This is a genomic window from uncultured Winogradskyella sp., assembly GCF_947498005.1.
Lineage (GTDB): Bacteria > Bacteroidota > Bacteroidia > Flavobacteriales > Flavobacteriaceae > Winogradskyella.
The window spans coordinates 576,716-692,058 of the sequence record NZ_CANMIW010000001.1 but is presented as its reverse complement, the minus strand read 5'-3'; the positions used below and the strand labels follow the sequence as shown (position 1 = coordinate 692,058).

General features: G+C 32.1%; 105 protein-coding genes, 1 tRNA gene and 1 riboswitch (2 of these 107 running past the window's edge). Of the genes, 62 read left to right on the top strand and 44 right to left on the bottom strand.

The features are described 5' to 3' along the window. From Q0891_RS03035 to Q0891_RS03020, 4 genes are all read left to right on the top strand, one after another. Positions 1-463, top strand: partial view of a tail fiber domain-containing protein gene (locus Q0891_RS03035; protein ID WP_299098610.1) — the 3' end only. 797 nt of this gene lie to the left of the window's left edge; only the last 463 of its 1,260 coding nucleotides appear in the window; its start codon lies off the left edge, out of view; it ends in the stop codon at positions 461-463. A 401-nt stretch (positions 464-864) separates the two neighbouring features. Then, positions 865-3,714, top strand: coding sequence for a DNA polymerase I (polA, locus tag Q0891_RS03030; RefSeq protein WP_299098608.1), 2,850 nt, complete (start codon positions 865-867; stop codon positions 3,712-3,714). A 10-nt stretch (positions 3,715-3,724) separates the two neighbouring features. Continuing rightward, complete coding sequence (locus tag Q0891_RS03025) at positions 3,725-4,492, top strand: HNH endonuclease (protein ID WP_299098606.1); 768 nt, start codon at positions 3,725-3,727, stop codon at positions 4,490-4,492. Beyond that, complete coding sequence (locus Q0891_RS03020; RefSeq protein WP_299098604.1) at positions 4,489-4,680, top strand: hypothetical protein; 192 nt, start codon at positions 4,489-4,491, stop codon at positions 4,678-4,680. The genes Q0891_RS03025 and Q0891_RS03020 overlap by 4 nt, the downstream gene beginning before the upstream one ends. A 529-nt stretch (positions 4,681-5,209) precedes the next feature. Here Q0891_RS03020 and Q0891_RS03015 read toward each other — a convergent pair. Together Q0891_RS03015 and Q0891_RS03010 are read right to left on the bottom strand one after the other, a co-directional pair. After that, complete coding sequence (locus Q0891_RS03015) at positions 5,210-5,581, bottom strand: endonuclease domain-containing protein (RefSeq protein WP_299098602.1); 372 nt, start codon at positions 5,579-5,581, stop codon at positions 5,210-5,212. Between the two features lie 225 nt (positions 5,582-5,806). Further along, positions 5,807-7,438, bottom strand: a complete 1,632-nt coding sequence (locus Q0891_RS03010; protein ID WP_299098599.1) for an ABC-F family ATP-binding cassette domain-containing protein — start codon at positions 7,436-7,438, stop codon at positions 5,807-5,809. A 175-nt stretch (positions 7,439-7,613) separates the two neighbouring features. Here Q0891_RS03010 and Q0891_RS03005 point away from each other — a divergent pair, with 175 nt between their 5' ends. Next, on the top strand, positions 7,614-7,766 hold the full coding sequence (locus tag Q0891_RS03005) for a hypothetical protein (RefSeq protein WP_299098596.1): 153 nt from the start codon (positions 7,614-7,616) through the stop codon (positions 7,764-7,766). Between the two features lie 119 nt (positions 7,767-7,885). Here Q0891_RS03005 and Q0891_RS03000 read toward each other — a convergent pair whose 3' ends face one another. Further along, entirely contained in the window at positions 7,886-8,542 is a 657-nt protein-coding gene (locus Q0891_RS03000; protein ID WP_299098594.1) for a TonB-dependent receptor plug domain-containing protein, read from the bottom strand. Positions 8,543-8,709: 167 nt separating this feature from the next. Between Q0891_RS03000 and Q0891_RS02995 the strand changes: the two genes are divergently transcribed. From Q0891_RS02995 to Q0891_RS02965, 7 genes are all read left to right on the top strand, one after another. Then, on the top strand, positions 8,710-9,684 hold the full coding sequence (locus Q0891_RS02995; RefSeq protein ID WP_299098592.1) for an L-threonylcarbamoyladenylate synthase: 975 nt from the start codon (positions 8,710-8,712) through the stop codon (positions 9,682-9,684). Between the two features lie 151 nt (positions 9,685-9,835). Further along, positions 9,836-10,741: a nucleotidyltransferase domain-containing protein gene (locus Q0891_RS02990; RefSeq protein WP_299098590.1), complete on the top strand. Its 906-nt coding sequence runs from the start codon at positions 9,836-9,838 to the stop codon at positions 10,739-10,741. Next, positions 10,734-12,167 carry a radical SAM protein gene (locus tag Q0891_RS02985; protein WP_299098588.1) on the top strand — a complete coding sequence of 478 codons (1,434 nt, stop codon included), beginning with the start codon at positions 10,734-10,736 and terminating at the stop codon, positions 12,165-12,167. The genes Q0891_RS02990 and Q0891_RS02985 overlap by 8 nt, the downstream gene beginning before the upstream one ends. 1 nt (position 12,168) lies before the next feature. Further along, entirely contained in the window at positions 12,169-12,951 is a 783-nt protein-coding gene (locus Q0891_RS02980; protein WP_299098587.1) for a bifunctional 2-polyprenyl-6-hydroxyphenol methylase/3-demethylubiquinol 3-O-methyltransferase UbiG, read from the top strand. Between the two features lie 14 nt (positions 12,952-12,965). Continuing rightward, positions 12,966-14,345 (top strand): radical SAM protein, encoded by a 1,380-nt coding sequence (locus Q0891_RS02975; RefSeq protein WP_299098585.1) that lies wholly within the window; start codon positions 12,966-12,968, stop codon positions 14,343-14,345. 1 nt (position 14,346) lies between these two features. After that, positions 14,347-15,459, top strand: a complete 1,113-nt coding sequence (locus Q0891_RS02970; protein ID WP_299098583.1) for a hypothetical protein — start codon at positions 14,347-14,349, stop codon at positions 15,457-15,459. Further along, positions 15,459-16,208, top strand: coding sequence for a glycosyltransferase family 2 protein (locus Q0891_RS02965; RefSeq protein ID WP_299098581.1), 750 nt, complete (start codon positions 15,459-15,461; stop codon positions 16,206-16,208). Before Q0891_RS02970 ends, Q0891_RS02965 begins: the two co-directional genes overlap by 1 nt. Positions 16,209-16,210: 2 nt before the next feature. Here Q0891_RS02965 and Q0891_RS02960 read toward each other — a convergent pair whose 3' ends face one another. Further along, complete coding sequence (locus tag Q0891_RS02960; protein ID WP_299098580.1) at positions 16,211-17,803, bottom strand: glycosyltransferase family 87 protein; 1,593 nt, start codon at positions 17,801-17,803, stop codon at positions 16,211-16,213. Between the two features lie 151 nt (positions 17,804-17,954). Here Q0891_RS02960 and Q0891_RS02955 point away from each other — a divergent pair, with 151 nt between their 5' ends. The 16 genes from Q0891_RS02955 (at position 17,955) to Q0891_RS02880 (ending at position 34,739) form a co-directional block, all read left to right on the top strand. After that, complete coding sequence (locus tag Q0891_RS02955) at positions 17,955-19,151, top strand: hypothetical protein (protein WP_299098579.1); 1,197 nt, start codon at positions 17,955-17,957, stop codon at positions 19,149-19,151. 19 nt (positions 19,152-19,170) lie between these two features. Further along, positions 19,171-19,884 carry a sulfotransferase domain-containing protein gene (locus Q0891_RS02950; RefSeq protein WP_299098578.1) on the top strand — a complete coding sequence of 238 codons (714 nt, stop codon included), beginning with the start codon at positions 19,171-19,173 and terminating at the stop codon, positions 19,882-19,884. Positions 19,885-19,896: 12 nt separating this feature from the next. Then, positions 19,897-20,583, top strand: a complete 687-nt coding sequence (locus tag Q0891_RS02945; protein ID WP_299098577.1) for an FkbM family methyltransferase — start codon at positions 19,897-19,899, stop codon at positions 20,581-20,583. 2 nt (positions 20,584-20,585) lie between these two features. Continuing rightward, a complete protein-coding gene (locus Q0891_RS02940; protein ID WP_299098576.1) occupies positions 20,586-22,106 on the top strand; it encodes a radical SAM protein in 1,521 nt (506 codons plus the stop codon). Further along, positions 22,106-22,765, top strand: a complete 660-nt coding sequence (locus Q0891_RS02935) for a methyltransferase (protein ID WP_299098575.1) — start codon at positions 22,106-22,108, stop codon at positions 22,763-22,765. Before Q0891_RS02940 ends, Q0891_RS02935 begins: the two co-directional genes overlap by 1 nt. A 160-nt stretch (positions 22,766-22,925) precedes the next feature. Next, positions 22,926-23,381 carry a 50S ribosomal protein L13 gene (gene rplM, locus Q0891_RS02930; protein WP_299098574.1) on the top strand — a complete coding sequence of 152 codons (456 nt, stop codon included), beginning with the start codon at positions 22,926-22,928 and terminating at the stop codon, positions 23,379-23,381. Continuing rightward, entirely contained in the window at positions 23,381-23,767 is a 387-nt protein-coding gene (gene rpsI, locus Q0891_RS02925; protein WP_299098573.1) for a 30S ribosomal protein S9, read from the top strand. Before rplM ends, rpsI begins: the two co-directional genes overlap by 1 nt. Positions 23,768-23,937: 170 nt before the next feature. Next, positions 23,938-24,750 carry a 30S ribosomal protein S2 gene (gene rpsB, locus Q0891_RS02920; RefSeq protein WP_299098571.1) on the top strand — a complete coding sequence of 271 codons (813 nt, stop codon included), beginning with the start codon at positions 23,938-23,940 and terminating at the stop codon, positions 24,748-24,750. Between the two features lie 82 nt (positions 24,751-24,832). Continuing rightward, complete coding sequence (gene tsf, locus Q0891_RS02915; protein ID WP_299098570.1) at positions 24,833-25,807, top strand: translation elongation factor Ts; 975 nt, start codon at positions 24,833-24,835, stop codon at positions 25,805-25,807. Between the two features lie 127 nt (positions 25,808-25,934). After that, positions 25,935-26,639 carry a UMP kinase gene (gene pyrH / locus Q0891_RS02910; RefSeq protein WP_299098568.1) on the top strand — a complete coding sequence of 235 codons (705 nt, stop codon included), beginning with the start codon at positions 25,935-25,937 and terminating at the stop codon, positions 26,637-26,639. Positions 26,640-26,687: 48 nt separating this feature from the next. Next, a complete protein-coding gene (frr, locus tag Q0891_RS02905) occupies positions 26,688-27,242 on the top strand; it encodes a ribosome recycling factor (protein WP_299098567.1) in 555 nt (184 codons plus the stop codon). A gap of 74 nt (positions 27,243-27,316) precedes the next feature. Beyond that, on the top strand, positions 27,317-28,597 hold the full coding sequence (locus tag Q0891_RS02900; protein ID WP_299098566.1) for a DUF5686 family protein: 1,281 nt from the start codon (positions 27,317-27,319) through the stop codon (positions 28,595-28,597). Between the two features lie 63 nt (positions 28,598-28,660). Further along, positions 28,661-31,069 (top strand): efflux RND transporter permease subunit, encoded by a 2,409-nt coding sequence (locus Q0891_RS02895; protein ID WP_299098565.1) that lies wholly within the window; start codon positions 28,661-28,663, stop codon positions 31,067-31,069. 65 nt (positions 31,070-31,134) lie between these two features. Continuing rightward, entirely contained in the window at positions 31,135-32,580 is a 1,446-nt protein-coding gene (asnS, locus tag Q0891_RS02890) for an asparagine--tRNA ligase (protein ID WP_299098564.1), read from the top strand. Between the two features lie 75 nt (positions 32,581-32,655). Next, entirely contained in the window at positions 32,656-34,122 is a 1,467-nt protein-coding gene (rpoN, locus tag Q0891_RS02885) for an RNA polymerase factor sigma-54 (protein ID WP_299098563.1), read from the top strand. Positions 34,123-34,130: 8 nt separating this feature from the next. Further along, positions 34,131-34,739: a hypothetical protein gene (locus Q0891_RS02880; protein WP_299098562.1), complete on the top strand. Its 609-nt coding sequence runs from the start codon at positions 34,131-34,133 to the stop codon at positions 34,737-34,739. Here the strand turns inward: Q0891_RS02880 and Q0891_RS02875 are convergent. The 8 genes from Q0891_RS02875 to Q0891_RS02840 form a co-directional block, all read right to left on the bottom strand. Beyond that, positions 34,734-35,429: a porin family protein gene (locus tag Q0891_RS02875; protein WP_299098561.1), complete on the bottom strand. Its 696-nt coding sequence runs from the start codon at positions 35,427-35,429 to the stop codon at positions 34,734-34,736. The two genes, Q0891_RS02880 and Q0891_RS02875, sit on opposite strands and share 6 nt — an antisense overlap. Before the next feature lie 89 nt (positions 35,430-35,518). Then, entirely contained in the window at positions 35,519-35,983 is a 465-nt protein-coding gene (locus Q0891_RS02870) for a biopolymer transporter ExbD (protein ID WP_299098560.1), read from the bottom strand. 11 nt (positions 35,984-35,994) lie between these two features. Beyond that, entirely contained in the window at positions 35,995-36,630 is a 636-nt protein-coding gene (locus Q0891_RS02865; RefSeq protein WP_299098559.1) for a biopolymer transporter ExbD, read from the bottom strand. A 6-nt stretch (positions 36,631-36,636) separates the two neighbouring features. Then, positions 36,637-37,077 carry a hypothetical protein gene (locus Q0891_RS02860; protein ID WP_299098558.1) on the bottom strand — a complete coding sequence of 147 codons (441 nt, stop codon included), beginning with the start codon at positions 37,075-37,077 and terminating at the stop codon, positions 36,637-36,639. Between the two features lie 9 nt (positions 37,078-37,086). Continuing rightward, positions 37,087-37,854 carry a MotA/TolQ/ExbB proton channel family protein gene (locus Q0891_RS02855; protein WP_299098557.1) on the bottom strand — a complete coding sequence of 256 codons (768 nt, stop codon included), beginning with the start codon at positions 37,852-37,854 and terminating at the stop codon, positions 37,087-37,089. Positions 37,855-37,929: 75 nt separating this feature from the next. Continuing rightward, positions 37,930-38,017: transfer RNA gene (locus tag Q0891_RS02850), tRNA-Ser, on the bottom strand. A 74-nt stretch (positions 38,018-38,091) separates the two neighbouring features. Then, a complete protein-coding gene (locus tag Q0891_RS02845) occupies positions 38,092-39,120 on the bottom strand; it encodes an asparaginase (protein ID WP_299098556.1) in 1,029 nt (342 codons plus the stop codon). Next, positions 39,121-39,888, bottom strand: a complete 768-nt coding sequence (locus Q0891_RS02840) for a TatD family hydrolase (RefSeq protein ID WP_299098555.1) — start codon at positions 39,886-39,888, stop codon at positions 39,121-39,123. A 72-nt stretch (positions 39,889-39,960) separates the two neighbouring features. On the opposite strand from Q0891_RS02840, the gene Q0891_RS02835 reads away from it, so the two are divergent. Both Q0891_RS02835 and Q0891_RS02830 read left to right on the top strand, forming a co-directional pair. Further along, positions 39,961-40,401: a retropepsin-like aspartic protease gene (locus Q0891_RS02835; RefSeq protein WP_299098554.1), complete on the top strand. Its 441-nt coding sequence runs from the start codon at positions 39,961-39,963 to the stop codon at positions 40,399-40,401. A 53-nt stretch (positions 40,402-40,454) separates the two neighbouring features. Further along, entirely contained in the window at positions 40,455-41,078 is a 624-nt protein-coding gene (locus tag Q0891_RS02830; protein ID WP_299098553.1) for a response regulator transcription factor, read from the top strand. A gap of 542 nt (positions 41,079-41,620) precedes the next feature. Here Q0891_RS02830 and odhB read toward each other — a convergent pair. Beyond that, the gene (gene odhB, locus Q0891_RS02825) at positions 41,621-42,850 is read right to left on the bottom strand and encodes a 2-oxoglutarate dehydrogenase complex dihydrolipoyllysine-residue succinyltransferase (protein WP_299098552.1); all 1,230 of its coding nucleotides are present in this window, start codon (positions 42,848-42,850) and stop codon (positions 41,621-41,623) included. 40 nt (positions 42,851-42,890) lie between these two features. Next, complete coding sequence (locus tag Q0891_RS02820; protein WP_299098551.1) at positions 42,891-45,653, bottom strand: 2-oxoglutarate dehydrogenase E1 component; 2,763 nt, start codon at positions 45,651-45,653, stop codon at positions 42,891-42,893. Positions 45,654-45,760: 107 nt separating this feature from the next. Between Q0891_RS02820 and Q0891_RS02815 the strand changes: the two genes are divergently transcribed. Continuing rightward, positions 45,761-46,309, top strand: coding sequence for an alpha-ketoglutarate decarboxylase (locus Q0891_RS02815; protein ID WP_299098550.1), 549 nt, complete (start codon positions 45,761-45,763; stop codon positions 46,307-46,309). Here Q0891_RS02815 and Q0891_RS02810 read toward each other — a convergent pair. Both Q0891_RS02810 and Q0891_RS02805 read right to left on the bottom strand, forming a co-directional pair. Next, positions 46,306-46,656 (bottom strand): hypothetical protein, encoded by a 351-nt coding sequence (locus Q0891_RS02810; protein WP_299098549.1) that lies wholly within the window; start codon positions 46,654-46,656, stop codon positions 46,306-46,308. The genes Q0891_RS02815 and Q0891_RS02810 overlap by 4 nt on opposite strands. After that, complete coding sequence (locus tag Q0891_RS02805; RefSeq protein WP_299098548.1) at positions 46,656-47,630, bottom strand: polyprenyl synthetase family protein; 975 nt, start codon at positions 47,628-47,630, stop codon at positions 46,656-46,658. Before Q0891_RS02805 ends, Q0891_RS02810 begins: the two co-directional genes overlap by 1 nt. 152 nt (positions 47,631-47,782) lie before the next feature. On the opposite strand from Q0891_RS02805, the gene Q0891_RS02800 reads away from it, so the two are divergent. The 8 genes from Q0891_RS02800 to Q0891_RS02765 all read left to right on the top strand — a co-directional run bounded on the left by Q0891_RS02800 (position 47,783) and on the right by Q0891_RS02765 (position 58,836). Continuing rightward, positions 47,783-48,385 carry a TetR/AcrR family transcriptional regulator gene (locus Q0891_RS02800; protein WP_299098547.1) on the top strand — a complete coding sequence of 201 codons (603 nt, stop codon included), beginning with the start codon at positions 47,783-47,785 and terminating at the stop codon, positions 48,383-48,385. A 3-nt stretch (positions 48,386-48,388) separates the two neighbouring features. Next, positions 48,389-49,735: a TolC family protein gene (locus Q0891_RS02795; RefSeq protein ID WP_299098546.1), complete on the top strand. Its 1,347-nt coding sequence runs from the start codon at positions 48,389-48,391 to the stop codon at positions 49,733-49,735. Between the two features lie 6 nt (positions 49,736-49,741). Next, positions 49,742-50,929, top strand: a complete 1,188-nt coding sequence (locus tag Q0891_RS02790; RefSeq protein WP_299098545.1) for an efflux RND transporter periplasmic adaptor subunit — start codon at positions 49,742-49,744, stop codon at positions 50,927-50,929. Continuing rightward, positions 50,922-54,458: an efflux RND transporter permease subunit gene (locus tag Q0891_RS02785; protein ID WP_299098544.1), complete on the top strand. Its 3,537-nt coding sequence runs from the start codon at positions 50,922-50,924 to the stop codon at positions 54,456-54,458. Before Q0891_RS02790 ends, Q0891_RS02785 begins: the two co-directional genes overlap by 8 nt. A 136-nt stretch (positions 54,459-54,594) precedes the next feature. Then, a complete protein-coding gene (gene aspS / locus Q0891_RS02780) occupies positions 54,595-56,349 on the top strand; it encodes an aspartate--tRNA ligase (protein WP_299098543.1) in 1,755 nt (584 codons plus the stop codon). 47 nt (positions 56,350-56,396) lie between these two features. Next, positions 56,397-58,175 (top strand): chloride channel protein, encoded by a 1,779-nt coding sequence (locus Q0891_RS02775; protein ID WP_299098542.1) that lies wholly within the window; start codon positions 56,397-56,399, stop codon positions 58,173-58,175. 33 nt (positions 58,176-58,208) lie between these two features. Next, on the top strand, positions 58,209-58,454 hold the full coding sequence (locus Q0891_RS02770; RefSeq protein ID WP_299098541.1) for a hypothetical protein: 246 nt from the start codon (positions 58,209-58,211) through the stop codon (positions 58,452-58,454). A 190-nt stretch (positions 58,455-58,644) separates the two neighbouring features. Continuing rightward, complete coding sequence (locus tag Q0891_RS02765) at positions 58,645-58,836, top strand: cold-shock protein (RefSeq protein WP_173279522.1); 192 nt, start codon at positions 58,645-58,647, stop codon at positions 58,834-58,836. 121 nt (positions 58,837-58,957) lie between these two features. Here the strand turns inward: Q0891_RS02765 and Q0891_RS02760 are convergent, their stop codons facing one another. Both Q0891_RS02760 and Q0891_RS02755 read right to left on the bottom strand, forming a co-directional pair. Next, positions 58,958-59,419 (bottom strand): hypothetical protein, encoded by a 462-nt coding sequence (locus Q0891_RS02760; protein ID WP_299098539.1) that lies wholly within the window; start codon positions 59,417-59,419, stop codon positions 58,958-58,960. 17 nt (positions 59,420-59,436) lie between these two features. Further along, positions 59,437-59,886 (bottom strand): nucleoside deaminase, encoded by a 450-nt coding sequence (locus Q0891_RS02755; protein ID WP_299098538.1) that lies wholly within the window; start codon positions 59,884-59,886, stop codon positions 59,437-59,439. A 79-nt stretch (positions 59,887-59,965) separates the two neighbouring features. Between Q0891_RS02755 and Q0891_RS02750 the strand changes: the two genes are divergently transcribed. Both Q0891_RS02750 and Q0891_RS02745 read left to right on the top strand, forming a co-directional pair. Further along, complete coding sequence (locus tag Q0891_RS02750; RefSeq protein ID WP_299098537.1) at positions 59,966-60,901, top strand: energy transducer TonB; 936 nt, start codon at positions 59,966-59,968, stop codon at positions 60,899-60,901. A gap of 22 nt (positions 60,902-60,923) precedes the next feature. Then, positions 60,924-62,717, top strand: coding sequence for a 1-deoxy-D-xylulose-5-phosphate synthase (locus tag Q0891_RS02745; RefSeq protein WP_299098536.1), 1,794 nt, complete (start codon positions 60,924-60,926; stop codon positions 62,715-62,717). Here the strand turns inward: Q0891_RS02745 and Q0891_RS02740 are convergent. Together Q0891_RS02740 and dgt are read right to left on the bottom strand one after the other, a co-directional pair. After that, positions 62,685-62,861 (bottom strand): hypothetical protein, encoded by a 177-nt coding sequence (locus tag Q0891_RS02740; protein ID WP_299098535.1) that lies wholly within the window; start codon positions 62,859-62,861, stop codon positions 62,685-62,687. The two genes, Q0891_RS02745 and Q0891_RS02740, sit on opposite strands and share 33 nt — an antisense overlap. A gap of 88 nt (positions 62,862-62,949) precedes the next feature. Further along, the gene (gene dgt / locus Q0891_RS02735; protein WP_299098533.1) at positions 62,950-64,287 is read right to left on the bottom strand and encodes a dGTP triphosphohydrolase; all 1,338 of its coding nucleotides are present in this window, start codon (positions 64,285-64,287) and stop codon (positions 62,950-62,952) included. A 250-nt stretch (positions 64,288-64,537) separates the two neighbouring features. Between dgt and Q0891_RS02730 the strand changes: the two genes are divergently transcribed. Both Q0891_RS02730 and Q0891_RS02725 read left to right on the top strand, forming a co-directional pair. Next, entirely contained in the window at positions 64,538-65,809 is a 1,272-nt protein-coding gene (locus tag Q0891_RS02730) for a hypothetical protein (protein WP_299098532.1), read from the top strand. Between the two features lie 63 nt (positions 65,810-65,872). Then, entirely contained in the window at positions 65,873-68,698 is a 2,826-nt protein-coding gene (locus tag Q0891_RS02725; protein ID WP_299098530.1) for a TonB-dependent receptor, read from the top strand. A gap of 81 nt (positions 68,699-68,779) precedes the next feature. On the opposite strand, the gene Q0891_RS02720 is transcribed toward Q0891_RS02725, so the two are convergent. Beyond that, a complete protein-coding gene (locus tag Q0891_RS02720) occupies positions 68,780-69,139 on the bottom strand; it encodes a nicotinic acid mononucleotide adenyltransferase (RefSeq protein WP_299098529.1) in 360 nt (119 codons plus the stop codon). 185 nt (positions 69,140-69,324) lie between these two features. Here Q0891_RS02720 and Q0891_RS02715 point away from each other — a divergent pair, with 185 nt between their 5' ends. The 4 genes from Q0891_RS02715 to Q0891_RS02700 all read left to right on the top strand — a co-directional run bounded on the left by Q0891_RS02715 (position 69,325) and on the right by Q0891_RS02700 (position 74,034). Further along, positions 69,325-69,966, top strand: coding sequence for a hypothetical protein (locus Q0891_RS02715; protein WP_299098528.1), 642 nt, complete (start codon positions 69,325-69,327; stop codon positions 69,964-69,966). Then, positions 69,953-70,633: a DUF2490 domain-containing protein gene (locus Q0891_RS02710; RefSeq protein ID WP_299098527.1), complete on the top strand. Its 681-nt coding sequence runs from the start codon at positions 69,953-69,955 to the stop codon at positions 70,631-70,633. The genes Q0891_RS02715 and Q0891_RS02710 overlap by 14 nt, the downstream gene beginning before the upstream one ends. Before the next feature lie 127 nt (positions 70,634-70,760). Beyond that, positions 70,761-73,034 (top strand): inorganic phosphate transporter, encoded by a 2,274-nt coding sequence (locus tag Q0891_RS02705; protein WP_299098526.1) that lies wholly within the window; start codon positions 70,761-70,763, stop codon positions 73,032-73,034. A gap of 148 nt (positions 73,035-73,182) precedes the next feature. After that, positions 73,183-74,034, top strand: a complete 852-nt coding sequence (locus tag Q0891_RS02700) for an OmpA family protein (RefSeq protein ID WP_299098525.1) — start codon at positions 73,183-73,185, stop codon at positions 74,032-74,034. 102 nt (positions 74,035-74,136) lie between these two features. Here the strand turns inward: Q0891_RS02700 and Q0891_RS02695 are convergent, their stop codons facing one another. Next, on the bottom strand, positions 74,137-74,889 hold the full coding sequence (locus tag Q0891_RS02695; RefSeq protein WP_299098524.1) for a type II CAAX endopeptidase family protein: 753 nt from the start codon (positions 74,887-74,889) through the stop codon (positions 74,137-74,139). Positions 74,890-74,907: 18 nt separating this feature from the next. Continuing rightward, complete coding sequence (locus tag Q0891_RS02690) at positions 74,908-75,411, bottom strand: zinc ribbon domain-containing protein (protein WP_299098523.1); 504 nt, start codon at positions 75,409-75,411, stop codon at positions 74,908-74,910. 78 nt (positions 75,412-75,489) lie between these two features. Between Q0891_RS02690 and Q0891_RS02685 the strand changes: the two genes are divergently transcribed. After that, positions 75,490-76,212, top strand: a complete 723-nt coding sequence (locus Q0891_RS02685) for a DUF6503 family protein (protein WP_299098522.1) — start codon at positions 75,490-75,492, stop codon at positions 76,210-76,212. Between the two features lie 176 nt (positions 76,213-76,388). On the opposite strand, the gene Q0891_RS02680 is transcribed toward Q0891_RS02685, so the two are convergent. Beyond that, positions 76,389-78,185, bottom strand: a complete 1,797-nt coding sequence (locus Q0891_RS02680) for a ribonucleoside-diphosphate reductase subunit alpha (protein ID WP_299098521.1) — start codon at positions 78,183-78,185, stop codon at positions 76,389-76,391. A gap of 3 nt (positions 78,186-78,188) precedes the next feature. Next, entirely contained in the window at positions 78,189-79,463 is a 1,275-nt protein-coding gene (locus Q0891_RS02675; RefSeq protein WP_299098520.1) for a ribonucleotide-diphosphate reductase subunit beta, read from the bottom strand. 819 nt (positions 79,464-80,282) lie between these two features. Between Q0891_RS02675 and Q0891_RS02670 the strand changes: the two genes are divergently transcribed. Continuing rightward, positions 80,283-81,017, top strand: coding sequence for a LytTR family DNA-binding domain-containing protein (locus Q0891_RS02670; RefSeq protein WP_299098519.1), 735 nt, complete (start codon positions 80,283-80,285; stop codon positions 81,015-81,017). Between the two features lie 3 nt (positions 81,018-81,020). After that, positions 81,021-82,994 (top strand): tetratricopeptide repeat protein, encoded by a 1,974-nt coding sequence (locus tag Q0891_RS02665; protein ID WP_299098518.1) that lies wholly within the window; start codon positions 81,021-81,023, stop codon positions 82,992-82,994. Here the strand turns inward: Q0891_RS02665 and Q0891_RS02660 are convergent. Then, positions 82,974-83,687, bottom strand: coding sequence for a DUF4412 domain-containing protein (locus Q0891_RS02660; protein WP_299098517.1), 714 nt, complete (start codon positions 83,685-83,687; stop codon positions 82,974-82,976). The two genes, Q0891_RS02665 and Q0891_RS02660, sit on opposite strands and share 21 nt — an antisense overlap. Positions 83,688-83,851: 164 nt before the next feature. Continuing rightward, entirely contained in the window at positions 83,852-84,424 is a 573-nt protein-coding gene (locus Q0891_RS02655; protein ID WP_299098516.1) for a DUF3109 family protein, read from the bottom strand. A 188-nt stretch (positions 84,425-84,612) separates the two neighbouring features. Here Q0891_RS02655 and Q0891_RS02650 point away from each other — a divergent pair, with 188 nt between their 5' ends. Then, entirely contained in the window at positions 84,613-85,200 is a 588-nt protein-coding gene (locus tag Q0891_RS02650) for a MarC family protein (RefSeq protein ID WP_299098515.1), read from the top strand. A gap of 10 nt (positions 85,201-85,210) precedes the next feature. Continuing rightward, positions 85,211-85,420, top strand: coding sequence for a hypothetical protein (locus tag Q0891_RS02645; protein WP_299098514.1), 210 nt, complete (start codon positions 85,211-85,213; stop codon positions 85,418-85,420). A 47-nt stretch (positions 85,421-85,467) separates the two neighbouring features. Here Q0891_RS02645 and Q0891_RS02640 read toward each other — a convergent pair whose 3' ends face one another. Next, complete coding sequence (locus Q0891_RS02640; RefSeq protein WP_299098513.1) at positions 85,468-85,941, bottom strand: DUF6252 family protein; 474 nt, start codon at positions 85,939-85,941, stop codon at positions 85,468-85,470. Positions 85,942-86,088: 147 nt separating this feature from the next. Between Q0891_RS02640 and Q0891_RS02635 the strand changes: the two genes are divergently transcribed. The 3 genes from Q0891_RS02635 (at position 86,089) to Q0891_RS02625 (ending at position 89,176) form a co-directional block, all read left to right on the top strand. Then, entirely contained in the window at positions 86,089-86,628 is a 540-nt protein-coding gene (locus tag Q0891_RS02635) for a sigma-70 family RNA polymerase sigma factor (RefSeq protein ID WP_299098512.1), read from the top strand. A 2-nt stretch (positions 86,629-86,630) separates the two neighbouring features. Further along, positions 86,631-87,338, top strand: a complete 708-nt coding sequence (locus Q0891_RS02630; RefSeq protein ID WP_299098511.1) for a hypothetical protein — start codon at positions 86,631-86,633, stop codon at positions 87,336-87,338. Positions 87,339-87,544: 206 nt separating this feature from the next. After that, a complete protein-coding gene (locus tag Q0891_RS02625) occupies positions 87,545-89,176 on the top strand; it encodes a T9SS type A sorting domain-containing protein (RefSeq protein ID WP_299098510.1) in 1,632 nt (543 codons plus the stop codon). Positions 89,177-89,206: 30 nt separating this feature from the next. Here Q0891_RS02625 and Q0891_RS02620 read toward each other — a convergent pair whose 3' ends face one another. Then, positions 89,207-92,263 carry a CHAT domain-containing protein gene (locus Q0891_RS02620; protein ID WP_299098509.1) on the bottom strand — a complete coding sequence of 1,019 codons (3,057 nt, stop codon included), beginning with the start codon at positions 92,261-92,263 and terminating at the stop codon, positions 89,207-89,209. Between the two features lie 86 nt (positions 92,264-92,349). Here Q0891_RS02620 and Q0891_RS02615 point away from each other — a divergent pair, with 86 nt between their 5' ends. Beyond that, entirely contained in the window at positions 92,350-92,952 is a 603-nt protein-coding gene (locus tag Q0891_RS02615; RefSeq protein WP_299098508.1) for an FAD-dependent oxidoreductase, read from the top strand. Positions 92,953-92,955: 3 nt separating this feature from the next. Here the strand turns inward: Q0891_RS02615 and Q0891_RS02610 are convergent, their stop codons facing one another. The 3 genes from Q0891_RS02610 to Q0891_RS02600 all read right to left on the bottom strand — a co-directional run bounded on the left by Q0891_RS02610 (position 92,956) and on the right by Q0891_RS02600 (position 95,708). Beyond that, positions 92,956-94,566, bottom strand: a complete 1,611-nt coding sequence (locus Q0891_RS02610; protein WP_299098507.1) for a S41 family peptidase — start codon at positions 94,564-94,566, stop codon at positions 92,956-92,958. Positions 94,567-94,573: 7 nt separating this feature from the next. Then, positions 94,574-95,017 carry a dCMP deaminase family protein gene (locus tag Q0891_RS02605; protein ID WP_299098506.1) on the bottom strand — a complete coding sequence of 148 codons (444 nt, stop codon included), beginning with the start codon at positions 95,015-95,017 and terminating at the stop codon, positions 94,574-94,576. A 94-nt stretch (positions 95,018-95,111) separates the two neighbouring features. After that, positions 95,112-95,708: a HupE/UreJ family protein gene (locus Q0891_RS02600; RefSeq protein WP_299098505.1), complete on the bottom strand. Its 597-nt coding sequence runs from the start codon at positions 95,706-95,708 to the stop codon at positions 95,112-95,114. A 134-nt stretch (positions 95,709-95,842) separates the two neighbouring features. Then, positions 95,843-95,966: riboswitch (SAM riboswitch) on the top strand. Positions 95,967-96,069: 103 nt separating this feature from the next. On the opposite strand from Q0891_RS02600, the gene Q0891_RS02595 reads away from it, so the two are divergent. The 4 genes from Q0891_RS02595 (at position 96,070) to metF (ending at position 101,992) form a co-directional block, all read left to right on the top strand. Beyond that, positions 96,070-97,236, top strand: coding sequence for an aminotransferase class I/II-fold pyridoxal phosphate-dependent enzyme (locus Q0891_RS02595; RefSeq protein WP_299098504.1), 1,167 nt, complete (start codon positions 96,070-96,072; stop codon positions 97,234-97,236). Beyond that, complete coding sequence (locus Q0891_RS02590; protein WP_299098503.1) at positions 97,236-98,237, top strand: homocysteine S-methyltransferase family protein; 1,002 nt, start codon at positions 97,236-97,238, stop codon at positions 98,235-98,237. Before Q0891_RS02595 ends, Q0891_RS02590 begins: the two co-directional genes overlap by 1 nt. A gap of 27 nt (positions 98,238-98,264) precedes the next feature. Continuing rightward, a complete protein-coding gene (gene metH, locus Q0891_RS02585) occupies positions 98,265-100,958 on the top strand; it encodes a methionine synthase (RefSeq protein ID WP_299098502.1) in 2,694 nt (897 codons plus the stop codon). Between the two features lie 80 nt (positions 100,959-101,038). Continuing rightward, the gene (gene metF / locus Q0891_RS02580; RefSeq protein WP_299098501.1) at positions 101,039-101,992 is read left to right on the top strand and encodes a methylenetetrahydrofolate reductase [NAD(P)H]; all 954 of its coding nucleotides are present in this window, start codon (positions 101,039-101,041) and stop codon (positions 101,990-101,992) included. A 2-nt stretch (positions 101,993-101,994) separates the two neighbouring features. On the opposite strand, the gene Q0891_RS02575 is transcribed toward metF, so the two are convergent. Together Q0891_RS02575 and Q0891_RS02570 are read right to left on the bottom strand one after the other, a co-directional pair. Next, positions 101,995-102,834 (bottom strand): DMT family transporter, encoded by an 840-nt coding sequence (locus Q0891_RS02575; protein ID WP_367179555.1) that lies wholly within the window; start codon positions 102,832-102,834, stop codon positions 101,995-101,997. Between the two features lie 105 nt (positions 102,835-102,939). Then, the gene (locus tag Q0891_RS02570) at positions 102,940-103,860 is read right to left on the bottom strand and encodes a T9SS type A sorting domain-containing protein (RefSeq protein ID WP_299098499.1); all 921 of its coding nucleotides are present in this window, start codon (positions 103,858-103,860) and stop codon (positions 102,940-102,942) included. A gap of 353 nt (positions 103,861-104,213) precedes the next feature. Between Q0891_RS02570 and Q0891_RS02565 the strand changes: the two genes are divergently transcribed. Next, positions 104,214-105,239, top strand: a complete 1,026-nt coding sequence (locus Q0891_RS02565; RefSeq protein WP_299098498.1) for a T9SS type A sorting domain-containing protein — start codon at positions 104,214-104,216, stop codon at positions 105,237-105,239. A 21-nt stretch (positions 105,240-105,260) separates the two neighbouring features. On the opposite strand, the gene Q0891_RS02560 is transcribed toward Q0891_RS02565, so the two are convergent. Genes Q0891_RS02560 through Q0891_RS02545 form a run of 4 tightly spaced genes read right to left on the bottom strand, consistent with a single transcriptional unit; the run spans position 105,261 to position 108,760 of the window. Continuing rightward, positions 105,261-105,779, bottom strand: coding sequence for a LacI family DNA-binding transcriptional regulator (locus Q0891_RS02560; protein WP_299098497.1), 519 nt, complete (start codon positions 105,777-105,779; stop codon positions 105,261-105,263). Positions 105,780-105,782: 3 nt separating this feature from the next. After that, positions 105,783-106,451 (bottom strand): bifunctional 4-hydroxy-2-oxoglutarate aldolase/2-dehydro-3-deoxy-phosphogluconate aldolase, encoded by a 669-nt coding sequence (locus Q0891_RS02555; RefSeq protein WP_299098496.1) that lies wholly within the window; start codon positions 106,449-106,451, stop codon positions 105,783-105,785. A gap of 19 nt (positions 106,452-106,470) precedes the next feature. Further along, positions 106,471-107,688 (bottom strand): 6-phosphofructokinase, encoded by a 1,218-nt coding sequence (locus Q0891_RS02550; protein ID WP_299098495.1) that lies wholly within the window; start codon positions 107,686-107,688, stop codon positions 106,471-106,473. A gap of 25 nt (positions 107,689-107,713) precedes the next feature. Further along, a complete protein-coding gene (locus Q0891_RS02545; RefSeq protein WP_299098494.1) occupies positions 107,714-108,760 on the bottom strand; it encodes a sugar kinase in 1,047 nt (348 codons plus the stop codon). Between the two features lie 148 nt (positions 108,761-108,908). On the opposite strand from Q0891_RS02545, the gene Q0891_RS02540 reads away from it, so the two are divergent. Beyond that, on the top strand, positions 108,909-109,928 hold the full coding sequence (locus Q0891_RS02540) for a LacI family DNA-binding transcriptional regulator (protein WP_367179554.1): 1,020 nt from the start codon (positions 108,909-108,911) through the stop codon (positions 109,926-109,928). A 128-nt stretch (positions 109,929-110,056) separates the two neighbouring features. Here Q0891_RS02540 and Q0891_RS02535 read toward each other — a convergent pair whose 3' ends face one another. From Q0891_RS02535 to Q0891_RS02510, 6 genes are all read right to left on the bottom strand, one after another. Further along, the gene (locus Q0891_RS02535; protein ID WP_299098493.1) at positions 110,057-110,818 is read right to left on the bottom strand and encodes an SDR family NAD(P)-dependent oxidoreductase; all 762 of its coding nucleotides are present in this window, start codon (positions 110,816-110,818) and stop codon (positions 110,057-110,059) included. A gap of 50 nt (positions 110,819-110,868) precedes the next feature. Further along, positions 110,869-112,170 (bottom strand): MFS transporter, encoded by a 1,302-nt coding sequence (locus Q0891_RS02530; RefSeq protein ID WP_299098492.1) that lies wholly within the window; start codon positions 112,168-112,170, stop codon positions 110,869-110,871. 24 nt (positions 112,171-112,194) lie between these two features. Next, positions 112,195-112,899, bottom strand: coding sequence for a FadR/GntR family transcriptional regulator (locus Q0891_RS02525; RefSeq protein WP_299098491.1), 705 nt, complete (start codon positions 112,897-112,899; stop codon positions 112,195-112,197). A 143-nt stretch (positions 112,900-113,042) separates the two neighbouring features. Beyond that, positions 113,043-113,966, bottom strand: coding sequence for a polysaccharide lyase family 7 protein (locus Q0891_RS02520; RefSeq protein WP_299098490.1), 924 nt, complete (start codon positions 113,964-113,966; stop codon positions 113,043-113,045). Positions 113,967-113,991: 25 nt separating this feature from the next. After that, entirely contained in the window at positions 113,992-115,017 is a 1,026-nt protein-coding gene (locus Q0891_RS02515) for a PKD domain-containing protein (RefSeq protein WP_299098489.1), read from the bottom strand. A gap of 25 nt (positions 115,018-115,042) precedes the next feature. Beyond that, positions 115,043-115,343 carry the 3' portion of a RagB/SusD family nutrient uptake outer membrane protein gene (locus Q0891_RS02510; RefSeq protein WP_299098488.1) on the bottom strand. It continues 1,130 nt past the right edge of the window, so only the last 301 of its 1,431 coding nucleotides appear in the window; its start codon lies beyond the right edge, outside the window — the gene reads right to left on this strand; the stop codon is at positions 115,043-115,045.

Here is a 115,343-nt window from a genome sequence, read left to right as displayed (position 1 = left end):
TAGATACTTAAGCTTTTTTAGAAATGAAACTATCGAAGCTGGCAAAATAACAGGAAACGCATTTGGAAATGGTGTCAATTATTCTACAACCTCAGACCGTCGTTTAAAAATGAATATAGAAAACATAACTAATGCGCTAGGTGTTTTAGACCAAATACAACCTCAACTCTATGAATATATATCATTTCCAGGCCCTAAAGAATATGGCTTTATAGCTCAAGATTTGCAATTAGTATATCCGCAAGCGGTTTCTGGCTCTCCAGACTCAGACCCTTATAAAAACCCTATGATGGTAGACTACGGTAAACTAACACCTATACTCACAGCTAGTGTAAAAGAATTATACCAAGAAGTCTTAAACCTAAAAAAAGAAAATGAAACTTTATTAGAAAGATTAAATAATCTAGTACAACTAGAAGCACGCTTATCTGCTTTAGAACAACATAATTCAACACCGAATTAACCCATAATTGATTGTCTTCAATTATATTTTTATTAGATTAAAAAGTCGGTGTAGGGACCGACTTTTTTTTTGTTTATTATTTGATAATTCATTCTTTCATTTCAAGACTTAAGTTTTGTAATTTTGAAACTACTGTCCTTTAAAGCAGAGTCGAGAATTATTTTTTAAACTTCCGTTAATTTAGAAGACCTTTCGACTGAGCTCAAGGAGATAACACAATTCAAATTTAATCACAATATCATTTTTTGTTTAGGTTCGCTTAAACGTAAAATGATGATTTTTTCAGCTAATGCGAAAAAGAAAAATTAAACATAGACATAGCTACGTTTCATTTTTATTTTGAAGCAAAAATGAAAAAAGGGCATTTTACAAATGCTCACTTAAATAAAAAATGATATAATATGTCAGACCAAAAACGTCTCTTTCTAGTTGATGCCTACGCACTAATTTTCCGTGGCTATTATGCTTTTATAAAAAACCCAAGAATTAACTCCAAAGGAGAAGATACCTCAGCCATAATGGGTTTTATGAACTCACTTTTAGATGTAATAAAACGTGAACGACCAGACCATTTAGCCGTTTGTTTTGATAAAGGCGGAAGTGCAGATCGTGTAGAAATGTATCAAGAATACAAAGCCAATAGAGATGAAACGCCTGAAGGTATAAAAACAGCGGTTCCTTACATCTACGAAATTCTAAAAGCCATGCACATACCAATTATGGTAAAGGAAGGTTTTGAAGCGGATGATGTTATAGGAACTTTGGCAAAAAAAGCCGAAAAAGAAGGCTACAAAACCTTTATGGTAACACCAGATAAGGATTTTGCACAACTGGTATCTGAAAACATCTTTATGTACAGACCTGTTTTTGGTGGTGGCTACGAAACTTGGGGAATTCCTGAGGTTCAGAAAAAATTTGAAGTTACAGACCCTTTGCAAGTCATAGATTTTTTAGGCATGATGGGAGACGCTTCAGATAATATTCCTGGTTTACCTGGTGTTGGCGAAAAAACAGCTAAGAAATTTTTAGCCGCTTATGGCTCTATGGAAAACCTTTTTGCGAATTCGCATGAGTTGAAAGGTAAAATGAAAGAGAAAGTTGAAGCCAACCAAGAACTCGGTTTACTTTCTAAAAAATTAGCCACTATTATGCTAGATGTTCCGGTGGAATTTGACGCTAAAGACTTTGAGATGTCTGAACCAGATGTGCCTAAGGTAACTGAGATTTTTCAAGAGTTAGAATTTAGACGCTTAATCGATAATTTTAATAAAACGTTTTCTGCTGAAGCTCAAGCAACGACAACAGCAACGCAAACTTCAAATAAAGCAGAAGCACCTAAAACCACACCTAAAGAAATAAAATCCGCAGGCGAAGGTCAGTTTTCGTTGTTTGGTGGTGGCGAACCTTCTACAGACGAAGCCATTTCAGAAAACTCCAGAAAAACGGCTGCAACGTATTCTCATTTTTATCAAAGTGTAGCGCCTGGTATGGCTACTAAATTGTTTGTTAAAAATCTAATGAATCAAACATCTGTTTGTTTTGATACAGAGACAACAGGATTAAATCCGTTAACCGCAGAATTGGTTGGTATTGCATTCTCATGGGAAACTGGCAAAGGATTTTATATACCATTTCCCGAAGATAAAACCGAAGCACAAGCATTAATCGAAATTTTAAGACCGTTTTTTGAAGCTGAAAACATCCAGAAAATTGGTCAGAATTTAAAATATGATATTAAAGTCTTAGCAAAATATAATGTTAGCGTTAAAGGCAAATTGTTCGATACCATGTTAGCGCATTATTTAATAAATCCAGATATGCGTCACAATATGGATATTCTTGCTGAAACGTATTTAAACTACACGCCTATTTCTATCACAGAATTGATTGGTAAAAAGGGCAAGAATCAACTCTCAATGCGAGAAGTTCCTCTTGAAAAGCAAACGGAATATGCCGTTGAAGATTCAGACATCACATTGCAACTTAAGGAACATTTTGAAAAAGAATTAGGCGAAGCCAACACTCAAAAATTATTTGATGATATTGAAATTCCGTTACTACGCGTTTTAGCCGCTATGGAATTAGAAGGAATTAATCTCGATGTTGAATTTTTAAACTCATTATCAGAAGACCTTAATAACGATATTACGAATCTTCAATCTAAAATATATGAAGTGGCAGGCGAAGAATTTAATATTGCGTCGCCAAAACAATTAGGAATCATCTTGTTTGAAAAACTTAAACTGGTAGATAAACCTAAAAAGACTAAAACCGGACAATATAAAACTGGCGAAGATATTTTATCTGCCTTAGCCAAAGAGCACGAGATTATTAGAGATATTTTAGAATATCGTGGTCTTGCCAAACTAAAAAGCACGTATGTAGATGCTTTACCATTACAGGTAGAAGCAGCAACTGGCAGAGTGCACACCGACTATATGCAAACGGTTGCCGCAACAGGTCGTCTAAGTAGTAATAATCCTAACTTACAGAATATTCCAATTCGTACAGAACGCGGTCGCCAAGTACGAAAAGCTTTTGTTCCAAGAAATGAAGATTACACTTTACTAGCTGCCGATTATTCGCAAATAGAATTAAGAATCATCGCTGCATTAAGTGAAGAAGAAACCATGATTGAAGCCTTTAAGAATGGCGAAGATATTCATGCCTCAACCGCATCTCGAGTTTTTGGCGTACCTATTGAAGAAGTGACAAGAGCGCAACGAAGCAATGCCAAAACAGTCAACTTTGGGATAATTTATGGTGTGTCTGCCTTTGGACTAAGCAACCAAACCGATTTATCGCGTGGCGAAGCCAAAGAGTTAATAGATACGTATTACGAAACTTATCCAAAATTAAAAGCCTACATGAGTAAGCAAGTCGATTTTGCGCGAGATAACGGTTATGTATCTACGGTTTTGGGTCGTCGTCGTTATTTAAAAGATATCAATTCTCGTAATGCCATGGTGCGCAGTGCAGCCGAACGAAATGCGGTAAACGCACCAATACAAGGTAGCGCAGCAGATATTATTAAAATTGCCATGATTAATATTTATAATAAACTTGAAGCAGGCAATTACAAATCTAAAATGCTCTTACAAGTGCATGATGAATTGGTATTTGATATCTACAAGCCAGAATTAGAAGAATTAACCACATTGATTAAAACCGAAATGGAAAATGCTTTTAAATTGGAAGTTCCTTTAGATGTTGAAGTCGATACTGGTTTGAATTGGCTGGAGGCGCATTAAATTTGATAAAATGAGTAGAAGACTCTGGACAAAAGAAGAATTAATTTTAGCTTTCAATTTATATTTGAAGCTACCTTTTGGTAAATTTCACGCGAGTAATCCTGAAGTTATTAATTTAGCTAATCTAACAGGAAGGTCAAATAATTCAATTGCCATTAGATTATCAAATTTCGCCTCATGTGACCCTTATCATCAAAACCGTGGAGTTAAAGGTTTAGTTGGAGGCTTAAAGCAATGTCAACCAATTTGGGATGAATTTTTTCATGACCAAGAAAAGCTGATTTATTTAAGTGAGCAAATTTTAGCATCTAAAGAAAAGGTTTCGATTGAAGAAAAATTTAAATCTGAATTAGGAAATCTCAGTCACTTAACAGGAGAAAACAGAGTTAGAGAAGTTAGCACCAGAGTCAATCAATCTATTTTTAGAAAAATAGTTTTAATGAACTATGATAATAAATGCGCTATTTCAGGTATTGATGTTCCAGATTTATTGGTTGCAAGTCATATAATTCCTTGGTCTCAAAACAAAAAGGAGAGATTAAACCCGCAAAATGGATTATGTCTTAATTATTTACACGACAAAGCATTTGATAGAGGCCTTATAACTTTCGATAAGAATTTCAAAATGGTATTATCAAATAAATTAAAGAGAAACGGCAGTGAAAACATGAAATTATATTTCCATAAATTGGAAGGGAAATCTCTGAAATTACCTAAAAGATTTATCCCAAATGAAGATTTTTTAGAATATCATAAATTAAATATTTTTCAGTCTTGAGTGATAAAACGGAAACATTATTTGCTATATATAAAAACGATATACATTTAGGGAATGAAAAAGGAAAAACAGTAAACGACGCTATTAAAAATTACCTCAAAGCTGCACTATTTCAAGAGTCTTTAAATGATTCAGAGTTTATTTCTCTTTATAAAGGAAGAGTTGCAATTAAAGATATTCATTTTTAACGAATCCACTTTAGCTGCAAATCTATCTCTTTCAAACTTTCTACTCAATTTCTAGCTAAAAAATCATCGACAGTTTCAAAATGTTCAATAACACGTTTTTCTTTAAACTCAAATACCTTTTTAGAAAAACCATGTTAATGGTTTAATAAAAACATTGGTTTTAAATTGGTTTTGTAAACCTACATATTTTACACCCCTAAAGTCCCCTCAAGGGGACAATCCTAACCAACAAACCAGTGTTTAATAAATAATATTTAGTACTACAAAACATAATTAAGATTCAATAAATTCTTGCTTTTACTTTATTAAACGTCCTCTCAACGAAATAATACTTATTAATAAAGTTATCAGTAAAAAATATAAATCTGGAGTACTATTCTTATTCGTTAGTGCTATCCTTATAACCTACAAATACAGTAATCCCTTTCTATAGTATTTTCTTTTTTAAACGTAGAGGACAATTGAAAACCCTTGAAGTATTGTTTTGTCCTTTATCAAATGTCCCCTTGAGGGGACTTTAGGGGTGTTTTCAGACTTGCTCAGTTAACTCCTTTACCTTTTCTTCAATAACTAACAACACACTAAACATATTTTTCTTAACCTCTTCATTGGAAAACCTTAAGAAGGTAACGCCATAAGCTTCGATTTCTTTTTGTCTCTTAACATCGTACAAAAAGCTATATTCGTGACTGTCTCCATCAATTTCTATGACCAACCCTATTTCATGGCAATAAAAATCTGCTATATATTCTAACATTGGTACTTGCCTATGAAACTGAACGCCATAAGCGCGTTGCTTTATATTTTGCCAAAGCAAGACTTCTGGTAAAGTGCTATTTTTTCTTAATTGCCTGGCTAGGATTTTTAGTTTGGGATTGTATGGGATTATTTTGTTTTTCATTAGTGGTAATTCCGGCTGTTCTTATACTCCTTTACACCCCTAAAGTCCCCTCAAGGGGACAATGTAGACTGAGAAGCTTTCTTTTAAAGATAATAATCTCTATTTGTATTACCTAAAATACAATATTTTTGAATTGAGAATTACAGTAAATAAGAAAGAATAATAAACGGTCTACAACAGAGATTAATCGTCTTATTAAAGTATCAAATGATACTATCAAACAACCTACAAATCCAAACCTTTCAAACTCTCAACTCTATTTCTGGCTAAGAAATCATCAATCGTTTCAAAATGTTCTATAACGCGTTTTTCTTTAAATTCAAATACTTTTTTAGAAAGGCCTTGTAGAAAATCTCTATCGTGAGAGACTAATATTAAAGTGCCATCAAAATTTTGTAGTGCTTCTTTTAATACATCTTTAGACTTTAAATCTAAGTGATTGGTTGGCTCATCGAGAATTAATAAATTAACAGGTTCTAGTAAGAGTTTTACCATCGCTAATCTGGTTTTTTCACCACCAGATAAGACACTGACTTTTTTATCAATATCCTCACCTCTAAACATAAAACCACCCAAAATATTTTTTATTTGAGTACGTACATCACCTTTTGCAACTTCATCTACGGTTTGAAAAACCGTTAAGCTTTCATCTAACAAAGCCGCTTGATTCTGCGCAAAATAACCCACTTGCACATTATGGCCTAAAGTACAAGTGCCTTCTACTTCAATTTCGCCTAAAATGGCTTTAATCATCGTGGATTTTCCTTCGCCATTTCTACCCACAAAACAGACCTTCTCACCTCTTGCTATAGACATATTAGCATCATTAAACACTACATGCTCATCATAAGATTTAGAAACATCCTTTACCGTTACAGGATAATCGCCAGAACGCTGTGTTGCCGGAAAACGCAAACGCAAAGCAGAGGTATCTACTTCATCTATTTCTATACGCTCTAGTTTTTCGAGCATGCGCTCTCGTGAAGACACTTGGTTGGTTTTAGAATAGGTACCTTTAAAGCGCTCAATAAACTGCATATTATCTGCAATAAATTTCTGCTGTTCTTGGTAGGCTTTTATTTGGTGTGTGCGTCTATCTTCTCGTAACTGTAAGTAATGCGAGTAATTGGCTTTATAATCGTAAATACGGCCCATAGTGACCTCAATAGTTCTATTGGTAATATTATCAATAAAGGCTCTATCGTGGGAAATAACCAAAACCGCATTGGCTTTGTTAACCAAAAAGTCTTCTAGCCAAATGACAGATTCTATATCAATATGGTTAGTTGGCTCATCTAAGAGAATTAAATCTGGCTTTTGAAGTAATATTTTTGCCAATTCTATTCGCATTCGCCATCCTCCAGAAAATTCATTAGTTGGTCTTGTAAAATCGTTTTGCTTAAACCCTAAACCTTTTAATGCTTTTTCTACTTCTGCATCATAATTAACATCTTCTAAAGCATAATATTTTTCGCCTAAATCTGATACACGTTCTATGATTTTCATGTATTCGTCAGATTCGTAATCGGTTCTGGTTTCTAGTTGCTTGTTGAGCGCTTCCATTTCATCACGCATTTTAAACACATGTGCAAAGGCTTTAGACGCTTCTTCAAAAACCGTAGCATTATCTTTAGTTAATAAGTGCTGAGGCAAATAGGCAATGACTGTATCTTTTGGAGAACGCACATGACCACGTGTTGCATTTTGAACACCAGCAATAATTTTCATCATGGTAGATTTTCCTGCACCATTTTTACCCATTAAGGCAATTTTATCATTCTCATTAATAGTAAAAGACACGTCCTTAAAAAGTGTTTGTCCACTGAATTCTACAGCTAAATTATCTACTGAAATCATGTTCTCAATTTTAAAGATGCAAAACTACTAAAAGGAACGGGTTTTATGTTTTTGAATGTATAGAAAATATCGTTTCTAATTATTTCAGTTAATTCTAATAGTGATTACGCTAAGCTAAACCCAGTCTATTACATAATTTTATGACAAACAAAGTTTAACCATTAAATAAAACATTATGATTATTACAAAAGTATTAGGTTTAACAAGTGCATTTACAAAAAGTAAAAAGGCAAAGATTGCTATTTTAGGTTTAGAAATGGCTGTATTAGGTTACGCGCTTTATCAGCAGAAACAAGAAAAGAAAAATAAGCGACTAAAATCTAAGTAATATTAGATTGTAGTCGCTTACCATTTAAATTATATTGAATGCGCATTAGTTTTAATGCTCTTAATCCGTTAGCTAATGAAAATATAATTCCAAAAACTCGATTAAAATATTATCGAACACTATTTCGTAGTTACCAAAATAACACCATTTGCTCCTCTAACACCATAAGATGCAGCTTCAGAACTCTTAAGTACATTTATGTTTTTGATATTGTTAGGTGTAAGATCTCCAAATGCAGCTGTACTCGTTGGATGTCCATTTACAATAATCAAAGGATCTTCATTACTAGAAAGTGTGGTATTATAAGACCCTCTAACTCTTATTTCATTACTACCCGAAACTCTTACTTGCGGAACCTTAACCCTTAAATAGTCATATATACTCGTAAAATATTGTTCCACTTCGGGCTTACGTTTTTTTACTTTTTTTAAGGCCTCTAATTGAAAAGCTTTTCCTTTTTCTTCACTGGTACTATCAAACTCAATAGTTACCTTATTTTCATCAAAATCTTCAGAAGAACTCAAACCATAGTGTTCTGAGAAGGCATATATAGTTTTGGGAGTCTCCTTAACTTTAATTTTAAATTCTCCATCCTTATTCGTTGTCTTTTTTACAGACGAGTCTTCAACATATACAGTAGCTTCATTCACAGGATTACCTAAAGAATCTTTTACCACACCAGTAATAACAATTTTTTTCGATTTCTTTTGAGCTGAAATATTTGTAGTAAATGCGAAGGTAAAAAGAATAAGGAATCCAAAGTATTTGATTTTCATAGTTCTAATATTTTTAATGTTAGGTACTTAGCAATATACAATAAATTTTAACTAGATCTTATTATAAATTGACTTAAGCACATTTATTTTATTGAAATTTTAACAAAGGTTAAAAATGTCGGATACTTTATTATAATTTCAATTAATTTTGTCCTCTATATTGAATTATGAGTATTATTTCTAAAGACATATCAAAAGCAATTCAACTTTTAACTGATGAAAACATTGTAGCTATTCCAACGGAAACGGTTTATGGTTTAGCAGGAAATATATACAGCAAAAAAGCGATTACATCAATTTTTGAAACAAAAAAGCGACCATTTTTTAATCCACTCATTGTTCATATTCCATCTATAGATTCGCTTTCAACTATTGTAGAAAACATTCCTGAAAAAGCACAATTGTTGGCAGACGCTTTTTGGCCAGGACCAATAACATTGGTGTTGAAAAAGAAGGCTATAATTCCAGATTTAATTACAGGAGGAAAAGATACCGTTGCGGTTAGAGTACCAAACCACCCAACCACTTTAGAGTTATTAAAGCAACTCGATTTCCCTTTAGCAGCACCAAGTGCCAATCCGTTTAGTAGTATTAGTCCAACCACAGCACAACACGTAGAAACGTATTTTAAAGACACACTTAAAATGGTATTAGATGGTGGTGCATGTAAAAGTGGTATTGAATCTACAATCATTGGTTTTGAAAACGATGAACCTATTATTTACAGGTTAGGCTCTACTGCTATAGAAGACATTGAAGCCATTGTTGGCAAAATTGAAATAAAAAACACGGTTACCGAAGCGCCTAAACAAAAAACCATACCAAATGCGCCAGGTATGCTCGCGCGTCATTATGCACCAAAAACCAAAACGGTTTTAACAGATAATATACCTAAAGCATTAAAGCAATACAAAAACTTAAGGATTGGTCTTTTAGTTTTTGATACTGAATTTAAAAACGACGCTATAAAAACTCAAATTGTTTTATCTAAAACAGGTAATTTAAAAGAGTCCGCTTCAAAATTATATGATGCACTTCATCAATTAGACACTTTTGATTTAGATATAATTATTGCAGAAAAATTTCCTGATAATGGTTTAGGGAAATCTATTAATGACAGATTAAATAGAGCAACTAAATAAGCGGTAATTTCATTCGCAATAATTAAAACTAGTTATATTCAGAGTTGAAATTATCAATTATCTAGACAAACATCTTTTTCCACTAAATAAAACTTATTTCTTATATTCTAAATTTAAGCCTTATTTTTATAAAAAAAACGCTGTTAAAAAGATGAATGCTTTAAAAGTAATCATATACTTTTCAATTTTTAAATACCCTTTAACCAAAGAGGAGATTTATTCGTTTTCTTCTGCAAATCATTTATCTGACACCATACAAGAGCTCAATACATTAATTGAACAAAAAATTATTTTTCAATTTGGTAATTATTATTCTGATGTCAATAATAAAGACTTAGTTCAACGAAGACTTAAAGGTAATGTAATGGCAAAAGAGATAATGCCCAAAGCACTGAGAAGAGCCAAACTCATCATGTCTTTTCCTTACGTAGAATCCGTTTCTATCTCTGGTGCATTAGCTAAAGGCTATTATGATGATGAAGGCGACATTGATTTCTTTATCATCACAAAACCAAAAAAATTATGGCTAGCAAGAACATTTTTAATCCTTTTTAAAAAGGTGTTTTTGCTAAATTCTAAAAAGTATTTTTGTGTTAATTACTTTATTAGTTCTAATAATCTTAAAATTGAAGAACAAAATAAATTTACAGCTACAGAATTAATAACATTAATGCCTGTTTATGGTAAGTCTATTATTGATTCATTTATTACAGAAAACCAGTGGGCTTTAGACTTTTATCCAAACCGAACTCTAAATACATCTGTGCTTGCTGATACCTTTAGAAAACCGATTTTAAGCACGGCTATAGAATACATTTTCGATAATAAATTGGGAGAAAAATTAGATTTTTATTTTAGACGTATAACGCTTAAAAAGTGGAAATCTAAATTTAACAATCTCAACAAAAAGGATTTTGAAGTCGCAATGAAATCTACAAATGATGTCTCTAAACATCATCCTCGAGATTTTCAGAGTCGTGTTATTGTATCGTTAAACCAGCGTTACGATGATAAAAACAAAGCATTCAACCTTAACCTAACTATGGAACATGCTTGATGTTGTTTTTTCTCATTCATATTACTATAAATTTGATCCCAAACAGTGGAAAAACAAAACACCTTATCCGCCTTTAGGCACCATTTATGCAGCTTCATATCTAAGAGAAAACAACTATAAAGTTGGTCTGTTTGACGCTAACTTATTAGACGATCCGCAAACCATTGCACCTTATTTAGCAAAACATCAACCAAGTACGTTTGTGCTCTACGATGATGGCTTTAATTATCTCACAAAAATGTGTTTAACCACCATGAGAGAAGCGGCTTTTAAGATGATTAAAATAGCCAAAAAGCAAAACTGTAAAGTGATTGTGTGTAGCTCTGATTCTACAGATCATTTTGAAAAATATTTAGACCAAGGTGCCGATTTTGTCATTCAAGGCGAAGGCGAAATCACTTTGAAAGAACTTTTAGATGCCTTAAAGACCAATGAAGATACCTCTGAAATAAAAGCATTAATTTACAAGGAGGATGATCAAATAATTAAGAATTCTAAACGACCTGTTTTAAGAAACTTAGATGAATTGCCTTTGCCAGCTTGGGATTTAATAAATATGAATGCCTATAAGGCCATTTGGGCAAGTGGCGGAAATGCATTTACCTTAAATATTGCCACAACACGTGGTTGCCCTTTTAAATGTAATTGGTGTGCAAAACCTATCTATGGCAATCGTTACAACTCACATTCCCCAGAATATATTACTAAACACATAAAGTTTTTATCGGAAACCTACGATGTAAATCGATTCTGGATGTGCGATGATATTTTTGGATTAAAACCAAATTGGGTTCAGAATTTTAATTTAGAGCTCAAAAAAGAAAATCTATCCATTTCTTATTACATTCAAAGTCGTGTTGACTTATTATTGAAAGAAGACACTATTGATGCTTTAGCAGAAAGTGGATTAGAAGAAGTTTGGGTTGGCGCGGAAAGTGGCTCTCAAGCCATTTTAGATGCTATGGATAAGGAAACAACAGTAGAGCAAATCTACGAAGCCACGCGCTTATTAAAAGCTAAAGCTATTAGAGTTGCTTTCTTTATTCAGTTTGGTTATTTAAATGAAACAAAAGCAGATATCCTCAAAACAATTGGTATGATAAAGGAACTGCTACCAGATAATATTGGTGTTTCTGTGTCTTATCCATTGCCTGGTACCAAGTTTTACGATATGGTAAAAGACGACTTGCAACTAAAAGCGAACTGGACAGATTCTGACGATTTAGCCATGCTTTTTAAAGGCACTTATAGTTCTAAATTTTACAAGAAACTACAACGATATGTGCATAAAGAATATAGAATTAGTCAAGGTATTGATAATCTAAAACAACTTAATTTATCTAAAACAAAATCGATATTAAAATTAGCCTATTATGTGCCTTCTGCTTTTGTAGACAAATGGCAATTAAAAAGTATGACTCCATAACATGAGTAACGATTTTGACATAGCTGCTGTAAAATATGATGAAACCTTTACGTTTTCAAACATTGGTAAGGCGCAACGTCTTCGTGTTTTTAAGTATGTAAATCCAATAATAAACACTAAAAAAAAGCTTAATATTTTAGAGCTTAATTGCGGAACAGGGGAAGATGCCATTCATTTTTCAAAATTAGGACATAATGTTATTGCTACAGATATTTCTGAAGGTATGATTGCTGTAGCTAATTCTAAAAAACAATCTAGTCACTTGCTTTTTAAAGTTCAAGATATAACCACAATTAATGCAACTACATTTAACCAGAAATTTGATATTGTTTTTTCAAATTTTGGAGGCTTAAATTGTTTATCAAAAATACAATTAGAAGCATTTTGTAAAGTTGCTAAAAGCCTACTGAATACAAATGGCAAACTAGTAATGGTAATTATGTCTAAAAAAAGTATTTGGGAACGTTTTTATTTTTTAATTAAAGGCGATTTAAAAAAATCAAAACGCAGAAATACCAATGAAAGCTTAGATGTTAATGTCGATGGTGTAAACGTGAAAACCTGGTATTACAATCCTAAAGAAGTTATATCTTTATCCACTAACGACTTTACGATGAATAGAGTTAAACCAATAGGATTGGCCATTCCGCCTTCATATTTAGAAAATTCTTTTTTATCTAAACGTCCTTTTTTATCTGTTTTAAAAGGTATAGACGCCATTTTAACGGCATCATTATTTGCAAAATACGCAGATCATTTTTTAATAGAATTAACCAAAAAATAATAGAGACCATAAAAATGAGTATTGTACTTACACACGCTTATTACATACTCGAAGACCCAAAAGAGCAGCTTATAATGAAGCCTTACGCTCCACTTGGCTTGTTATATATTTCGGCTTATTTAAAGGAGAATAAGATTAATAATCACCTTTACGATGCTACATTTTACAGCAAAAAAAAACAACTCAGTTTTATAGCAGAAAAACAACCTAAAACAGTTGCCATTTATACTAACTTAATGACTAAAATTAATGTTATTAAGCTTATAAAAATATTGAAATCCGATAAAAAATATGGTTTTCCAAAACTAATTTTAGGTGGACCAGACATTACCTATAATTGTGAAAATTATTTAAAGTCAGGAGCCGATTTTCTAATTATTGGCGAAGGTGAACAAACTACTTTAGAGCTTTATAACGCTATTGATCGCAATCAAGATTTTACCCATATTACCGGAATTGCTTATTTAGAAAATGGGCAAGTGATTAAAACGGCTCCACGTGTAAAAATGAAGAGTTTAAAGGAACTGCCATTACCAAATAGAGCCGCAATTCCTATTGATAAATATTTAGAAACTTGGAAAACACATCATGGAAAAAGCTCCATGACTGTTAGTACACAACGTGGTTGCCCTTATACTTGCAAATGGTGTAGTACTGCCGTTTACGGACAAAGTTATCGCAGACGACCAGCAGAACTGGTTGCACAAGAATTGAAAATGCTAAAAGACACTTACCAACCAGATAGCATTTGGTTTGTAGACGATGTTTTTACGGTAAGTCATAAATGGATAAAGGAATTTCATGCAGAAGTTTTAAAACAAGATGCTATAATTCCTTTTGAATGTATCACAAGAGCCGAACGTCTTAATAATGAAGTTTTAGAGTTATTAAAAGAAGCTGGTTGCTACCGCATTTGGATTGGAGCAGAATCTGGATCCCAAAAAATAATTGATGCCATGGACAGACGCGTTGATGTGGATGTCGTAAAAAATGCTATTCTGCAAACAAATTCTAAAGGCATGGAAACCGGAACTTTTATTATGGTTGGTTATCCAGGCGAAGATGAACAAGACATTAAGGAAACAATTACATACTTAAAAGCTGCAAATCCTACGCATTTTACAATTACAGTAGCTTACCCAATAAAAGGAACATCACTTTATAATGAAATTGAAGACAAGATAACGGTTCAACCCAATTGGGAAACCTCAACAGATAGAGATATAGATTTTACAAGAACCTATTCTAGAAAATTCTATGATTATGCAGTAAGACGCATTGTGAATGAGGTTAATTATAATAAAGAAAAATTGAGTGATAAAAACCTAAAAAAAATGATTACATATAAATTAAAATCTACCTTAGCTGGTGCTTTTATGAAACTCTCTAAGTAATATGAAACGCTCTTTTTTTACAATATGTTTTGTTTTATTTTCTGTCTGTTTTTCGTGTTCTAAAAAAGAGCAAGAAATTAATTTAAAATGGAACAAATCGTACAATGAAGATACTTTTGACAGAAGTGTCACAGGTTTAAAATGGGCTTTAGCATATTTAGGTTCTACAATAACAACTGACACTACATTACTTGGTTTATCATATAAAGATTCTATAATTACTCTAAACTTAAACCAACTTGGCTTTTCTGAACACGCTAAAACAGAGTTATCTAAACTTCAATATATTTTTAAAAACTCTGAAGCATATAAAAAAAATAGTGCGCTAGATTTAGGACGATACATTGCCTTAACTTTTGGAAATTCTCATCATTATTATGCTATTACTGATGTACCTAAAAGTTTAAACCAGTTTTTAGAGTTATATACCTTAAATAATAACAAAGGATATATTGATAATTCTAGTGTTTCTAAAGTAGACCGAATTATTTCGTTTTCAAATATTTCTGATAGTAATAGTCAAGGGTTTCTTTCTGCTGAAATTGATTCTATTAGTAATGACACTTTAGAATATGAAACAGTAGAGATCATGCCTAATGGACAATTAAAATTTGGTATTTATGATATTGATGGCGCTTTAAAAGAAGCTGGCAATAGTAAAATCACCAAAGCCGGAAAACCTGCAAAATGCATCTGGTGTCACGAGGTTGTGATTCAACCTTTATTTAGAAAGCAACAAAACCATGAAGGTTATTTAAGCTACATTAAATTTAATGATACGCTAAAATATTTTAATCGTGAATTGCAAGATTTTCAAGATAAACAATGGAATGATCCATCTATTACAAATAAAAAATTACATACCGAATTAGAGCTCCTTTACATTGCCTTTATGGAACCCAATGCTGAACGCATTTCAAAAGAATGGAATTTACCTTTAGCAGATGTAAAGAAAAAATTAGCGCATTTAGAAACACATACGCATCATGAATTTCCGTTTTTAGGAAATCTTTACCGCAGAAAAGATATTGATGCGCTGGCTCCAATTAAATATATCGAAGTCCCTGGAAGTATAAGGGAACAATCTAGTAACGAAGTAAATCTACTCAACTAATGCTTCGAGATAAAAAAATAGTTATAATTCTTCCGGCTTATAATGCTTCAAAAACATTAGAAAAAACCTATAATGAGATTCCGCATCACATTGTTGATGCCATTGTATTGACTGATGATTTTAGTGATGACAATACTGTGGAAGTCGCAAAGCAGCTTGGCATAGAACACATCATTGAGCATAATATTAATTTGGGTTATGGTGCCAATCAAAAAAGTTGTTACTCTAAAGCTATTGAATTAGGTGCTGATATTATAATTATGTTGCATCCAGATTATCAGTACAATCCAAAGCTAATTCCGTCTATGGCAGATTTAATTGCAAACGATGTTTATGAGGTTGTTTTAGGCTCAAGAATTTTGGGCAAAAATGCACTTTCTGGTGGTATGCCAATGTATAAATATATTTCTAATCGAGGACTGACTTTTATTCAAAATTTATTAATGAATCAAAAGTTATCAGAATACCATACAGGTTATCGTGCATTCAATGCTAAGGTTTTAAAATCTATTCCGTTTAATGAGAATTCTAACGACTTTATTTTTGATAATCAACTCTTAGCGCAATGTTGTTATAAGGGTATTGTGATTGGCGAAATATCTTGCCCAGCGAAATACGAAAAAGATTCTTCTTCCATTAATTTTAAACGAAGTTCTATTTATGGACTTGGAGTTTTAAGAGTGTCAATATCTTATTTTATTCAAAAACTGAAAATTTATAATTTCAAATTATTTAAGCCGAGCTTATAAAGTTAATTACAGATATCAATCTTTTTTAGTGTGAAGGCACCTCGTCTCGAATTTGAATCAGTAAGATAATAAATTTCACAGTCATTTACCAGTACTGGTTTCCTTTTTAAAGAAGGATCTTTAGTGATTTGTCTCCCTTTATAGATTATTTGATAATCTTCAATTACACACGAATATTCATCAAATTTTGAAATTGAAATTGCTGTATTTTCAATTATTTTTCCGCCTTTACCAAGGGCTTTATAGGTTAATTTATTGTTGTTGTTTTCAAAATCATAAATCATAAAATACTCTTGTTGTTCTAGGACATATGAAGATGCATCATCAGTTATTTCAGTAAACATATCTAAATGTAATGGAAACAACATCAACAAACCTAAACCAATGTACATGTAATTTACTTTTTTAGCGACACTACTATAAAACAATACTGCCAAACCAATAGTTAACCAAAGTCTTGAAAACTTAAAAATCAATGGCAAATGTTCTAAACTAGCAATTGGCACATTACACATTAAGAATAACAGCGTAAAAAAAGCAATTTTCTTAAAAGGTTTTATAGACAAAGCAAACACATAAAATGCCGGAATTATCCATAATATTTGAGCGTAAGTAGCAGTCCTCGATTGCACTAAAAACAGTGTAACAACCCAAATGGAAAATAATGCCAATAATTTTTTTTTGTTTGAAAAACTTAAGGATATAGCTATACCAAAAATGATAGATTTAAACACCCATTTTATAAACACGCCTAATTTTACATTACTGAATAAAGCATCTGGATTGTAATATGCATCTTGAACAAATAATGTTTTTAGAAACACATCTATGGATTGTGCATTGTATTGAAAGTTTACAGTGCTTTTATTTTTAATAGCGTTAGGTAAGACTTCAAAAAAATACGTTTCCCATAAGCTAAAACCTGTAAGCCAAATGGATAGTGAGAAAATTACAACTCCTAATACTATAGCAGCTAGTATTGCTTTCCATCGTGATTTAAAAAGCAATGGAATACCATAAGCTACAGGAAACACTTTTAGTAAAGCGCCCAAAACCAACAAACCACCTCCAGAAATAGATTTACGTTTTTCAATCCATAAAAACGCAAAAACAACTAGTGTAAAAACTAAGAAATAGGTTTGCCCAAATAGCATCTGATTTCTTAATGGCACATAAAACAAAACCGGAATTGCGGTTACTAATAAAAACGTTTTTCTACCAAACCTCTTAAATAAAGAATAGATTGCTAATAAAAACAACAAACTACATAATCCATTAAAAATAGCCTTTGCCAAATAAGCATCTTCTATAACTATAAAGGGATAAAAAGCTACGGTATTAAAAGGGCTATTGAGGTAAAAATCTCCCAACACCTCTTTGTAACCTATATTCCAGATATAATTATTGTACTCATAGATATCAAACAAAACGGATTCCGGTGTCGCCGAATTGGCAACAATATGCGCGGGAAAATAGCTATTCGCAAAGTCGTGTAATGGAAACGAAACCGATCTCCAAAATAAAAAAATTAAAAGCAAGAACAGAGGTAAAAAATATACCAAAGTTCCTTTATGCTTATCAATTACGTTTTTCATTGCTTACGTTAAAAGTAAGATTAATCATGAATATATACAGAACTGTTTTATAAATAACTTAAATTGAACATTTTAGTCACATTACTAAAGTTTATTAAAAAGTATTAGTTGCTTTCTTTAGATTAATTTTACACCTATTCCTATTAAATAAATGCAAAAGCAAATAACAAAATTAACATCAAGATTAAAAATTATATCCTTATATGGGTTAGGCCAATCAATTTCTCCGCTTAGTAAACTTGTATTTTCTTATTTTATTATTAAATATCAATCTATAGAATTATGGGGAAGTTTTACCCAAGTAGCCATCTGGATATATCTGATTTTGATTTTTTTATCATTTGGGAATAATGATTTTTTATTAAAAAAATTCAGTACAAATCCATCAAACCTATTCCAATCATGGTTTACACATTTACTCAGCAGAACATTCTTACTAGTTCCATGTGTTTTTATTTTAGTGTTTTCATCTCTTTTTAAAGAAAACCTATACCTATATATGTTATGGCTCTTTTTATTGTTTATAGCACAATCCTATAATATTTTAATCCTCTATTTTAAAGATTTTAAACTTAATCTTATAGGCGAACTATTATATAGTGGTATTCTTATTTTTGGCATTCTTATTTTTAAACTAAGTATTGATTTAAGTTTAATTATTAAAATCATTCTTATAGCAACTAGCTTAAAAGTCACTTTATATACAACATACTATATTAAGAGAATAACACCTGTTAAAATAAATTTTGACTTTTCCGTATTGCTTAAATCTTTGCCATTTTTTATTCCTGCCGTTCTTGGTACTATAAGATTTAAAATAGACACTTATTTTGCAAATACATTCTTTAGCCTTTCTGACTTGGGTAAATATGAAATATTTATTAGCCTATTGGTATTTGGCCAGACAATAGTGACCTTTTTTATAAACCCATTTTTAAAGAATTTTTTTAGATTAAAAGCCAATATCGTCAAGAAAATTAAAAGTCAGTTTTTGGTCTTGGGAGTTTTGTATAGTGTTCTTTTTACTGGCTTCATATATTTTATAATAACCTACTTATATAAGTTAGATTTCTCTAAGCTTAATTACTTAACTGCATTTGCTTTTATTGTTCCTTTATTTGTTCATATTTTGCTTGTTAATCAGATGTATAAAAATAATCTACAAAAAGATGTCAGTATTTTTGCTTTTTTAATTGTTTTATTACAGATTACATTTGGTTTAGTAATGCAACATAACTATGGTATAAATGAAGCTTTTTTATTAAAAGCTATTAGTCAAATTTTAATTACAATAATATTATGGTACTGGCTAACTAAACATCTAAAAACTAAAACTATTATTTCGTAATTAGTTAACACATCAAAGGTTGGAAGAAACAAAGAAAAATATTGTTATTGTGGGCTATCCAAAAAGTGGTACTACTTGGATGTCTAAATTAGTTGCTGAACTTTTGGTATGTCCATTAAAAGGAAATTGGGGATTTAAAATAGACAACGACCCAATAGAAGAAGGTCAAGATAGAATATCTGCTTATGACTGTTATAAATCACATCATACTTATGAAGAGATTTTTAGCGTTGACAAAAAAAGTATTGATAAAATTATATATATAATAAGAGACCCTAGAGATGTTGTTATTTCCGGTCTATATTTCTTTAAATTTCTTAAAAAATCTTCTATAATTGATAAACTCTCACCTAAAGCTTTTAAAAAAAAGCAAATGATTAAAGCAGTGCTATCTGGTAATGAAAAAGTAAATCAATGGTGTAAATTCTCTTGGAAAAATCACTATAATGGTTATCTCAATAAAGACATACTTTTTGTAAAATATGAAGATTTATTACAAAATCCTAAGTTTGAGTGCCAGCAAATTTTAAAATTTCTCAATATTGAGAAAACCGATAAGTTTATTCTAAATGCTATTGACAAACAATCTTTTAAAAATGCTAAACAAACAAATAATCTAAGAAAAGGAGAGGCAGGATATTGGAAACATCAGCTTTCAAATTCAGAAAATCAATTATTTATTGAACATCTAAGTAATTCTTTAGATTACTTTGGATATGAAATCATAAATTAAACACTAGTGTTAATGAATTTCATTAATCAACATTTAAGAAGAAAAAAAAGTATCAACTTTTATAGAGCTTTAATAAAAGAGAAAAGTTTATGTTTTGATATTGGCGCAAACATAGGCTACAAAAGTTCAATTTTATTAAACTTACAACACCATGTAATCGGATTTGAACCTCAAAAAAATTGCTACTATTCTCTGTTAAAAATTCAAAAAAAGCATCCTAATTTTAAAATTAAAAAAATAGCTATTGGAGCTGAAAACACTGAGTTAGATTTATTTATTGGTAGTCATATTGAAATTGCTACACTATCTCATAAGTTCAAATCCTACTTTACCACAGACAATATATATTGGAATCAAAAAGAACGTGTTAAAGTTGTAACTTTAAATTCTCAAATTGAAATGTATGGAATACCAGATTTTTGTAAGATTGATGCCGAAGGTTATGAATATGAAATCTTAAAAAATTTAAGTTATAAAATTTCTATTATTGAGTTTGAATTTACTGGCGGTTTTATTGAAGAAACATTACAGTGTATATCTAAATTTGATGATTTAGGAGATTACACTTTTAATTATATGCTAAATGAAAAACCTAAATTAGAATTAAAGAACTGGATTTCAGCAAAAGAAATGTCCACAGAAATTAAAGCTATGGACATAGGAAACCTACACGGTAATATTTTTGCAAAACTAAAATAAAAGTGAATAACAAAATAATCATATTCAACCCAAAAAGTGCTAATACCAAGCATCGTATACCAAATTCTATTCTTCAAGTTGGTGCTTCAATTCATGGTAAATACGATTACGTTTTTGTAGATGGCAATGTTGAAAACGATCCGTTAAAAATAATTCTCAATTACTTTAATACAGGAGAGTTCAAATATTTTTGTTCAACCGTTATGCCTGGACCACAGTTAAAACAGGCGATTCCTTTTACAAAAAAAATAAAAGAATTATATCCTGAAAGCATTACGATTTGGGGAGGTTATTTTGCCTCAAACCAATATAAAGTTTGCATGGATTCTGGCTACGTAGATTATATAGTAAATGGTCCTGGAGATAATACATTTCCGCAATTACTAGATGTTTTAGAAGGAAAAAATGATCAAAAAAAAATACTTATTCGCAATCTTATATATAAGGATGAAAACGACAATATCATACAAACTGTAAAAGAAGCCTTGTTAGATCAAGATTCATTACCACAATATCCATATACCTATTTCAATACGTTCTATCCCTTAGAAAGCTATCTCGCAAAAACATTTATGGGAAAAAGGACCTTAGCTTACCATTCTAGTATGGGTTGTCCATTTTCATGTTCATTCTGCGCTGTTGTTCCTATATATAATGCTAAGTGGAAAGCTAAATCTGCAGATAACATATATAAAGATGTTCAATATTTTAAAGAGAAGTACAATATTGATGCCTTAGAATTTCATGATAATAATTTTTTCACCTCAAAGAAGCGCGTCCTAGAATTCTCTAAACTTGTTATTAACGATAATATAGAATGGTGGGGCGAAGGCCGAATTGACACCATTAACAAATACTCTGATGAAGACCTACAACTCATGCGAAAAGCTGGTTGTAGAATGATGTTTTTAGGTGCAGAAACAGGAAACGATGACGTTCTAAAACAAATGAATAAAGGCGGAACACAAAGCGGCCAAATGATCAAGGATTTTGTATTGCGAATGAAAAAAGCAGACATCATCCCTGAACTCTCTTTTGTACTTGGCCTACCAGCAAAAGATGAGAAAACAGTATATGAGCAAATTTTATGGGATATTAATTTTATAAAGGAGATAAAAACAATCAATCCAGATACTGAAATTATAATTTATTTATACAGTCCTGTACCTACTGAAGGTTCTGAACTGTATCAGCAAATTTTAGATGCAGGCTTTTCATTTCCTAAAACCTTAGAAGAATGGATTGACCCAAGTTGGGAAAAATTCGATTTACGTAAAAATCCTTTAACGCCTTGGTTAAAACCCTATATGATTGATAAAATTCAAAATTTTGAAACTGTATTAAATGGGTACTATCCAACCGTTTCAGATTTTAGAATAAAGGGATATAAGAAACAAATTTTAAAATTAGTTTCTGGTTACAGATACAGACAAGGTATTTATAAACTACCTTATGAAATTAAGGTTTTACATAAAATCTGGAAATACAGACAACCCGAAATAGAAGGTTTTTATTCAGAATAATGAGAAAACTAATAAAACGACTATTAGATCCTTTTCTAAAATTAGGAGCAAAAAAAGCATTTTCAAAACCTAGACCATTTAAATATGATGGTATTGAGGTAATGGTAATGCCAGAGGTGTTTCCTCCGCATTATACATTAAGTACAAAGATTCTATTACAATACTTAAAACCATTAAAATTAGAAAACAAAACGGTTTTAGAATTGGGCTGTGGTTCCGGAATTATTTCATTATTTGCAGCGTCAAAAAAAGCTATTGTTACAGCTTCAGACATTAACAACATTGCTCTTACAGCACTAAAGCAAGCTACGGTTAAAAACAATTTAGATGTTGAGATCATTAAATCAGACCTATTTCAAAACCTTACATCTCAAGGTTTCGACTATGTTATAATTAATCCACCATATTATCCTAAAAACCCAACAAATATCAAAGAAAATGCTTGGTTCTGTGGAGAAGACTTTGAATATTTCCGTAACCTATTTATACAACTACAAAATAGATCAGACGATTGTATTCTTATGATTTTATCGCAAGATTGTAACATCTCTAAAATTACTGACATTGCAAGCAAACAAGGTTTTAAATTAGAAATTGAGTTAGAAAGAACTATGTTCACAGAACGTAATTATATATATAAGGTATCATCAAAAAACTAAAACGAATATTAAGCATTATATAAGTCTCTAAATTTCAACATAAAAAAACCTTCATCAAGGTTTGGTAAATCAATAGTTTATCGTAAATTTGCAAACTCTTTTTTAAAGAGGAATGTTTAATCTTTTTGCGCTGTGAAGCGTAAATATAAATCAAATTAGTGTGGATACATTAAGCTACAAAACAGTTTCAGCTAACAAAGCTACCGTTAATAAGGAGTGGGTTTTAGTTGATGCTGAAGGACAAACTTTAGGTCGCTTAGCTTCGAGAGTAGCAATACTTTTAAGAGGTAAGCACAAGCCTAATTTTACGCCACACGTTGATTGCGGTGATAACGTTGTTGTTATTAATGCGGAAAAAATCAACTTAACTGGTAACAAATGGACGGAAAAAAGTTATATCCGTCACACAGGTTATCCAGGTGGACAAAGAAGTTTGACAGCTACTGAATTATTTGGGAAAGACCCAAGTAGATTAGTAGAGAAGTCAGTAAAAGGAATGTTACCTAAAAACAAATTAGGTGCAACTCTTTTTAGAAATTTAACAGTTGTTACTGGTACAGAGCATGCTCACGAGGCACAAAAACCAAAAACAATGACATTAAACGAAATTAACTAATGGAAGTAATTCACAAAATTGGCCGTAGAAAGACGGCTGTTGCTCGTGTGTACCTTGCCCAAGGAAGTGGCAAAATCACGGTGAACAAAAAAGACATGGCGGATTATTTTAGTACTGCAACATTGCAATACAAAGTAAACCAACCTTTAGCCTTGACTAACAATGATGGCAACTTTGATATTACTGTTAACGTATATGGAGGTGGTATCACCGGCCAGGCAGAAGCAATACGTTTAGGATTAAGTCGCGCTATGTGCGAACTAGATCCTGAAAACAGACTAGTATTAAAGCCAGAAGGTCTATTAACGAGAGACCCAAGAATGGTAGAGCGTAAGAAATTCGGACAGAAGAAAGCGCGTAAGAAATTCCAATTCTCGAAACGTTAATATCCAAACAACACTTAATTCAGAACTTGTTTTTACGAGTTCTGAATTATTTTATTTTATTAGAACGATTCTAAGTCAATTTAGAATCAAACAGTTTAGCATCTAAATGAAGCCAACGGCAAAAGCCAAATGGAACATTGCTAATTTAACAGAACGTAAACTATTACAAAATGGAAAAAGTAGAAGTAAAAGAATTACTTGAAGCAGGTGTACACTTCGGTCACCTTACACGTAAGTGGAACCCAAACATGGCTCCTTACATCTATATGGAGCGTAACGGTATCCATATTATCAACCTTTACAAAACAGCAGCAAAAATTGAAGAAACTTCTGAAGCGTTAGCTAAAATAGCAGCATCAGGAAAGAAAATCTTATTCGTTGCTACAAAAAAACAAGCTAAAGACATCGTTGCTGAGAAAGCAGGTGCTGTAAACCAACCATACATTACTGAGCGTTGGCCAGGTGGAATGTTAACAAACTTTGTTACTATTAGAAAAGCTGTAAAGAAAATGGCTGCTATTGATAGAATGAAGAAAGATGGTACATTCAACTCTTTATCTAAAAAAGAACGTTTACAAGTAGATCGTTTACGTGCAAAATTAGAAAAGAACTTAGGTTCTATTTCTGATATGACACGTTTACCAGGTGCTATTTTCGTTGTAGATATCATGCGTGAGCATATTGCAATTAAAGAAGCTCAAAAATTAAATATCCCAATTTTTGCGATGGTAGATACAAACTCTGATCCTCGTGAAGTAGATTATTTAATTCCTGCAAATGATGATGCTTCTAAATCTGTAGATAAAATTTTATCTATTGTAACATCTGCAATCGCTGATGGCTTAAACGAAAGAAAAGCTGAACGTGCAGAAAAAGATGCAAAATCTCAAAAAACTGAAACAAAAGCAGAAGCTAAAAAGGAAGCTAAGCCAGCAGCAGAAAAAGCTGAAAAAGCTCCAGTAGCATCTCAAGAAGAAGAATAAATAACATTTATACAATATTAAAAGTCATTTGGTTCTTTTCAATTTGAAAATTAATTAAATGACTTTTTTAAATTCAAAAACTATGGAAAATACTGTAAAAGTTACAGCAGCAGAAGTAAACAAGCTTAGACAAGCAACTGGTGCTGGTATGATGGATTGTAAAAAAGCTTTAGTTGAAGCTGGTGGTGATTTTGATAAAGCCATTGAAGTATTACGTAAAAAAGGGCAAAAAGTTGCAGAAAAAAGAGCTGACAGAGATTCTTCTGAAGGTGCTGCTATTGCAAAAATTAACGCAGACAACACTTCTGGTGTAGCTATCGTTTTAGGTTGTGAAACTGATTTTGTTGGTAAAAACGAAAACTTTGTAGCATTAGCTAACCAATTAGCAGAGATTGCTTTAAACCATGACTCTAAAGAAGCATTTTTAGCTGCTGATTTTGGAGGAATGACTGTTGCTGAAAAATTAATTGAGCAAACAGGTGTTATCGGTGAAAAATTAGACATTACTTCTTTTGAGAAATTAGAAGCTCCGTACGTAGGACAATATGTTCATATTAACAAAATTGCAGCTTTAGTAGGTTTATCTTCTAAAGTAGACAATGTTGAAACTTTAGTAAAAGACGTAGCAATGCAAGTAGCTTCAATGGGAGCAACAACCTTATCTTACAAAGATTTTGAGCCTGCATTTATCGCATCAGAAACTGAAGCGCGTATCGCAGTTATTGAAAAAGATAATATTGAATTAGGACGTTTAGGTAAAACTTTAAAGAATGTACCAAGTTACATTTCTATGGCTCAATTAACGCCAGAGGTTATCGCTGAAGCAGAAGAGGCTGCAAAAGCAGAATTAAAAGCTGAAGGGAAACCAGAACAAATTTGGGACAGAATTTTACCAGGTAAAATGGAACGTTTCATCTCTGACAACACAACTTTAGATCAAGAAAAATGTTTATTAGATCAAAAGTTTATCAAAGACGAAAAGCAAACTGTTGCTGATTACGTAAAATCTTATGGTGACGTTGCTGTTACTGGTTTTAAACGTGCAACTGTTGGATAATTAATAAGATTCAAATCCTATTATACTAAAAAATGCTTCTCAGAATTGAGAAGCATTTTTTTTGCATTTTTTTCACTTTTACAGAAGCTAATAATTACGTAGCTTTGCCCAACCTTTAAATCATACAATGAAATATAAAAGAATACTTCTAAAATTATCTGGTGAAGCCTTAATGGGAAATCGTCAGTATGGTATTGATCCAGAACGTTTATCAGAATACGCTAAAGACATTAAAGAAATTACAGACTTAGGAGTAGAAGTTGCCATTGTTATTGGTGGTGGTAATATTTTTAGAGGTGTTGCAGGAGCTATGAATGGTATGGACCGCGTACAAGGTGATCATATGGGCATGTTAGCCACTGTTATTAATGGATTGGCATTGCAAAACGCCTTAGAAGATGCAGATGTAAAAACACGTTTACAAACAGCAATTAAAATTAACGAAGTAGCAGAACCTTTTATAAGAAGAAAAGCAATGAGTCATCTTAGAAAAGGACGCGTTGTAATTTTTGGAGGTGGTACAGGAAATCCTTATTTTACTACAGATTCCGCAGCTGTTTTACGAGCTATTGAAATTGAAGCTGATGTAATTTTAAAAGGAACACGCGTAGATGGAATTTATACAGCAGACCCTGAAAAAGATACTAATGCTGTTAAGTTTGACAATATTTCATTTAAAGATGTATTGAGTAAAGGTCTTAAAGTAATGGATACGACAGCATTTACATTAAGCCAAGAAAATAACTTACCTATTATTGTATTTGATATGAATAAAAAAGGAAACTTATTAAAAGTAGTTTCTGGTGAAAACATTGGCACCAAAGTTAACTAACAACTTTTGGCTCAGATTTTGATAATCTTAAATTAAATTTTTAACATTATGAACGAAGACATTAAATTTATAATAGATACTGCTAAAGAAGCTATGGATGCTGCAATTAAGCATTTAGAAAAGCAATTTGTAAACATCAGAGCTGGTAAAGCGAGTCCTGCAATGTTAGGTAGTGTTATGGTAGATTATTATGGTTCTCAAACGCCTTTAAGCCAAGTGGCCAATGTAAATACACCAGATGGTAGAACGATTACAGTACAGCCATGGGAAAAATCAATGCTTCAAGAAATTGAACGCGGTATTATGGTTGCAAACTTAGGATTTAATCCTATGAATAATGGTGATACAATTATTATTAATGTACCACCTTTAACTGAGGAACGTAGAAGAGATTTGGCGAAACAAGCGAAAGCAGAAGCTGAAGATGCAAAAATCGGTATTAGAAACGCGCGTAAAGAAGCAAATCATGATATTAAGGATTCTGATGAATCTGAAGATCTTCAAAAAAATGCTGAAATTGACATCCAGAAACTAACTGATACTTACGTTAAAAAAATAGATGAGACGTTAGAAGTTAAGGAAAAAGAGATTATGACGGTTTAATTGCCAAATTCCTTAATTAAAATTCCCTAAATTTATTTAGGGCTATTTTTATTCAACTCAATTAAAAATTTCAAATGTTAAAACATCTACTTCTAGTTTTTATTTTAACGTTTTCCCTATTAAGTTTTGCTCAACAGCCTCAGTCCTTAGATAAAGATTCTACCATAACCGCTAGAGATTCCATAAAAAAAATAGAATTTCTAAAAAATATTGGTAATGGTTTTCTTCCATTCAATCACTTCAATATTGATTTAAGATATCTTATAAAGTTTAATCAATATGAAGGTTTTAGAACAGGCTTAGGTGGTATAACAAATGATCGTTTTTCTGACCGTTATCGCTTAGATGGCTATCTCGTTTATGGTTTTAGGGACAAATCTTTAAAATATAAAGTTGGTGGTGGATTTAGAGTAAATAAAGCCTCTAACACTTGGGTAAATCTTTCTTATATAGATGATTTACAAGAAACGGGAAGTTCAAAGTTTCTTACAGATAAGCGGTTCTTTACATTTTTTGAACCACGTTTATTAAACATTGATTTATTTCATAGGCATATAACCAAATCAATTGCTATTCAACATAAAGTATCTAAAAATTTATTATCTGAAACGCAGTTCGCAATTTCCAAAATAACACCAACTTATAATTACACCTACATTCTCGATGATACTAATTATAAAACTTACGATTTAAGCACTGTAAAAATGAGCTTACAATGGAGTCCATTCAGCCATTACACTGTAGAGAATGATATGGTTAAAGAGACAAAGGATGGCTATCCAAAATTTACCCTTCAGTTAACCCAAGGATTTAAGTCCGTATTTGGTAGCGATTTTAATTTTGCTAAACTAGACTTTAGGACCATCCACCAGCTCGTACATAAAAACGAAGCCATAAGTAAAGTAACCTTAGTAGCAGGAATCGCTGGAGGCGACACGCCTTTAACACATTTATATCACGCTTACCCAAATAATATAAATAAAGAAACTGTTATGAGGCGATTTTCTGTAGCTGGTTTAAATAGTTTTGAAACCATGTACTTCAATGAATTTTTCAGTGATAAATTCTCTACGCTACAACTAAAGCATTACTTCAAACCATTTAAAATAAGTGAACGTTTTAAGCCTCAATTAGTATTAATTTCTAGATATGCAGTAGGTGCAATGAATAGTAAAAGCAGACACCAAAGCATTGAGTTTAATACTTTAGAAAAAATCTATTCTGAGTCTGGCCTTGAAATCAACAAATTATTTTTTGGTTTTGGCTTAAGTTTCGCCTACAGATATGGTGGTTATCACTTGCCAAAATTTGAGGATAATCTAGCTTTTAAGTTCACGTTTAATATTTCATTATAATCTAATTAAATACCTTTCAATTCTTTAGGTTTTTTCTACCTTTGCTCCTTATTTTATTTTTGCATGTTTAAACTTTTAACCACAGGCTTTTGGGAAGCTATTGCGAGGCTAATTCTACGTAATAAAATCTTTATACTTATAGCTATAATACTTACCACTGTGTTTTTCAGTATGCAATGGAAGCACATGCGTTTTACCTTTACTGAAGCTAATCTACTACCAGACGATCATGAGGTAAATCTTATTTATAATGATTTTTTAGAAGTCTTTGGAGAAGAAGGAAATCTAATTGTCCTGGGAGTTAAAGATTCTACGGTGTTTTCTGTTAAAGAATTTAATGCATGGAACAACCTTGCTGGTTCGTTTAAAGATTATGAAGAAGTTGAATCTGTTCTATCCATAAAAGATCTTCAAAAACTAGTAAAGAATAACGAAAAAAAGCAATTTGACTTAGAACCGTTTATTAAAGATTCTATACACAGTCTAAAAGAAATAGATGTTCTTCAAGACGAGTTGTTTAAAAAATACCCATTTTACGATAATTTTTTGTTCAATGCAGAATCCAAAACGATAAGAACGGCCATTTATTTAAAAAAGGATATTGTTAATACATCTGCTCGAAAAGATTTCGTAATTGATGATTTTTTACCAAAAATTACGGCTTTTGAAGAAGAAACAGGATTAGACGTACGTGTTTCGGGAATGCCATATATAAGAACATTAAATGCGCAGAACATTGTAGATGAAATTCCAATTTTTATTGGTGCTGCCTTATTTGTTACCTCATTAATATTCTTTTTATTCTTTAGATCATTTAGAGCGACTTTTATTTCACTTATTGTCGTTTGTTTTGGTGTGATGTGGACTTTTGGAATTCTTGGTTTATTAGGTTATGAAATTACAGTACTTACAGCTTTAATTCCTCCTTTAATTATTGTAATTGGTATACCTAACTGTATTTTCTTAATTAATAAATATCAGCATGAAGTAAAATCGCATGGTAATAAAGTAAAATCATTACAACGTGTTATTACTAAAGTAGGTAATGCAACATTAATGACAAATATTACTACAGCTTCTGGTTTTGCTACTTTTATTCTTACTGAAAGTAAATTGCTAAAAGAGTTTGGTATTGTAGCTTCGCTAAGTATTGTCGCTATTTTCATTCTTTGTTTACTTATCATTCCTATTCTATATACGTTTTTACCTTATCCCAAAGCACGTCATTTAGAACATCTAAATAAACGCTGGATTGGTGCCTTTGTAAATTGGATGGTAAGCATGGTAAAAGACCGAAAAATTACCATTTATGCTACCGGATTAATTTTAATCATAGGAAGTATAATTGGTATTTACCAAATTAAAATTTCTGGTAGTCTTATTGAAGACATGCCACAAGACACTGAATTTTTTAGGGATATTCGATTTTTTGAATCTGAATTTGATGGTATTATGCCATTAGAAATAATGATTGATACTAAGCGTAAAAAAGGAGTTATGAAATTATCTACCTTAAAACGCATGGAACAATTAGAGGAGGTTATTGATGAAATTCCTGAATTATCACGACCTATTTCCGTAGTAAGCTTGGTAAAATATAGTAAGCAGGCATATTATAATGGGAATCCAAAATATTATCAATTACCCACAAGTCAAGAAAATAGCTTCATTTTATCTTATGCTAAAAACTCAACTTCAGATGTAGATTTACTCACTAGTTTTGTAGATAGTACAGGTCAGTATGCACGTATTACCACGTTTATGAAAGACATTGGAACTGCAAAAATGGAACGCATACAAGAAGACCTTCAAACTAAAATAGATAAGGTTTTCCCAAGTGAACGCTACGAGGTAATAATGACTGGTAAAGCTTTGGTTTTTCAGAAAGGAACGAAGTATTTGGTTAAAAATTTAATCATTTCCTTAACCTTAGCCATTGTATTAATAGCTTTATTTATGGCATACCTGTTCCGTTCGTTTAGAATGATAATTGTGTCATTAATTCCAAACTTATTGCCACTTTTAGTTACGGCAGGATTAATGGGTTATGTTGGTGTACCAATTAAGCCTTCAACCATATTGGTATTCAGTATTGCATTTGGTATTTCAGTAGATGACACTATTCACTTTTTGGCAAAGTACAGGCAAGAATTACAAGCCAATAACTGGAAAATTAGAAAATCCGTTTATGCAGCACTTAGAGAAACTGGCGTGAGTATGATATATACATCTATTGTGCTATTCTTTGGGTTTTCAGTATTTACCATTTCAAGTTTTGGTGGTACAGTGGCATTAGGTGCTTTAGTATCTATAACGTTACTTTTCGCCATGTTATCTAACCTACTATTATTACCTTCGCTGTTGCTATCTTTAGAACGAAATATTGCGAATAAAGAAGTTTTAAGAAAACCTTCTATAAATATTATTCCTTCGGAAGATGAAGCTGAGGATAACGCAGAACAAAACGATTAACACCACTAAATAGATTTTAAAATTTATTTGGTATCATATATATTAGCATTCAAAATAATTAAAAAATGACTTCAAAAACTGTAGCAGAATTATTGTCACAAGATGGAACGTTACAAGACGTTTCTATAAAAGGTTGGGTAAGAACTTTTAGAGCAAACCGATTTATTGCTTTAAACGATGGTTCAACCATAAATAATATTCAATGTGTTGTTGATTTTGAAAATTTTGACGAAGCCTTATTAAAGCGTATCACAACAGGTGCAGCTATTCATGTTACTGGAGAATTGGTAGAAAGCCAAGGTAAAGGACAATCTGTTGAAATTGTTGTAAAAACTTTAGACGTGTTAGGAGATTCTGACCCAGAAACCTACCCTATTCAACCTAAAAAACACACTTTCGAATTTTTAAGAGCAAATGCTCATCTACGCACTAGAACAAATACATTTAGCGCTGTAATGCGTTTGCGTTCTTCGTTATCATTTGCAGTACACAAGTATTTTAATGAGAATGGCTTTAACTACATGCATACACCTATTGTTACTGGTAGTGATGCTGAAGGTGCTGGAGAAATGTTTAAAGTAACGGCTTTAGATGCTAAAAATCCACCACTAAATGAGGATGGAACTGTAAATTATAAAGAAGATTTCTTCGGAAAAGAAACGAACTTAACCGTTTCTGGTCAACTTGAAGCTGAAACGTACGCGATGTCTTTAGGTAAAGTTTACACCTTTGGACCGACGTTTAGAGCTGAAAATTCTAATACAACACGTCATTTAGCAGAATTCTGGATGATTGAACCAGAAGTTGCTTTTATGGATTTAGCCGGAAATATGGATTTGGCTGAAGATTTTATGAAATCTGTTTTAAGTTACGTATTAGAACACAACAAAGAAGATTTAGAATTCTTAGATGATCGTTTACAAAAAGAGGAAGAAAAATTACCTCAAGCACAACGTAGTGATATGAGCTTAATTGAAAAGATTAAGTTTGTTGTAGACAACAACTTTAAGCGTGTTAGTTATACAGAAGCGATTGATATTCTTAGAAATTGTAAGCCAAACAAGAAGAAGAAATTCAATTATTTAATAAATGAATGGGGAGCAGATTTACAATCTGAGCACGAGCGTTTCTTAGTCGAAAAGCACTTTAAATGTCCTGTAATATTATTTGATTATCCTGCAAATATTAAAGCATTTTACATGCGTTTAAACGAGCCAGACGCAGAAGGAAGAGAAACTGTAAGAGCTATGGATATATTATTCCCAGGAATAGGCGAAATGGTAGGTGGTTCTCAGCGTGAAGAACGTTTAGACGTTTTAAAAGAAAAAATGAAAGCTTTAGATATTGATGAGAAGGAGTTATGGTGGTATTTAGACTTACGTAAATACGGAACCGCAGTACACTCTGGTTTTGGTTTAGGCTTTGAGCGTTTGGTAATGTTCACAACCGGAATGGGCAACATTAGAGATGTCATTCCTTATCCAAGAACACCTCAAAATGCAGAATTTTAATTGTAAAAATTTACCTGATAGGTTATAGAAACCCATCAGGTTTTTTTTATTACATTTATAATCAACAGAAATTATATGTCTTTAAAGCAGTTTTTATCATTTAAACTTTCACAGAAGCTCTCACCACAACAGATTCAACTTATGAAGTTGATTCAGTTGCCTACGCAAGCGTTTGAGCAACGGTTAAAGCAAGAGCTAGAAGAAAATCCTGCGTTAGATACTGGTAAAGAATCAGAAGCATCACAAGATAATTTAGACGAATTTGATAATTCAGACGACACTTATGATGATAATGAAACTATTGAAGCCGACGATATAAATATTGATGAGTATCTCAGCGACGACGAGATACCAGAATATAGAACACAAGCCAATAATTATAGCGCTGATGATGAAGAGAAATCTGTGCCCTACGCAGCCGGAACTTCGTTTACACAGCATTTAATAAATCAATTAAATACATTTCGTTTATCTGAACAAGAAGAAGAAATTGCTTATTTCCTAGTTGGTAGTGTTGATGAAAGTGGTTATATACGTCGTTCATTATCTGATATTACGGATGACTTAGCTTTTACTCAAAATGTATATACCACAGAAGAAGACGTTGAGAGGGTTCTAAAAATTGTACATCAATTAGATCCTGCAGGCGTTGGTGCACGTAACTTGCAAGAATGTTTAAGTATTCAGTTGCATAGAAAAGAACAACATCCAGATGTTGAAATGGCCATTGCAATTATTGATAAAGCGTTTGAGCAGTTTACTAAGAAGCATTATAAAAAGTTGCTACAAAAATTCAATATTGATGAAGAGCAGCTTAAAGACGCGATTGAGCAAATAGAACACTTAAATCCTAAACCAGGAGGTTCTTATGCTGGTAATAATAAAATTGTACAGCATATTGTACCAGATTTTGCGATTAAGATTGTTAATGGCGAATTAGAGTTAACACTTAATGGTAGAAATGCACCAGAATTACATGTCTCTAGAGAGTACAATAACATGCTTAAAGGCTACAAGGAGACCAAGCAGAAATCTAAGTCTCAAAAAGATGCCGTAATGTTTATAAAGCAGAAATTAGATGCTGCAAAGTGGTTTATAGAAGCTGTTAGACAACGTCAGCAGACTTTATTTATTACAATGAGTTCTATTATGCATTATCAGAAAGAATACTTCTTAACAGGTGATGAGCGTAATTTACGTCCTATGATTTTAAAGGATATTGCAGACGAAATAGAAATGGATGTATCAACCATATCTCGTGTTGCCAATAGTAAATATGTAGATACACCATATGGAACTAAATTGATTAAAGAATTCTTCTCTGAATCAATGACAAACGATCAAGGAGAAGAGGTCTCAACTAGAGAAATTAAAAAAATACTTGAAACGGTTATTGAAGAAGAAAGTAAAAAGAAACCACTAACAGATGAAGCCCTTTCTAAAATCTTAAAAGAAAAAGGTTACCCTATTGCAAGACGTACAGTAGCAAAATACAGAGAACAATTAGATATACCTGTAGCTCGTTTAAGAAAGGAACTTTAATAATTTTAATGAAAAATTTTATTTTAAAAGGAATATCGTTTGTTTTTCATCCTTTAATAATGCCTTTACTAGGTGTGTTATTTTATTTTTCAAAAACACGCAGATACATTCCAGATCCTGTAAAGAATGCTAAGATATTTTCTATAATTATCCTTACCGTTATATTACCGATCTTGTTATTCTTCTTATTAAAAACAATAAATAAAGTAGATTCAATTTATTTAAAAAGTACAAGAGAACGATTAATTCCCTTGTTTATTAATTGTATCATCATCGTTTTAATTTTAATTAGAGTTTTACCTCCTAGTGAAATAATAGAATTGTTTTATTTCTTTTTAGGTATTTTTTGCTCAACATTAATCTGCTTCTTAATGGCTGTTTTTAAAATAAAGGCCAGTATACATATGATTGCTGCTGCAGGTTTTTTTATGTTTGCCATTAACATTGGTGTATACTATCATATAAATATAAATGGTACAATTGCCCTGATGATGATTATTTTAGGTGCTATTGCTACATCACGTCTGCACTTGAAAGCACACACAAACCAAGAGTTAATCTTAGGGCTATTTACAGGGTTTACACCACAATTAATACTTTTGAATTATTGGTTATAAAATGTAGAACATGAGACCTATTTTAAAGGATTTCATATTTACATTATCCGTTTCTAATTTCGCACTAGAATCAAAAATTGAATTGAGTCCGTAGTACATGTGAAAATTCCAAGTACTATAACCTGCACTTAAAGTTAAGCCGTACTGTAATGAATTAAAGCTATCTAAATTTGATAATTTTACATTGGTAATTTCGCTCGTGAATTTTGTTGAATTATAGACCATATAACCTACTTTAAAGCCCGTGTAGATTCGCCAAAAGTTATAATCTTCTGCAGTAGAGCTCCTCCATCTCAATTCAAATGGAACTTCGATTAAATAGGTTGCAAATTTATTTTTAGTAACATTGTAATCATCTTCATCTATAATACTAAACTCGGTAGCATTATTTATTTCTTCAATTAATAAATCTTTGAGATTGTACGAATTAGCAGAAACACCTAAGCCTAATCCAATAGCTACATTTCTACGCTTATTAATAGGCATATCTCTTATAAACCCAAAATGAAAACCAGACGAAAACCCACTTTGCTTCACGCCTGATGGTTTTTCATTTATTAAATTATAGGTTATTGACGTATAGAATTGGTCTTCTCGGTATTTATTATCAATACCTGAACTTCCATCATTAACTTGCGAAAAGCCATAAAAACCTATAGAAATAATAATCAGAAACAAAATACCTTTCATGTTGATAAAACTACGAAATCTTTCATTTCTATTGAACAAAAAAACGTCCTGATTGCTCAGGACGTTTTAATTATAAAATTAAGAATTTATTAATCCTCTGTTTTTGTATTTGCGATATACATTACTTTTAATGCGTTTTCCTTACGCAATTCTTGCTTAATATCAGACACTAAACCAGCATTGGTTTCTTTATCTACTTTTAAACCAATTACAACTTTACTTTGTAAGTCTTCATTTAGTTCGTAAATAGCTTGTCTTACAGATGGCCCTACATCAGACACACCAATAAAAGCATCATTAAACTGTATTCTAGGTTCTGTACCAAACTGCTTATATTGCTCACTTGGTTTTCCGCCATATATAAATACCGTTCTATCCTTTTTTAATTTCTCAACCTGATCTGCGCTAGGCAAATTGTTTTCAATCATTAAAGAACTATCACGCATTACAGTTGCTACCATAAAAAAGAAAAGCAACATAAATACAATATCTGGAAGTGAAGCCGTTGAAATCGCTGGCAATTCACCTTTATCTTTATTTCTAAATTTAGACATATTTGTTTCTTTTAATTTTTATCTGGTTCTGCTTCAGACAATTTCATCGGGATTAATTTCTTAACAGCGTCAATACGCTCATTAAGTACCTCATCCTTATTAAATTGATTCTTCTCTTTCTCCTCTAACATTGCAGTAAACACTTTATCTGCATTAGGATAGTACTTTCTGTATAGTCTTTCAGCTTCACGCTCTCTTAAGATATTGTAAGCTGCAACTAATTCATTTTGTACGTCCATGTACTGTTCGTATGGAGTCTCTCTATCATGCTTCATTGAGATAATTGCCTTATCCGGATGGTCAGACGAATCACTAAGTCTTTCACCTTTACAATAAGTACAAGATTCTCCTGCTGCATTTGTACCTCCACCATTATCTAAGAAATCAATTGCTGCCTGTCTTAAATCCTTCATTTCCATTATTTCGTCTTCGACTAATAATCGACCATCACGACCTATTTGTACAGTAAACAAATTCTTTTGCTTAATAATTGGTGGCTCTACTACAGAGTCATCAATGGGTGGCAAACTTCTTAATAATCCTTTGTCTTTCTCAATTGTTGTTGTAACTAAGAAAAATATAAGTAATAAGAAGGCAATGTCAGCCATTGATCCTGCATTCACTTCGGGTGCTGCTCTTTTTGCCATGTTATATTATTTACTAATTACTTTTTTAACTCCTGATCCAATCATAGCAATTGCTGCAACTGCTAACAATATATAGAAAGCAACAATACCAGCACCTACCATTGTAGATTCATTTGGTGTTGCAATTGTATCTCCGTTTTTATACTCTATTGGTAAATCACTACCAGATACAGCATAAGAAATAACTAACACTGCAACAAATGCACCAACACCAATTAAAGTGTTTTTAAGACCAGATGTGTTTGTAAATAAATTTTTTAATACAAAAACCAATACAAATGCAATAGTAATTCCTAATGTAATATAACCTATCCAAGCCATCGGCTCAAAGAGACCATCCTCTCCGCCCGTTTTAATGGCTTCGTCACCAGCTGAGATAATTCTAACCAGAGAAATAATTCCGATTAAACTTAAAACAGCAGCTACTATTTTAAATATTTTGTGCATAATTAATTTTTATTTTTTGTGTCTTACTAATAAATCCATCAATGTGATAGATGCGTCTTCCATATCATTTACAATGCTATCTATTTTAGCAATGATGTAATTATAAAAGATTTGAAGTATAATAGCCACAATAAGACCAAATACAGTTGTTAAAAGTGCTACTTTAATACCACCTGCTACCAAAGAAGGTTGCATATCACCAGCTGCCTCAATTTTATCAAAGGCTTGAATCATACCAATTACCGTACCCATGAAACCAAGCATTGGTGCTAAGGCGATAAATAATGAAATCCAAGATACATTCTTCTCTAATTGGCCCATTTGAACACCACCATAAGCTACAACAGCTTTTTCAGCAGCATCAATGTCTTCATCTGCTCTATCTAAACCTTGATAGAATATAGAAGCAACAGGTCCTTTTGTATTTCTACAAACTTCCTTTGCAGCTTCGATACCACCAGAGTTAAGTGCATCTTCTACATTTTGAGTTAATTTTTTTGTATTTGTTGTTGAAAGGTTTAAAAAGATAATTCTCTCAATAGCAATCGCTAATCCAAGAATTAAACATAGTAGTACAATACCCATAAAGCCTGGACCACCTTCTATAAAACGCTTTTTTAATTCTTGGTGAAACGTCAAATCTTCAGAAGCTGGTTCTGCTTGAGTTACACTTGTTACAGTTGCTGTTGCACTTGCAAATGCTGTTGTTGCATTGGCATTAACAGTTCCGATGGCCATTAAACATGTAATGGCAAGGATAGAAAATAATCTTTTCATTGTTCTGAATCTTAATTTTATTAGTTAAAGTGTTAAAGATAAAAAAAAATATGTAATTATTACATAAAATATCAGCAGAGAGGAAGGGATTCGAACCCTCGATACCCTTTTGGAGTATACACACTTTCCAGGCGTGCGCCTTCGACCACTCGGCCACCTCTCTGTAAATTTAATTTTAAATTACATACCGCCAAATAACGAAAAAAACTTCAAACCCTAAAATTAAATCCGTTATTTTTAGGAGATTTCTCCTCTAAGGGATCTTTCAAAATAAAATTGAAAATCTTTGCCTGATATTTTTACTCCTAAAAGATACATCATTTTAGCAATTGCGGCTTCCGTAGTCATGTCATTTCCAGAGATTACACCTATAGATTTCATTTGTGAACTTGTTTCATATTGTCCCATATTCACACTTCCTCTTACACATTGCGTAACGTTGACAACATACAACCCTTTATCTATAGCCGTTTTTAATAAATCTAAAAACCAAGATTCTGTTGTTGCATTCCCAGAACCGTAAGTTTCAATAATAAGCCCTTTTATTAATTTACTTCTAAGTATAGCTTCGCAAATTGGTCTTGATATTCCTGGAAATAATTTTAACACACCTATATCAGAATCCATTGTGGTTCTTAGTATGAGTTCTGCATTTGCTTTTGGCTTCCATAATGCATCAGTATTTACTTTTAAATGCACTCCAGATTCTGCTAGAAAAGGATAATTTAAAGACTCAAAGGCTTCAAAATGTTCTGCACTAAGCTTTGTTGTTCTATTACCTCGGTACAATTTGTATTCAAAATACAAACCAACTTCTCTAATTACAGGTTCTCCATCTTTTTGCAATGAAGCCATTTGAATGGATGTTATTAGATTTTCTTTAGCATCTGTTCTTAGATCACCAATTGGTAATTGCGATCCTGTTAGTATTACAGGTTTTGAAAGATTCTCAAGCATAAAGCTAAGCGCAGAAGCTGTATAACTCATAGTATCACTACCATGCAAAACGACAAAACCATCAAATTTCATGTAGTTATCTGCTATAATTGTAGCTATATCTGCCCAGTATTTTGGATTCATATTAGATGAATCAATTGGCTCATCAAAAGATATCGTTTCTATTGAACAATCTAACAATCTCAGTTCAGGTATTTTAACTAATAAACTTGTAAAATCAAATGCTTTCAAAGCGCCAGAAGTTGCATCTTTAACCATGCCTATGGTACCTCCTGTATAAATCAGTAATATGTTTGGTTGTGTGTTCATTTATACTCCGAATATTGCTTTTGAATTTTCAGTTGTTATTCTTGCAATCTCTGCTCCGCTCATTCCATAAAGTTCTGATAATTTTTCTAAAACCTTATATACATATGAACTCTCATTACGTTTTCCTCTAAACGGTTTGGGTGCTAAATATGGAGCGTCTGTTTCTAAAACGATATGTTTTAAATCTATTTGATTAATAAATTGATCAATCTTACCATTCTTAAAAGTTACTACGCCACCAATTCCTAATTTCATATTATATGATAATGCTTTATGAGCCTGTTCTAAATTACCCGTAAAACAATGAAATATTCCAAATAAATCATCTGATTTTTCTTGCTCTAAGACCTCAAAAATCTCATCGAATGCTTCTCTACAATGAATTACTATAGGTAACTTATATTGCTTTGCCAATTGTATTTGATATCTAAAAGCATCAATTTGAATATCTAAAGTAGATTTATCCCAATATAAATCAATACCAATTTCGCCAATAGCATAAAATTTTCTATTTAATAACTGTTGTTCAACATGTAATAACTCAGACTTATAATTTTCTTTTACTGACGTAGGATGCAAACCCATCATTAAAAATACATTTTCAGAAAAATCCTTTTCTAATTGAAGCATAGATTTTGTATAACTAGAGTCTATTGCAGGTATAAAAAACCGTGTTATACCCAAATCTATTGCTCGCTGAATCATTTCTGATCTGTCGTCGTCAAAGGCATCGCTATATAAATGTGTATGTGTATCTGTAATTATCATTTTGCAAAAATAGGTATACCAAATTAAACTTACATTCTTCAAAATAGATATTATATTTACAAAAATTGAAAAATGGATTCACTAAAGGACTTCCTGAAATTAAAAGGTTATTCTAAAATTAAATTAAAATTTACCAAAACAAACCATTTCGAGATTAAAGCAACTATTAATGGTGTAAAAGGTCAATTTATTTTGGATACTGGAGCTTCAAATAGTTGTGTTGGATTTGAAGCCATTGAGCGATTTAACTTAAAAGTTAAAGATTCGGAGATTAAAGCTGTTGGTGCAGGCGCCTCGGATATGCTAACGCAAATTTCTACATCAAATTCTATAAAAGTTGGTAAATGGAAAAAGAACAGAGTAGCATTAATCCTATTTAATTTATCTCATGTAAATAACGGTTTAATTAATCATAATGCAGAACCTGTTGACGGTATTATAGGAGCAGATATTCTAAAAAAAGGTAATGCGATTATTGATTATGAGAAAAAATACCTGTATTTAAAATTGTAATAAATGCCGCATATTCTTTTTTCTTAGTACCTTTAATTAGAATTAATAGCAGCATGAACCCTCACATAATTATAGCAGATGACCATCCGCTTGTACTCAAAGGTCTAAAAGATTTTTTAATCGAAAAAAATTTTAACCTTTTGGCTAGTGCAAAAAACGGAAAAGAAGCTTTAACCTTAATAAGAGCTCATCTACCTGATATCGCAATTTTAGATATTAAAATGCCCTTCTTAACGGGTTTACAAATTGCGAAAAAATGCAAAGATGAAAATCTTAAAACCAAAATCATTTTAATGACCTTTGAAAAGGATGAAAAAATATATAACGAAGCAAAAGCTTTAAAAATATATGGCTACGTCTTAAAGGAATTTGCATTAGATGAAATTGAAAATTGTATTTCATCAGTTATTGAGGACAAACCCTATTTTAGTCCAGAACTATTATCGTACATTGAGTTTAATGAGGTTCCTGAAAAAATAAAATCATTAACTGGCGCTGAAATAAAAATTCTTAGACTTGTTGGCGAGAACAAAACGGCTACAGAAATAGCAAAAGAGCTCTTTATTTCTTCTAGAACAGTAGAAAAACATAAAAGTCACATTAGAACAAAACTCTCATTAGACTCAAAATCAGCAAGTTTATATTTATTTGCTAAAGAAAATTCTAAATTTCTTTAAATATACGTAGTTCTACGTATAGCATTGTATTGTTAAATTTATGACCTTTACCACAGTGATACGATTGGCAACAATTAAAATCATTGTTATTAATTAAGGGTTAATAACGAGCTATTAGTTAGTTCTTAGGGGATTATTAAAGCCTCGAACGACTGTTCGAGGCTTTTTCATTTAAAAAATTTAAAATATACGTAGTTCTACGTATAGCATTGTATTACAATTATTTGCAACTTTACATCAGCTATTAATTAACACCCTAAATACAATATTTTAAGGCTTGAGTTTAGCAAAAAATTCAGAGCTTTTCTAATCAAAAAAAATGATATTATGGAAGTAACAAAAAATGAAACATCGAAACGAGATAGATTATTTATTGCATTATTAATAATTAGTTCTATTATCGTCATATCAGCAAATGTTGCTGTAAATTTCTTTAGTTAATTTTAGTTAGTTAGTTAGTTAGTTGTTCTGTTGTTAGTTAAGAACAAAAAAAAGCGCAATTCGATAAGAATTGCGCTTTTTATATTTATTCTTTTAAAAATTTACATTTCTAAAGCTTTCTTAACATCGTTATCCATTAGTAATTCCTCAGGATTTTCTAATGCTTCTTTTACAGCTACCAAGAATCCTACCGATTCTTTTCCATCTATTATTCTATGGTCATAAGAAAGTGCAACGTACATCATAGGATGAATTTCTACTTTACCATCTACCGCAATTGGTCTCTGAATAATGTTATGCATTCCTAAAATTCCACTTTGAGGAGGATTAATAATAGGTGTAGATAACATACTTCCAAAAACACCACCATTTGTAATAGTGAATGTTCCACCTGTCATTTCATCTACAGTTATTTGACCATCTCTTGCTCTTAATGCTAAACGCTTTACTTCAGACTCAACACCTCTAAAAGATAGATTTTCTGCATTTCTAATCACAGGAACCATTAATCCTTTTGGGCCAGAGACTGCAATACTGATATCAACAAAATCATAAGATAACATTTCCTTGCCATCTATCATAGAATTTACAGCAGGATACATTTTTAAAGCTCTAACTACGGCTAATGAGAAAAAACTCATAAACCCAAGGCTTACACCATGTTTTGCTTTAAAATCTTCTTTATAAATTTTACGTAACTCAAAAATTGGTGTCATATTAACCTCATTAAATGTGGTTAACATCGCTGTTGTATTTTTAGCTTCTACCAAACGCTCTGCAACTTTACGTCTTAGCATTGACATTTTACTTCTTGAAGTTCCTCTATTTCCTCCTGTTGGAGTTCCCATAGAAGGTACAGCCTTAACAGCATCATCTTTGGTAATTCTGCCATCTTTACCAGTACCAGAAAGTGCACTTGCGTCAATTCCTTTCTCTGCTAAAACTTTCTTTGCCGCAGGACTCGCAGTACCTGTAGCATAAGTTTTAGATTCAGCGGCTGGTTGAGATACTTCTTTTTTAGGAGCTTCCTCTTTTTTAGTTTCTTTTACTGGTGCTTCTCCACCTTCTGGTTTTGCAGCACTCGTATCAATTAAACATACTACAGCTCCTACAACAACTGCATCACCTTCCTCATATCTATTGCCATCTTTATCAGTAAGCGTAATTATACCACTTTCTTCTGCTGGCAGCTCTAAAGTTGCTTTATCACTATCTACTTCCGCAATTGCTTGGTCTTTTTCTACATAATCGCCATCTTCTACTAACCATTCTGCAATTTCTACCTCAGTAATCGATTCGCCTGGTGAAGGCACTTTCATTTCTAAAATCATGCTTTGTTGTTTTATTAAGCTCTAATTTGAGTTGTTTTATTTATTTTCTCTGGTTGTTTTTGGTTTTATCAAAAACGTAATCTATAACTTCTTTATGTCTTATTTTAGATCGTGTAGAACTACCTGCTGCTGGTGCACCATACGGTCTTCTACTCGCTGACCTAAATTGTTTTGCCTCTTCTAAATGCATTAATATATGACTGTAAGCTCCCATGTTTCTTGGTTCTTCCTGAGCCCAAACTACATCATCTGCATTTTTATATTTTGTAAGTATTTCTCTTATTTCTTTTACCGGCAACGGGAACAACTGCTCTAATCTTACTAAAGCAACATCATCTCTTTCTAATTTTTCTTGCTCTTCTAATAAATCATAATAGAATTTACCTGTAACAAAAACTAATGATTTCACTTTTGCTGCTTTAGCTGAAGCATCATCAATTAACATTTGAAAACTTCCTGTTGCAAACTCATCTACTGCAGAAACTACTTTTGGATGACGTAATAAACTCTTAGGTGTAAAAACAATTAAAGGTTTTCTATAATTAGCTTTCATCTGTTTACGTAACAAGTGAAACATATTAGCTGGAGTTGTACAATCTGCAATAAACATATTGTCTTTTGCACACATTTGTAAATAACGCTCCATACGACCAGAAGAATGTTCTGCGCCTTGACCTTCATAACCATGTGGTAATAACATTACCAATCCATTAGAAGTTTTCCATTTATCTTCACCTGCAGATATATATTGATCTAACATAATTTGAGCTCCATTACTGAAATCTCCAAATTGAGCTTCCCAAATCGTTAATGTATTAGGGCTTGCCATGGCATAACCATAATCAAAACCTACAACACCATATTCTGATAATAATGAATTAAAAATATTAAATTGACCTTGGTCTTCAGATACATTCTTTAATAAAACAATCTCTTCTTCGCTATCCTCTACCTTTACTACGGCATGTCGATGTGAAAACGTTCCACGCTCAACATCCTGACCAGAAATTCTAACATTATAACCTTCTACAAGCAATGATCCATAAGCCAAATGCTCTGCCATTGCCCAATCTAATCGATTTTCATCAAACATAGTTTGACGCGATTCAATTAATCGCTGTATTTTACGTATAAACTTTTTATCTGTTGGTAAGTTAGAAATTACCTTTGTTATATCTCTTAGAACTTCTTTAGATACTGTTGTATCTACTTGTTCCATCATTTTATTCTCTGTAACTCTAGAAAAACCTTTCCACTCCTCTTGCATAAAAGCAGTAATCTCAGTTTTATCTTCCTTTCTAGAATCTTCTAATTTTTCTTCTAATGATTCTTTGTAGCGTTTCTCAATATGTTTTACATAACCATCAGTAATCACACCTTCATCTAATAACCGCTGCGCATAAATATCTCTTGGGTTTTTATGCTTTGCAATCGCTTTATATAACAACGGCTGCGTAAATTTAGGTTCATCTCCTTCATTATGTCCATATTTTCTATAACCTAATAGGTCAATAAAAACATCGCGTTTAAACTTCATTCTAAAATGAAGTGCAAAAAGTGCAGCATGCACTACCGCTTCTGCATCATCTGAATTTACATGAAGAACTGGAGATAATGTAACTTTAGCAACATCTGTACAATACGTACTAGAACGTGCATCTAAGTAATTTGTAGTAAAACCAATTTGATTATTAACAACAATATGTATGGTTCCGTTTGTTTTGTAACCATCTAATTTTGCCATCTGCACAACTTCATAGACTAAACCTTGACCTGCAATTGCGGCATCACCATGCACAACAATAGGTAGTACTTGAGACGCATCTGTAATATCATCCTTATCTTGTTTTGCTCTAGTTATTCCTTGAACAACAGCTCCAACAGTCTCTAAGTGAGATGGATTTGGCGCGATATTAAGATTAATCTTTTTATTATTATAAGTTTCGCGATTACTCGTCCAACCTAAGTGATATTTTACATCACCATCAAATACTTTTTCTTCGTAATCTTTTCCGTCAAATTCACTAAAGATATCTTTTGCAGATTTACCAAAAATGTTCGTTAAGGTACTTAAACGACCTCTATGAGCCATTCCCATTACAAACTCTTTTACGCCCTCATCAGCTGCTTTTTCAATTATAGCATCTACAGCAGGAATTAAAGATTCGTTTCCTTCTAAAGAAAAACGTTTCTGACCAACATATTTTGTATGCAAAAATGATTCAAAAGAAACCGCTTGGTTTAATTTTTTAAGAATATATTTCTTTTCGTCTGACGTAAATTTTGAATGATTATCATTTACATTCAACTTGTTCTGAATCCATTCAATTTCTTCAGGCTGTCTGATATACATGTATTCAATACCAATAGAATCACAATAAATGCTTTCTAAATGATCTATAATGGTTTGCAATGTAGCATTAGAACCTAGACCTAAAACCTCACCTGCTGAAAACACGGACTGCAAATCGCTTTGCTTTAGTCCAAAATTTTCTATTTCTAGCGTAGGTGCATATTTACGTCGAGCTCTAACGGGATTCGTTTTTGTAAACAAATGACCTCTACTTCTATAACCATCAATCAGTTTTAAAATTTGAAATTCTTTTTGAAGCTGCTCTGGGATTTGCGCAGAAACACCTTCAACAATTTCGCCATCAAGGCCATAGTTTTCTGCTCCAAAATCATAACCTTGAAAAAAGGCACGCCAACTTGGCTCTACTGAATCTGGGTTTTTTAAATATTGATCGTATAAATCAGCAAAGTATGCTGTATGTGCTGCGTTGAGAAAGGAATATTTATCCATTATACTTTTTGAGACGTTGTCGTTTCAACATAATTTAGTCAAAAATACAACTTTTACTAAAAATAGATAAGGTTTTATTATATTTATAACAAATTGAAAAAACAATTATGACTATCACAAATTATAAGCATTTATGCAACATTAAAACTAAATTAAGTCTTCTTTTATTATGTTTTTTTACTTTATTTTCATTTGCGCAAGATTCTAATACTGAAAATGAATTTTGGAATAACGTAGAATTTGGTGGTGGTTTAGGTTTAAATTTTGGAGATGGTTTTTTTAGCGCTGCCGTTTCGCCAAATGCATTATATAGATTTAGTCCTTATATAGCAACAGGAGTTGGGCTCAATTTCTCGTATAGTTCTCAAAAAGACTTATTTAAATCTACTGTATTAGGAGGAAGTGTTATTGGATTATTTAATCCTTATGAACTCGTACAAATATCTACAGAGTTTGAACAATTACATGTCAGTAGAAATTATAACCAAAATTTTGTTACTAATGCAGATGATGACTATTGGTATCCTGCTTTATTTTTAGGTCTTGGTTACTCTAGTAATAATGTAACGATTGGTATAAGATATGATGTATTATATGATGAAGATAAAAGTATCTACTCTGAGGCCTGGATGCCTTTTGTCCGTTTTTACTTTTAAGAAAATTTCGCCTTAAACCAAACTTTTTGCCATTCGCGTTGAAGAATTAAAAACGTTACGTCTTCCGATAATTTTACAGCATCACTCCCATCTAATTCTTTAATTTTCAATTCAGAAACATCTACGATATAAAGCAAATTAAGATAGTCTGAGAATTTAGAATTTATGAGGTTAAAAACGGTTTCTTGTAACACAAATTTTAAACTCGTAGGCAAGGTTTCTTCATCAAATTCTAAATCTATATTAGCATATAGTAAATCTTTATTAAGCTGAAGAATTAATTTTTTATACAGGTTCAAGCCTTCTGCTTCTGTAATTAGATCTTCAAAATTAGATGGCAAATTCATTAAACACGTCTGGTCATTAATTGTTCACCAAATACTCTTAATAACAGTTTCTTGTCCTCTGTAATATTTAAAGTTTCTAAAACATCAAAAGCTTTGTTTGTATAATCCTTTACAGCATTCTGAGTAGCTTCTGCTGCACCAGAATTTATAAATAGTTCTTTAACCTTCTCTACCTTATTCTCATTAGACAATTCAGAAATAGACATAAAAGTCTTTAAATTAAGTGCATCATCATCAGATCCCAACTCTAAGGTTTTTATATATAAATAAGTCTTTTTGTTTTCAATAATATCGCCACCAACTTGTTTTCCAAAAGTTTCAGGATTGCCAAAAGCATCTAAATAATCATCTTGTAATTGAAATGCAATACCTAAAAGTCTACCAAATTCGTAAATAGCATTTTGGTCTTCAATTGATGCTTTTGAAACAATAGCTCCCATTTTCATAGCGGCACCAACTAACACTGCCGTTTTATACTCTATCATTTGTAGATACTGAGCAATGGTTACGTCATCTCGAGTTTCAAAATCAATATCATATTGCTGACCTTCACAAACTTCTAATGCCGTTTTGCTAAAGAGTTTAGCTAACGCTCTAAATGTATTGGCCTCATAGTTTTCAAATAATTGATAAGCCATAATTAACATGGCATCACCAGAAAGAATACCTGTATTAAGATTCCATTTTTCATGAACTGTTTCTTTACCTCTTCGTAAAGGAGCGTCGTCCATAATATCATCATGTACTAAAGAAAAATTATGAAACACTTCAATAGACAAAGCCGCATCCATCGCTACTTCAGTAGTTCCCCCAAAAACCTCAGCAGTCATTAAGGTTAAAACTGGTCGTAATCGTTTACCACCTAATTGTAAAATATAATTAATAGGACTATAAAGATTTTGTGGCTCTTTATTTACTGTAAAACCTTCTAAATACTTTAGAAAGGACTCTTGGTACTTTTCAATATGTTCCATGTAACAAAAATAATGTTTTATACATATTATAAACTAACATTGGCCGTGTTAAAAAAATATTAAAACTTTGGAAACTTTTTTGGTTTTTAAAGTTTCCTATTGTAGATTTGCACCTCTATTAAAACGATTCTGACCCAACGGGACTTAATAAAATGAAGGAAAAAATAATAACAAAATCTACTGACTTGTTCTTAAACCTAGGTTTTAAGAGCGTTACCATGGATGATATTGCTAACGAAATGGGGATTTCTAAAAAAACCATTTATCAGCATTTTAAGAACAAAACGAAGTTAGTTGAAGCAACAGCTTTAAATGTTTTTGAAAATATTGCTTGTGGCATAGACCAGATATGTGCTTTGAATAAAAACCCTATTGAAGAAGTTTATGAAATTAAGCGTTTTGTGATGCACAACCTCAAGGACGAAAAATCATCGCCTCAATATCAATTGCAAAAGTATTATCCAAAAATTTATGCTACTCTAAAAGGGAAGCAATTTGAAAAGATGCTAGGTTGCGTAACACAAAATTTAGAAAGAGGAATAGCTCAAAATCTTTATAGAGATTCTATAGAAATTGATTTTGTAGCACGCTTGTACTTTAACAATATGGTTTCATTAAAAGATCAGGATATTTTTCCTCGAGAGCAATTCTCTATGCCAACATTAATGAATAATTATCTCGAATACCACTTAAGAGGTATTTGCTCAAATAAAGGATTAGAAACACTAACACAATTACATATCAATCAAAATTAAACAATGAAAAAAACACTTATCATAGTTGTAGGTTTCATTATTTTTCAAATGGGCTACTCGCAAGAACTGTCTCAAAATCTTTCGCTTCAAGAAGCTATTGACTTTGCTTTAGAAAATAATAGGTCTGCTATAAATGCTGCTCGAGATATCGATGCTGCAAAACAACAGAAAAAGGAAACTACAGCAACAGGTTTGCCACAAATAAGCGCAAGTATAGATTATCAAAACTTTTTAAAGCAACAAATTTCGGTTATTCCTGCTGAGTTTTTTGGAGGTACTCCAGGAACATACGAAGAAGTTGTATTTGGCACAAAACAAAGTATGACTGCCTTTGCTACTTTAAATCAGAAAATATTTGATGGGTCTTATTTAGTAGGTTTACAATCTGCAAAAGTATTTTTAGAAATTTCAAAAAACGCTAAAATTAAAACAGATTTAGAAGTTAGAAAAGCAGTTATTGAAGCTTACGGAAATGTTCTTTTAGCAGAAGAAAGTATTCAAATTTTAGAACGCAATATAGAAGTGCTAGATAAAAACCTCTTTGAAACTGAAAAAATATACCAAAACGGATTAGGCGAAGAGGAAAGTGTAGAGCAACTACAAATTACATTATCTGGTGTAAAAAGTAATTTAAATAATGTTGAGAGATTAAAAACTTTAGCTTATCAAATGCTAAATATTACGTTAGGATTAGATATTTATAATGATTTAGTTTTAACAGACAATCTTGAAACGTTAACTAATGAAAATATTTCATTATCAATATTAGAGGCTGACAATAATCCTGAAGCTACTATTGATTACTTAATCGCTGAGAACGATAAAACCTCAAAAGAATTATTATTAAAATTAGAAAAAAGTAAAGCATTACCAACACTTAACGCTTTTATAAATGGCGGTTATTCTGGTTTTGGCGATGACTTTAATTTTACTAAGAAAAGTCAAGATTGGTTTGGCTCTTCATTATTTGGCGTAAGCTTAGATATCCCAATTTTTAGTTCTGGTATGCGAAATGCATCTACACAACGTGCAAAAATTAATCTTGAAAAAGCTGAAACTGAATTAACCGAAACGGAACAACGTATTAAACTTCAGATAGCATCAGCGAAAAGTGATTATCAATTTGCTATTGAGGATTACGAGAACAAAAAGCAAAATTTAAACCTTGCAGAGCGTATAGAAACAAAAAATCAAACCAAGTTTTTTGAAGGTATTGGATCTAGTTTTGAGTTACGCCAAGCACAAACCCAATTATATACAGCACAGCAAGAGTTACTTCAAGCCATGCTAGATGTTATTAATACCAAAGCAACTTTAGAAACTGCATTAAACACTACAATTTTAAATTAATCAATCATGAAAAACATATATTCAATTGTAATCATCACGTTACTTCTAGTCTCGTGTGGAGGCGAGAAAAAGAATTCTACAGCAAAAGTCTTAGAAAGTAACAGCTTAGAAACTATTCGTAAAAAACGAGGCGAATTAGTAAATGAGCAACAAGTTATTAATGATCAAATAAAACAATTAGACGAGAAAATAAAAAGTTTAGATACGACTCAAAACATTCCCTTAATTACAACGCTTACCGCGAAAACAGAAAAATTTGAGCACCAATTAGAACTTCAAGGTAATGTTACTACCAAAAACTTATTAACTATCACACCAGAGTACAATGGTATTTTAACACGTGTTTATGTAAAGGAAGGTCAAAAAGTTAGAAAAGGACAATTACTTGCCAAAATTGATGATGGTGGATTAAGCCAACAAGTGGCGCAGTTAAAAATTCAATCCGAATTAGCAAAAACGACTTATGAGCGTCAAAAACGTCTTTGGGATCAGAACATTGGTAGTGAAATTCAGTATTTACAAGCTAAGTCAACATACGAATCTCAGCAAGAAGCCGTAAGCCAATTACAACAGCAAATTGCAAAGACTACAGTTAAAGCACCTTTTTCTGGAACTATCGATGATGTTATTACAGAACAAGGAAGTGTTGTTGCGGCAGGCCAGTCACAGTTAATGCGTATTGTAAATCTTGATGATATGTACATTGAGGTAGAAGTGCCAGAAAGTTATATATCTAATGTTGTTAAGGGTAAGAAGGTTGTGGTTGAAATACCTGTTCTAGGAAAAACAATTGAAACCGAAATTCGTCAAGCAAGTGATTTTATCAATCCTGCTAACAGAACATTTAGAGCAGAAATTGAAGTTGCTAACAAAGACAAGGACATTAAGCCTAATCTTACAGCGCGTTTAAAAATCAATGACTATACAAGTGAAAATGCCATTTTAATTCCACAAAGTGTGATTTCAGAAAATGCAGATGGAGAACAATATGTTTACGTAGTAACTGATAAAGATGGAAAAGGTATTGGTACAGCAAAACGAATTATTATTGAAACCGGAAAAACACAAGGTGATGTTATTGAGGTTCTTAAGAACTTAGAATCTGGAGCAGAAATCGTAAAAGAAGGTGCTCGTAGTGTTAAAGACGGACAGTCAGTAGAGGTAATCAGCTATAAAGAAGTAGGCAATGAGTAGTAATAAGAAAAAAAATACCGAGAAGGAATTTGGGATGTCCTCGTGGGCAATTAATAACAAAACCACGATGTATGTTCTTATCGCAGTCTTTTTTTATTTAGGGATCTCTGCTTTTTTTAGCATGCCTAGAGAAAATTTCCCTGAGGTAAACGAAACTAAAATCTATGTGAGTACAGTATATCCTGGTAATACCGCAGAAGATATTGAAAAACTAATAATTGATCCATTAGAAGACAAATTAAAAACCGTTAGTAACGTTGTAGAAACAACATCGACTTCTCAAGAAGATTACGGAATGCTAATTGTTGAGTTTGATGAAGGTATCACTGTAGAAGGTGCTTTACAAAAGGTAAAAGACGAAATTGATACAGAAACCTCTAGTGAGGATTGGCCAACATTTAATGGTGCAAAAGTAGAACCAGATGTGTTTGAATTAAGTCTTTCTGAAGAAATGCCAATTCTAAACATTAATATTTCAGGAGATTATCCTATTGAAAAATTAAAGGATTTTGCTGAATATCTTCAAGATGAAATAGAAAATCTTCAAGAAATTAAAAAGGCAGATATTAGAGGTGCTCAAGAAAAAGAGGTCGAAGTTGCTGTAGACATTTATAAGATGATGGCTGCAAAAGTAACATTCAGTGATATACTTGGTGCCATTAATAATGGTAACGTAACGCAATCTGCTGGTAACTTAAAAAGTAGTGGTCAACGCAGAACGATTAGAATCATTGGAGAAATAGAAAAACCATCAGAATTAGAAAACTTTGTAGTCAAAGCAGAGAATGGAAACGCTATTTACTTAAAGGATGTTGCGTCTGTGTCTTTTAAAGAAGAAGATAAAACAACCTTTGCTAGAAAATCTGGAAAACCTGTAGTAATGCTCGATGTAAAAAAACGAGCAGGAAAAAACATGGTTGCTGCGGCTGAGCAAATTCAAGTGATTGTAGAAGAGGCTAAAGCAAATGTATTTCCTCAAGATTTAGTGGTTTCTATCACTAACGATCAATCTGAAAAAACAATAGGACAAGTAGATGATTTGGTAAATAACATCATTTTTGGAGTTATTTTAGTAGTTACAGTTTTAATGTTCTTCTTAGGATTTAAAAACGCGCTTTTCGTTGGGTTTGCTATACCAATGTCAATGTTTATGTCATTGATGATATTAAACCTTATTGGTTATAGTTTAAATACTATGGTGCTTTTTGGTTTAATTATGGGACTTGGTATGTTGGTAGATAACGGAATTGTGGTTGTTGAAAACGTATATAGACTCATGGAAGAGGAAGGCATGACCAGAATTGAAGCTGCCAAAAAAGGTATTGGAGAAATTGCATTTCCTATTATTATTTCTACAGCGACTACTGTTGCCGCCTTTGTTCCTTTAGGGCTTTGGCCAGGAATCATGGGAGAGTTTATGAAAATTTTACCTATAACGCTATCTATTGTATTAGGCTCATCTTTATTTGTGGCCATATTTTTTAACTCGGTTTTAGTATCGAGATATATGACTACGGAAGATAAAGACATGCCTATTAATCAAATTATAAGAACTACAATTATTGTTGCCGTAATTGGTATACTTATTCTTGTGTTTGGTGGAGCGTATAGAGGTTTAGGAACCATAATGATTTTTACAGCTATTATGTTGTGGGCTTATCGTTTCTTTATTAGAAAATGGGCAAATCGTTTCCAAAACAAATCTTTAGTAAAATTAGAGAATTGGTACGAGCGTCAATTACGTTGGGCACTTTCTGGTTGGAAACCTCAAATTCTAACGGCATCTACAGTTCTTCTATTAATTGCTTCATTTGTTGCCTTTGGAATTTCAGTGTCTAAACAACGAACTAAAATTGAGTTTTTCCCAGACAACAAACCAAATCAGATTATTGTATATATAGAATATCCTGAAGGTACAGCAATAGAAAAAACTAATGCTATAACTAAGCAAATAGAAAGCCGAGTATATGATGTAATCAATAATGATTATTATATGGATGGTGATAGGAATTTCTTAGTAGAAAGTGCGGTTTCACAAGTTGGTGCTGGTGCCGGAAATCCTAATACAGATTCAGGTTCTTCCGCAGAAATGCCTCATAAAGCTAAGATTACAGCCTCTATACGAGAGTATAAATACCGTCGTGGTGAAGACAGTGAAATTTTACGTCAAAAAGTTCAAACTGCATTAGTAGGTATATATCCTGGTGTTATTATTTCGGTTGAAAAAGATGTTAACGGACCACCAGCTGGTTCGCCAATTAACATTGAAATTGAAGGTGATGATTATGTAGAATTGATTTCTACAGCAGAAAAAATGCGTGAGTTTATCAATTCTAAAAATGTAGCTGGTATTGATGAACTTAAAATTGATGTTAACAAGGATAAACCAACAATGTTGGTTGAAATTGATAGACAAAAAGCAGGAGAACTAGGTGTTAGTGCACTTCAGATTGGTAGTCAACTGAGAAATTCAATTTTTGGATCTAAGGCTGGTATCTATAAGGAAGATGGAGAAGACTATGATATTTATGTGCGTTTCAATGAAGAAAACAGATACAACACTAGTGCTTTATTTAACCAGAATATAACGTTTAGAGATAATACTGGTCAACTTAAAGAAGTGCCATTATCTGCTGTTGCAAAACAAAAAAATAATTCTGGTTTTAATGCTATTAAGCATAAAGATGCTAAGCGTGTTGTAACTGTTTATTCCGCATTAGCGCCAGGTTTTACAGATGCAGGTGCTATTGTAACTCAGATTCAGAATGAAATGAAAAGCTTTGAAGGTTTATCTGAAGATATCCATATTGACTACACAGGTCAAATTGAAGAACAGAATAAGCAAATGGCATTCTTAATGGGTGCATTCTTTACTGGTTTAGGTTTAATATTTTTCATCCTTATATTTCAATTCAACTCTGTTTCTAAACCAACGATTATAATGATCGCTATTTTCTTAAGTTTCATTGGTGTATTTGGAGGTATCGTAATCTCTGGAAGTGCCTTTGTAATTATGATGACTATGGTTGGTATTATTTCACTAGCCGGAATTGTGGTAAATAATGGTGTTGTTCTCTTAGATTATGCACAACTACTAATAGATAGAAAGAAAAACGAACTCGATTTACATGAAGATCAATTATTAGTAAAAGAAGATCTTTTTGAAAGCATTGTAAAAGCAGGAAAAGCACGTTTAAGACCTGTTTTATTAACAGCCATTACAACTATTTTAGGGCTAATACCTTTGGCAATTGGATTAAATATTAATTTCTTTACGCTGTTTGCCGATTTTGATCCAAATATTTATATGGGTGGAGATAACGTGGTATTTTGGGGACCATTAGCTTGGACTGTAATTTACGGATTACTTATTGCAACATTCTTAACATTAATCGTTGTTCCTATCCTTTTCTATTTAAGTGTAAGACTTAAAATGTGGATGAATAAATCTAGAGTGGCTTCTACTTATGAAGTTAGACCTCAAGAATCCTTTGTTATTAACGAAAGTTTAGATGAAAACACCATCTAGAACAAACTATAGATAAATTAGACAAAAAGCCTCAACAATTGTTGAGGCTTTTTATTTTATACTCATTTAACTTCCTTAAATTTGCAACCGCATTCATCTATGCATTCGCAATGATGAGTAAAATTAAAATTTCATTATGTACAGAAGTCACAATTGTGGTGAATTAAGAGCATCACACAGCAATACAGAGGTTACACTTTCGGGTTGGGTTCAAGGAATAAGAGATAAAGGGTTTATGATTTATCTCGATCTTAGAGATCGTTATGGTATTACTCAGCTTTATTTTGATGAAGAACGCAGTTCTAAAGACTTAATGGATCGAGCATCTAAATTAGGACGTGAGTTTGTTATACAAGTTAAAGGCACTGTGATTGAACGTGCTTCAAAAAACCCTAATATTCCAACAGGCGAAATTGAATTATTAGTTTCAGAATTAATAGTGCTTAATAGTTCATTAGTTCCACCTTTTACTATTGAAGATAAAACTGATGGTGGCGACGATTTACGAATGAAATATCGTTACTTAGACATTAGACGTAATCCTGTAAAAGAAAGCTTAATCTTTAGATCAAAAGTGACTCAAGAAGTTAGAAATTATCTTTCAGGAGATGGTTTTATAGAAGTTGAAACACCATATTTAATAAAATCTACACCAGAAGGTGCTCGTGATTTTGTGGTACCTTCTCGTATGAACGAAGGTCAGTTTTATGCACTTCCACAATCGCCTCAAACTTTTAAGCAGTTGCTTATGGTTGGTGGCATGGATAAATACTTTCAGATTGTAAAGTGTTTTAGAGATGAAGATTTACGTGCAGATAGACAACCAGAATTCACGCAGATTGATTGTGAAATGGCTTTTGTAGAACAAGAAGATATTCTAAATGTCTTTGAAGGTTTAACGCGTCACTTACTTAAAGAAGTAAATGGTGTTGAGATTGAAAAATTCCCGCGAATGCTTTATGACGATGCTATGCGTTTATACGGAAATGACAAACCAGATATTAGATTTGGAATGGAGTTCGCCGAGCTTAACGAGGTAACACAACACAAAGATTTCGGTGTTTTTAATAGTGCTGAATTGGTTGTAGGTATTGCAGTACCAGGAGGAAATAGTTACACGAGAAAAGAAATTGACAACATAATAAAATGGGTAAAGCGTCCACAAGTTGGTGCTTTAGGCATGATCTATAGTCGTTGTAATGACGATGGCACATTTAAATCTTCAGTAGACAAATTCTACGATCAAGATGATTTAGCTAAATGGGCAGAAGCAACAGGAGCAAAAGCTGGCGATTTAGTTTGTGTACTATCAGGAGATACTAATAAAGTAAGAGCGCAACTAAGTGCGTTACGTATGGAATTAGCAGAACGTTTAGGCTTACGAGATCCTAAAGTATTTGCACCTCTTTGGGTTATAGATTTCCCATTATTAGAGTTAGATGAAGAAACTGGCCATTACCATGCCATGCATCATCCGTTTACATCGCCAAAACCAGGACAAATAGAATTGTTAGATACCAATCCTGGTGATGTAAAAGCTAATGCTTACGATTTAGTATTGAATGGAAATGAAATTGGAGGTGGATCTATAAGAATTCATGACAAAGCTACTCAAGCCATCATGCTAAAACACTTAGGGTTTTCTGATGAAGATGCTAGAGCACAGTTTGGTTTCTTAATGGATGCTTTCGAGTATGGCGCACCACCACATGGAGGTTTAGCTTTTGGTTTAGACAGATTGGTTGCCATTTTAGGAGGCCAAGAAACCATACGAGATTTTATTGCATTCCCTAAAAACAATTCGGGACGAGATGTGATGATTGATGCACCTGCACCAATTGATGATGAACAACTTGAAGAATTGAGTTTGAAACTTAATTTAAAATCTTAAACAATTAAAATCCTGCTTTTTGCAGGATTTTTTAGTAGATTTAAGTAATGCCAAAAACAAAACTATATAAACGTTTATTGCTATTGAGATATAAATATGTCTCTGAAAAGAACTTTATATTTCTGTTAAGTCTAATTATTGGATTGTTAGCTGGTATTGTTTCCGTAACCATTAAAAATGTCACTTTTGCTATAGAAGCTTTTTTAGAAAAAGGAATTTACTTTTCAAATAATCAGCTTTATTTTATTTTGCCTGTTATTGGGTTGTTGTTGGTTTACTTATTTGTGAAATATGTCTCAAAAAAACCAAGTGGACATGCTATACCCTCAATACTTTATTCGTTATCAAAACGAGGAGGTATTATTGATAAAAAGAACATTTATTTACCTTTAATTACGGCTCCATTGACCGTTGGTTTTGGAGGTTCGGTCGGTTTACTAGGACCTGCGATTGCTTCAGCTTCAGCTATAAGTTCTAATTTAGGTCAACCACTTCATATCGACAGAAAAAAACGAAGTCTTTTAATTGCCTGTGCTGCTGCAGGAGCTATTGCGTCTATATTTAAATCGCCAATTGCCGCCATTATTTTTGCTATCGAAGTCTTTAGCTTAGACCTAACGTTCGCTTCTTTACTTCCGCTGTTAATTGCTTCTGTATCTTCGGTTATTACCTCTTACTTTTTTTTAGGAGACAGTGTACTTTTCAACTTTACAGTTTCAGAAAAATTCATGATTAAAGACACCTTATTCTATGTTCTATTGGGTATTGGTACTGGCGTGGCTTCCATCTATTTTTCAAAAATATATTTTGCTATTACTGGGTTTTTCAATCGTTTTAAATCAGCTCAGCATAAATTTATAATTGGTGGTTTAGCCATTGGTGTGATGCTCTTTTTTATTCCACCACTCTACGGTGAAGGTTTTAGTTTTATTAATGATTTAATGTTAGGAAACGATATTAAAGCCTTAGGAAACACTCCATTTGATGAACACTTAGATAATATTTGGATTGTAATAGCCTTACTTTTTGGTATAACATTATTTAAAGCTATTGCCATGACTACTACTTTTGCTGCAGGTGGAACTGGTGGAATAATTATTCCGACTTTAGTAATGGGAAGTGCTCTAGGTAATGTTGTGGCCAAAGTGATAAATAATTGCGGACTGAACTTTTCAGTATCCGAAGCTAATTTTACCTTAATTGGTATGGCTGGTCTTATTGCAGGTGTGCTTCATGCGCCATTAACAGCTATTTTCTTAATTGCTGAAATTACTGGTGGTTATGAATTATTTGTACCATTAATGATTACGGCTTCCATGTCATTTATAATTAATAAAAATGGTTTAGATCACACCATTTACACTAAAGAATTGTTGGAGAAAGGAGCCCTATTAACACAAGATAAAGATCAAAGCGTCTTAACCTTGATGAAACTCGACTCTGTAATAGAGCAAGATTTTATAGCTCTACATCCCGAAATGAGCTTAGGAGATATGTTAAAAGAAGGCGTTTCAAAATCTAGTAGAAATCTATTTCCTGTTACAGATTCTAAAGGCATGTTTGTTGGTATTATTTTATTAGATGATATTCGTTCTGTGATGTTTGATCAATCACTTTATCGATCTACAACTGTAGAAACTTTTATGCATCAAGCACCAGAATATATTATTTATGAAAAAGATTCCATGCAAACAGTGATGAAAAAATTTCAAGATTCTAATGCATGGAATTTACCTGTTATAAAAAACAATAAATATTATGGATTTGTGTCTAAATCAAAATTACTAACGGCTTATAGAACCGAATTAATTAACTTTACATCTTAGATTTATTTAAAAATCCATGATAAAATTATCTCAATGAAGCCTATTAAGATTATAGCATTTATTGCATTTCTAGTTTCATTTGCCAGTATTATCTGTGGTTTAATTTTAGAAGTAGACTACAAACAGAAACTTATAGGATTTGGTGTTCTCGGCTTGTTTTTTGTTGTTTTTCCATTGTTTTCATATTACAGATGGAAAGACAAAGATGTTAAAGATTATATGCTAACGAAGGAGAATCTTGACAAAATGCGTGAAAACCAACGTGATTTGAGAAAATAATTCGCAAATTTCCTACAAATCACAAATACACTTGAAATCCTTTAATAATAGGACTTAACAAAGCTTTTTAAAAATCAACTTAACTCATTGACTCTCAATATTGAAGCTAAATCTCAAAATAAAACGATTTCTTAACATTAGCGTTTATTTTTATAGTATCTTTGCACTTTAATTTTTATAATATTATATAATGACTGGAACAGTTAAATTTTTTAATGATTCAAAAGGATTTGGATTCATTACCAACGAAGAAACAGGAAAAGACATCTTTGTACACGTATCAAACCTTAATGGCGTAGAATTACGTGAAGGTGACAACGTAGAGTACGATGAAGAAGAAGGAAGAAAAGGAATGGTAGCTGCAAACGTGCAGGTACTATAAGTATATATCTTATTAGTTTCAACGCTCAACCTATGGTTGGGCGTTTTTTTTGCCCTATTGCGAACTAAAAAACTAATTGTTAACCAATTACACCACCTTTATTCCTAATTAATTGAGCCTTCTACTCAAAAACTATTGGTAATTTTGATTTCAAAATCTTTGCTATATAGTAAGGCTGTGTCATTACACTAGTTGCATTTCCTATTGGAGCACTATGCTTCACTTGAATCAATTTATTATCTGAAGTTGTTGAGACTGCAACATCAATTTTGTGTCCTCCACTACCTTTTACGCTTTCAAAAACGGCAATAACATCATATTTTGAAAAATCAATCTTAGTTTCACTAAAACCAGACGATACTTTATTTACGGAATCTATTTGATTTAATAATTGGGTCCAATCGTTTTCATTAGTAATAACTAAATTTTGCTTTTCAAGACCCTCAGATCCTGAACCGTAAAGATTTCCCTTAGATATTAGAGTCGCTTCAACTTGTTTGTTTACCATTTCGGTACTGGTTTTATTGCATTTACATCCAAAAGTAACTATTAAGGCTAGTAATATTAAAGTCTTTATTTTCATGATTAATATATTTTAAATTAATTCAAATTCCGTTTTTCTATAAAAAAACGTTTCATTAAAGCTGATGCCTCTTCTGCCAAAACACCACTAACTACTTCTGTTTTGGGATGTAATGTTGTACCCATTATTTTGTATCCTCTTTGTGTATCTGAAGCTCCAAACACTATTTTAGAAATTTGGCTCCAATACAATGCTCCTGCACACATCTGACATGGCTCTAAAGTAACATACAGCGTACATTTGTTTAGATATTTTCCTCCCAAAAAGTTCGCTGCAGATGTAATAGCCTGCATTTCTGCGTGAGCCGTAACATCATTTAATAACTCCGTTAAATTATGCGTTCTTGCTATGATTCTATTTTCTACTACAATTACTGCGCCAACCGGAATTTCCCCTTTTTCAAAAGCAATTTCAGCTTCCTGAAGCGCTTTTTTCATAAAGTAGGTATCGTCATAAGGATTTATCATAGTTGTAAAAATACAATTTCAAAATTATAATGATTAATCGCGGCAAGAAATTTGATGCTATCAAACAAAGCCATCAATTATGAAATCTAACTATTCTATTTCTATTCCAAAACCATGCCATGAAGATTGGGCTAAAATGACATCTAATGAAAAAGGTCGGTTTTGCCAATCGTGTTCAAAAACGGTCATTGATTTTACTACTATGCCTGAAGAACATGTAAAAAAATATTTAGCACTCAATAGCAAAAAGAATATATGTGGCCGATTTAAAATTTCTCAACTCGAAGAAATAAGAATTAAAATTCCTCAGCAATTAATTGAACAAGAAACCAGTTTTCATAAGTTATTTCTTTTAGTATTACTCATTGCTATGGGAACGACATTATTCAATTGTTCTGACCAAAACGGAAACACTAAAAAGATTGATGTTGTTGAAGTTGTAGATTCATTAAAAACAAAACCTGAAACAGATTGTAAACTTGAAACAGATACGGTTAAACCTCTTATCGATAATTACAAACAAACACCTTCTAAAAAACACAAACCACCTATTCCTATACTAACAGGCGTTGTGGTTATTGAAAAGTCTTCAGAAAACGAACCTGTAGAATTAAATAATGTCGAAAACACTGAAGAAATCATAGATGATGAAATTGTTGTTGGCTATATAGTTGTAGAGCAGCCACCAGAATTTAAAGGCACACCCAATAATCTTTCAAATTCTGAAAAGAAGACATACATGACTAATAAAATTAAAGAGATCATTATTGATAATTTTAATAAAGCTATTGGTAAGCAACTAAATTTAAAAGGTAAACAAAGAATAATAGTGCAATTTAAAATCGATGACAATGGGCTCGTTACCAATATAAAGGCAAGAGCTACACATCTAGAATTAGAAAATGAGGCAAAGCGTGTCATTAAACTATTACCACAATTTATTCCAGGCAAACAAAGCGGAAAAAACATTGGCGTTGTTTATTCTTTACCAATTGTATTTATAGTCGAAGACTAATAAAATCTCGTATTTTTACAATGTGAAAACGTCGTTTTTAAAACAAATTAATTTACCTAATGATTTACGTCTTCTTAATCAAGAAGACTTACCTCATCTTGCGAAAGAGTTACGGGACTTTATTATTGATATCGTTGCAACAAAGGAAGGTCATTTAGGGGCAAGTCTAGGCGTTGTAGAACTAACTATTGCTTTACATTACGTTTTTAATACACCAAATGACGAATTAATTTGGGATGTTGGCCACCAAGCGTATGGTCACAAAATACTCACTGGACGAAAAGAAATTTTTGACACTAACAGACAACTTAATGGTATCAGTGGATTTCCAAAACGTGGCGAGAGTGAATACGATTCCTTTGGTGTTGGTCACTCGTCTACCTCAATTTCTGCAGCCTTAGGTATGGCAATTGCTTCGCAATTAAATGGCGAAGACAAACACCATATCGCAGTGATTGGAGATGCATCAATTGCAAGCGGAATGGCTTTTGAAGGTTTAAATCATGCTGGAGTTACCAATGCTAATCTTTTAGTCATTTTAAATGATAATGCTATTGGAATTGATCCAAGCGTTGGTGCCTTAAAACAATATTTAACCAACGTAAAAAAAGGGACTGAGAAACAAGATAATATTTTTGAAGCTCTAAATTTCAATTACTCTGGTCCCATTGACGGTCATGATTTATCAACTTTGATTTCAGAACTAAAGAGACTTAAAACGATTAAAGGTCCTAAGTTTTTACACATCATTACAACGAAAGGTAAAGGCCTAAGACAAGCTGAAGAAAACCAGGTAAAATATCATGCACCTGGAAAATTTGATGCGAAAACAGGTGAGTTAGTTGTAAAAAACAACTCAGATCAAGACGCTCCAAAATATCAAGATGTTTTTGGGCAAACCATTGTAGAATTAGCTTTAAAGAATGAAAAAATTGTAGGTATTACGCCTGCAATGCCAACCGGAAGTTCATTAAAATATATGATGGAAACCATTCCTAATCGTGCTTTTGATGTTGGTATAGCAGAACAACACGCCGTTACTTTAGCGGCTGGTATGGCAACACAAGGACTCATTCCTTTTTGTAACATATATTCTACTTTTTTACAGCGTGCTTATGACCAAGTGATACATGACGTGGCTTTGCAGAAATTACCTGTAATTTTTTGTCTAGACAGAGCTGGATTGGTTGGCGAAGATGGAGCAACACATCATGGCGTTTTTGATTTAGCCTATTTAAATTGTATCCCTAACTTAGTGATTTTTGCACCAAGAAATGCTATTGCATTAAGACATATAATGTATACAGTTCAATTAGGTATTGATTTCCCAATCGCCATAAGATATCCAAGAGGTCGAGGTCATTTAATAGATTGGAAAAGACCTTTTGAAAAAATTGAAATTGGTAAAGGTGTTTGTTTAAGCGAAGGAGAAAGTGTTGCGGTACTTTCCGTTGGCACTATTGCGCATAGTATAGAAAATGCTATAAAAGAAATAGATACAGAACATAACGTAGGGCATTATGATATGCAGTTTATAAAACCCTTAGACCAAACATTATTACATAATGTTTTTCAGCATTATGATGCTATTATTACGGTTGAAGATGGTACAATCATTGGCGGATTTGGCAGTTCTATTTTAGCTTTTGCTAATGCCAATAATTATAGTCAAAAAATAGTGACCCTAGGTATTGAAGATCAATTTGTAGAACATGGTACAACAGAGCAATTAAATAAACTTCAGCACTTAGATGTAGTATCATTAAAAAAAGAAATAGAACAATTACTCTTCTCTCTCAACGACAGCCATTTCTGATGAATTTTCAACAGACTGCTCAATTTCCGCAGGTTTATTAACTGAATAATTTTCCGTGTTTGGGCTAGAAATATCATCTAACATCAAAAGGCAAGTCACAACAACAAAGAATATAACTAGTCCTCCAAGTATATTATTTCTCATAAGTAGGTTTTTTAATAGCTTGAATATCAGGTAAATTAAAACTATTTATCGCTAAAAAACAAATTTATTCGATGAAATGCACTTTCTGTTAAATTTGACCTTTCAATTTCTTATGTAATAACATCGCATTAGTGTCTGATAATTTTGAAATATAAAGGCAAATCGCCAGAAGATTATTATACAAAGAATCAGTGCCTAATTTAATAGTTTCAGGAAGGCTATTTAAAAGCAGCTTGTCGTAATTAGTGATGTTGCCATCAAAATAACGAAATGCCATCTTACCGTAAGCTACCAAAAGCTGATTTAAAATTTCGTAGCCTGCAATTTCCTTATTTATAACGTCCTTAGATTGATATACATTTTTAATACTAATATTAATTATATCTTTTATTTGGGCTTTATATTGACTAACATCTAATAATGCTGTTTCAAATTTACCTGCTAAAATGCGCTCTTCATGTTCCATAAACAGTGAAGCAGCTTCATTAATTAATCTACCAATTGCTAATGCTCTTAAATAACTAATTCTATCCTCAGTTGTTCTTAAAGCATTATAATTTTCGGTTTTAATACTGTCTCTAACTAAATTAATTAAATATTCTAACGCGTATTCTTCTTGAATTAATCCAAGGTTAATACCATCTTCAAAATCAATAATTGTATAACAGATATCATCCGCAGCCTCTACCAAAAACGCTAAAGGATGACGTTGATAACTCAAATTATTTTCACTGCGTTTTGTTAAACCTAATTCCGTTACTACATCTTCAAACATTTGCTTTTCACTCTGAAAAAACCCATATTTCTTATCTACTATATGAGCACTTGGCTTTTTGGGTAAGGATTCTTTTGGGTATTTTGTAAAAGCTCCTAAGGTTGCATAACTCAATCTCAATCCACCTTCACGACCTTCTCTACTTTCGGTTAAAATCTTAAATCCGTTAGCATTTCCTTCAAAGTCACATAAATCTTGGTATTCTTTATCTGTTAAAAAGCTTTTGAAATCTGCACCATCTCCTTCTTTAAAATAAGCACCAATGGCTTTTTCGCCAGAATGACCAAAAGGAGGATTACCTATATCATGAGCTAAAGCGGCTGCAGCTACAATAGCACCAAAATCATTCATTGTATAACCGTGTACACTAGCTAAATGCGGATGTTTCTTTAATAACATTTGCCCAACCTTGCGTCCTAACGACCTTCCTACAACACTGACCTCAAGACTATGTGTTAATCTGGTATGAACAAAATCGGTTTTTGATAAAGGCACAACTTGAGTTTTATCTTGTAGACCTCTAAATTCAGAAGAAAATATAATTCTATCATAATCTACCTCAAACCCTAAACGTGTTTCATCTTGTTCTTTTCTTAATCTTTTGTTAGTGTCGCCAAAGCGTTTTAAGGACAGTAATTGTTCCCAATTCATAGTTATAGTCTTAGATAGATGCAAGATAAATAAATTGCTATACAATCGATTATTTAATACAAAGTTAGATGCTAAAATTTTCAATGTTAAGCCATTGTTTCCTTAATATAAATTCGCTTAATATTTAGCTAACAATAAACTAACCTTTTAGTGACAAATCATTAATTTTTATATAACCTTGAAACAAAGTAATGATAGTTTCTTTGCAGCGTAAAATGAACAAATCAAACTGAACAATAAATTTTTACTCATGAAAAAATTACTTTTAATTACTTTAATCGCTTCTTCACTAGTATTTACTAGCTGTTTTAAAGATGATGATACTCCTATAATAATAGAAGAAACTACAATATACATTAACGATAATGGTGGTGGAACAGTAGATTGTCCAATCGTTGCAGTTACAGGTGCTATTACAGAAAGTACAACATGGACTGCTGATAACATTTACCAATTAAACCAAAAAGTGGTTGTAAGTGAAGGTGTTACTTTAACAATTAATCCTGGTACAATTATTAAAGGTTCTGCTGGTACTGGTTCTTTAGCTTCTGCTTTAATCGTGGCTAGAGGTGCAACATTAAATGCACAAGGTACTGCTGACCAACCAATTATTTTTACATCTACTAGTGATGATATTTCTTGTGGTGAAACTGCAGGTACAAACTTAGATGAAAATGACAGAGGTCTTTGGGGTGGATTAATTGTATTAGGTTATGCACCATGTTCTTTTTCTGGTGATATTACTGAAGCTCAAATTGAAGGAATTCCTGCTGCTGATACATTTGGACTTTATGGCGGTTCTGATGCTGCTGATAGCTCTGGTGTTTTGCAATACATCTCTATTCGTCATGGTGGTGCATTAATTGGAGAAGGAAACGAAATTAATGGATTAACACTTGGTGGTGTAGGTTCTGGTACTGTAATTAACAATATAGAAGTTGTTGGAAACGTAGATGACGGTATTGAATTTTTCGGTGGAACTGTTGATGCTTCTAATTTATTAGTATGGGCTCAAGGTGATGATGCTTTAGATATTGACCAAGCTTATTCTGGCACTATTGATAATGCTGTTGTTGTATTAGGAGATTATTCTGATCATGCTTTTGAAATTGATGGTCCTGAAGGAACTGCTACTGGTTCATTTACTTTACAAAATGCAACTATCATTGGTAACACAGTTACAGAAAATGGTGAGTACGCTGATTATAGAAGTAACGCAATGGGAACAACAAGTAACATTTTTGCATACGGATTTAAAGATTCATCTGATGTAGAATTAGACAACGATGGTGTTGCTACTAATTACAACGATGGTTTAATCACATTTGGAGCTTGGGAAATAGTTTTACCAACAGGTGTTGCTACTGCTGCTGATATTTTTGTTAACAAAGCAGAAACAGTAACGGTAACTGGATTTGGTTCTACTGCTACGGCTGTAACAGCAGGTTCTCAAACTGTAGGAGCTACGACTTCAAACTTAAGCTGGACATACGCAAATACTGCTGCAGGTTTAGGCTTCTAAAAATCACAATTAACTTTTTGCCCATCGATTATTTATTAGTCGATGGGCTATTTAAATATTAATATGAAAAATATACAAAAAGCTTTAGTTTTTGTTTTCTTTCTAGCTACATTTTTTTCCTTTGCACAAGGTATAGTTACGGGTACTATTATTGATGATGAATTTAGTGAGCCAATGGCCTTTACTAATGTATTGGTAAAAGGAACATCAATTGGAATTAGTTCTGATTTTGACGGAAAATACCAATTAGAATTAGAAGAGGGTACATATACTCTAGTATTTTCATTTGTTGGTTACACAACTAAAGAAGTTACTGATGTTGTTATAAAAAATGGAGAAACGGTTATATTAGATATTCTATTAGAAACTAACTCTTTAGACACAGTAGTAATTACAACGTCTACAAAACGAAATACTGAAAGTGCCGTACTTAACTTACAGAAAAAATCTGTAGTAGTTATGGATGGTATTTCTGCACAAGCCATTAAAAACTCTGGTGCAAGTAATGTTGCAAGTGCTGTAAAAAGCGTACCTGGTGTTTCTATCCAAGGTGGTAAGTATGTTTACGTGCGTGGATTAGGTGACCGTTACACTAAATCGATTTTAAATGGTATTGATATTCCTGGTTTAGATCCAGATAGAAATACAATTCAGATGGATTTATTTCCTACTAATATTTTAGAAAATGTAATCGTTATAAAATCTGCATCTGCTGAATATCCTTCAGATTTTACTGGTGGACTCGTAAATATTGTAACTAAAGATTTCCCTTCTAGAGCAGAATATACGTTGTCATTAGGAATGGGTTACAATCCAGATATGCACTTCAACAACAACTATTTAACCTCTACCGGAAGTGATACAGATATTTTTGGATATGATGATGGTACAAGAAGTTTACCTATTCACAGATACCAACAAATACCTGGTACTTTTGAAAATAGATTACTATTAACGACGTTAACTGATAGATTTTCTAAAGAACTTAGAGCTAAACAACAAACTAGCGGAATGAACTTTGATTTTGGGTTTACACTCGGAAATCAGTACGACTTAGGTGATAACAAAATAGGTTATTTAGCGTCTTTCTCTTATAAAAATGAAACTACGTTTTATAAAAATAGAGAAGATGGTGCTTTTGTAAAGAATTTTGCTGATTCTGGAAACAATGAATTAAGCTCAGTATTTGATTCAAAAGGAGCAGAAGGAACTAACAACGTTATTATGAATGGTATGTTAGGTTTAACTTATAAAACAGATTTATCTAAATATAAGGTTAACTTTTTACATATTCAAAATGGAGAATCTAGTGCTGGTTTTTATGATCAGATTATATCTCAAGATGCTGTTGGTGGAGGTTTAGAACCTTTAACTAAAAATGCCATTACCTATACAGAACGTTCTGTAACAAACCTTTTATTTTCTGGGACGCATCGCTTAAGTGATAAAGAAAACCCAATGAATTTAGAATGGAAAATAGCACCTACGTTTTCTAAAGTAATGGATAAAGATCATAGAATTACGCCTTTACAGCAAGCTGATAATGGTGATTCATTTATTAGTCCATCTGCCTCTACGTTTCCAATTCAACTTTGGAGAAATTTAATTGAAGAAAGCTGGTCTGGCAAAGTAGACCTAGACAAAAACATAGAGTTATTTGGTCGTGGTGCAAAGATTAAATTTGGAGGTGCTTACACGTATAAATTTAGAGACTTTAGCATTGATGATTATACATTTAATATTGCTGGTGATGACGCTTTTATAGCAAGTGGAGATGTTGACCAATTATTAAACCCTAACAATATTTGGAATCCTACTACAGATAATGGTACATTTTTAGTTTTTGGAGATCAATTTAATGCTAACGATGCTTATGAAGGTGAGCAAACTATTGGAGCGACTTATTTCTCTACTGAATTTAATCTTTCAGAAAAATTAAAAACAGTATTAGGTGTAAGAACTGAATATTTCAGCTCTTATTACACAGGTCAAAACAATACAATTGTTTATGATAGAAAACCTATTTTAGATGAGTTTGATGTTTTTCCATCTGCCAATTTAATATATGCTTTAAATGATGATATTAACTTACGAGCATCATATGGTAGAACAACAGCAAGACCTTCTTTTAAAGAGGCTTCTGTGGCACAAATTTTTGATCCTATTACAAGTCGTTTATTTATTGGTAATATTGATTTAGCTCCAACGTATGTTAATAATTTTGATGTAAGATTTGAACGCTTTGGTGAAAATGGACAAATGTTTGCTGTTAGTGGTTTCTATAAAGATCTTACTGATCCTATCGAGCAATCATTCTTTTTACAAGCACCAACTCAAATTACAGTAGATAACTTAGGAAACGCTAAAGTATATGGTATTGAGTTTGAATTAAGACAACGATTAGGTTTCTTATCTGAAGGTTTAAATAATTTGAAATTAAACGCTAATATTTCATTCATGACGTCTGAATTAACGATGTCTGATGGTGAATTTGAAAGTAGAACACTTGCTGCTAGAGATGGAGAAACTGTAGAAAGAGAAAGAGATTTACAAGGGCAAGCACCTTTTTTAATTAATCTTGGCTTAGACTATAACAATTCAGATTTAGGTTTACAGACTGGTTTATTTTTTAATGTACAAGGCCCAACTTTAGAAGTTGTTGGTATTGGTTTAGTACCAGATGTATATACGCAATCTTTTAATAGTTTAAACTTTACGTTTAATAAGACATTAGGAGAAAGTAAAAAATCTTCTATTGACTTAAAAGTTACTAATATCTTAGGTAGCGAAAGATTAAGTGAATACGAGTCATACAAAGCATCTAATCAAACATTCTCATTAAGAGATCCAGGCACAGAAATATCTTTAGGTTATTCTTTTAAATTCTAAGGTTTAAGAACACATAATTCCTAAAAGCAAAAAAGGCTTTCTGAAAATCAGAAAGCCTTTTATTTTTATGTAATCTATTAACTATCTATTTCTAATAGCCACTTTAGTTTTGTTGTCCCATTTGTTAATATTCACAACACGAGAATCGATATAGTCAACTTCCTTTAAAGAATCACCTTCCCAGAAGAACCACTTACCAACTTTTTTTCCTGCTTCGTAAGTACCAACCGTTACTTTATTCCCATCAACATCAAAGCTAGTCCATTCACCTTGTAATTTACCATCTGAATCAAAAGCACCCGTTTGAGATACTTCTCCACTTTCGTGATAATAGGTAGCAATAGTTAAATCGCCTTTCTTTTCTAATTTTGTTTCATTTTTATCTTGAGCGTATGTGAAGCTTACACTTAGCATCACTAATATCATTACTAAATTTTTCATATCTATTTGGGTTTAATTTAATATTTACTTTACAAATATAACATTAATTTTACATTTGAACAACATTTACATAACATTATATTAACATTAGAATCATTAATGTCTGATTATCAATAATTTAAAATGCCACTAAGATTAACAATCCGTCTCATATTAAAAGATGAATTTTATAAAAAACACTAATTTTGAAATCATTAATAATTAATAAAAGTACAATAACCATGATAACCGTTGACAACATGCTAGCAAGATCGATACTGATGGTGACCTGCTTTATTTTATTTAATCATTCAGCTTTTGGTCAAACAAAAAACGAAAAAGAAACACGGATTAAATTGTCTAGTTTCCCTGAATTGGCTCAAGAAGTCATTAAAAATTTACCTGAAAAATGTAGACGTTTAAAATACTTTTTGGAAACTGATGGCAGCAAACGCAGTTTTGAACTTAAATTTAAATTCAATAAAAAACGTTACAGTCTAGAATTTTCTGAAGAAGGAAAAATTGAGGATATTGAAGTTGTAGCTCAATTAAGAGCAATCAATCCTTTGACCAAAGGAAAAATTGAATCACACCTATCTCAAACTTATCTCAAGCATAAATTCATTAAAATTCAAAAGCAATTTGTTTATACTACAGACTTTGATCGCTTAAACTTTGTAAATAACCTTCTACAAAACGAAACAAACGTCTTACCTAATTACGAAATAATTGCGGAAGTAAAATCAAATAAAGGAAAAGACACAAGAGAATTCACTTTTAATAACAAAGGTGAATTTTTAAAGTATAGAATCTTAAAGCCATCATCTTACGAGCATGTACTCTATTAAAAAAGTACTTTTACTACATATAATTTTATTAGGTCTAAACCTTAATTCTCAAAACGATTTTGAAGGACTGGGCGAAACCGCTTTTTCCATAAACCACAAAGTTAATAGCACATATAAGACTAATTTTGCCATTAAAAGTCGTTATTATTTGTATCAAGATGAGTCCTTCAGTTTTATAAATAGACAAATAGATTTAGTTCATTTTTCTACGCTTGCCTTAGATTATAACCACAGTCTTAGCTTAGGTATACAATATAGAATAAGAGAATCTATAGATGAAGGAAGCGACGAACTTAGATTGGTACAACAATTTAATTATACCAAAAAAAAGAATGCTATTCGTTTTGGCCACAGATTTAGAACTGAGCAACGCTTTCTTAAAGACCTTACTATTTTGCGCACGCGTTACCGTTTTGCTATAGATTTTCCGCTAAATGGTGAAAAACTAGATATTGGAGAGCCTTATCTGGTAGCATCAATGGAAGGATTACTTAGTACAAGTTCTAAATTAAAACCAGAATTAGATCATAGAGCTACATACCAAATGGGTTGGCTTCTATCAAAAAAGTCTAAATTTCAATTTGGTTTTGAATATCGATTTGAAGCTTTAAACATTAATACTGAACACAAATTATTTATTCTTACATCTTATATTCTAAAGGTATAAATTCTAAAATTCGTCGTTAAAATTCAATTTATTTGGATGAAATGACAACTTTTAATAATAACAATTAGATAACATTATTTTAGAGATAAAAACGGTACTTTGCGTTCAATTTTTAGCATCCTTTTAAATGGAAAACCTATATGTCTATATGCTTGCTGCATTGGCTTTTTTAGCCATAGCAGATTTAGTAGTTGGTGTAAGTAATGACGCTGTTAACTTTTTAAATTCTGCAATAGGATCTAAAGCTGTTTCATTTAAAACCATAATGATTGTCGCTAGTATTGGTGTTGCTGTAGGTGCAATGACCTCTAGTGGAATGATGGAAGTGGCCAGAAAAGGCATATTTAATCCTGGCGAATTTATGTTCAATGAGATTATGGTCATTTTTATGGCTGTAATGTTAACAGACATATTACTTCTTGATTTTTTCAACACACTCGGAATGCCTACTTCCACTACAGTTTCTATTGTATTTGAATTATTAGGAGCTTCCGTTGCTGTCGCTTTAATTAAAATTTATGCTGATAGCGAACAGTCTATAACTGACTTATCAATTTATATCAATAACGACAAAGCGATTCAAATTATATTAGGAATACTGCTGTCCGTTGTTGTAGCATTCTCCGTTGGAGCCATTATTCAATATGCTTCTAGATTGTTGTTATCCTTTAAATTTCAAGAAAAACCATCTTGGTATGGTGCAATTTTTAGTGGTATTGCAACCTCTTCAATTTTGTATTTTATACTTATTAAAGGGATTAAGAATGCAAGCTTTATGAATGACGATATAAAGTCATTAATTTCTACAAATCCAATAGCTTTAATTGGCATCAGCTTTTTAGTTCTTACTGCAGTATCATATTTACTTATAAAGTATAGTAAAACCAATATATATACGGTAATTATAGTCGTAGGTACTTTTGCATTAGCAGTGGCTTTTGCAGGTAACGATTTAGTTAATTTTATTGGTGTTCCTATTGCCGCTTTTAACTCTTACGAAGCATGGTCTGCAAGTGGTGCTCAACCAACTGAATATGTAATGACCGCTTTAGGCGAACCTGTACAAACACAACCCTATCTTTTATTAATTGCCGGACTCATAATGGTATTAACACTTTGGTTTTCTAGTAAGGCAAAAGCTGTTGTAAAAACCTCAGTAGATTTATCAAGACAAGATGATGTAAAAGAACGTTTTGAACCAAATTTCCTATCTCGAAGTATCGTTAGATTTTCAATGGGTATCTCAGAAAGTCTTAACGCAGTGCTACCAAATAAATATAAAGTTTGGTCAGATCAGCAATTTATAAAACCTAAAGTGATTGTTAAGGAACAAGATATTCCGGCTTTTGATTTAGTGAGAGCTGCCGTAAATTTAATGGTTGCCAGTGTCTTGATTTCTATAGCGACTTCAATGAAATTACCATTATCTACAACCTATGTTACTTTTATGGTTGCCATGGGTACCTCTTTAGCAGATAGAGCTTGGGGCAGTGAAAGTGCTGTGTATAGAGTTGCTGGTGTTTTAAATGTAATTGGCGGTTGGTTTTTTACAGCATTTAGTGCTTTTGTAGCTGCTGCGATAATGGCTTACATTCTATATTACGGTCAAGGTTACGCTTTAGTTGGTTTATTAGTATTAGCTGTGCTTTTATTAATACGTAGCTACATGGCGCACATTCAGAAGTCTAAGGTAATGAAGGTAGAAGATCAGTTAGAAAAAGCTGAAAGCAGTTCTACTCAAGGTGTTATCCAAGAGAGTGCTACTAATATTGCTAGTGTTGTAAGACGAGGAAACAAAATATATACTTCGGCAATTAACGGTCTTGCAGTTCAAGATTTAAAATTATTAAAGAAAAATAGAAAACAGATAGATAAGCTTTCAAATGAAATTGATGACTTAAGAGATCATATCTTTTATTTTATTAAGAATCTTGAAGAGCCAAGTTTATCAGCAAGTAATTTCTACATCAATATATTAGGTTATTTACAAGATATGACGCAGTCATTAGATTACATATCTAAAGTAAGTCATAAGCATGTTAACAATAACCACAAAAAATTAAAGTTTAGTCAAATTAAGGAGTTAAAAGAGTTAGATGCTCGTATGGAAGCTTTATTTACTAAAACTCAAGTCGCTTTTGAATCTCGTTCATTTGAACAAATTGGTGCAGTTTTAGCAGAACGCTCTGATGTCTATGGTTTAGTTAAAGAAAAGATTCAAAAACAAGTTGAGCGTACACGAAGTGAAGAGTCTAGTCCTAAAAACACAACGCTATATTTTAGCTTATTGTTAGAGACTAAAGATCTTTTAACTGCAACAATGAATCTGCTTGAAGAATACTTTGGCGCCCATGACAGTTCTGTAGAACCAGCCAAACTAGCTAACGACCAAGAAGAATAAAAATATAAGGATACAATAAACAGCCCAATATTAGCGTATTGGGCTTTTTATTTGACCAAATGTTAATTTTTTTTGTCTTTCAACGTCCAAAACAATCAACCTATCGTATATAGAACTATAAAACTAAATTTAAACCAAAATTAAAATAATGAAAAAAATTTCAATCTTATTAGTAACAGCAGTTTTATTAAGTTCATGTGTATCTAAGAAAAAGTTCTTAGCTTTAGAGCAAGAACATGGAGAAACAGTTAGTGAACTAACTAAAACTCGAGTAGAAAAAGAAGAATTAGAAAATAAATTTGCAATTATAGAGGCACGTGTTAACCAATACAACTCTAAGATTCAATCTTTAAATAGTGATGTAGAAGGCTTAACTTTAGAAAACAAATCTAAATTTCAAGTTTCTAAGGATGGTACTGTAGCATCTGGAGCAAGCAAAGAGAAAATGCGTGCTACATTATTAAATGTTAGTCCTGAAAAATTAGCTGGAGCTAAAACTTTAAAAGATTCAATGAATTTAGCGATTCAGTACAATTTAAGTAAGGCAATGAACACCAATGATCTTAACGAAGATGAAGACATCGTTGTTGATATTAACGAAACTGTAGTAATGATTTCTATTGATGATGATATGTTATTTAGCACTGCAAGTTACAGAGTAGGTAACAAAGCTGATAAAATCTTAAAGAAGTTAGCAGACGTTATTAACTCAGAGCCAAGCTTAGACGTCATGGTAGAGGGTCATACAGATTCTAGATCAATCAACACAGAGAAGATTTCAGATAACTGGGAATTAAGTGTTTTACGTGCAACTTCAGTTGTAAAAAAATTACAAAACCAGTTTAACGTTGCTCCTGAGCAATTAATCGCTTCTGGTCGTAGTAGTTACCAACCTCTAGTAGAAAATGATACTTGGTCTAATAGAGCTAAAAACAGAAGAACACGTATTATTTTAATGCCAAACATTGACAAGTTCTTTGCAATGATGGAAGAAAAATAAGACATTGTTTATAAAATATAAGTTGATTTAAACTTACTAAAAAAGCATCCTCCCGAACAAATCGGCATTGGATGCTTTTTTTGTTTTGAAACGTTTATAACGCTATAAAGTAAGCGTTGTATACATATAATAATCTAGCAACAGCACAATTAAATTATGGATAAAGTGAATTACAATACCATACCACAATGTGTTGTACTTACTCCTTAAATAGCCCAAAACAAGACCAAATGGAAAAATCCATAACAAACTTATAAACGAAAAATGAACTAATGCAAATATAAAAGCTGTCGCAATTATTGTAATTCTTTCACTGACTATCTTTTGTAGTTGATTAAACAAGAAACCTCTAAAGGCTAGTTCTTCAAATATTGGAGGCAAAATGGCTATAAATATTATGGACCAAAATAATGGATAATTTAAATAAACATAGGTTTCATAATAATTTTCATCTATAGCTTCAAAAAAATACGTGTTTAAAAACTCAAATGTGTAATACACTGAGAAGGCAGAAAAGATGGGGAATATAATAGTGAATATTATTATTCTCCAATTTATAACAGGTAATTTATAAAGCTTTAAAATGACTTTAAAATCAAACACTGCAAAGCCCAAAACTAATAAAGCGAATATACCTTCAGTAGTAAGTTCCGAACTAAGACTTTGCTCTATCTCAGAATTCACGTAGTAACTCAGAGCTATAAAAACTAAAAATACAACGTAGAAAACTATAATAAGATTTAACGTTCCTGCTCTATTTTCTATGATAGATTTCTTTATTTCTACACCACAATTTGGGCAAAATTTTATCTCATTCTCAAAAGTTACTTGACATTTTTTACAACTAAAAGTCATTTAGATACAGCTATTAATTTACTTCCTTATAGATGAGGCAGAATATACACCTTTACCCAAATAAGCAATTATTAAAATTTTAAAAATTATACCTTTTATAATAGTTGCAGGATCAATAATTGTTGAAATAATAATGGTGGTTAAATATAAAAGTAATCCTAATAAAATGGCCACCAAAGGTTTTTTGGACGTCCAAGATCCTAAAAGAAGATAAATAATACCTAAAACTACGTTAGTTACAAGTACAGAGGCATCTTGATCTGTAAAAAAGAAAATAAAGCCAAATAGCATGGTAACTCCAGCGATGATGTACAACACATTTCTCGCCGATTTAATTTTTTTATCAGCATCTAATTCATTGCTTTTTTTCATGATATTTCTAGCATGAAACTGAGCTACATCTTTTTCTGTACCATGTTCTGGGAAGCCACATTCTGGGCAAAAAACAGTTTCAGCAATCATAAGTGTGTTGCATTTAGAACACTCTAAATTCTTAACTTCTGTAAGTATAGGTTCTTCCATCTAAGCTTATTTGGGGAATTATTTCAACAATATAGAAAAAAAGTATCTACTTTAGTAAACATCCAATAAATACTCGTTATGATTAAAACTATTCTCGTTGCATTTCTATGTTTTACTTCACTAATAGCTATGGCTCAGAACGTTTCTGCCAAAAACGTATTAGAAAAAGCTATTGACTACCACGATCCAAACGGTAACTGGCAATCATTTAATGATAAGTTCACAGTAGAGATGACGACACCAAATTCTGCAAAACGTACAAGTCATATTTCTATTAATTTACCTGATGAATATTTTGAAGTAGAAGCTACAAGAGACACAGTTACTACAACCTATACTCTAACGAAGAAAAAGTGTGCAATGTACTATAACGGCATGTTATTAGATAGTATAGCTGCTAAAGAAAAAAAGATGTCTTGTGATAGAGCTTTACTTTATAAAAACTACTACACTTATCTATATGGCTTACCAATGAAACTGAATGATCCTGGCACCAATCTTAGCGATAAAGTTGAAAATAAAACTTTTAAAGGAAAAGACTATTTAGTATTAAAAGTTACTTACGATGAAGCTGTTGGTAGTGATGTTTGGTATTTTTATTTTGATCCTATAACGTATGCTATGGAAATCTATCAGTTTTTTAAAACTGATGATAACGGAAACGAAAAACCAGATTCTGGAGAGTATATTCTACTATCTGAAGAAGCTATGGTAAATGATATTAAAATGCCTAAAGTAAGAGCATGGTATTATAATAAAGGGGACAAGTATTTGGGGACTGATAGTTTGATTGAAGATTAAAGATTATTTAGAACTTTAATAGTTTTGACTTGCTGAATTTATTTTAGCATCTTATGTATCCATGACTATTAGATTCAGAAACAAGTTCAGAATGACAGACCTTTATTTAAATTAAAAAAGCACCTCAATTTTGAGATGCTTTTTCCTATTTAGTTTTACTTGTATTAGAGTTTTAATTACCCTTCACAGCTAGTACATTCCTTCTTTTGCTTAAACTTCTGTGCAGCATTCATACTATGTTGGTAGTACAATGATTTTACACCTAATTGCCATGCAGTAACATAAAGCTTATTAATATCCTTTACAGGCATATCTGGATGCACCATAATGTTTAATGACTGTGCTTGGTCAATATGATTTTGTCTATTAGCAGCTTGATAGATAATAGTCATTTGATCTATTTCTGAGTAGGTTTTAAACACATCCTTCTCGTGATCTGTAAGACCTTCTAAGTGCTGTACTGAACCATCGTAATCTCTAATGCTTCTCCAAATTTCTGATGTATTCATTCCTTTTTCTTCTAATAAAGCTGTTAAAAAAGGATTCTTAATCGTTGTTTTAATTTTAGCAATATCTTTTACATAACTATTAGACCATATTGGCTCAATACCTTGTGATACTTGACCTAGAATAAAAGCTGAAGATGTTGTTGGTGCTACAGCATTTAAAGTGGTATTACGTCTTCCGTAACCTTTTAAGACTTCTGGCTCACCAAATAACTTTGCTAATTCTTCTGAAGCCTTAACCGATTTTGTTTTAATTGTTTTAAATATTTCACTATTTAAATCAAAAGCTTCCTTGCTATCAAAACCAACCATTTTAGATTGTAATAATGAGTGCCATCCTAAAGCGCCTAATCCTAAAGCTCTATTTTCTTTTGCGAAATTGTAAGCCTTCTCCATAAACATAAACGTCTGTCTGTCATCTCTATCTGCAGAATCTCTATAAACCTCTAGCTTAGTGATAAATTCTTCTAAAACAGCATCTAGGAAATAAACCATAGTTTCTACTGCGTCAGTATCTTTCCACTTATCATAATGTAATAAGTTTATAGACGATAACACACATACAAAAGACCATCTTTCGTTGGTTGGCAACATTATTTCAGAACATAAATTACTTGCGTAAATTTCATGTTTATTTTCTCGGTATACTTCTGGAGCATTATTGTTAGCATTATCCTTAAAGAAAATATAAGGATATCCTATTTCGCCTCTACGTTGTAATACTTTGGCCCAAATAGCACGCTTATCTGTATCACCATCAATCATTTCTTGCATCCACTCGTTACCTACAGTAACACCATGCGTTAACTCTTGAATTGGATTCCCTTCTGTTCCTATTTCTAAAAACTCATGGATATCATTGTGCTCAATTGGTAAATATGGAGAAAAACGACCTCTTCTTACAGAACCTTGACTTACTACATCAACCATTTTTTCAAACAATTGCATAATATGTACAGCTCCAGAAGACTCTCCATTATTTTTTACTGGTGCACCTCTATGACGAAGTTTACCAAAATAACCAGAAGTACCACCTCCTAGTTTAGACATCATACCTACTTCAGATTGTGTGTAAAGAATATCACCCATATCATCAGATATATGCGAACCAAAACAACTAATTGGCAAACCTCTCTTTTTACCAAAGTTAGACCAAACTGGCGATGCTAATGAATAATAACCTTCTGCCATATAGCCATAAAACTTATCTGCAAAACCGTCAATACCTAAAATCTTTTCTGCGTTATTAGCAATTTCTCTAATTCGCTCTTCAGGTGTTGTGTCTTCAGTAAGGTAACCAGATGCTAAGAATTGACGACTATGGTCTGTTAACCATTTAATTTCTGGCTCTGACTTTGCTTCTTTTATAGCTTCTTTTCTGGCTTTTAATAATTCATCGTGATTTGAGGTTTTTGTAGTTTCTAAATTTGCTTTTAGTTCAAGGTCTGGATTAATGTGGTCGTTCATAATTTAAAATAGGTCGTCGCTAGTTATACTTTTTGTTCTTTTGCTATAGTTGATAGAACGTTTCACGAAGAAATCTCCATGTTTCGTTCCTATAATTTCGTCATCAAACCATTCGGTTTGCTCTAATAGTGTATCGTTTACATCAAATACTTTTTCAATGCCAATACTTTCTAATGAATTATTGAATCTATTTTTAATAAATTCATTAATCACATCTTTTGGTAAAAATTCTAATTCACCTGCTTCAAAAATCCAATCCACAAGTTTACTTTCAGATTTAAATGCTTCCTCACAAAGTTCTCTTACTAAAGCACTGTGCTCTGCATCAAACCACGTTGGGTTTTCTTCTTTAATAATTCTTATAATGTCAATACCAAAATCACCATGAATTTGCTCTTCTTTTGAAGTTGCTTCTACAACATTAGAAACTCCTTTAAGCATGTTTTTATGCTTATTAAAAGCCATAATAATTAAAAATTGAGAGAATAAAGACACATGCTCAATAAAAAGAGAAAACAATAAAATTGATTCTGCATACTCCTTATTATCTTCACTTTTAGCGTTTTTTAAAGCCGTTTCTAAATAATGAACACGTCTCATTATTACTGGCTTTTTCTTTAAGTGCTTAAATTCATTGTTAAGACCTAATATTTCTAATAAGTGCGAATAAGCATCATGGTGACGTACTTCACTCTCTGCAAATGTTGCACCTACTGCTCCAATTTCTGGCTTAGGCATTTTATTATAAATCTCTCCCCAAAAAGATTTTACTGCAACTTCAATCTGCGAAATTGCAAGCATTGTATTTTTAATAGCATTCTGTTCTACAACAGTTAATCTTGTTTTAAAATCTTGAATATCACTTGTGAAGTTAAATTCAGAATGAATCCAATATGAGTGTCTTATCGCATCAACATATTCATTTAAAGCAGGATATTCGTAAGGCTTTAAATTAATACGTTTTTCAAAAATATTTGTTTTTCTGCTTCTAGCTTGTTCATCTCTATACAGTATGTATGCCTTAGCAACACCTGGAAAAGAACTAACCATTAACTTTTCTTCTACAAGATCTTGTACTTCTTCTACAGTAGGCAAGTAATTATGGTCTAAACCTTTTCTTTCTAAAAGCGTTTGTAAAACATTTACAGAAATTTTATTCGCATCTTCTTTTGATCCATTACCAACGGACATCATTGCCTTTTCAATAGCATTAGAAATCTTATTTAAAACAAACGGACTTGTTTCATAATCCCTTTTTATAATCTGCGTAATTTCCATAAATTTTTAGTTTAAAGCCTAACAGTCATTAGAACGATTTTAACCGTTCAAAACCATATTAATAAATCCGTAAAATGTGTTTTATTTTTCCCTAACAAGGAATAACTGAGACAACGTTTGTATAAAATTCAGTTTCTAGATCGAAAAAAATTAGAATGAATGATAATATTTTGTCCTGAACAAAGATTGACATTTGTTGTTAAAAAAGAAAGGGTATGTTATAAACGTTTTCAACAAGTTTTTAACAAACTCTTGTATCGCCCATAAAACGTACATTCTGCATAAAAACTGGTTAACCAATTGATTTACAGTAATTTAAAATAATTTTTAAATTTAAAAAAATGTAGGTTTTATCGTGTTAAAACTAGGCCTAGCAGTGAAGTTTATTAGTGGTGATACTTATAAAATAATGTTAAAATTACAAACAAAAAAGAGCACTGTTTAAGTGCTCTTTTTCCCCTAATAACTAACTTTAAATTAATGCGCATCAATTTTTTCACAAATTGATTACAATAATTAACACTGAAATGAAAAATCAGATTTTCTAAATCGTAATTTTATCAAATTAATAGCTTGAATCCGAAAAAGCAAAACCCTCATTGTGCTTATATGCATTCGGTTTCATAACTCAAATATCATTATAATATGCTTATAATCACGATTCTAATGTATAAATGGTAAAAAATAATGTATAAATGGTTTTACCTATTAATCCGAATTAAATATTTAGCATTCTATACACAAAACGATGCATTGCACACATCTTTACACTCAAAATATTTATTATATACATATATTTATATGAAATAAATGCACCACATGTTAAAAGCAGTAATTGTAGACGATGAACCTAAGGCTATCCAAAGTTTAATTTGGGAGCTTAGTAATTTTAAACAAGAAGTTGAAATTATGGCTTCTTTTTCAAACCCAGATGAAGCCCTAAAGTTTTTAAACTCTAATACTCCAGACTGCTTGTTCTTAGATGTGCAAATGCCAACTATTGGTGGGTTTCAATTTTTAGAACAAATAAATCACTCCGATTTTGCCGTAATTATTACTACTGCTTATGATGAGTATGCTATTAAAGCTTTAAAGCACGAAGCCATAGATTACCTTTTAAAGCCTATTGATTCTGACGACTTAAGAGAGAGCATCTATAAAATTAAAAAACACAACGAGCGCAGCATTAACTCTAATAAATTAGAGCGAATGCTCACAAATTTTAATTCTCAACACGACAAAAAACGGATTACAATAAACACAGATGGTAAATTGCTTTTTTTAGATGTTGATGATATAGTCTACATAGAATCAGACGGCAACTACAGCACATTATTTTTACAGAATCAAAAAAAAATTGTAGTTACCAAAAAACTTAAAGAGGTAGATGCTATTTTACCTGAGCACTATTTCTTCAGGATTCATAACTCCTATATTATTAATTTGAATAAGATTAAGGCATTTATAAAAAACGAAGGCTATGTTATTATGGATAGTGATCAAAAAATTCCTGTAGCACGTCAACGAAAATCAGATTTTTTAGAAAAACTCTAACCTATGAAATCTTTGTACCCAAAGCAAGTATTTTGTCTCTGTTTAATTATCTTACTTATCAGCTTAAATAGTAGTGCACAGCAATTATCATTTGAAAACTCACTATCATTTGTAAACAAAAATCATCCCACTCAATATTCTCAATTAGATTCAATATTAAAGCCGTTTGAACAAGACAGTTTAAAAATGAAACATCTACTCGCAGTTTCTGCAAAGAATCGTAATTACGAGGCCTCATGTTATGCGCTAAATGCTCTTGGTATTGTTAATAGAAATATTTCTAATTACGACTCGTCTATACGATACCATCAAAAAGCTAAAATATATGCAGATTCTGCTAAAAGCATAGAATTAAAAATCATTAGCCTTAATATGATTGGTGTTGCTTACCGAAGAATGGATATTATTAAACCAGCACTAGATTACCACACTGAAGCTCTAAAAACCGCCTATTCTGTTGAAAGCCCTTCACAGACTGTAAAACGGAGTATTGCTGTATCACAAAATAGTATTGGTAATATATATATGGCATTGAAGCAATTTGATTTAGCCATTACCCAATTTAAAAAGTCTCTAAAAATTGAAAAGGATGGCAATAACAAATTAGGACTTGCCATTAACTACCACAACATAGGATATGCAGAGGAAGCAAAAGGCAACCTAGAAGGTGCTTTGACTAATTATCAAAAATCATTAGAATACAATAATGCTATAGACTCTGAAATAGGACGTGTAATTTGTTTCAATAGCCTTGGTGCCATTTACTTAAAACAAAAAAAATACGATGAAGCAGAACCAATTATAAGAACAGCTCTTGATAAAGCCTTAAACCTAGATGACCAGTTCTATATTGCATCTTCGTATCTCAATTTAGGTACATTACAATATAATTTAAAGAACTATGAAACATCGGAAAAAAACTTAAAGAAAGCACTAAATATTGCTAGTTCTTATAATCTTAGATCCTCAGTTGCCGAAGCTAGCAAAATGCTGTCTAAAATTAATGAGGAATATAAAAATTACGAAGTTGCTTTAGATTACTATCATCAGGCCGTAGACATTGAAAACACCATCTTAACCGAGCAAAACTTACAATACGTTAACGACATTGCTGTAGAATATGAAAATGTAAACAAGAATAATCAAATTAAAGCTTTGGCTTTAGAAAACGAATCGGTTAGACTTCGATTAGAGCGTAATAAAAATATACTATTATTTACTTCTCTACTTTTGGTCATTATAGGAACCATTTTATATATCATGAACAGGACCAAGGCTTTAAAACGCGATAAACATATTTTAACTTTAGAGCAAGATATGTTGAGAAGTCAAATGAATCCTCATTTCATTTTTAATTCGCTCAATTCCATAAAGCTTTACATTATTAATAACGAAAAAGAAAACGCTGTTTATTACCTCAACAAATTCTCTAAACTCATTAGAAAGATTTTAATGGCTTCAAAAGAAAAAGAAACATCGCTTAATGATGAACTTGAAACTATGAAACTTTATATGAACATAGAGAACATCCGTTTTTCTAATGAAATAGATTTTAAAATTAATGTAGATCCTTCTATAAACACTGAAATCACTAAAATCCCTTCTTTAGTTCTTCAACCTTTTTTAGAAAATTCCCTATGGCATGGCTTATCTTCTAAAGACAGTAATAAGAAAATAGAACTAAATGTTAGTAAAACGTCTTCAGATTTCATTAATGTTGAAATTATTGATAATGGTATTGGTAGAGCTGCATCACAGAAAATAAAAAAACAAAAGAAACTACAACGAGACTCTGTAGGTATTGACATAACAAAGGCGCGATTATCAAACTTCTCTGAATCTTTTGAAAACTCATACACTCTAAAAATTGAAGATTTATATGAGAATAATCTACCATGTGGTACTAAAATAACACTGCAAATACCTACAAAAAAATTAAAGGAAAATATTCACAAACTAACCTCCAAAAGCGCTTAACATAGAACCATATTTGGTAGTATCAATAGAAAAGTCTGTTTCTTCTAAGCCAACGCACTCCATTGTCATGTTGTTTTTAGATTTCTTTTTGTCTTCATAAATCATTTCCATCATTAACCCATTTTCTGTGTACTTTTTCATAATGTCTGCATCAAGCCCTTTTGGTAAGTTTTTAGAATTAGAAGCAAATGCGCTACTCAGACTTACAGGAACATCATCCGTAATGTAAAATGTAATTTTCATTTTATCATTCTCTGTAACGTAGCCTTCACATTCATAGCCATTGATAGTTTTAGAATCTATTTCAGTAAATGAATAATCAGACATATCATCATTAGAGCTAATATCTGATGCTTTTAATTTAGTCTTTTGTACTACCTTTTTTCCCATCATTTCCATAAACATTGCTGTAATTTGTAGATCAGAATCCATTACCATAAAAATCTCTGAGTCTGAACCAGATTTAGACATTTCTTCGCTGTTAAAACCAAAATAAGATTCATCTTCATTAAGATAATAATCAAAAGTAATATCGCCTTTTTTATGGGTCATTTTTAATTTGTAGATATAATCAAATTCATATGAATCTGGAAGTTCTACTTTACTTGCTTTACCAATTTGAGAGAAGGCAGTTTGAAGCGTTAATAAACAAAATATAAATAGTAAGTTTTTAGAAATAATTGAAGTTTTCACTAGGTTTATTTTTTAGATTAATTACTCTGAAATTAACAATTAAAATCTATATATCAGAAGTTTATGTATAAACAGAGGCCAATATTGTATAATCGGAAGATAAATTTACCACTCTTATTAAAAGAACAAATTAAGATGGAACACAACTAATTGGAAAATATTAATCACTTACGATTATAACCATCGGCAACTTTCTCTAATTCAGCATACCAATCTTCTCCAAATTTTCTAATTAAAGCTTCTTTTACAAATTTGTAAATTGGCACTTGTAATTCTTTCCCCAAAGTACAAGCATCATCGCAGATTTCCCACCTATCGTAATTAACACCAGAAAACTCAGTATATTCTCTAACTCTTATAGGATATAAATGACAAGACACTGGTTTTTTCCAAGTAATCTCTCCTTGGTTATATGCTTCTTCAATGCCGCAAAGTGCCGTTTTTTTCTCATCAAAAATAACATAAGCACAATCCGCTCCATTAATTAATGGTGTCTCCAAGTCACCAAAAGCAGTAACAACAGATGTACCTTGTGCTTCAATAGCTTCAATGCCTTCTTTACGTAAAAATGGTTTTACTTTAGGATATATATCTTCAAGTATTTTTACTTCATCTTTATCTAAAGGCGCACCTGCGTCTCCATCAATACAACAAGCGCCTTTACATGCTGAAAGATTACAGACAAAATCCTTTTCTATGATGTCTTCTGAGACAATAGTTTTTCCGAGTTGAAACATGTTGTAAAAATACTTAAACTTAAACTATTTCAAAGTTGAAATGTTATTTATCATCAATTAATATTGCATATCTCCAATAATGTCGCACCTTTGCAAAAAATTTGAGACCCTAAAGGTTTTATTTGATTTTAAAGCACTAAAAAACAGCAGTTTAAAGTCTATTTTTATATTCTAAAACACATTTTAATATGGAATTACAATTCGATTTTAAAGAAATATTTACAGCCTTTATGGTACTTTTTGCAGTTATTGATATTATAGGTAACATTCCTATTATTATGGATTTAAGACAAAAAGTTGGTCATATACAAAGTGAAAAAGCATCTATCATTGCTGGTGTCATTATGATTATATTTTTATTTGTAGGGAAAAGTCTCTTAAACCTAATAGGTATTGATGTCAATTCTTTTGCTGTAGCAGGTGCATTTGTAATCTTTTTTATTGCACTAGAAATGGTTTTAGGCGTAACTCTTTATAAAGACGATGACCACGATGCTATGACGGCTTCTGTGTTTCCATTAGCGTTTCCTCTAATGGCAGGACCTGGTAGTTTAACAACATTGTTATCTTTACGTGCAGAATTTGCGATCGAAAACATTATTGTTGCTGTTATTTGCAACGTTATTTTAATTTACATTGTATTAAAGACTTCATCTAAAATCGAAAATTTTATTGGAGCTAATGGTATTAAAATAATAAGAAAAGTTTTTGGCGTAATTTTACTAGCGATTGCTGTAAAATTATTTGCTCATAATATTAAAGAATTGTTATCTTAAAAAATTAATCATGAAAATTTTCACAATTATACTAACTGTAATTGCAGTAGCACTTATCATTTTTAATACAACTAAATTAAATTTTGATGCTCTATTAACTGGAGAAAGTCAAACGGCATTAATCACAATTATTACAGCACTTTGTGCAATTATACTGTTACAAATTTTAAGGATATCTAAAAAAATAGAGAAACTTTCAAAAAAAACAGAGCCTAAATAACTAATTTAAAACTTAGTATTTAGGCTTGTAAAACTGGTGTTCTTATACTAGTTTAACGATGTATAAGTGACATCAAAAGAACCTTCGGTAAAAGTATATGTAGTACCACCAGCTAAAAGAGCCTCTCCTACAAAATTAAATGTACCAGAAACTTTTCTGGCTTCTACATTATGTGCCGTAATGGTTAAACTACCCTCTGATGATATAAAACCATCACCATTACTATCATCATAGCTTGCTACCAATTGTAAACCCTCTACAGTGTATGAATCGCCTGCATTTGCACTAATAGGAAAATTAATAACAACATTATTACCGTTAGCCTCACTACCAGAGATAGAAATTGTGGAGCCTTGAACTGTAATAAAACCGTTTACAAATTCAGGATTGTAATCTGAGCCATTAATTTTTGAATAAAAAGAATTATCATTAACAGAATTTGGAGACGAATTATCATTATCTCCACAAGACGCTATGACAATTGCTAATACCATGCATAAAATTGATTTTAATACTTTCATTTTAAAATAGAATTTAATTTAACTAATTTATTTATTAATGAAAGTTTTCTAAAAATGTAAACATCATAATATTAGATATCCAAATTTAATTTCATTGCAATTCTTTTTCTCTAACTTTGAGTTTACTTTTTAGCTTATGTAACATTAATGGAAAAAGAACCTACACTAAAAGATCTTTTGAAGGATAAGAATAATAGCTTTGAACTGCTTTATAAAAATTATAAAGATGATTTCATTGCCTTTGGTAGAAAGTTCTCATTAAAAGAAAATGAAATAATAGATATTTATCAAGAGAGTTTTTTAACACTTTATGAAAATCTATTGAATGGAAAAATATCAGAATTTACAAGTAGTATAAAAACCTACTTATTTAGCATAGGGAAGTTTAAAATATATGAATACCTGAGAGCTAACTCTAAATTAAAAATTATAGATACTCCAATTAATGAGGAGATTACACTTGATGATTTAACTTTAGAAAATGAACTATTATCAGAAAGAGAACAGCTAATAAAAGCTAATTTCAAAAAATTAGGAAAGAAGTGTCAACGTATTTTAGAACTTTTTTATTTCAAAGGAAAAACATTAAATGATATTAAAGAAATTGAAAACTACGACAACACAGATGTCGTAAAAAGCTTAAAGTCGAGATGTTTAAGAACACTAAAACAACTCGTAAATGCATAGATATGAAAAGAGAAGAATTTATAGCACACTATTTCGATGGTACTCTCAATACCAAACAAAAAGCCTTGTTTATTGAATTAATGACAAATGATAATGAATTTAAAAAGCAAGTTGAATTTGAAGAACAGACGAAAACCGCTATTATTTCTGTAAAAAAAGACGAGCTTAAACAAAAGCTAGAACTATTAGAATCACCTAAAAAACAGTTTAAATTTTATGCTATTGCAATTGCAGCATCATTAATTATTGCATTAGGCATTTTTAGCTTGCTACAACCATCAAACCGCGTTACTAATGAGCAACTATTTGCTAATTATTTTGAGCCTTACCCAAATATCATTTCGCCAGCATCTCGAGGCAACCAAACTAAAAATGCCAAAATTGAGGCTTTTAACTATTACGATGCTAAAAACTATAATCTAGCCTCTCAAAAATTTGAGGCATTGTATAAATCTACCAACACGCCTTATTATTTATTTTATCATGCCATTTGTCAATTACAATTAGGCAAAACCGACAGTGCAATTACTCTTCTTAAAAAACGAGAAGGTGTTACAGATAAATTGAAAATGCATACTAATTGGTATTTGGCCTTAGCTTATTTAAAAACGAATAATACAACAGAGGCTAAAATTTTACTACAAATTATAAGCGCAGAAAACTCGTTTAAACACAAGGCTGCCAAAGATATTCTTAAAAAAATAAAATAAATAAGTTTACTTTTTATCATCATTGTCATTAATAAGAAACCAACAACTTATTAATGCTACATTATATGAAAAAACCACTACTTATTCTAAACCTCAATTTTTCAAAAGTGTAAAAACTGACTCTTCAAAGTATGTAATTACATCGCAACTGCTTTGAGCATTCAATAAAGATTAAAACCTCCTATTTTTTTTAAAATCAATTTATTATGAAACACTTATACATCCTAATATTTTCAAATGTACTTTTCATTATATCCATAAATGCACAAGCTAGTTTTTTCAAGACTGTAAGTACCACAAGTGAAACTAACCGCACAGTAAGTCCTGGAATAGAATTTAACGGATATCATTATTTTACTGCAGCCACCTCAACATACTTAATGCGTACAACACTTTGGAAAACAAATGGCACAGCAACTGAGACCATAGATTTCATTGATAATGAAGATGACATTTACAGTGCTCAAGCAATGTTTGTGTTTAACAATGAACTCTATTATTTAATAAATGAACTCGGTATTTCTAAAATCTTAAAAACAGACGGAACTACAAGCGTCACATTCTTAGAAGCAACAAATGAATCTCCATATTTAGCTATAGAGAATAGAACAATGGCTGTACTAAATACTAATTTTATTTTTAGTCATGGCTCACAAGCAACAGGCTACGAATTATATATTAGCGATGGAACACCGAACAACCATACTATGGTTAAGGATATTAATCCAGGCTCAAATTCTAGCGCTCCAATTTACTTCTCTAAAATAGCTAATAACAAAGTAGTGTTTATAGCCAACGATGGCAGTAATGGCAAGGAAATTTGGGTAACAGATGGCACAACTACTGGCACGAATTTAGTTAAAGACATCAATCCTAACGGTAATGCCTCTATAAACGGGTTAACAAGCTTCAATGGTAAAGCTTATTTTCAATTAGGAAATGATATTTGGGAAACCGACGGAACAGAAGAAGGTACTATAATCTTCCTCAACCTTAGAGGCCATGATAATTCTGAAACGCCTTTTCATATTTATAAAGATCATATGTATTTTACAGCTTACGATGCTTCATTTAACAAAGTAGATCTTTGGAAAACAGATGGAACTACAGCTGGAAGCACAATTTTAGTTAGCAATCTTAATTATGCTGATGTATTTAAAGGCACAAACGACATCTTATTTTTTGCTGCTCAAGATGATACACATGGTTATGAACTCTGGCGTACTGACGGAACTGTTAGCGGTACACACTTAACAAGAGATATCGTTCCAGGAATAGAAGATGGATTACTATCTAACTTATCTGAAAATGACCTGGGAAACGGAGGTGATCAACTTTATTTTCAAGCAGTATATTATGACGACGACGGAAATACAGATCCAGATTTACATAGAGAATTATGGACATCTGATGGAACGACAACAGGAACAGTTTTACACACAACTATAAATCAAACCTCAACAGGTAGCTATCCAGAATCATTTTTCAATATTAATGACAAACTCCTTTTTAAAGCAGACGTTACTCCAGAAGGTAATTTTTCAAATCAAGGTCTAAATTTATGGAGTGTAGATACCAACCTGCTATCGGTTTTAGAGCAAGAAAATATTTCAAATAAATTAAAAGTATATCCCAACCCAAGTTCAAACTCTATTGCTATTTCTAATAAAGACAATATTAATGAAGTAGTTATCTTTTCTATGGATGGTAGAGAAATCAAAACTATAAATTCAAATTTTGGATATATTTCTATACACGATTTATCATCTGGCACTTATTTACTGTCTGTAAAACTTAAGGATGGGAAACATAGCACTTTAAAATTTTTAAAGCAGTAATTCACAACTTTAAAGTTTTAGACTTGGCGATTAAGACTTCGGTTTTAATCGCCTTTTTATAATAAGAATGATTATTAATAGTATAGCAGAACAAATAATGCCATAAGTCCACGATAAATTGGTTGGTTCAATAATTGCCGAAGTATCACCTGTTAATATAAAACCTGCCCAATAATAAGGGTGCTTTAAATTGGGGTCTTCAGTATTGTTTAAGTAATGTAGTTTAGCATTTTTAAGGGCTACATTCTTTTGTTGTCCTTGTTTTAAATTCTTATAAAACTCCTTCATTATTAAAGAGGTTTCTTTATCAGGAACTCGCCATAAACTTGTTAAGGTAGCATCACTGCCTGCATATTGAAAAGCTCTAGAGAGGCTTAAAACCCCTTCAACTGGATCTATGTCTCCATAAGCAGTGCTACAGGCGCTCAGTGTAGTAAGGTTAGACGACAATTGTAGGTTATAAATATCTTTAATACTCATATAATCTGTCTCTTCGCTTCCTGAGAATAATAGCATTGCCTCCTCATTAGATTCTGGATTAGCAACGGTAGCATGCATCGCTAAATGCACCAATGTGTAGTCATCAACATGCGCAATAAAATTCCCTTTATTTGCATCTTTACCACTAAATAAACGACCATCAAATAATTGTGTAATAAAATAAGCTTCTTCATAAGCATTTGGTAGCTCATAACTACCAGAACGCTCTACATTAGCTATTACTTTAGAATTACTACTATTTTTACTAGAGTATTTTGGTGCGTAAGCAACAATAGAGATCTTATCTGCTTTTTTATTTCGCTTTGTATCTAAAGCTAAAGATGAATTATAACTTATGGCTTTCTCACTGTTTAAAAAGTCGGAGCCTAATAGAGTTTCAAATGGCAAAAAGTTAAGCTCTTCATGAGGTATAATTTTTATTATAGAATACGGCTCAGAATCATCAAAGACTGGCTTTAAATAAGTCTTAATAGCATTAATTTCATTAAATATCTCATCTTTTGATATTATTGATTTTGTAAAGTTATCAATAAGATTATTCAACGTTTCTCGTTCTCCAAGTTTATAAAATTTAAGTTCTTCATTAGTTATTAAATATGCATAAATTTTGGTCTCTGTTACATAAAATCTTAAAACTGCTGAAGCGCTAACCAAAGAAGAACGATAAGTCTCTAAATCAAAACTCGGTGAGGTGTAAAAAACATATTTTGGATATTTTTCTCTGATTATTGAATTAACACTATCTCTATAATTAACAAATTTTAAATACGTTTCATTTTCAGTTATACTAGTATTGTTTACTTTATTTTGATATTGCTTTGTAATTTTAAAGAGTTTTCTAGTTGCCTTTTCACGTTGATCAATCAATAGTTTTAAATCACTATCTCGATTCATAACTATATCCTTATTTTCATTTTTCTGTAGCATTTCAAGAGATTGATTTCCCTCTAAAATTCTGATAATAACGTTATCATTCTCTAAGGATCTTACTCGAGTGGCTAAAATACCTTCATTTATTTCTTTAAGTAATTTAATCTCATTAGGATTGAAACCTTGATTTAACTTTAGTTTATTTAATAAAATTGCTGCTAAAATATAAAGTTGATTACTCTTAGGTTTTAAATAGTCTAAATTAGATTGAGAATAAGTGTTAAAAATATCTGCCAATTTCATTAAACGTTGAATAGTATTTGAGTCTGCTATAATATTTTTAATATCATCATTGTTAGACAGCGCTTTGTCGAGATTATTAATTTTTAGTTGACTTAAATAAACTTTTAGTAGGCTATCTACTTTTTTGAAATCTTTATCTAAAAGATAATTTTCAATCGTATAAATTTCAGCACTCCTAATATTATGAAGCGAATTTAATTCTATAGCTATCGTCTTAAATTTCTTTAAATAGTAATAAGCACTATCACTCTGTTTTTTGCGATTATAGAATGTGATTAAGCCATCGTAAGCATTCAATGGATTTATATGCGCATCATAGTCTAAATGACTAATTAAATCTATTGCGCTATGAAATATTTGTGGAATTTCAGGATCTTTTGGATTAATATTCTCGTGTAAATATCCTTGAATTTGAAGCGCATTTGCCATATTACCTATAGCCAAAAAGTACTCTTCTGTATTTGGAGGAAACTGCTTTAGAGCTATAGCATATAATCTTTTTAGCTCATCTAGCTCTTTATAAAATTTATCTTTTTCTTTTGATTTAGAAAACAAATATAATTTTCTAAAACTTACAAGAATATCATCAATAATATCTACTGGTACCATATACTTCTCATAAAGGTCTAGGAAAATATGCGCCTTTGGTAAGTCTCCCATTCTGATGTATGTACTTGTCATCATACCTAACAAATCTGCTTTATAGAGATTGTAATTTAGAATATCATCATGCTTTTCTTTGACAAGTTTTTCGGAATATCTTAATATTCTTCTCTGCATATCTCCATCTCCCAAATGGCGCGCACATAATAAGTATGGTGTTTGCATATTTATTTTAGAAAGTAATAGAGATTCCTTTTTCTCTTTAGAAGAATCTTCCTCAAGGCTGTTATCAATAATATTAAAAGCTGGAATAAAAACACTTTCGATAGCTTTATCGCATTGACCAGTGTATAATAATTGATTAATCAGTACACTATAGGTCTCTAGTATCAATTCTATATCTAAGTCATTTTCTGTATTACAAAAAGTTATAAAATCTTCCATGCATTTTATAGCATTGGCATGATCACCAATATCTTCGTAAAATCCCCAAATATCTTTATAAAGTTTGAAAGCATAGGTGATATCTTTCTGCTCCACGTTCTCATAACTTATAAGTATTTTTTCAGCCAATGTCATAATTGAATCTATGGGCAAATTTGATCTTCTTTTAATAAGATATTCATTATACAATTTTTTAGTAAACACGAGATTTGTACTATCCTTCCTATTTCCTTGTTTATAAGTTAAATTTACGGCTATGTTAGTTTTAAAAAACTTTTCACGTTTCTCTGTACTTTTATGACTGTAAAAAGTCATTAAAATGACTAAACAAAATATAAATGAGAATAAGTTCTTTATAAATTTCATAATCTCTATTTGTTAGGTATAATGAATTAAGAATAAAAATAAGTTATGTTTCATATAACTAAAAATTAATTTTATAATCTATTTCTATGTTCAACACACTAATTATTGGCGCTGGTGCAGCAGGTTTATCTTGTGCATTAGTATTAGGCTCTGCAAAAAACAAACCTTTTGCAGAAAACAAACACATTGCAATTATAACCCATCAAAAAACATCGCACTTGCAAAATGCATTATTTAATAATGTTCTTGGATTAAAACCAGGAACTTTAGGTGCAGATATTCTAAATGATGGTTTAGAGCAATTGACTAAATTATATCCTCACGTCAACCAAATTCATAAAGAAAAAGTACTGTCGGTAACTAAGCAAGATGAGCACTTTATTATTGAAACTAATAGAAATAGTTACACTTCTACCATTGTAGTTGTTGCTGTAGGATATACCAGCTTAATGCATATTGATGGTTTAAAACCTTATATAGAACCACATCCTAGAGCTGTATTAGAAAAAGATAGAATCTGGTTAAAAAACACAGACCATCGTATTGATAAAAACTTATATGTTGCTGGTACGTTAGCAGGTTGGCGTAGTCAATTTGCTATAGCTAGCGGAAGTGGAGCGCATGTTGCTACTGATATATTAACACTATGGAATAACGGTAAGCATACTAAAGTGCACGATAAAATATAGGATTTAATCTTGTGTGCTATCTGGATATTCTGTACTAAGTAAAATAACTTCTTGTACCATAATATCTTCCTTATTAATTATTTCTTCAAAAGCATTATCATCAAATAATTGTCGTGCTAATGTCGCCTTTATTATGCGTCTTATTTCGTCGTTATAAGCTACAAAAGTGATATTTGTTCGTTCTCTTTCGTTGACATACTCCTCAAATCTTACAACAATATCGTCACTCACTTCAAAATTATTAATAAAGTCATATTTAGAAACATCTTCATATAAAGCTCTAGCCTTATCTAGTTCTTCAAATACAAAATAACCAAAATGTCCTCGTCTTCTCAGGTAATTAATGGTTTCATTATCAAATAAACGGTCTACAGGTACAAATACGTCTGGTATGATGCCTCCTCCTCCATAAACTACTTTTCCTTTAGGTGTTGTAAATTTCAACGAATCGTCAACCTCAATACTTTCTTCTTCTGCTAATTCACCTGTTCTTAAACGCTTGTAATATTCGTTATAATAATCTTCATTTCCACCGTTTACATAAGGTCTTTGTATAGAGCGACCAGTTGGTGTATAATATCTAGAAACCGTTAATCTAACTGCACTTCCATCACCTAAAGACATTTCGCGCTGTACTAATCCTTTTCCATAAGAACGTCTTCCCACTATTGTTCCCTTATCGTTATCTTGAAGTGCGCCTGCAATTACCTCACTCGCAGATGCCGAATTCTCATTAATAAGAATAAAGATTTCACCGTCTTCAAAATCGCCTCGCCTTGTAGCATACGTACGTTCCTCTCTTCCCTTTTTATCTCTAGTAAACAATATCAATTTATCATCTTCTAAAAATTCGTCTGCAATTTGCTCTGCAATTCCTAAAAAACCACCAGGATTATCTCTAAGGTCTAAAGTTAATTTAGTTGCACCTAAATCTTTAAGTTCTTCTAAGGCATCTTTAAATTCTGTAAATGTAGTTTCTGCAAAACGATTCATTTTAATATACCCTAAGTCGTCAGTAAGCATATAAGCTGCATCTATACTTTTAATTGGTATTTCTTTTCGTTTTATTTCAAACTCAAGCAAATCGTCTTCGCCCTTTCTATAAACCGTTAAGTTCACATAGGTGTTTTTTTTGCCTCTTAGCTTTTCACCAATTAAATCGTAATCAAATTTTTCACCATAAATAGTGTCTCCATTAGCGTACAGAATACGATCGCCACTCATAATACCAGCGCGTTCACTCGGACCTCCTTCCGTAGGTTTTATGACGGCAATGGTATCTTTATACGGATAAAAATTAATTCCTATACCTACAAAATTACCTTTCATATTTTCGGTAATTCGTTCTAAATCTTCTTTAGGTATGTATGATGAATGTGGATCTAAATTGTTCAATATGCCATTCACTGTAACATCAACAATACTATCTGTATTTACCTCTTCTACGTATTCGTAATCTATATAATCAATTAATCTGTTGAGTTTATCTTTTTTGCTATTTGTTGAAAAAAGATTATCTGAAGTATCTGTAAAATTTAATCTTCCACCAATAATAACACCAGCTGCAATAGCAACACCAATAATTAGTGGTATGTATTTGTTTTTTGTAGCCATATTTCCCCTATGATTGGGAATCTTCTTTTAAATCTTCAATAAATTCTAATTCAATGCCCGCTTTTTCAAGAAACTTAATCCCAGAATCATCCTTATAACCTTGATGGTAAACTACTCTTACAATACCTGCTTGATGAATTAATTTACTACATTCTTTACAAGGCGATAATGTAATGTATAACGTAGCTCCTTGACAAGATTGTGTGGACGAAGCTACTTTAAGAATAGCGTTAGCTTCAGCATGTAATACATACCATTTTGTGTATCCTTCGTCGTCTTCGCAATAATTTTCAAAACCTGTTGGTGTACCATTGTAACCATCAGAAATTATCATTCTATCTTTTACAATAAGCGCGCCAACTTGTTTGCGTTTACAATGAGATAATTTTCCCCATTCTTTAGCAATGCGTAAATAAGCTTTATCGTAACGTAATTGTTTAGTGTCTGGCATTAAAAATATTCTTAAAAAAGTACACTTGTAAGGAACGAATATAAACGCTTAGTATTTTATAACCAATTTACTCTCCTTAAATTTTAACCAAACTTTAAGTATTACTGAATAATTCGCTACCAATTATCATAGGAATCACTAAACCTGCCACTACTGAAGAAAGCACCAAAACCCAATCGCGTTTAGAGACTCTAAAGATGGTTTGGCATAAAAAACCTATAAATAAGACAATAAACACTATAATAACTTGGGCTAATTCAATACCAAGTGCAAACTCAACGAGGAGTTCTAATCTATTTTCACTTTTGCCAGAAAACATTTTAAACTCTCTTGCAAAGCCCAATCCATGTATAATACCAAAGAATAATGTTGTAAAAAATAATAAGCCTGCTTTGGTGGATTTTGATTTCTTTCCTGAAGTAAAAATGTTATAAATCGCAGCAGCCAATATGGTTACAGGTATTAAAAATTCAACTAATTTTCCGTTAACACCTACAATACCATAAGCCGCTAAAACTAAAGATAGTGTATGACCTAAAGTAAACATTGAAACAAGTAAAAGTACACGCTTCCAATCTTTAAAAAGGTAAGGTACTGCTAATACCATTAAAAAAAGTACATGGTCGTAACCATTGATATCTAAAACATGGTTCATGCCATATTGAACATTAAACCAAAAATTATCTAACATAATTAATTCTTTGGGATTCCTCAAAGTTACAATTAAAACATAATATGATTTTGTTAAATAAAGTGAATATAATTTGCTTTTTGTCGTTTTCTTTCGGAATATTGTACTTCACAAAGTTCAAATAACTTATTGAGATGTTATCCAGAAAGGCAGAGGGATTAGACCCATTGAAGCCTTAGCAACCCTTAAACTTATTAAGAAGGTGCTAAATTCTACGTAATTAACGATTCATTTATCGTTTAATTGGATAGATAACCAAGCCTAATTACCTCATCATGGTAATTTAATTTCTTATAACATTTTTTTATTTACACGTCTTCATAAAGACGATTTGATTTTGAATTATTTAGTAAAAAATAAAATGAGTTCAAAACACATAGAAACAGAAGCCATAAGAACCCAAATTGAGCGTTCACAATATTTAGAACATTCTAGCCCATTGTATTTAACATCGAGCTACGTTTTTGAAGATGCTGAAGATATGCGCGCATCATTTGCAGACGAAAAAGAACGCAACATATACAGTCGTTACTCTAACCCAAACTCTTCAGAATTTGTAGAAAAAGTTTGTAAAATGGAAGGCGCAGAACGTGGTTATGCATTTGCTTCTGGTATGTCTGCAGTGTTTTCTACTTTTGGAGCTTTGTTAGATTCCGATGATCATATTATTTCATCTCGAAGCATATTTGGTTCTACACAAACCTTATTCAATAACATTTTACCAAAGTGGAAGATTTCAACTAGCTATTTTAAAATTGATGAATTAGATGATATCGAAAGCCTAATTCAACCGAATACCAGAGTCATTTATGCTGAGAGTCCTACAAATCCTGCAGTAGATATTTTAGATTTAGAACGTTTAGGCAACATTGCAAAAAAACACAACCTTTTATTTATTATTGATAATTGTTTTGCAACGCCTTATTTGCAACAACCTATAAAGTTCGGTGCAGATTTGGTAATCCATTCTGCTACAAAATTAATGGATGGACAAGGCAGAGTTTTAGGAGGAGTAACCGTTGGAAGTGCAGAATTAATTCAAAAAATATATTTATTCGCTAGAATCAGCGGACCAGCATTATCACCTTTTAATTCATGGGTGTTATCTAAAAGTTTAGAAACCTTACCTGTTAGAGTCGATAGACATTGTGATAATGCTCTTAAAGTGGCAACGTTTTTAGAAAGTCATGATAACGTGAAACTGGTAAAATATCCATTTCTAAAATCACATCCACAATATGAATTGGCAAAAAAACAAATGAAATTAGGTGGAAGCATAGTGGCCTTTGAAATTAAAGGCGGCATTGAAGCCGGAAGACAATTTCTAAATTCTATTAAGCTATTATCGCTTTCTGCAAATTTAGGAGATACAAGAACTATAGTGACACATCCTGCATCAACAACACATGCTAAAATACCAGAAGATATCCGTTTAGAAACAGGAATCACAGCTGGCTTAATTAGAATTTCAGTTGGCTTAGAACATCCTGAAGACATTATTAACGATTTAAAACAAGCATTAAACTAATGGCAAATATTAAAGACGAATTACAAAAGCGAATCTTAGTTCTCGATGGTGCCATGGGAACAATGCTTCAGCAATATAGCTTCTCTGAAGTAGATTTTAGAGGCGAACGCTTTAAAGATTACCCATCGCCTTTGCAAGGGAACAATGATTTATTATCCATAACGCAACCCGAAGCTATAGCAACAATTCATGCTAAATATTTTGAAGCTGGAGCTGATATCGTTGAAACCAATACCTTCTCTGGGACTACCATTGCCATGGCTGATTACGACATGGAAGATTTAGTGTATGAGTTGAATTTTGAATCTGCTAAAATCGCGAGAGAAGTTGCTGATAAATTCACAAAAGAGAATCCTGAAAAACCACGTTTTGTAGCTGGAAGTATTGGACCAACAAACCGAACAGCAAGTTTATCACCAGACGTTAACCGACCAGAATATAGAGCTATAACCTTTAACGAATTACGCGTTGCTTACAAACAACAAGTAGAAGCTCTAATTGATGGCGGTGTTGATATGCTTTTGGTTGAAACTATTTTTGATACGCTTAATGCTAAAGCTGCTTTATTTGCGATTGAAGAAGTCAAAGAGGAACGTCATATTGATATTCCAATTATGGTTTCTGGGACGATTACTGATGCTTCTGGTAGAACCTTATCTGGGCAAACCGTTGAGGCATTTTTAACCTCAGTATCTCATATTCCGCTATTAAGTGTGGGCTTTAATTGTGCACTTGGCGCGCAACAATTAAAGCCATATTTACAACGCTTATCAGACGAAACTGAGTTTTTCACTTCAGCACATCCCAACGCAGGTTTACCAAACGCTTTTGGAGAATATGATGAAACACCAGAACAAATGCAAAGCTATATTGAAGACTACTTAAAAGATAATCTTATCAATATCATTGGCGGCTGCTGTGGCACTAGTCCTGAGCATATAAAAGCGATTGCTGATGTAGCTCAGAAATATAAACCGAGAAAACTTGTCATTCCTGCATAAGCAGGAATCCACTTTGAAAAGACTCACATGACTCAAAATAAAAAATACCTAACACTTTCTGGTCTTGAACCTCTGGTTGTGACGCCAGAATCAAACTTCATTAATGTAGGTGAACGTACCAACGTCACTGGTTCGCGTAAATTTCTTCGACTAATAAAAGAAGAAAAATACGACGAAGCCTTAGAAGTTGCACGAGACCAAGTAGATGGAGGCGCACAAATTCTAGATGTAAACATGGATGAAGGGATGTTAGATGGTGTTTATGCCATGACAACCTTTTTAAATCTCATTGCATCAGAACCCGATATTTCTCGAATTCCGTTGATGATTGACAGTTCTAAATGGGAAATTATAGAAGCTGGCTTGCAAGTGGCGCAAGGTAAATGTGTCGTTAATTCTATCAGTTTAAAAGAAGGCGAAACGCTATTTAAGCATCACGCTAAACTGATAAAACGTTATGGCGCTGCTGTTGTGGTTATGGCTTTTGATGAAGATGGCCAAGCTGATAATTACCAGAGACGTATTGAAATTTGTAAACGTTCGTATCACATTTTAGTCAACGAACTAAAATTTCCTGCTCAGGACATCATTTTTGACCCAAATATTTTTCCGGTTGCTACAGGTATGGACGAGCATCGCAGAAATGCGCTCGACTTTTTTGAAGCTACCAAATGGATTCGTGAAAACTTACCACATGCCAACGTTTCTGGAGGTGTGAGTAATGTATCTTTTTCATTCAGAGGAAATAATGTGGTACGCGAAGCGATGCATTCCGCATTTTTATATCACGCAATTAAAAACGGCATGAACTTAGGGATTGTAAACCCAACGATGCTTGAAGTTTATGATGAAATTGATAAAGATTTATTAGAACGCGTAGAAGATGTTCTCTTTGATAGACGCGATGATGCTACTGAGCGTTTATTAGATTTTGCCGAATCTGTAAAAGGTCAGAAAAAAGAGCAAGACCATAAAGTACAAGAATGGAGAAGCGACCCTTTACAAGATAGAATTACACACGCTTTAGTAAAAGGAATTGATGCTTTTATTTTGGAAGATGTAGAAGAAGCACGTTTAGCTTCAAAGAAACCTATTGAAGTCATCGAAGGGCATTTAATGATTGGTATGAATGTGGTTGGCGATTTATTTGGAAGTGGTAAAATGTTCTTACCGCAAGTGGTAAAATCGGCAAGAGTAATGAAAAAAGCCGTGGCTTATTTGCAACCTTTTATTGAAGCTGAAAAAGATGGTAAACAAGAATTCGCAGGTAAAATACTAATGGCAACCGTAAAAGGCGATGTGCATGATATTGGAAAGAATATCGTGAGCGTAGTTTTAGGTTGTAATAATTATGAAATTATTGATCTTGGCGTGATGGTGCCACCAGAAAAAATTATTGAAACAGCTATAAAAGAAAACGTGGATATCATTGGGTTGAGTGGTTTAATTACACCTTCGCTTGATGAAATGGTTTATGTGTCTAAATCACTAGAGAAACAGAATGTAAAAATCCCATTAATTATTGGTGGCGCAACAACCTCTAGAGCGCATTCCGCTGTGAAAATCGCACCACATTACAACAATACTGTGGTTCATATTAATGATGCATCAAGAGCGGTAACCGTTGTTGGAGATTTACTTAAGGAAGACAGTAAAATCTATAAAAATCAAATTAGAGAAGAGTATGATGCCTTCCGAGAGCAATTCTTAAAACGTACCAAGAAAAAGGATTATTTAACGATTGCTGATGCTCGTAAAAACAAATTCAAAATTGATTGGAATACTTCTGAAATTGTAAAACCTGAACAATTAGGGATTCAAATTATAGAAGATTTCGATATTAATAAACTTGAAGAGTTTATTGATTGGTCACCATTTTTTAGAAGTTGGGATTTACATGGTAAATATCCAGCCATTCTAACAGATGATATCGTTGGGGAACAAGCCACAGAATTATTCGCAGATGCACAAGTGTTATTGAAACGTATTTTTGATGAAAAACTGCTTAAAGCCAAAGCAATTTTTGGGCTTTTTGAAGCCAATACTGTAAATGATGATGATATTGAGATTTCATCTGTCAGTTCGAGCGCAGTCGAGAACAAAGAACAAACCTATAAATTCTTAACCCTTCGTCAACAATCCAAAAAATCAGAAGGCAAACCCAATATTGCTCTAGCTGATTTTATTGCACCAAAAACAACCAACAAACAAGATTATATGGGCTGTTTTTGTGTCTCTACAGGTTTTGGAACCGCAGAATTAGCAGCACAATTTGAAGCAGAACACGATGATTATAATTCCATTATGATAAAAGCTTTAGCGGATAGATTAGCCGAAGCCTTTGCCGAATATTTACACAAGGAAGTAAGAATAAAACATTGGAATTATGCCAACAACGAAAACCTTTCTAACGATGAATTAATTAAAGAAAGCTATAAAGGTATTCGCCCAGCACCAGGTTATCCTGCTTGTCCAGACCATTTAGAAAAGAAAACCATTTGGGATATTCTAAAAGTTGAAGAAAACATTGGCGTAAAACTTACAGAGAGTTTAGCCATGTGGCCAGCGGCAAGTGTTAGTGGTTACTATTTTGGTAATCCTGAAGCTCGATATTTTGGTTTAGGAAAAATTAAAGAAGACCAAATTGAAGATTATAGTAAACGCAGAGAGATCTCGAATGAAGAGGCAACAAAATGGTTGAGTCCTAATATTGCGGATTAACTGTCATTCCTGTGAAAACAGGAATCTACCGATAAATATATTATTAATTAAAAAGATTCCCACTTTCGTGGGAAGTAAACATGAAAGTAACAGACCACATAAAAAATGCTAACGGAAAAACCTTATTTTCTTTTGAAATAATTCCACCTAGAAAAGGAAATAGCATACAACAACTCTATAATAACATTGATCCATTAATGGAATTCAATCCACCTTTTATAGATGTGACAACTTCGAGAGAAGAATACCTTTATATTGAAAAACAAGGGCTTTTAGATCGTAAAATTACGCGTATGCGTCCAGGAACTGTTGGTATTTGTGCAGCAATAAAACACAAGTACGATGTAGATACGGTTCCACATGTACTCTGTGGTGGCTTTACAAAAGAAGAAACAGAATACTTGTTGGTAGATTGCCATTATTTAGGCTTAAATAATGTAATGGCTTTACGAGGCGATGCTATGAAACATGAACAATATTTTAAAGCTTGCGATGGTGGTCATCAATTTGCAAAAGGCTTGGTTAGTCAGATTCAAAATCTTAATAAAGGTCAATATTTACACGATGTTCTTGAAGCCGATGATAAGTCTGATTTTTGTATTGGTGTTGCTGGTTACCCAGAAAAACATTTAGAAGCACCTTCATTAAAAACAGATTTAAAACGTCTTAAAGAAAAAGTAGATGCAGGAGCAGATTACGTAGTAACCCAAATGTTTTTTGACAATAAAAAATACTTCGAATTTGTAAAAGCTGCAAAAGCCGAAGGGATTAATGTTCCTATAATTCCAGGTATAAAACCTTTAGCTGTAAAACGCCATTTACAACTATTACCACAAGTGTTCAAAATTGATTTACCAGAAGATTTAATTGATGCTGTAGACGATTGTAAAACCAATCTAGACGTGAGACAAGTTGGCGTTGAATGGGCAATACAACAATCGAAAGAATTACAAGAAGCTGGTGTACCTGTGCTTCATTATTACTCTATGGGAAAAAGTGATAACGTAAAGGCTATTGCTTCGGAATTATTTTAATATTAGGCTTTTTTCTTAGTTACAACATTTAAGGTTAAACCTGTAACTATTAATAATACGCCTACAATACTCCAGATGGTGTACACTTCTTTAAACCAAATGAGTCCTATAATTATTGTGAAGATCACTTCGAGATATTTTAAAGGTGCTACTTGGTTTGTTTCTCCGGCTTGTAAAGCTTTGGTCATGTACAACTGTGCAAAATAGCCAAAAACGCCAAGACTCATTAGAATAAGCCATTCTTTACCTACAGGCGTTATCCAATTATTAATTGATAATAAGCCACCAATTACTGCAGAGATTATCATAAAATAATTCACGATTACCACAGGATGATCTGCATTACCTATTTTACGAATAAAGATGTAAACAAATCCCGCAAATAAAGCTGAAGTTAACGCTAATAATACACCAACAATTTCTATATCTGAATCATCAAAACCTTTTAAAATTAAAACACCTGCAAAAGCGATTGTAAAAAAGAGCCACTGAATAGGTTTAATCTTTTCTTTTAAAATAAATAACGCAAAAACAGTCGCAAAAATTGGAGCTATATATCGTAGGGAAACTGCTGTTCCCATTGCGATGTATTTTATAGACATAAAAAACAAGGTCATAGAAATGAGCCCAACAAGGCTCCGCATAATCATTAAACCTCTTTTATTTCCTAGTAATGAAATCTTATTTTTCAGCAAGAAAGGAATTGTAAAAAACAAAGAGCCTAACGCTCTAAAAAATACAATTTGATATACGCTAAAATCTTTCAGTGATTTTACAAATACATTTAATAATGTAAATGCGAGTGCACTTATTACCATGTATTGAATTGCTTTTTTCAGAATATAAATTTTTGAGGATTATGATTAATTTCTTAGAGACAACAATTTAAATAAAAAAAGGTAACTCAATTAATTAAGTTACCTTTTTTAAAAAATCAAAAATTCTAATTACTCAATTACAATTCGTTTAGTCACTGATTTAGAACCAGCGTTAACTTTTAATAAATATACACCAGAAGCCATCTCTGAAACATTTATTGAATCATTTACTAAACTTGAAGTCGAAAGTACTTTTGAACCAAGAATATTATATAATTCAACAGAATCAATTTGAGTTTGATCTCCTGATTTAATTGTTAAGTTTGATGTTGCAGGATTAGGATATACCTTTAAGCTAGAAGAAAAGAAATCTTGTGTTGAAAGTGCAGTTGTATTCACTAATTGCAAGTTGTCCATTCTAACTTCAGAATCTCCATTCATCCAACCTTTATCTTTACTAGAATCTCCATGAGTAGCTGCATCATATACACCAACGGCTCTTACAAATAAAGCAATACTTGTTTCCGTTCCTGTATTAAAAGTAACTTGTGCAATATCATTTGCATCCGTATTTCCTGGAGGTACTGATGTTGAATACGCTAATTGATTTGCAGTATTCTCAACAGATGCTACGGTTTCATATCCAAACCCATCTTGTGCAGCAGTTGCTGGCAGATCATAAGCTGGTGTGTAACCATCTATGTACGCGCTTCCTTTCAATACAATCACTTCAATATAAAGTGTTGTAGTTGGGTCAATTTTATAAGTGTACTCTAAATCTAAAGTATAATCACTTCCTGCTACAACTTCAACTTCTTGATAAATTCCGTCAGACTCAAAGTCATCTAGTTTTACTACGTCGTTTCCACTTAAGGTAGAAGATTCACCCTGGTCTGCTATATCTTTATTGATCCATCCTGCACATGCACAATCTGAACCAGAAGACTTTGGTATATTATCAAACACAGCATTGTGGACTGTAGGCTGTACTTGAGCAAAGCCAAAAGCACAAATTAAAAAGGATAAAGTAAAAAGTAGTTTTGTTTTCATAATTGTTGTTTTAATTTATTAGTTTTAGTTTGAAATCTATTAAATTAAGGCTTGTTAGTCACCTTAACCCCAATTGGTTTACCAAATTGGTAAACCAAATATAATAAAAAATCATAAGCGATAACGTTTTCGATTGTAGAATTCTTAATAAATGTATTTATTTTAACATAGAGCAGTAATTATTTATAGGGAGTTTTATTTATTACGCATATAATTAACAAATAAATAGATTCAATTCAGCACTGTGTAATATGTACATCAAAAAAATATCTCTACATTATAATTTAGTTTACTCATTAAAAGACAGTGTAATGAATTCAAGAATAATTCTGATTATGATAATTTTTAATTTCATGAATTTAGTTAGAGCACAAGTTGTATTGAGTGCGGATGGACCTGGCTCTACCTATGAAATTATTAATAATGTTTTCGCACCTGGATATAATGCCGTAGAAGTTCCTGATTGTGAACACACTAATTTTGGTAGACATATTGATGAGATATTTGACACTGAATTAAATACAAACGTATTTCGATTTATAGCACACAAAACACCAGATAATGACAGATGTATTAACTTTGATCGACAACGAACCGAAATTAAGACGTATAGTTCTTCTCCTGATAATTTAAAAGCCATAGAAGGTGAAACGGTAGAATACAAATGGAAATTTAAATTAGATATTAATTTTCAGCCTTCTTCGAGTTTTACACACTTGCATCAAATTAAATCAGTGGATGGTGCATATGCATCTATTCCACTTATTACACTTACAGCTCGTAAAGCTAATCCTGATAGAATAGAACTTCGTTATTCAACAACAAATAGCCAAAGTACTATAGTAACGGCAGAATTAGATAATTTTAGAGGGCATTGGATAGAAGTTACGGAGCAAATAACCTATGGCAACAATGGAAGATATGCTATTGATGTTGTCCGTATTTCAGATAATTCTAATCTATTAAGTTATAATAATACGTCAATGGATACTTGGCAAGATGGTGCATCATTTGCAAGACCAAAATGGGGCATCTATAGGAGTCTAAATAATAGTAATGATCTCAGAGACGAAAATGTACTTTTTAATGATTTTAGTATTGAAGAAATTGATCTCCTATCTAACCCAAATGTTGAATTGGAAAATACTGAATTGCAATTAGTGCCTAATCCATCTCAAAATAGTGTCACAATAAAAAAATTAGAAATTAATTACTTTGATACTATCCAAATGTTTGATAATACAGGGAAAGAAATTGAACTAACCTATCGTTTAAAAAATGAAGTCATAGATCTGTCTGGTTTAGAAACAGGAATATATTTCATTTGCCTATCTCGAAATAACGATGGGTCTAAAATTTTAAAATGTATAGTTGAATAAATGTCTTTACAAATTGCAAATTTAGCCCTTAAGTACATTTAAAATACTTTGATTAGCCATAGACTTAATTTCCTCTAAAGGTTGATTAAAACTAACATTTAACAGCTCAACTGGAAAAATATCACTTGAATATTTAGATTTTTCTTTAGTCTCTTCAGATGATATTAATATAATACCATCAATAGAGCCATCACTTAAACTTTTGATATAATTTAATTCTTTAGAGCTAGAATCAAAAGATTGATAAAAGAAGATTCTATAGCCTAATTTTTCCGCAGATTTCTGTAAATGACACAATGCGTAATTGTAGCGAGGTTCCGTAACTTTTGGTAGAATAACTGCAATAGAACCTGTTTTTTGCATTCTAAGAGAAACAGCATAACTATTAGGAACATAGTTATGCTGTTTTGCTATATTTTTAATGGCGTCTCTTGTAGCTTTACTAATTTCAAGTTTATTATTCAGTGCTTTTGATACCGTAGATATTGAATATCCAGATATAGAAGAAAGCTCTTTTATAGTTACGCCAGACGACTTCAATTGTTATGATCTTAAATCTTTAATAATACTTAATGCATTTCTTGTATCAGATTCAATCTTTGCTAAATCATAATTACCATCTGCACCTTTCGCTATTAATTTTGAACCCATACCTACACAAGTTACTCCAGCTTTAAACCAACCTTCTAAATTTTCTCTTGTTGGAGAAACACCTCCTGTAGGCATTATGCTTGTCCATGGTTGAGGGCCTTTTATAGCTTTTACGAAATCTGCTCCGTATATTCCACCTGGAAACAATTTAACAACTTCACAGCCTAATTCCTCCGCTCTACAGATCTCAGTTAAAGAACCACAGCCTGGAGACCATGCTACTTTTCTTCTATTACAAACTATTGCAATATCTTCTCTTAATACAGGTGTTACAATAAAATTCGCACCTAAAGCCATAAAGCGTGACGCTGAAGCTGCATCTGTAACTGAACCGACACCCATTATCATACCTGGTAATTCTTTAAGAACCCACTTGTTTAGTTCTCCAAAAACTTCATGAGCGAAATCTCCTCTTGCTGTAAACTCTAATAAACGCGCACCACCATCGTAAGTTGCCTTTATTACTTTTTTACCTATTTCTAAATCTGCATTATAAAACAAAGGCACCATACCTGTCTGTTTCATAACATTCGCAACTTCTATTCTTGTATAATTTGCCATAATTTTATGTTTATTTTTTTTAGTTCCAGTTTAATATTTTTTTGAAATCATATGCCTCTGGATTAGCTATATATGCTTTCGCTTTTTCATAATCTTTTCCTTTTAAAAAGAATAAATTATCTATGAATAGTTGTGCCATATCAGAATCTATATCTACTAATCTAGGTGGAATCTTACCATTTTCATCTTCAAAATCCTTTAAAAATAATGGTTTTATATCTCCACTAGAGTTGGCACTAACGATACAACCTGTAACTCCTTGGTCAAATAGTTTTTTAACACCAATACCTAATAACGTACATAAAGTGAGATCAAATGCTATAGGATTACAACATCTTAATTCATAACCAAGCTCAACTGGTCTCGATTTTATTTCTAAACCAATTTCTTTCAATTTAATTTGAAGTAAATAATTAAAAATATGAGATTTACTCACGTTTCCTAATTCGGGATGTCCATGATCATCATACGTAAAATTAATACCCGAATTAATAATTTCCTCCTCATCCATAAAATGAAAAACACCTTCACTTATCAATGCAACGCCATATTCAACACCCATTATTTTACATTTTACAATTGAAGAAATAATCATATTGATCAGCTTATCAAAAGTAATGTTGGTATTATTGAACATTTCAGGAATTATCATCATCTGGAAATGACATGCCGAAGCAATACCAAAGGCTAAATGACCCGCTGAACGACCCATTGCCGAAACAACAAACCAGTTTTCACTCGTTCTTGCATCTTCGTAAACCGTATTACCAATTCTAACACCTTCATCTTTTGCCGTATGAAATCCGAATGTAGGATTTCTGTCTGGCAAAGGTAAATCGTTATCAATGGTTTTAGGAACATGAATGTGGGCCACATCTAAACTTTGTGTGCCAAGAAATTTGGTTAACCTATTGGCAGTAGATGCTGTATCATCACCACCAATAGTTACCAATAGTTTTACGTTATTTTTCTTAAAAAAATCAGCTCTAAAATCACTATCCTTAGGCTTAAATCTACTCATAATCAAAGTAGATCCTCCACGACTAAAAATACGATCTGCATGATGAAAATCGAAAATTTTCACTTCTGGCTCCTCTGACAATAAGCCTTGATATCCATGATGAACACCTATAACCTCATAACCATCTTTTAAAAAGGTTTTGGCTAAAGTACTTATTACTGTATTTATTCCAGGAGCAGGACCTCCACCACAAATTATTGCTATTGATTTTTTCATAATTTTAAAAGAACGAAATTGAAAATTATCGAGCTACACGTCCTGACGCATCGCCACCCATTAATTTTTCTACTTCTTCAACAGTTACTAAGTTAGCATCACCCTTAATTGTGTGCTTTAAACAAGACGCTGCCACTGCAAAATCTAATGCATTTTGATCGTTTTCAGGATATTTCAATAATCCGTAAATTAATCCACCCATAAATGAATCTCCACCACCTACACGATCAACAATATCTGTAATTTGGTACTGACGTGTTTCAAACATAGTTTTTCCATCATATAAAACACCAGCCCAAGTATTATGAGATGCAGAAATAGAACCTCTTAATGTGGTAATAACCTTTTTAGCTCTTGGAAATTTCTCCATCATTTGCTTACAAACTGATAAAAATGCTTCTGCTTTTACATCGTGACCATGCTTATGAACATCTAAACCTTCTGGATGAATATTAAAATGCTTTTCGGCATCTTCTTCATTCCCTAAAACAACATCACAATAAGATGTTAATTCAGTCATTATTTTTTCTCTATGTGCATCATCACAGAACGTCCAAAGTTTAGCTCTATAATTTAAATCGGTAGAAATAGTTACTCCCATTTCACTAGCGATTTTTACAGCTTCTAAACATGCATCTGCTGCACCTTGAGAAATTGCAGGTGTTATACCTGTCCAATGAAACCAAGCTACATCTTTAAATACTGCTTTCCAATCTACCATTCCTGGTGTGATTTCTGAAATGGCAGAATGTGCTCTATCATAAACGACTTTAGAACCTCTACTTACAGCACCAGTTTCTAAGAAATAAATTCCTAAACGGTCACCACCATAAATAATTTTATCTACTCCAACTCCTCTTTTACGCATTTCCATCATAGCACATGCTCCAATATCATTTTTTGGTAAACGTGTTACAAAATCGACTGGTACACCATAGTTTGCTAATGATACTGCTACGTTAGATTCTCCTCCACCGTAAATAGCATCAAAACTATTTGCTTGTGAAAATCTTAAAAATTGTTGAGGTGCTAATCTTAGCATAATTTCTCCAAAAGTGACTACTTTTTTCATTCTGAATATTTGTTTATTTAGTTATAAATTTATGTTTGGTTAATCGTTTAAGCAATTGATTTAAAAAATAAAATCAAAACGTTCTAATTTTGATTTTTTTGGTTAAAACAGTATATTTGCTTAATCGATTAAGCAAATATATAAAAACTTGGGGAATAAAAAAAGAATAACAATAAAAGACATTGCAAACGAATTAAATATCTCACCAGCTGCGGTATCTAAAGCTATGCACAATGATTCCCGAATAAGCGAAAAAACGAAGCAAGCTGTAAAACGCGTTGCTAAAGAATTGGATTATCAGCCTAATCATTTAGCAAGTGCACTAAGAAAAGGAAAGAGTAATTTAGTTGGAGTTATTGTACCCAAAACAAATAGTAACTTTTTTTCTTCGGTCATTGAAAGTATGGAAACCGTTCTCAATAAAGCGGGTTACAGTATTATAATTACACAATCTAATGAATCTTTTGAAAAGGAATGTAAGAGTATAGATACCCTTTTATTCACACAAGTAGATGGCATAATTGCTTCCATGGCTAATGAAACTGTTGATCTATCTCATTACGAAAAAATAAAATCGAAAGGAATCCCTTTAGTCCTTTTCGATAGAGGAGAGAATGATCTCAATGTAGACTATGTAGGAATTAATGATTACGATAGTAGTCAAATTATAGTAAAACATCTCGTTGAAAAAGGATGTAAACGAATTGCACATATTGGAGGATTTAGAAGAACACGAATATTTAATAACAGAATTAAAGGATATGTTGATGCACTTATAAAGCACAACCTTCCCATTGATGATAGCCTTATCATTGAAAGCTCTCTGACCCTTGAAGATGGACGACGCGAAATGGAACATCTTCTTAAATTAGAAAATAGACCTGATGCCGTATATGTAGCTAGTGATTATGCTGCTCTTGGCGCATTACAAGTATTAAACGAAAATAATATAAATGTACCTGACTCTGTAAGGTTAATTGGTTTTGGAAACGAACCGTTTACCTCATTAGTTAGTCCTTCAATTACAAGTGTTGCACAACATAGTACCGAAATTGGGAGAATTGCAGCTGAAACTTTTTTGAAACATGTATCCAATGATGTGCTTAAACAGAGTCTAAATAAAATTATTCTTGATGCAGAACTCATTGTTAGGGATTCTTCAAATTAAATTTTTGAATTTACCCATATTCGTATTGTTGAATATTATCAAATCCTAGAATTTACATCAATTTTTAATCATGAAAAAAGCGCTATTATATTTCTATAATAGCGCTTAATATTTTAAAATCTATTTTATTAGATTCCTAATGCTTGTCCTCCACCAATTTGGATAGTTTCAGCAGTTATAAATGCTGCATCCTTACTAGCTAAGAATGAAATTACACCAGCAACATCTTCAGGTTGACCAAGTCTACCTAACATAATGTTATTTGCCCATGAAGCAAAAACTTCTGGCTTTGTTGCTTTAATTTGAGCATGGAATGGTGTATCAATAGTACCTGGAGATACCGCGTTTACTCTAATTCCGTATTCGGCTAAATCTTTTGCTAATGCTCTCGTTATCGCATGAACACCAGCTTTAGAAGTACCATAGATACCTGCACCTGGTCCACCTGCTGTCCATCCAGCATTTGATGTATAGTTAATTATTGATGGGTGCTCTCCATTTTTTAAATATGGGATAGCTGCTCTTGAAGCAAAAAATACAGAATCAAGATTAAGAGCCATAACAAATCTGTAAAAATCAGTTGTCATTTCCTCAAAACGAGATCTTCCACCTAATCCACCAGCATTGTTTACTAGTACATCGATTCTACCATATTTATCACCAATCGCCTTAATGTTAGAAGTTACAGCTTCATCACTAGTTACGTCAAAACCATAGTACTCTGCAGTAATACCCTCATCAGTAAGTTGCTTTACTCTATCTGCACCTGCTTCATCTTCGATACCATTTAATACAACAGTATATCCATCTTGACCTAATCTTTTTGCCACTTCAAATCCTATTCCTCCTGTTGCTCCTGTCACAACAGCTACTTTTCCTTTATTGCTCATGTTTAATAAATCTTAAATTATTCTTGTTTAATTTTATGTTCTAATTGTAATTATGCTTTTGGTTTTAATGGTTCTATTTTAGGGCATAAAAACCAAACGGCTACTAATGCTATAATAGCTAATGCTCCACCAATTAAAAATGCAGGCGTATAGTTACCACCTGTAGTTATGAATGTTACCAAGATAGTTAATCCTGCGGCACCAAGCTTAGCAGCCATACCTGCAAATCCAGATAATGTACCTACTATTTTACCACTAAAAAGATCACTAGGTAGAGTTTGAATATTACCAATAGCAATTTGAAATCCAAAAAGTAATACAGCCATAATTATTACTGCATTAATAGCACTTCCTGGTGCTTTCAATAGAAAAAAGCAAGGGATCATTATTGCACAACCTAAGGTAATTGTCATCTTTCGAGTTTTATCGATTGACCATCCCGCTGATATTCTATTTTTTGCTAATAAGCCTCCGAAAATTGCGCCTATCATTGCACCCACGTAAGGAACCCAAGCAGAGAATGCTATTTCCTTAACATCCATTCCAAAAACTTCAGATAGGTAAATTGGAATCCAAACTATAAACAGCCACCATATAGGATCAATTGCTGCCGAAGCTATAATAACGCCCCAACTTTCTTTATGCTTAAGTAACTCGCCTGTATTTGGTGTATATCCTTCATCGTAGTTACCATCTTTATCAAGATCTTGATTTTTTTGTCCTGAAAGAATATAATCTTTTTCATCAGCTGTTAACCAAGGATGCGTTTTTGGATCACCTTTAACTACATATAACCAAGGTAATAACCATAAAAACCCTAATACGGCTACAACGATAAAAATTGCTTTCCAATCAAAATATACTGATAATAATCCTATTACAGGATATGCTACAATACCTCCAATAGCTGCACCTGAATTAAATATTCCTTGAGCAAGTGCTCTTTCTTTAGTAGGAAACCATTCTGCATTGGCCTTTGCCGCACCTGGCCAATTACCAGCTTCTGCAATACCTAAAATTGATCTAAAAATTGAAAACGTTAATAAACCCTGAGCGAATGCATGTAACATAGTTGCAATAGACCACACACCTATTGAAAGTGCAAATCCTATTCTAGTACCTATCCAATCGAATATTTTTCCAAATAATGCTTGACCTCCAGCGTAAGACAAAATAAATACGGTAGAAATAGTACCATAAATAGCTTTATGTCCATCCTTATCCATTTCTGGAAATAAATCATTAGCAATGTCTGGCCATAAAGCACCAAACGCTTGTCTATCAATATAATTTATAACAGCAGCTAATGCAACAAGCCCAACTACCCACCAACGTAAGCCTTTTAATTTCATACTCCCTTTTTTAATTTAAGATGATTATTTAATATTATAACAATATTTATACAGCTCGTTAAAATGCTCTTTCATTTTTTGTTTCGCTAATTTTGGATTTTGAGCCTTAATAGCATTATAAATAGCCTTATGTTCATCAATCCCTACATTAGCTCGATTCTTATCACATACGTGATACTTTTCAAAATTAGTGATTATCTCAGGAGTTATAGTTAACATAAATGTGTTCATTGAGCTATTACCACTAGCTTTTGCAATGGCCAAATGAAACAATAAATCTTCTTGCACTGCATCCTTACCGTCCAAAACTTTTGCAGCATATGCTTCTAATGCATTCTTTATTTCCTTTAAATCTTCATTCGTTCTTCTCAGCGCAGCTAATCTAACAGTTTTAAGCTCTAATAAAATTCTTGTTTCTACTAAAGATTTAAAATCTGGTGTTTCTAGTCTCAAAATATCGTCGATCATTCCATTCATAGCTATGACACCAATGTTTGCAACAAAAGTTCCACTTTGAGGAATAGAATCTAGCAACCCATAAAATTCTAATTTTTGAATTGCTTCTCTAACATTACTTCTAGTAACTCCAAACTTCTCTGATAATGTTCGCTCTGAAGGCAGTTTATCACCAGGTTCAAGATTTTTTAAATTTATTAAATCTCTTATTTTAGAAATAATAGCGTTCTGCGAATCTAAACTTTCCATTTTTGCCAGCATTTCCAATTTCATATCTAAATTTTTAATTTTTAATTACACGATTAATATTGTGCAATATATCTTATAAATATAAGATTATTTAATAGTGCTTAAAGAATTCCACCTGCACAACTAATCAACGGCAGAATTCAATAAGCGACTAACTCAAATAAACTTTAATGACTTACTTCTAATTCGTAAAATCTAACTTTAGCATAAGCGCCTTCATCTCTAGACTGAAAATAGTTTCCTGCTTTAAAGTAATTCTCGAATATTCCCCACTTTTTTATGTGGATGCCCTCGTAAGCTTTATATTCTGTATCATTTAAAATTATCAACATTTTACCATCAGTAACTTGAACTTCTAATGTAAATTTTCTGAAACCAACTTCTTGTTCAAAATTGTATCCTTCATCATTATCCCAAGCATCTTCATGTAAAATTTCAGTATCTGAAGCTGCAAGGTTTTTTAACACTTTAGATTTAATTCTAATTTTACCCTTATCCCAATAAATTTTTAATATTGGTGGTGCATTATTATCGTCCTCACCTATTAAATCTCTCTGTTCATTAGTTAATCTTCCATGGATTTGCATAATAATAACACGATGGTATTTACCTTCATCATCCTTTGTCACTTCCTCCATTTGAATCTTCCCCTTCATATTTGCACCATCTGCAAATGTCCAGTTCACATTATTTTCACCAGGTACCATTTGCTCTCTTAGCTCAGATCTCGTATACTTAGTATTCCTAGTTTTAGATTCCGTTGGCATCGCATGAAATACAATAGCGCCTTTTGTTGAGTCTATGTACATATATGGTTTTGCTATTTCATTATCTGCAAAATCTAAAATCTCTGGCGGATCTATTTCATAAGGTTTTCCTTTTTCATTAGTAACTGGTAATGTAACTTTCCAGTGACTTAAATCAATTTTTGGAAGTTTAACCTTCTTCTTTTTTTTCTTTTTCTTTTTTTTCTTCTTATCAACTTTTTTATCAGATATTTCAGTTTCATTTTCAGAAATATTCTGAGCATCAATACCATTAGTATAGAAGCAAGCGATAAAAATGAAGACTGAAATTTTAATGAAATTCATAATTAATGATTTATTACTCTGAAATTTAATCTAAAGCTGTTATAACAATTGAATCTGTACGAATCTCTTCATCTCCACTATTATATCCAAAGTCTCCACCAGCTCCACCAGTTGCAGGACCACCTAATCCTCTCATAAATAATGCTACACTTGTATTAGCTCCAGAATTAAATGAATATTGATACGATAAGTAACTTGTATCACTAGGATTGTCTTCTACTCTTATCAGAAGATTATTTGCTTCGTCTTCTACTTGCGCAATAGATGTATATCCCCAAAATCCTGAATCACTGTTTCCTTGTGGAAAATCTACCGTATCTGTATAGTAAACAGGTGTATATCCATCTGTATAACCAGTACCTGCTAAAATTCTTAATTCTAACTCACTTGGGTATAATCCGCCACTTTCTAAACTCTTAAAAGATGAAACCACTGTTATCAAATAATTAGCATTTGGTACTACTTCGAACTCTTGGTATATAGCATCTGGTTCGTTATTATCAAATTTCAGAACATCTGATCCATTACCTGAACTTGATTCTCCTTGATCTCCTATACTCTTATTTATCCAAGCAGCACATGCACAATCCGAACCTGAAGATTTAGGTAATTTTACAAAATCTGCATTTACCAATGTAGGATCTAAAACTGGTGGTGCTTCTGGCTCCTCTACTACAACCTCCGCGGTGTAAGTATTCACAGCGCCTAATGCATCTGATGCCGTCAACGTTACAGTATATGTGCCTTCGTCTGGATATGTGTTTAAACCATCTACAGATGTTGAACTGTTACCATCACCAAAATCCCATGCATATGTTGTAGCACTTGTAGATTCATTAGCAAAAGTATATGTTAAATAATCTGCTGTAACAGATGCTGTAAATGCAGCTGCAGGAGGTGTTAAATCTTCCTGTGAATTAGCATCTGGCAAATCAAATGCTAAAGAATCAATTGTAGGGTCACAAGCAATTGTAGTAATGCAAGCCACTATGAGTAACGCACCAACTAACTTATTTTTTACCTGTTTTTTTATTCTATTAATATTTTTCATTTTAAAATGTATTAAATTAATATGTTTAGTAACCAGGATTCTGACTCATTAAACCATTACTTAGATTTACTTCATTTTGAGGCATTGGTAATAATAAATCTGATGTTGTATAACCAAATCCATTAAGTTCTGAATAAGCCGAAAGCGTCGTTTCTGCTTCTCCGAATCGTACCAAATCAAACAACCTATGATTTTCAAAAGCTAATTCTACCCTTCTTTCTAATAATAACTCTTCTTTAGTTAAATTAGTCACCACATCTGTAAGACCTGCTCTATTTCGTACTAATTGAAAAGCATTTAATGCTGCCGCATTATTAGTTTCTTGT

What these genes read in the sequence shown, in the direction of transcription:
- polA (WP_299098608.1), top strand. Translation starts at nt 865, where the DNA reads ATGTCAGACCAAAAACGTCTCTTTCTAGTTGATGCCTACGCACTAATT.
- Q0891_RS03025 (WP_299098606.1), top strand. Translation starts at nt 3,725, where the DNA reads ATGAGTAGAAGACTCTGGACAAAAGAAGAATTAATTTTAGCTTTCAAT.
- Q0891_RS03015 (WP_299098602.1), bottom strand. Translation starts at nt 5,581, where the DNA reads ATGAAAAACAAAATAATCCCATACAATCCCAAACTAAAAATCCTAGCC.
- Q0891_RS03010 (WP_299098599.1), bottom strand. Translation starts at nt 7,438, where the DNA reads ATGATTTCAGTAGATAATTTAGCTGTAGAATTCAGTGGACAAACACTT.
- Q0891_RS03005 (WP_299098596.1), top strand. Translation starts at nt 7,614, where the DNA reads ATGATTATTACAAAAGTATTAGGTTTAACAAGTGCATTTACAAAAAGT.
- Q0891_RS03000 (WP_299098594.1), bottom strand. Translation starts at nt 8,542, where the DNA reads ATGAAAATCAAATACTTTGGATTCCTTATTCTTTTTACCTTCGCATTT.
- Q0891_RS02995 (WP_299098592.1), top strand. Translation starts at nt 8,710, where the DNA reads ATGAGTATTATTTCTAAAGACATATCAAAAGCAATTCAACTTTTAACT.
- Q0891_RS02990 (WP_299098590.1), top strand. Translation starts at nt 9,836, where the DNA reads ATGAATGCTTTAAAAGTAATCATATACTTTTCAATTTTTAAATACCCT.
- Q0891_RS02985 (WP_299098588.1), top strand. Translation starts at nt 10,734, where the DNA reads ATGCTTGATGTTGTTTTTTCTCATTCATATTACTATAAATTTGATCCC.
- Q0891_RS02980 (WP_299098587.1), top strand. Translation starts at nt 12,169, where the DNA reads ATGAGTAACGATTTTGACATAGCTGCTGTAAAATATGATGAAACCTTT.
- Q0891_RS02975 (WP_299098585.1), top strand. Translation starts at nt 12,966, where the DNA reads ATGAGTATTGTACTTACACACGCTTATTACATACTCGAAGACCCAAAA.
- Q0891_RS02970 (WP_299098583.1), top strand. Translation starts at nt 14,347, where the DNA reads ATGAAACGCTCTTTTTTTACAATATGTTTTGTTTTATTTTCTGTCTGT.
- Q0891_RS02965 (WP_299098581.1), top strand. Translation starts at nt 15,459, where the DNA reads ATGCTTCGAGATAAAAAAATAGTTATAATTCTTCCGGCTTATAATGCT.
- Q0891_RS02960 (WP_299098580.1), bottom strand. Translation starts at nt 17,803, where the DNA reads ATGAAAAACGTAATTGATAAGCATAAAGGAACTTTGGTATATTTTTTA.
- Q0891_RS02955 (WP_299098579.1), top strand. Translation starts at nt 17,955, where the DNA reads ATGCAAAAGCAAATAACAAAATTAACATCAAGATTAAAAATTATATCC.
- Q0891_RS02945 (WP_299098577.1), top strand. Translation starts at nt 19,897, where the DNA reads ATGAATTTCATTAATCAACATTTAAGAAGAAAAAAAAGTATCAACTTT.
- Q0891_RS02935 (WP_299098575.1), top strand. Translation starts at nt 22,106, where the DNA reads ATGAGAAAACTAATAAAACGACTATTAGATCCTTTTCTAAAATTAGGA.
- rpsI (WP_299098573.1), top strand. Translation starts at nt 23,381, where the DNA reads ATGGAAGTAATTCACAAAATTGGCCGTAGAAAGACGGCTGTTGCTCGT.
- rpsB (WP_299098571.1), top strand. Translation starts at nt 23,938, where the DNA reads ATGGAAAAAGTAGAAGTAAAAGAATTACTTGAAGCAGGTGTACACTTC.
- tsf (WP_299098570.1), top strand. Translation starts at nt 24,833, where the DNA reads ATGGAAAATACTGTAAAAGTTACAGCAGCAGAAGTAAACAAGCTTAGA.
- pyrH (WP_299098568.1), top strand. Translation starts at nt 25,935, where the DNA reads ATGAAATATAAAAGAATACTTCTAAAATTATCTGGTGAAGCCTTAATG.
- frr (WP_299098567.1), top strand. Translation starts at nt 26,688, where the DNA reads ATGAACGAAGACATTAAATTTATAATAGATACTGCTAAAGAAGCTATG.
- Q0891_RS02900 (WP_299098566.1), top strand. Translation starts at nt 27,317, where the DNA reads ATGTTAAAACATCTACTTCTAGTTTTTATTTTAACGTTTTCCCTATTA.
- Q0891_RS02895 (WP_299098565.1), top strand. Translation starts at nt 28,661, where the DNA reads ATGTTTAAACTTTTAACCACAGGCTTTTGGGAAGCTATTGCGAGGCTA.
- asnS (WP_299098564.1), top strand. Translation starts at nt 31,135, where the DNA reads ATGACTTCAAAAACTGTAGCAGAATTATTGTCACAAGATGGAACGTTA.
- rpoN (WP_299098563.1), top strand. Translation starts at nt 32,656, where the DNA reads ATGTCTTTAAAGCAGTTTTTATCATTTAAACTTTCACAGAAGCTCTCA.
- Q0891_RS02880 (WP_299098562.1), top strand. Translation starts at nt 34,131, where the DNA reads ATGAAAAATTTTATTTTAAAAGGAATATCGTTTGTTTTTCATCCTTTA.
- Q0891_RS02875 (WP_299098561.1), bottom strand. Translation starts at nt 35,429, where the DNA reads ATGAAAGGTATTTTGTTTCTGATTATTATTTCTATAGGTTTTTATGGC.
- Q0891_RS02870 (WP_299098560.1), bottom strand. Translation starts at nt 35,983, where the DNA reads ATGTCTAAATTTAGAAATAAAGATAAAGGTGAATTGCCAGCGATTTCA.
- Q0891_RS02865 (WP_299098559.1), bottom strand. Translation starts at nt 36,630, where the DNA reads ATGGCAAAAAGAGCAGCACCCGAAGTGAATGCAGGATCAATGGCTGAC.
- Q0891_RS02860 (WP_299098558.1), bottom strand. Translation starts at nt 37,077, where the DNA reads ATGCACAAAATATTTAAAATAGTAGCTGCTGTTTTAAGTTTAATCGGA.
- Q0891_RS02855 (WP_299098557.1), bottom strand. Translation starts at nt 37,854, where the DNA reads ATGAAAAGATTATTTTCTATCCTTGCCATTACATGTTTAATGGCCATC.
- Q0891_RS02845 (WP_299098556.1), bottom strand. Translation starts at nt 39,120, where the DNA reads ATGAACACACAACCAAACATATTACTGATTTATACAGGAGGTACCATA.
- Q0891_RS02840 (WP_299098555.1), bottom strand. Translation starts at nt 39,888, where the DNA reads ATGATAATTACAGATACACATACACATTTATATAGCGATGCCTTTGAC.
- Q0891_RS02835 (WP_299098554.1), top strand. Translation starts at nt 39,961, where the DNA reads ATGGATTCACTAAAGGACTTCCTGAAATTAAAAGGTTATTCTAAAATT.
- Q0891_RS02830 (WP_299098553.1), top strand. Translation starts at nt 40,455, where the DNA reads ATGAACCCTCACATAATTATAGCAGATGACCATCCGCTTGTACTCAAA.
- odhB (WP_299098552.1), bottom strand. Translation starts at nt 42,850, where the DNA reads ATGATTTTAGAAATGAAAGTGCCTTCACCAGGCGAATCGATTACTGAG.
- Q0891_RS02820 (WP_299098551.1), bottom strand. Translation starts at nt 45,653, where the DNA reads ATGGATAAATATTCCTTTCTCAACGCAGCACATACAGCATACTTTGCT.
- Q0891_RS02815 (WP_299098550.1), top strand. Translation starts at nt 45,761, where the DNA reads ATGACTATCACAAATTATAAGCATTTATGCAACATTAAAACTAAATTA.
- Q0891_RS02810 (WP_299098549.1), bottom strand. Translation starts at nt 46,656, where the DNA reads ATGAATTTGCCATCTAATTTTGAAGATCTAATTACAGAAGCAGAAGGC.
- Q0891_RS02805 (WP_299098548.1), bottom strand. Translation starts at nt 47,630, where the DNA reads ATGGAACATATTGAAAAGTACCAAGAGTCCTTTCTAAAGTATTTAGAA.
- Q0891_RS02800 (WP_299098547.1), top strand. Translation starts at nt 47,783, where the DNA reads ATGAAGGAAAAAATAATAACAAAATCTACTGACTTGTTCTTAAACCTA.
- Q0891_RS02795 (WP_299098546.1), top strand. Translation starts at nt 48,389, where the DNA reads ATGAAAAAAACACTTATCATAGTTGTAGGTTTCATTATTTTTCAAATG.
- Q0891_RS02790 (WP_299098545.1), top strand. Translation starts at nt 49,742, where the DNA reads ATGAAAAACATATATTCAATTGTAATCATCACGTTACTTCTAGTCTCG.
- Q0891_RS02785 (WP_299098544.1), top strand. Translation starts at nt 50,922, where the DNA reads ATGAGTAGTAATAAGAAAAAAAATACCGAGAAGGAATTTGGGATGTCC.
- aspS (WP_299098543.1), top strand. Translation starts at nt 54,595, where the DNA reads ATGTACAGAAGTCACAATTGTGGTGAATTAAGAGCATCACACAGCAAT.
- Q0891_RS02775 (WP_299098542.1), top strand. Translation starts at nt 56,397, where the DNA reads ATGCCAAAAACAAAACTATATAAACGTTTATTGCTATTGAGATATAAA.
- Q0891_RS02770 (WP_299098541.1), top strand. Translation starts at nt 58,209, where the DNA reads ATGAAGCCTATTAAGATTATAGCATTTATTGCATTTCTAGTTTCATTT.
- Q0891_RS02765 (WP_173279522.1), top strand. Translation starts at nt 58,645, where the DNA reads ATGACTGGAACAGTTAAATTTTTTAATGATTCAAAAGGATTTGGATTC.
- Q0891_RS02760 (WP_299098539.1), bottom strand. Translation starts at nt 59,419, where the DNA reads ATGAAAATAAAGACTTTAATATTACTAGCCTTAATAGTTACTTTTGGA.
- Q0891_RS02755 (WP_299098538.1), bottom strand. Translation starts at nt 59,886, where the DNA reads ATGATAAATCCTTATGACGATACCTACTTTATGAAAAAAGCGCTTCAG.
- Q0891_RS02750 (WP_299098537.1), top strand. Translation starts at nt 59,966, where the DNA reads ATGAAATCTAACTATTCTATTTCTATTCCAAAACCATGCCATGAAGAT.
- Q0891_RS02740 (WP_299098535.1), bottom strand. Translation starts at nt 62,861, where the DNA reads ATGAGAAATAATATACTTGGAGGACTAGTTATATTCTTTGTTGTTGTG.
- dgt (WP_299098533.1), bottom strand. Translation starts at nt 64,287, where the DNA reads ATGAATTGGGAACAATTACTGTCCTTAAAACGCTTTGGCGACACTAAC.
- Q0891_RS02730 (WP_299098532.1), top strand. Translation starts at nt 64,538, where the DNA reads ATGAAAAAATTACTTTTAATTACTTTAATCGCTTCTTCACTAGTATTT.
- Q0891_RS02725 (WP_299098530.1), top strand. Translation starts at nt 65,873, where the DNA reads ATGAAAAATATACAAAAAGCTTTAGTTTTTGTTTTCTTTCTAGCTACA.
- Q0891_RS02720 (WP_299098529.1), bottom strand. Translation starts at nt 69,139, where the DNA reads ATGAAAAATTTAGTAATGATATTAGTGATGCTAAGTGTAAGCTTCACA.
- Q0891_RS02710 (WP_299098527.1), top strand. Translation starts at nt 69,953, where the DNA reads ATGTACTCTATTAAAAAAGTACTTTTACTACATATAATTTTATTAGGT.
- Q0891_RS02705 (WP_299098526.1), top strand. Translation starts at nt 70,761, where the DNA reads ATGGAAAACCTATATGTCTATATGCTTGCTGCATTGGCTTTTTTAGCC.
- Q0891_RS02700 (WP_299098525.1), top strand. Translation starts at nt 73,183, where the DNA reads ATGAAAAAAATTTCAATCTTATTAGTAACAGCAGTTTTATTAAGTTCA.
- Q0891_RS02695 (WP_299098524.1), bottom strand. Translation starts at nt 74,889, where the DNA reads ATGACTTTTAGTTGTAAAAAATGTCAAGTAACTTTTGAGAATGAGATA.
- Q0891_RS02690 (WP_299098523.1), bottom strand. Translation starts at nt 75,411, where the DNA reads ATGGAAGAACCTATACTTACAGAAGTTAAGAATTTAGAGTGTTCTAAA.
- Q0891_RS02685 (WP_299098522.1), top strand. Translation starts at nt 75,490, where the DNA reads ATGATTAAAACTATTCTCGTTGCATTTCTATGTTTTACTTCACTAATA.
- Q0891_RS02680 (WP_299098521.1), bottom strand. Translation starts at nt 78,185, where the DNA reads ATGAACGACCACATTAATCCAGACCTTGAACTAAAAGCAAATTTAGAA.
- Q0891_RS02675 (WP_299098520.1), bottom strand. Translation starts at nt 79,463, where the DNA reads ATGGAAATTACGCAGATTATAAAAAGGGATTATGAAACAAGTCCGTTT.
- Q0891_RS02670 (WP_299098519.1), top strand. Translation starts at nt 80,283, where the DNA reads ATGTTAAAAGCAGTAATTGTAGACGATGAACCTAAGGCTATCCAAAGT.
- Q0891_RS02665 (WP_299098518.1), top strand. Translation starts at nt 81,021, where the DNA reads ATGAAATCTTTGTACCCAAAGCAAGTATTTTGTCTCTGTTTAATTATC.
- Q0891_RS02655 (WP_299098516.1), bottom strand. Translation starts at nt 84,424, where the DNA reads ATGTTTCAACTCGGAAAAACTATTGTCTCAGAAGACATCATAGAAAAG.
- Q0891_RS02650 (WP_299098515.1), top strand. Translation starts at nt 84,613, where the DNA reads ATGGAATTACAATTCGATTTTAAAGAAATATTTACAGCCTTTATGGTA.
- Q0891_RS02645 (WP_299098514.1), top strand. Translation starts at nt 85,211, where the DNA reads ATGAAAATTTTCACAATTATACTAACTGTAATTGCAGTAGCACTTATC.
- Q0891_RS02640 (WP_299098513.1), bottom strand. Translation starts at nt 85,941, where the DNA reads ATGAAAGTATTAAAATCAATTTTATGCATGGTATTAGCAATTGTCATA.
- Q0891_RS02635 (WP_299098512.1), top strand. Translation starts at nt 86,089, where the DNA reads ATGGAAAAAGAACCTACACTAAAAGATCTTTTGAAGGATAAGAATAAT.
- Q0891_RS02630 (WP_299098511.1), top strand. Translation starts at nt 86,631, where the DNA reads ATGAAAAGAGAAGAATTTATAGCACACTATTTCGATGGTACTCTCAAT.
- Q0891_RS02625 (WP_299098510.1), top strand. Translation starts at nt 87,545, where the DNA reads ATGAAACACTTATACATCCTAATATTTTCAAATGTACTTTTCATTATA.
- Q0891_RS02620 (WP_299098509.1), bottom strand. Translation starts at nt 92,263, where the DNA reads ATGAAATTTATAAAGAACTTATTCTCATTTATATTTTGTTTAGTCATT.
- Q0891_RS02615 (WP_299098508.1), top strand. Translation starts at nt 92,350, where the DNA reads ATGTTCAACACACTAATTATTGGCGCTGGTGCAGCAGGTTTATCTTGT.
- Q0891_RS02610 (WP_299098507.1), bottom strand. Translation starts at nt 94,566, where the DNA reads ATGGCTACAAAAAACAAATACATACCACTAATTATTGGTGTTGCTATT.
- Q0891_RS02605 (WP_299098506.1), bottom strand. Translation starts at nt 95,017, where the DNA reads ATGCCAGACACTAAACAATTACGTTACGATAAAGCTTATTTACGCATT.
- Q0891_RS02600 (WP_299098505.1), bottom strand. Translation starts at nt 95,708, where the DNA reads ATGTTAGATAATTTTTGGTTTAATGTTCAATATGGCATGAACCATGTT.
- Q0891_RS02595 (WP_299098504.1), top strand. Translation starts at nt 96,070, where the DNA reads ATGAGTTCAAAACACATAGAAACAGAAGCCATAAGAACCCAAATTGAG.
- Q0891_RS02590 (WP_299098503.1), top strand. Translation starts at nt 97,236, where the DNA reads ATGGCAAATATTAAAGACGAATTACAAAAGCGAATCTTAGTTCTCGAT.
- metH (WP_299098502.1), top strand. Translation starts at nt 98,265, where the DNA reads ATGACTCAAAATAAAAAATACCTAACACTTTCTGGTCTTGAACCTCTG.
- metF (WP_299098501.1), top strand. Translation starts at nt 101,039, where the DNA reads ATGAAAGTAACAGACCACATAAAAAATGCTAACGGAAAAACCTTATTT.
- Q0891_RS02570 (WP_299098499.1), bottom strand. Translation starts at nt 103,860, where the DNA reads ATGAAAACAAAACTACTTTTTACTTTATCCTTTTTAATTTGTGCTTTT.
- Q0891_RS02565 (WP_299098498.1), top strand. Translation starts at nt 104,214, where the DNA reads ATGAATTTAGTTAGAGCACAAGTTGTATTGAGTGCGGATGGACCTGGC.
- Q0891_RS02555 (WP_299098496.1), bottom strand. Translation starts at nt 106,451, where the DNA reads ATGGCAAATTATACAAGAATAGAAGTTGCGAATGTTATGAAACAGACA.
- Q0891_RS02550 (WP_299098495.1), bottom strand. Translation starts at nt 107,688, where the DNA reads ATGAAAAAATCAATAGCAATAATTTGTGGTGGAGGTCCTGCTCCTGGA.
- Q0891_RS02545 (WP_299098494.1), bottom strand. Translation starts at nt 108,760, where the DNA reads ATGAAAAAAGTAGTCACTTTTGGAGAAATTATGCTAAGATTAGCACCT.
- Q0891_RS02535 (WP_299098493.1), bottom strand. Translation starts at nt 110,818, where the DNA reads ATGAGCAATAAAGGAAAAGTAGCTGTTGTGACAGGAGCAACAGGAGGA.
- Q0891_RS02530 (WP_299098492.1), bottom strand. Translation starts at nt 112,170, where the DNA reads ATGAAATTAAAAGGCTTACGTTGGTGGGTAGTTGGGCTTGTTGCATTA.
- Q0891_RS02525 (WP_299098491.1), bottom strand. Translation starts at nt 112,899, where the DNA reads ATGAAATTGGAAATGCTGGCAAAAATGGAAAGTTTAGATTCGCAGAAC.
- Q0891_RS02520 (WP_299098490.1), bottom strand. Translation starts at nt 113,966, where the DNA reads ATGAATTTCATTAAAATTTCAGTCTTCATTTTTATCGCTTGCTTCTAT.
- Q0891_RS02515 (WP_299098489.1), bottom strand. Translation starts at nt 115,017, where the DNA reads ATGAAAAATATTAATAGAATAAAAAAACAGGTAAAAAATAAGTTAGTT.